Consider the following 108292-nt stretch of genomic DNA (forward strand, 5'->3'; position numbering starts at 1 on the left):
CTCGACTACGTGGTGGGTGGGGCAAATCGATTTCCGGACGCAGTACTAACGCGGCAAGGAATCGGCGATTACCGGCGAGCCGCAGACCTTTTCGCCTGCTAGTCAGGCATATCGGCACCACCTACGGTGTCTCAAATTTCAACCCTAGCGGGAAGCGTTTCCGCAAGGGATCGCTTCTCGCATTTTCTCAGGAGTAGCGCATGAACACTCAATCGCGAGACATCGAAGCCTTTGCAGGCTACCTGGCTTGTGACGGTATCCGCATAGAGGTCGGATTCGAGGCGCCGGCCGGCGCAACGACCGCCGAAAAGGACGCCGCTTTCCTGGCGGAACTTGCTCAGCAAGCCGAGATCAATTATCTGATTGTTGGCAAAAGTACCGTCCCGGTGGCCTCCGCAAAGCAAGCCGCCTCGGTCTTCTCCGCGGCCGATGCTGACCGCCTCCTCGGCCTGGCCGACCAGTTCCTCGAAGACTGGAAGGAAAGTGACCAGGAACGAGACGGTGGCTTGGGTCCGGATCTGGTCGAGCGTCAGGCAGAATTCGAAGCCATTCGCCCGCTGCTTGTGGCGGCGCCGGAGATGTTTGCCGCGCTTCAGGCCATCTTCCCGGGCCTCGAACTGCTGCCGGATGGCGCATTTCGCCTCACCGTGGCGCATGGTGGCGAGCTTCGCGAGTGGGCCCGTATCGTGCGGGGGGCCGGCGGTCGGTGGACCGTCGAGCACAATTACTCCACCGAGCAATTCGAGGTGGAATCGCTTCTCGATGGACTACGTCTCGCAAGCAATATGCGAACGAACCATAACAGCGACGTTGCGTGAATCGTGAACCTGCCTCCCGAGAAGCGGAGTACTGAAGGCGCGTCGTCGCGCCAGTAGCTGCATTGTTTGACCGCCCGCCAAACCGCCCGGATTCAGGGATGTTTGGCGGTTTTTTGTTTGTGGCGACCGATGTTTCCTGAATGGGCCTCGAATTTCCATTCACGATGATCACTTGTCTCCTTGTACGCTGGCGATAAAATATGCAGCTCGGTGGCGATAAAGAGCACTGCCGAGTTAAACGGGAAACCTACCAGGCATGAGCAATCATTACAAAGACCTTCTCGCCCAACGGGCGGCGCTCGAAAAGCAAATCGAAGAGGCTCGCAGTAAGGAGCGTGGCGACGCGATCAACAGCATCAGGCAACTTATGCAGGAGATCAGGCAACTGATGCAGGAGTTCGAGATCACGGAGGCCGAGCTGACTGTCAGGAAGACGCGCAAGGCGCGGGGCCCAGTCAAGCCCAAATACAAGGATCCAAACTCGGACAAGACATGGAGTGGCATGGGCAGAGCGCCGGCGTGGATTGCCGGCAAGGATCGCGCGGCTTTCCTGATCACGTGAGCGCCGCGATCATGCATGCGTGGAGCATCGCGCAGATATTGCGACGGCAGCACCGGCTGGTGCTGGAGCGGGCTGCTTCCGGACGGGAAGCGGAAGCTGGTTGTCGTTCCGATGGTCCACCACGGCATGACCGGGCCTGGCCAAGGGTTTGTCACTTCAGAGGATGGCGATGGCAGTGGAATTGCTGAATGACCGGGTGTACTCGAAAAGCCAGATCGAAAGTTGGCTGGTCGAGACGGCGCAGGTCAAGCCGCAATCACAAGCGTGGAAGAAGGCGCTGACGGCGCGCGTCGGCACGATAGTCGCTGGGGACACGTACCTCTTCGTGCCGGTTAGCGAGACCCACTATCGGGTGTCACGGGCGAACGCGGAACAGGTTGCCGAGATCTTCAAGCTTGTCGAGGAAGCCACCGGGATCAGGAAGATGAAGCGGCAGTGGTATGTCTGTGCGGCGATTTTCGTCTCCGGCGTCGTGATCTTGATCGGCGCGATGATTTTCCAGCACTGACCATCCGTAGGATCATGTGCGAGTCGATGTCGCGCCAGTTGGCCTCGACGAACGAGCGTACTGACTCGCGCACAGGCAATCGTCGCCCGCGTTCCGGTTTCGACCGGGCGCGGGCGTTTGCGTTTCAGGTATGCTCTCGGAAATTTCGTGACAGGAATCGATTGGACGTGAGGGGATGATGGCGAGCGATCGTGGATTTCAACGCGACCGGGCGTATGTGCTGGTTGATGTGTTGCAGAGAGTAGAGCCGGATGCGGTTGCGGCTGCATTGCTGGCAGAGGCTCGAGAAATTTCCAGTACCAGGTCGGAATTCACCATGCTGGAGCAGTCAGATTATCTGACGCGCGTTGCTCGAGGCCTGAAGGACCCGAAGGTGCAGGAGCGAATCAAGGATCTTCGCGAGCAACGTGGCCGGGTGCATGATCACGAGCAGGCCGTCGAGAGTACGTGTGCCAAGATCGAGGCCGCCGCAGGGGCTCTATGGTCAATCCTTTTTAGACTCGCCGAGGTGACGCAGACTGGCGGATGGGACGCGCTTTTGCAGATCGGCCGCTCACGTGCGATGCCTCGCAATGTCAAGACGTCCACATTCGATATCGATCGCCTCCTCGCGGTATCCAGGCCTTACGCCGAGTGGAGCCCGGACACGCAGGACTATCTCGTCAAGGAACTGGCCACTGACGTCGCCGCTTACCGGGAACTGTTTGACGCCTTCACTGGCGGCGCGGAGTACGTGGAACAGTTCGAGCTGATTGTGCGCCCTGGGCAACTGTACCGGCTCATGGAGTTGAACGAAAGCCGCGAAGAGTTGCATGCCAACGCACAGCAGCTGATCAAGAATCTGGATTCGCTGAAGAAGGAGATGGCTGATATCCGCGACCTCGGCCCGCACGTCGATCACTGGTGGCGCGATTTTCTCCTGGGGTTGAGGGGAGAACTGGTCGACGGCGAACTCAGTCAGGTGCTCGCGCAGTTCGTCCGCCCATTGGAGAAGCTCGAGGTTGGCATCCTGATCCAGGTCTCGGACAGGCTACTCAGCGGCGATCAGCAATTCATGGCGAGGCACAACGAGACAGTTTCCACAGGATGACCTAGCCTCGTACGATGTTCAACGCAATACCTTATCGCCCGCGCCCTTGAGCGCGGGCGATCGCGTTTTGGGCTACCAAAGGGCTAGAAACAGGCAGTCCGATCAGTATCGTCAGGGCATCCAGTACACAGGAGGATGCATGTCGACAGAAAACGGCCACTTCAATGGGGAAAACCCACAGCAAGACAAGAATATCCCGGCCCAGGACGAAAGCGCGAGCGGGCAGGAGACCATCCCCGCACCGGCGGCGCGTGGGAAAGTCTCAGGTATAAGCGGGCAATTGGCCTGCGCGGCGGGCGCATTCATCGCAGTTGGCGTCGGAATGTATCTGTTCTCGGCAACCGGGCTGACCCCGATCCTTACGTTTTTACATGCAGTGTGGCACGGGCTCGTGTGGAGCATCGGCGCGTTCTTCCCGGCTCTCGCGGCCGACATCCCGTGGCTTCCGACGCTCTGCATCGTGGGCGGTCTCGCCGCGTATTCTGGTTGCCGGTATGCGCGGAGTGGGGTGCACGAACGCGCGTTCGTCGGTCTGCTGGCGGTCCTTCTCGGCCTCGGCGTGATCTACCTGATTGGCGCTCCCGCAGGTATTGATCTCGAGGTCCTCTTCCGAAACGTGGCGATCATGGCGTTCGTGTTCTCTGTGGCGCTGAGCAAAGGGTTGAAGATCAGGCGGCCGCCCAAGTCCGAGAAAAGTTGCGGATGCGTGAGCCTGGTCGGGGCGGTCAGTGTGCTGACCTGCGCCGCGGCGATCATCCTGCAAGTTTTTCACTGGTTTGATGCGGCCGACAGCATGCCGGATGTTTCCCGCGAAGTGCAGGCGCAATACGGTGCCGAACTCGCGAGGATGGGGTTCGAGGATGTCAACCGTTCAGGGCAACAAGACGGGGGTATCTGCAAGTCGCTCCATGTCGTGTTCCGGGACGGTACGGCGACAGACGTTGCTCCGGTAGATGTTTGGCCGACGGACCGGGCAGATCCGGAATACAGCGACGCCGACTATTCTCACTGTCTTGCCCTACGGCTACGGGGCGGGAAGCTGACAATGATCGTTCCCGACCCGGGCCACAACGCGACGCGCGACGAGACACGCGCGGCCGTTCTCAACGCTGCGGACGCTACCATGGGCGTGATCCGGGCCCAGTATGCCGAGGTCGAGCACGACAAGGCCGTGGCGGACTCGTGGAAGCAGAAGTGACTCCCCCGAACGGACGAAGCAAAGAGCGCCCGCTGAGCTCGATCCGGCTCACATTCCTCAACGAATTAGCATCCCGGCGCGGCGCTCTATACGGCGGAGCGGCTGCCTTTGCTGTGAGCCTATGGCCCTTGCTGGCATGTTGTGAGTAGCAACCTACGCCGGCATCAACGGGCTCACGCGCGTTGGCTTCTGCGCGCTGGCTTCCCGGCGCACACGGCCGGCATGGATAAGGCTCGCGTTCTGGGACCATGAAGGTCGACGCGGAAGGATAGCAAGACCGGTATCATGCTGCTCGCCGCAGGACGCGCCTGACTCCGGCGACGAAAGGGACTTGAAACCGGATTCGCCACCGATAAGATGACTTTACATACGACGCACCCTGCGTCCGGATAAACCACCTACGAGGACTCAAACATGATTCGAAAACTGCTTGTCGCTTCGATTTCCGCCGCTGTTCTGCTGAGCGTTACCGCTTGCGCCTTCACCCAAGGTGTCAAGCCGGACGCCAGCGTCAACACGAGCTTCGTGAAGGGCGTGAGTACGCTGAGCGACGTCGAAGCCAAGCTCGGGCAACCGATGAAGACGGTCACGAATTCGGACGGCTCGACCACGGTCACGTTCCACTACGGTGAAGCGCATCTGGGCGCTCTGGCTTTTGTCGGCGTCGCTGGCGCCACCGGGCAGGACATCATTACCGTCGTCAACTTCGACAAGCGCGGCAAATTCATCGCGCTCACGCAGGAAACGGACAACCGCAACACGTCGGGCCTATAACCCAGCTGATCGCATCACGCTGTTCCAGGACTGGCCCAGAGATCTCGCAGTAGCAGGTTTCCGGGCCGTTCTTTTATTTGCCCAACGATTTCGACGGCGCACAACGGCACTTGTCGCGCGGCGTAGTCTGCCCGTTCACAACGGTCGTCGGCGCTGTCCTGTCTTAAGCGCTCGGCGCCAGTATCAGGAGCCGCTGACCGTGCTCGCTGCCAAGGCAGCGCGCGATGCGGCCTTCAACATGGCGTCGTCTCGCGCAGATTCGTCACGCGCGGCTTCACTCAGCGCGATACAGCGCATCATCGGGCTAGGCAGAGCGGCCTGATGACGTTGTATCAGTTTTGTCCCCCGCTGATCGAGATTCCTGACAGGAAATCCCTGGTATAATTCGCGCTGATTTAATCGGTAGCTGGACCGTACCCAGCCATTTTCCGGTCGTGTTGACGGCCGCGATCTCCCTGCACCGCAACCGGTGCGTTCCATCTTTATCGCCGCGGGATGCTGCTTCCCGCGTGGGGCGCTTCTCCGCTCGTTTCCAAGGAGTCGCGTATGAATATACTGCCTTCTATCCAGAAGGAAGACCCGTTGCCTGATGTCGCATCCTGCCTTCCGCAGGTTGTGTTTCTCCCGGACGGCTACAACGGGCACACAGTGGCCTTTTTTGCTGAGCCAGTTGCGGTGGAGGGCGATGCTGTCAAGCTTCACTGCGCAGAGCCCGGCAAGGAGTATCTGATCGCGTGGCGTTGCAGGTTCGCCTTCGAGGCAGCGATCAAATCGCGGGAAGGCAGCGCGGAAGTCACGCTGGCGGAGAGCGGAATCGCCGGCTGGCGGGGCACGAACGACGACGAGTATCAGATCTACGTCGAGTCGGCCAGGGCACTCGGTTGGGACATCAAGACATACGACGCATGGCTCAATAGCTGAGCGTCGATCTTTCAACCCTGTGGGGGGCTCGCTCCCCATGAGGGTGTCTGCTCCTCACGCTTTCCGAAGAGGAGTTCAAGATGTCAGTTCTTCTTTGCTCGAATGTCCACATCAGCGCGCTCGCGGCCTACGCCGTGCGCCACCGGATCGGCCTGCCACAACTGAACCTGGATTATCGGAGTGAGGCGACGGGTGTCTGGAGCGGGCGAGCTGTTCAAGGCAAACGTCAGGGTGGTCACCAGGCAATCTGGCAAGTGCGAAATCGGCATCTCGCACGCCTATCTGCCGCTCGTGACACTTCCTGAGCCGGTGGCAATCCTGAAGCTCTGCGAGGGGTACGAGTCCCAGATCGACGGACTCGTCGACTACCCGTCGTTGCATGCCGGCCAGATCGTTTCGGCCATACGCACCAGGGCGATCCGGATGCTGCCTGGCTACCAGGCTGCGCCATGGTGTATCCCGGATCAGGCGGTTGGAAGCCCGCCGGATCTCGCAGGCGGCAGCGCGTCGCCTGCTTTGGTTGTTGTTCGCTAACTCATCGGGGATCAGACATCCCGGATGGGGTGTCTGTTCTTCGAACTACTCAGGAGCAGAATGATGGGCTACAGCGGTACCCGAAATATCCCCGGCAAATCGGCAATGGAGATGTTGCGCCACGTCGATACCCACTATGCCGGGCAAAAGGTGGAAAACGACACCGCAATCTACGAAATCCTGGACGGAAAGCCCGGCCGGGGCGGTCTCTGGTTCGTCGTGCGCATGACGAGCAAGGCCACCGGCGAAAGCTTCAACTATGCCGAGTTCGTGATGATCTCTCGCGACAGGGTGGAGTTCTGCTGGAAGCCGACCTCGGAGTTCTCCGGCCCTCACGAAACGTCCATGCCCAGGTCGCTTTTCAATCAGCTCACGCCGATCGAAAAGATACCATTCAGTTCGGGGCGAAACCTGGAAAACGCCGCAGCGTGGCGTGATGCTCAGCGCAGGGCCTACGAGCAGAAGTCGCTCGCGAGTGCTGCGGCGCCGAACGTGGGAGACGTCATCGTGTTCCGCGATCCGATCGATTTCCAGAAAGGGAACGAGACCGTGACGACCCAGCGGTTTCGTGTCCAGGAGTGGGGGCGTGTCCGGCGCTTGACCCCGCTGCTCAGAGAGGGAGCGGCTGGGTTCAACGCCAGGCTGCGACGCTCGACCTGGGACGCCAACCCGTTCGAAGTGGAGGGCCGCCTCGCGGCAGTCGCACAGGGCGCTGAGGTGCCCGTTCCGTCGCCTGCTTTGCAGCGCCGGTTACAGCAGACGGCGCTGTTCTGACGCTCGAGTAGATCTTGTACGCTCAAGATGGTCCGGCAGCGTAAGCGTGCCGGGTTTGATGCCTAACCCATGCGAGGAAATGCTCCCCGTGTGGGAGACGTCCTCGCTATCTTCGAAATAGCAATGAGCCTAAATCGCGAAAATGTAGTGTGGCCCAGCCGAAATGGTACCTGGAGTCGGGGATTCTTTGACCACTACCACACGGGTGACGACCCGGAATGGGATGTTGAATACGACTACGACACCTTCACGTGGTGTTCGACGGGTCATCCGACAATGGAAGCTGCCTGCGCCGCATGGCGCGGGCCGAATCCGGGCGGAATCACCTCGTATGAAACGCCGAACGTCGAAACTGACAGACTCGACGCGATGGCCGAGAAGTACCTGAGCGCCAGAAGTCAAGCAAAGCAACGCTAAGTTCGAGTGCCTTGTTGGGGTCAATATCGGAAACAGCCCGCCTGATCCTTCCTCGGGGCGATGGCGGGCTCGCTTTGAGGCCGTCACGTCCTGTGTGACAAGATGTCTGTGCTTTTATTGGTAGCTGGACCATAACCAGCACGATGCAGATCGCCGCATTTCCAGATCGACCGGAAACCCCGGTTGTACACCCATGCGGGGCATTCCTTCCTGCTTGGAAAGTCTGCTTCGCGTATCTCTACAGGAGCAGCAATATGAGCGGTATGAAACTAGGTTTTGCGCAGACTACGGATCTCCTAAGGAAATCTACGGTTGCGAAGTTCAACGGGTTGTCTGGAAAGTTCGAAATCGAGTTTTGCGCTAACGCGTTCTGCGTGCGCAAGAACGGGATGGCGGAATACTCGTTCCAGGATGACGATCAGATGCCACGCGAAGGAAAGTTCGATGGAATTCGTCTGGAATTGGAGGATGCACAGGGCTTTACGTGTTCGTTCGAGTTCAGCGCTGTCGAGGTTGACTATCTGTCCAACGCAAGTGGCGAGGTAACTGGCCAGAGCAGGCTAGAAGTTATGGACGCGGACCTGGTCAAGATCCCGTTCGAGAATGGCCCTGGCGTTGTTCTGCCGTACCTGACGGAAATCCTCGGAGTGAAGCACGTGCAGGGCAACCTCGAGATTGCATATCAGGATAGCTGCTGGGGCACGCATTCGAGTGATCTTGACCCGGAAGAGAAGGTGCGCGCCTACGGTAACGCGGCGATGGAGTTCCTCCGCGGCCGTGTCACTGGGAATGTTCTTCTGCTTCCGATCGACGAAGGCGATCAGGGCCGGTTAATCGTGCGCGTCGCAGTTCCTCTGGATGCCATTTCAGATCAGGACCACTGCAAGCGCAAGCTCAGGACGTTGTTCGGCACGTCGGCGTATCTGGTCGATGTCGAACAGTTCGGCGATAGCCAGGTCGAGGCGCAACTCGCCGACGATGGGACCCGACAGATGACGTGATTCGGGCGCAACTCCGCGCAAGTCTTCTCCCAGCATGTGCTCGAACCTGAGTGCGCCCGCGCCGCGGCCAGAGCCCGACAGCACCGAAGCCCCCGAGTCCTGACGCCCGTGGCGGGCTGCTATTCTGGTAACATTCTCGGCAGTTTCGACGGCAGCTGGGCCGCTTTCCAGCCAGAAGCGGCTTTGCCGCCTTATCTCAACCCATATGCGGGGCATGTTCCCGCTTGGGATCCTGCTTCGTCCTTTGTGTCAGGAGCAGGATATGCGTACCAACACGGCAGACACGGTCTCTGTCGATATCAAGGTTCCGGCGGAGATGTCGGAATTCTCTGAGGATCTGACCTTCAGCCCCCGCATGCGGGCTGTGCGCGTCGGACAATCCATCAAAGCCTGGCGTGTAGCAGACCAGACGTTCGAATCCGATCCGGCGACGCCGGACGCCATCGAGCAGACGGTGCTTTGCATGCTGGCTGACCTTCGCTTTCTGTGCGACGAACATGGGCTCGATTTCGCTCGAATTGACCGAATGGCCTATGGCGAATACACGATGGTGAAGGACGAAGCTCGTCGCGAGGCGAAGCAAACTGAATCCGCGGCGGCCAATGCACCTTCGGCATCGCTCAAGAAGCAGGTGCTGGGGATGTATAGCTACGCCGAGGAGGTTTCTCCCTTGGATGGGTTTCAGTATCTCGCCGGCTTCGTAAGGGCTACCGCTGGTTCGAAGGGGACAGGTATCTTCATCGTCAACGGGATACTGAATCGCCCGACCTACAAGAAGCTGCTCGAGGAAGCGCATACCGCGCAGTTGCGGGTCGATTGCGTCGTCGTGTACGGCGAGATCGCAACCTACACCGGCGCTGGCATCAGTTTCACTAAGTTCGAAGAGCTTCCCGGCCTGGACCGGGGATGAGCTTCGTCGTGTTCAATCCCGAAAGGAGGGGTATGCAGACACAAGCAAAACCGAAACCGTTTCGGGAACTGACCGGGCTTGCCTTCGCGTCAGGGTTGATCGTGATGTTGCCGTTTTTTCCGGGCATGTTCCGCATTCTGTTCCTCAGCATCAACGTCGTCGCCTTCGTCATGTTTGTTGAAGACAAACGCCGGGCTGTGGAGCGGGAGAAGCGCATCAAGGAGGCATGGCTACACCTTGTCACCCTTGCGGGTGGTTTCGTGGGCGCCCAGCTGGGCAGGGCTACGGTGAGGCACAAGACGCTGAAGCCGGCATTCGATGGCGTCTTCTGTGTCGCGTGGCTCCTGTGGCTCGTGGCATGCGTTCTCTACTGGCTCTACGTCAGGAGATGACGACAATCGATACCGGTCGATGGCGGGTTTCCGCTGTCGCCCGGGATCGGGAATTGGTCTTAGGCTGGTTCGGTCCAGCATTTTCAAACCCGTGCGGGGCATCTCAGTCCGCGGTGGGCTGTGTGCTTCGCGGTTCAATGGAGCACACATGAAAGAGCAAGATTGTCAGATGCGTGACAGGAAACCGCCGGAAGTTCACGTCGCGATGACCGATGTGGAGGTCCTGGAGGGCGCTGAACGAATGGCTCGCGTCCTGTTGAAGGCGTGGGGTTTTGAATTCTCGGGCGACGCAGTTCGGAATAGCGAGAACCCTCGCGCGATCTCGGCCTGGAACGTCGTTTCCACGATGCTTGAAGAGTACAACGGCACTGACTTGTCTAGCGCAGTTGAGTCCGTCGAACACGATGTGAAGCAGGTTCAAGCGGAGCCGGTGGCCAACGTCTCGGCCCCAGGCGCGGCGCAGCTTCTGCGCAACGCCCTCCGTTTCAACGAGCTTGGAAAACGCCGTGAGTCGGCCGAGGCCATCTCAGCCGCGATTGGCATGCTCGAGCGCAAGTAGTCGGCTCAGTATCCCTATTGCCCTAGAGGGTCGAAAGGCCATGCAACCCGCCCGCCGTGTGCTTCCGATGTTTTGGGAAGTGCCGACGGGCATATTATTGAGGCTTGTGGTGGGAACATTCCTGTCAGGAAGTCTGCGGCAGAATAGGGTTCGGTTTCCATCGGTAGCTGGTCCAAACTAGCCTTGCGGTGCAGTCGGGCCGCTGTCACCTTTCGCCATCTGGTGATTCTCAACCCATGCGGGGCATCTCAGTCCCCGATGGGGCTGGGTGCTTCGCGATTCAACGGAGCATCCATGAAACAGCAAAGTGTCAAGTCGTTTATCGCCCCGATTCTCGTGGGGAAGTTCGCTCCTTACTCCGTCCTGGTCAAGGCGACCGATGCTGACGGCCCGGGGGAATACGAAACCACTGGCCTCATGTTCGAAAACGGCCATGTGCTAGTCGACTACCCGTTCCGACGCCCGGGACAGAGCGTCGAGGAAGCGAATGCTGCAGGTGCTGATCCGGCCAACCATCACCAGATCGACATCACCACGGTGATCCTGCCTGACGGTACTGAACTGGCCCGCGGCGAAGCCTGGGAAGAGGTCGCGTGTCCGCCGAACTGGACCGACCGTGTCAGGGCGGCGATCGCGGCGCATGGTGAAGCGGCGTTCCGGCGCGGCGATCATCGGCTGTCCGAAGATGGCCAAGCGGAGGGCGCACGGCTGTCCTCCGAGCTCAATCAGGCCGAAGACAATCTGTACCGTCTGCTCGGTCTAAAGGCGAACGTCGATAAGGATCGAACCAGCGTCCGGGTGGCAGTCCTTTGCAGCAACTCGGAAGGTCGTCGCGAGATCCGCTCGTTCGAGTTGCCCGTGTCATCTGTCGACGTCAACGAGGGCGAGCACTACGATGCCGCGATCGGGCTTGCCATCGCGGAAGGCTATAACGGTAAGATGGTTGCTTTCGACAAACACGATCACGCCGCGCGGCACCTCTTTGAGACGGCGGTCTGGTTCGCGTAGTAGTCCGCCTGTCTTCATCAACCCTTGCGGGATGCGTTCCGCAAGGGGTGCTTCTCGCCCATTTCCGGAGAGAAACAGAGGAGAGACGTAACGCGACCGAAGTTCATCCGGTCCGACAATTACCTGACCCGATACGCACGCATGTGGCTATCTCGTCCGCACCCATCGTATTACCTGGGCTTCAACCGCGTCCTGCGCACATTGCGTCTTCCCGGATTGCCACCAGCGGGCGACTAAGCGAAAGCTGAAGCCGGTGCGCTTCCTCCGGATCGCTGATCTGGAAAGCGAGTTTGCGCTGACGATTCACAGACGAAGTCGGCCCAGCAACTCGCCGATGAAGGCACGCCCTACGCGTACGAGGAAGAGGTTGTCGCTCCGGCACTCTCGACCGAATATACGGTGCCGAATCGGATTGCCACGTCCGAATGGACGCTGCCGGCCGGAGCCTTCATGCAGGGCTCCGGACCACAGTGACGTCGAAAAGCAGTTGCAGCAAACCAAGCCCGCCTGTCTTCTCGCTGAGAAGGCTGCGGGCTTTCTCAATTCAAGAAACCCCCCCGGTATTTGTGAACGTTTATCGGTTGTTCGCGCGAAGTGTTCGGCGGAAAATTTCGTAATCGTGCAACTCGCCTCGATCCGTTCCACATGCAACTCCCGTGAGTGAGCGGGAGCCTCGGACCGCCAACGGCGTGGGCAGGTCCCCGCTGGTGACCATGATCTCAACCATTGGAAGAATGACGGCACCTGCCGGGCTCTCGGCAATCGTGCTCCGTCAACTGGCAAGCGCAACGATATAAGCAGGTTACAGAGACGTCTTCCGCGGCTATTCGCCGTAGAAGATGCCCGAAACTATTCCGGTCAAGAGCTTTCTGGCATGACGACCGGCCACGGGGTGGATATGGCAGGGCAGTATTGGATCGACGCGGTTCAACACGAGAAGGCGGTCGGACTTTTGTGTGAAGCGCTGAAACACATCAGCGATAAACCCTGGGAGGAACCGACCTTGCTTCATGCTCGCATCTCGGAATTTGTGGGTGCTCCGATCCAATACGCGGGTGCAGTTGCGCTTGCTCGGGCGGGGAGACTTTGAGGAGAGACGTCAAGTGCGGCGCCATGTTGACGCTCTATGTGTTCGCTCTGGCCGTTTCCGGGACCAATGTGACGATCGACTTGCAGGCTCTCCGCTGGCGTAGTGGTAGCCAGCGGAGAGCGGGACACCGTCGTGCTGGGCCGCGGCGCCTAAGAGCGTCGTGATCTTGACACAGCTACGTTGCCGCGGGCCGCAACATGAGCGGGTCTCTCAGAAAACTTCAGGTAAGAAGGGCAGCGCTCACATCCTCTTGAATCTCGATGATCACCTGATACGGTGGTACCACCCCGAAATTCAAAGGAGTGGGTCATGAAGAAAATCAAACCTGTATTCGCGGTGGCGGCAGCCATGAGCTGCATCGGTGGCGTAATGGCCAGTGCGATGCCGGCGCAGGCGGACACCGGGAAACCGCTCGAAGTGCTAGCGGGCGCGGCGAACGCGTACGCCAGCCAGCACCTGATGCAGATTTATGCGGGCAAGCCCATCGACGAAGGGATCACGATCGATCCGGGCAATGGCTATGGTCAGGTTATGCATCCGTCGATCGACCAGCTCAAAACGCTTGGCTACCTGCCAGACGGGATCTCCGGCGGCGACGTGCGTCTCGAGTTCTCGCCGGCAGGATGCATGGCGAAACAGCAAACCGAATGTGATCTGCTCGTCCGCGCGGCTGTAACTGGGGACGAGAACACCTTCACGATTCCGCTTCGCACGGTGCGACGAGCAGACGACAATCCGCCCGACAACGCGGCACAGTAAAATTCCGGCTGATAACGTTGCGGCGGAGAGAGCCCCGTACGACGCCGCCTATCTCACCGCCAGCAGTCCAAGAGAGCTTCCGGGTATCGGCCGAAACTTCTTGTCAGGAAATTTCGGCTATACTTCGCCTGTTTTTCAAAGGTAGCTGGACCCAAACCCAGCCCACAACCCTTGCGGGGCAGTTCTTCCCCCGCTGGGGAGCTGCTTCGTCTTAACGCTGGAGCAGGCTATGTACGAGCAAAACGAGGACCTCCGTCCGGACTACAAGGAAGACAACAGCGACAACGTGCTGAAGGTGATCGCCATTCTCTCGCTCGCTGTGATCGTCTGTGTTGGGTCTGCAGCATGGAGCATCTACGCAACGGTGGACCGCTACCACGACTGCAAGGCCGCGAATCATTCGACGGCGTACTGCGTCATCCGAGACGTTGCACGCCAATGACGCCTGCGCCATCCAGTGCGTCACCGGCCTTACCGGTCTTATCGACGCAGTTTGAGAGGCCGCACGCGTTCGTAGTGTTGTTAACGAGAAGCCGCTGACCTTCGGGTTGGCGGTTTTCATTCTTTCCTCGCAGGGACCGACGATTCTCGGCGCTTCCATAGAGGAGTCAGGGTGACTTGCGGCGTTTTTAACCGGTAGCAGGACACCCATCAACCGGCCAAGCGGCACCCCGTCGCGATCTTATCGTAGCCTTCGGGCAGTACTTTTACCCTTGCGGGGCGATTCCCGCACGGGATCTGCTTCGCGCCAATTCAGGAGCAGAAATATGTCGGAAACATCTTCGATTGCCGCATATCGCATCGAGGCGGCTGCGGGTGTCCCATATGCAGTCAAAGTCGCTTTCAAGCACGTCAAGGCGATCCATCCCCAGGTGACTCAGGTAGCCTTCGATGAAGATCTCTGTTGGATTTATTCCGATTCATCTGGCAATGCGCCGGCTTTCTCGGGTGATATCGATGTGGGTCTTCTGGAAGATGCAGCGGACGCTCTGGAGATTTGTCCAGCGACGTTCGCCCTTAGCGAGGTTGGTCTCCTGGAGATGACATCGACGGATGGGAAATGCTCTCAGCAAACCGGGCGCGCTCCGACGGCTACAGATGGCCGGAGATTGCTCGAAGGGCGGATTGCTCTGGCCACCGCAGAGTTCGAGGCATACGTATTTCCTGATGGCGCCTCCATTCCACACGCGATGCCTTGGAACAGGGAGTGGGAGACCGGTGACCTCGACTGTCTGAAAACATCCATGAGAGTCGAGTGGAAACACGACGAGTCTTGGGATGACACCCGGCATGTAGAAGTTTGCGTTCATTTTGCCCCCGATGGTTCTGTGGTTAATGTGACAGCATTACAGAGCGGCCGTTATCAGTTTGGCAAGCGTGGCGTTGTCGTGTTTGCCGATGATGGAAATCTACCTGAGGACAGCGACCTCGAGCAGTTCATCAAGATCGCAGCGAACTCGATTGACGGGCTGCGCAAGGTGGATGTGTTTCGCGTACTCAGTTCAATAAGGGCAGACAACATCGACGGCGTAACGAGGCATGATCTGGCGACCTTCATCGCCGGCAAGCGCGTCGACCTCGTCGAGGAAGTCGAGCAGGTGATGAGCGAGGAATTCCCTCAAGATCGCTGGGTGCCGGCAGATTGAGATACGTCCGTCCGATCAGCAGGACGGACACATATCACCGGAATGAAAAGGTCGAGATGGTGGAGTATCGCGATAGTAGAAACGTCCGCGTTTTATTTTGACGGTGGGCGCGACCGCATCGTCGATTCCAGCGTCATCCTCTCGGCCGTCCGCGTCGTGGCCTAAAAGTCCACCCTCGGGGCAGTCTATCCTGCGGGGTTGGCTGCTTCGCGTCATACAAAGGAGCAGGAAAATGCACGAAGCAAAGGTTCCGGATTCAGTCCAGTTCTACGTCAGGCACGCCTTGGGGGTTTTGCGCGAGCAGGAGGCGGCTCTTAACGGGGTGCAACTGGCGCGGGGAAACGGCCATATTCTGTCACTCGAGCTGCGAGATCGTGAAGGGAAGATCAAGCAGGCCTTGGGAAGACTTGGCGAGTTTCGGGGACACGCTGCCGAGAACGGCGTGGACGCTGACGCCTTTATTCTCGAATGCGGCGGTGTTCCCGATTTTGCCAGGTTCGGATACTCGAAGCCGGGAGGCGGGAAGCCGGGTGCGTACGATTCGACCGCATGTGGCATCAAGGTGATAGCACGCCCAACCCGTGTTGGCGAGGCAGACCTGCTTGACGGCCGTGAAAACGAGGTCCTTTCGGTGCAGGGACCAACCGGGAATGTCGTTTTCAGCGTGTCACCGGCTGTGCCGTGGACGCATGACTCTATCGTGACTTCTCTGAACCAGCACGATGCAGTGCGTGCCGTCGACGGCGATGTAGCGGACGCCTATCTCGGTGATTGCTGGATTGGCGGCACCGAGGTCTAACCTGCCATATCTGGAAGTAACTCATCACCCTCGCGGGGCACTACCCGCGAGGGTGGCTGCTTCGCATTAACAGGAGCAGAAACATGAATCAAGCGGTTCAAGGGGCATCGGCTGGCTTCAAGGCCGGTAAGCATTTCTTCGTCTCGACGCCGGTCGAGATCGACAGCTACGAATGGCGCTGCATCGTTCGTCAAGGTGGGCTTGGCCGGCCGGAAAAGCATTACGAGTTTCGTCCTGTCGGAGGCGAAGCGTGGTGCGCCGATAGCGACTGGGTTGGCGGCCACGCCAAGGTGAAGGATCTGCCGGAAGTACTCGAGCAGAAGATTGATGCCGTGCTCGATGCGCAGATCACAAGAGCCATGTCGGGTGCGTTTGTTCCGAATGGCAACATGACGCGGGCGGCAGAAAACCTGTTGGTAGCGATGGCTCACGAGGATCTTGTTCGCCCGGTCGTCGTCGCTTACGAAGAGGAGATCCTGGCTCAGCGGCAATTTCGCATCGCGAGGAAGTATGTCGAGCGGGGTTGTGCCGATACGGTCATTCTTGACCGGAAGCAGTCGTATATGCTGGAAGCATCGGATTTGGCGACCTACCTCAAACAATGCTTTGAGGCGCGCGATGCGGCAGGGCTCAAAGTCAGGGAGCCGGACAACTGTCCATTGCTTGAGGCCGAGAACACCCGCATCAAGGCCGAAAGCCTGTTGCTGGAAGCGATGGCAGAGCTGCCGAATCTGGCGGCGATCGCGAGACCGTGGTTGACGCTCGAGGCCCGGAAGCAAGCGGTCGACCTTACGCTCAACATGCTGGCGCCATTCTGTGCCGACGCAAAAGGCATCATCAATCGACTCGTCGCCTCGTAATTCGGGCGGAGGCCGAACACCAATCAGCCCATTCCACCGCAAGGTGGATGGGCTGTTTGTCTTTTGTGGACGGCTTGTTCCGCCGATTCCCGCTGCTATCATGGGCCGTCTATTGCAACGAGAACCGCGTCATGTCGCAACAACCGGGATCGCATACCTGTCAAATCTGCAGCCAGCAGCTCAACCAGCCCGGGAAACCGGACACGGTCGATTGCGGTGGTGATTGCGTGCGGTGCATCGCAGACTATCGTGACCCGGACGCGCTGGAAACCATGCGCAAGATCGAACCGGACAATCCGAAATGGAAGCCGTCCGAGGGCGACTGGTTGGGCCCGCAAATCGCAGTGGACTCTGATCCGGCTCTGCGGGAGGTGGAACGGCTAACCACGATGATGCGAGATGTGTTCGACTTCGTTCTCTCTGACAGCAACATCGCGAATACCGGCGGTACTTGCCTGTACGGCGCGATCCTGCTACGGAACGCACTCGAGCAGTTCGGTAAGTGTGAAGCGGCCGTGCGGGGCGGCGACGGGAAACTCTGTGAAGGCGCCATCGACCAGACTGGTATGTGGCACGGACATTACTGGGTGGAAGGGAAATCGCCTGACGGCGTGAGCTTCGTCGCTGACATAACCGCCGACCAATTCGGCTGGCCGAACGCGATCGTGCTTCCGATGGACCAGGCCCGGAAACGCTATCGCGCCAGCGTATCCGAAATGCTGCGCGCCGCGGTCAATATCGCGCAGTTCCAGCAGATTCGCCAGGTGGCGACGCTGAGGGCCGAGCTTGTCCATAGGTTTCCGTTCCGGTGCGAGGATATCGAATGCGCGATCCAAGCCTGGGCGAACTACGAGCTGGCGAAGGGGCGGCCGAGTTGAGCCTGACCCGTGAAGAAGCGCTGGAGTCCACGGGACGCGCCTGCAAGGTGCCCCAGCCGACCGGCGGCTTCGTATACGGCTTCATCGTCGAGGTTCACCCGACCGGTGACTTCGTCAGGTTCAGAAAGGGCGTGTCTAGCCGCGTTGGCCCGCAATGGGTTCGGCGCGAGGACGTCATGCTGCAGCCGCTCGATGCCGAGGCCGGCGAGCAACTCCGTCTCCGGTTTGAATCTACATCCGAGTGATGCTTCCTTGGATCTGATTCGACCACGGGCGATCCGACGGCGAAAGTATGCCCGGATGCGCTTCGTTTTCGAGCGGTCCAATCCGGTTGGATGCTCCAGACTTGGAACGAGGTGACCAGCAGGCGCCCGGTGTAGGCGGGAGATGGCCGTCGAGAGCGGAGTGGCGGGGAAATGCCTATGCGCGACGCTGGTTGTCCTCGATGGCGGATGCGCTTTGCCCTGTTCAGGATGCGTTTGCTCGGGCCGAATTGACGGCTGTGGAACCCGCGAGCACTCCCTGCACCCGACGTTGCACCGGTATCTCCCTGCAGCGAGATCTCTGGTTTCGGATCGACGAGCACACGCGGCTGGTGCACAGCACGCAGCGGCAGGTTGCGATGGCGGCGAACGCATCCCGAACGCGGTACTCTATCCGCCCGTCCGCGATGGCGGCACGCAAGCGCGTCTGGTCTTATCTCGCACAAGCGACCAATTTAGCGGGGGTGTGGTAGCGGCCCCGCGAGCCAAAAGGATGGCCATGCTATACACGACCGGTGTGTTTATGCCCTCGTACAGCTTCAAGCAGCTGCGCGAGGGTGACGGCGAAATGTTCCTGAAGGGGCCTGTCTCAGTCAGTCGCGGCGACACCTTGACTTTCGTCGCTATGTCCGAGGGTTACAGCCAAGCGCTGGCGGCGTACATCGAGTCCCTGGCGCTGGAGCCGCTGATCCAATCGCGCGGTCAACTCCCGGGCGCAGGTTCGATCGGCCCGGTGGGAAATGAGGCGGTTTCAGTCGCTGCAGTTGGCCTGGTGCTTGATGCCTGGGAGTCCCACCATCCAAACACGCAGATTCCTGTACTGAACGCGGTAGCGGCGGGCATCGGCCCGGCAATTGGGCTCAAGCCCATCCTGAACCATTCAGGATACGCATACGTGCGAGTCGACTACCGGAAGCTGCGTGCCGGCGCCGGCGGCGTGGTCGTGACTACCTACTATGTGTTTCGAATGGAGCCGTCGGGCGAAGCCGTGCTGATCGGTATTCAGGCTGGTCTGAGGCAAGGCGGGCTATTCAACCCGGAGGCCACCGGCTCATTCTTCAGCGGGGATGCCCTCGCCATTCTCCTCGAATGGGAGGCCGACAAGATCGCTCGCTACGGACGCAATGTCACCGTCGAGGAGGGCGGGATTTCCCCATAGCGTTCGGCGGCACTAACCGCATTCGGAACATAAATTTTGCTTTCCGAGGAAACGTTGCTCAACGCGGAAATCCCCCTGTGTTGCAGTCTGTTTCCGAATTGTTGGATCCCTCGCGATCTCGATAATGGATGGCTGATCTCATATCAGCCTAGGGCTAGTCCATGAAATTCGTGATCCCGACACTTGCCGTAACCTTCCTGATAGCGGGGCCGGTCGCTGCACAGGAGCAGCAGACGGCTTTGCCGCATCCGTGCAAGTCGAGTTCCGATCAATGGACGCTCTGCATTGGCGACAGTCCGATCGACACTACGGGTAATCGCGTGGACATGGCACACGAGGTACAGGAAGTGAATTCCGCGTTGGCACCGGTACGACAAAAGATCACCGAATTTGTTCAGACCGAGCATCAGGCCGCGGCGACCGGTCGCTGAGCGGCCGCTGTCAATCTCAAAAGAGGCTCATCTATGGATACCGCAGTCGCCCAGCCGGAAGCGCGTCATTGCGAAGATGTTGTTTTGCCCGATCTGGACGAAGGTCAGCAGTGGACCTGTGAGAACGGCTGCGGAAATTGTCGCCCTGAGCACGCCGATTTTGAATATTCGCATGAAGAAGCACTCGATGGTGCACTGCTAGACAGCAAGATGTGCAAGGTCTGGGTGAGTCACTGCTGTAAAGCAAATCTGGTGTTGTGGGATGAGCGGAGTGAAGGGGAAGTCGCTTGGGCGGGTGGTGACCTGAACCTGGATGGCCTCGTCTCGAATCGTGGGGTTTTGAATGATTGATCTCGACAGACTTTCTCCCAAACATCTTTGCTATCGGGACGTCCCGGTGAGTATCTGACGCCGCAAGAACAGGATGGTGTTGTCATGGGGGAGGTCACATGTCTGAGCTTGAAAGACGCGCTTACGATGCGATGTATCAGGCGTTCTGTCGCCTGCGCCAATTCTTCAGGTTGCCGCGCGTTGCAGGGAATCGTCGTGCCTTTAGGCAACGAATATCTGAGCGTAAAGGGGTGAAAGAGATGAAGTCGAGTGCGAAATTCAGTATCGGTGCGATCAGTGCTGCTGTCGCTTTCGGAGCGTGTGCTGCTGCGAGCGCGCAAGGTGTGACCGGAAACAATCCGGTGATGAACGAAGTGAAGATTGGCGGCAGCGCGACGATTGGCAGCAGTTGTTCGACCAACTGGTCGATCGCCTCCGATGCCACCGGCGGTATTCTCGAGTGCCGCGGCAAGAAGTGGGTACCGCCGGTGGCGCAAGATATGCCAGCCACAAGCTCCAAGTTGTAACGCTCAAGGTGACCTATGAGCAATCTAGTCGAGCAGAATTCCCTGCTGGCGCCCAGATGGCGCGAACTCGCTCTGAGGGTAGCGTGCGATGCAACGACATGGCTTGCCGTCGCGGCTGTAGTTCTCGTCTTGCTCCCTCACGCCACACTTCAGGGAACCCTTACGCTTGATCTGTGTGCCGACATCGTCGCGGTGGGCCTCTTGTGGATCGGGCTGACCCAGTTGTTGCGGCCGAACGGCCGTCGGGTTTTGCTTCGCGGACTTGCGCTCGCGGTCACGGTTCTCCTGCTTAGGCTTGGCGCTCCGGATATCTCTGCGCTACTGTCCGCGGTAAGTACCTCGCCGCAAGCGGCGATACCGGCTCTGGCAGCCGTGGCGGTGGTCGGCTGGGTGGAATGCCTGGTGGGCAAGCGTCGACTGGTCCCAGCCATTGAGGAAGGGGCTATGCAGCCCTATATTCAGTCCCCCGAGGATATGCGGCGAGTCGCAATCCACGAGGCTGGCCATACGCTGCTTTACAGATTGCTTCCCGAACGCCCCAGTGACATGCGTGTCCTGGTCCGTCGGGTTATCACTGATCGGAATCCGAGAGGCGGTGAGGTCCTGCTGACTCCGATGCAGGTACCGGTAACGTACGCCTATGTCGCGATGCTGATCGCTCTGGCCGGACTCGAGGCGGAATTTGCCGTCTTGGAATCCCGCGCCAACGGGGGAGCAGACGATTACGCCGAATGGATGGAACTGGCTACTCGGTTTGCCGTCGCGGGAAGTGCCGGTGCTTTTTATCGTTTCCCGGCTACCTTCTGGCAACGGCAGATCAACCGGGACACGATCAATGCCCTAGAGGAACGCCAGCGGAGCGACCTGCGCGAATTCTTCACCAGCAACCGGGATGTGCTGGTCGAACTCGCCGATAACATCCTCGCGCGTGGCGAGCTTGACCATGAGCAGATCGCCAGCTACCTCGATCGTGTCGACGTTCATTCGCTCGCTTTTCGGATCCCGTCCTGATAGACCGGATCGTGCTCCTCTTTTGATCGACGTCCTTGAGGCGAGATGGACGAGATCTATGGCGCCGAGCGGAGCGGTGCACTTCATTCTGTCCGTCCGCAACATCACGCCTGATTAATGCGAAAATCTTTCCGTCGCCGTCTCATGTACGGGCGCGGTTGTAGCGCGACCGGTTCGAGAAGATCTGGCTGACGGGAATCCTGGGCGATCGGTGTTGGAATGACGCTCGATTGAGCGCGCGTTTTGCGATTGTCACGGTGGCGTAGCGGGAATACCCTCAAGAAGCCCACAATCTCTTTTCCCTAAGTCGGCATGCGTCTGCTCCGCTCTATGCGTTCGCTTCTCTGTGTCCTGGCGTTGACCGGTTCGATCCCGGCGCTCGCCGATTTGGCGATTCCGCCGGTCCTTGCCGCGAACATCCCGAAGGAAATCGCCGTGGTCAGATCGTTTCAGGCCGTCGACGGACTGACGGGGTGGGTCGTACAGGGACCGAAGGGGCCGCCGGATATCGTATACACGACTGCGGACGGCAAGTACCTCATTGCAGGGCATATCCTCGACCAGTCACGTCAGGACCTGAGCAGCGTATATGCACAGGCTATGGCGCCAAAGATCGATGTCGCAGCGCTCTGGCCAAAGATCGAGCAAACCGCGTACGTGGTGGAGGGAGCAAGGCGGCCGAAGGCAATCGTCTATGCCTTCATGGACCCGAATTGCATCTACTGTCATCTGCTCTGGAAAGCTGTGCAGCCCTACGAGAAGAAGGGATTGCAGGTTCGCTGGATTCCCGTGGGTCTACTGAAACCGGACTCAGGTGGGAAGGCGGCGGCGTTGCTCGAGGCCAAAGATCCGGCTGGCGTGATGCGCACTCTCCAGACGAAGTATCAGGAGGCGTCGGAAAGCGGCGGCATCGCTCCGATCAAGGGAAGTGCAACAACCGATGCGAAAATCCGCAGTAACGGCGAGCTGATGAAGGCGTTGGGGTTCTATGGAACGCCGAGCCTGGCCTATCGGGATGCCGGGACGCAGGAGGTAGTCAGCAGCATTGGAATGGCGAAGGCATCGTTTGTCGCGAAGATCCTCGACATCCCGGAGTTGCCGGTTTCCGATCCGGAGCTGAAGCGTTATCAGTAGGCGAGCGGTCTGAGCTGACGCAGGCGCGCAACCCACGTAGTGAAATCAGAGACATCGCGGTCATGCTCCCTTTCTTTTCCCGATTCCGCAAAGCAGGCGAACAAACATCTAACCCACTCGATGACAGCGCGAGCATGGGGGAGGATCCTTATCTGGCGCAGATCGTGGCGTCACTCAGTCGTCCCGAGGACGAGCCAGAAGCCGACGCTCATCAGGCGACGAGTACGATCGCCCGGGACAAGGCCAGCCCCCAGATTTCCTGACCGGAAACTCAGTTTGCTCAAAGAATATCGATCGTACTCAGCCAATTGAGGCGAATCGTTCTCTGTTTGACACTCTTCTTGGCGTTGCATCGCTCGATTCACTCGCTTAATGTATGCGAATGCGATCGGGTAGTTCCTGTCAGGAACTTTTTCTGGGAAGCTAGCTTGCGAGGCTACCGTGACCCGTGCTGAGGCGAAGGCGGAGATCAAGCGTCATTACGCGAGTTTTGACGAGTTCATAGAAGATGTCGGACTGCGGGACGACTACAGTGGCAAGGAAGTTCTGGACAGGCTCGGGTATTGAAAAGCAGCAACAATGGATTGTTTAACATGCAGCGTTATCAGATCTTCGTGCGGCGTGGCGTTCGCACGCCAAAATACTGTGTTCCCTGGCACTGGCTCGCGTCCCTGATTGTCGCGTTCCTGTGCCCCGAGGGCAATTATTGTCGTCTTGTCGATTCCACGTCCGATACGGTACTTCTCGAGTGGGAGAGGCTCGCTAGCGCTCGCTAGGATGCTTAAAGTTACAGACTGCGTACCACTGGCCTAAATGCGTCGAATTCCCCCGGAGATGGAGCACGATCCAGAGTTGTTTGGATCATGCTCGGTCGATACGCTACGCTGGCCGGTCAGAAAACGCTCGCGATATCCGTCTCTGCTGGCCCGCTGCGGCGTGTTGACAGCAGCAATTCCAGCTCGGGATGGATACGATGACCACACTTTCTCACAGACGACTCGCTGATCAGAATCCGCTTCCGATCATGTCGCCTGACGACTCAACCGTGACGCTTCCGGCGTCATTGTTCAAGCAGATTGTCGGGGCGCTGCATTTTTATGGGCACGGACACAACAGCGATCGCATCGTTCTCCGTCGCTCCGGTTCCGACGATCGTGTCGCCTGCCGGGAGGCGAATCCAGCGTGGATAGCGGACCGGCTAGTCTCCAACGACGTGGCGCTTTATCGTGAAGACGGAACTCGGGCACGGGAAGTCACCGCACTGCTCGCTGAGCAACTCGGCGATCAATATCATGTCATCGCGGAATCACCGTCGTCGACCACTTGATAGATGAGTTCGTTCGAGGGACTTGTTTTCGGGAAGTGCCTTGCTAGCCTCACATGAATGGGCATTTTCGTGGAGAGGCCGGTGGAAGAAGAACACATAGCTACTGTCGATCAATGGATCGATACGCTGCAGAAGGTATCGCAGCCAGGCGGACGCGCGGGTCTGCACGCAATTAGCGAGCCGTCCGCGGTACATCCGTTTCAGCCCGGTGACCGCGTTCGTGTTTCGGACCGGGTGAAGACGCGGTACTTCCCGCAGTCGGAGCCTGCCCGGCGTGCCGGATGGGTCGGAACGATCAACAGCCTGTGCGACCGGCCCTTCGAGGACCACGTCCGGGTGGATTTCGATCTGCGGCCGCGGCAGAGACGGCAGCGTCTCAAGGAATTCATGGATGTCCTGGATCTTGAGCTGATCCAGAAGAGTGAGGCGGGCACATCCGGACTGAAAGGAGGATCGCCATGAAGGCGTTCAAGAAAATCGATTCGTGGGTGATCAGACATTCGCCGTTCGCGACTTTCGGCGTGGGGCTGGGTGGCCTGTTGATGGAAGGCGCGGCGAAGTTTCTCGTTGGCACCGTGGGCGTCGACGCGGGTATTGCAGCGCTTTCAGCGGGTATCTGCCTTGTTGGCTATGGCTTGCATATGCTGGTGAAGGGCGGGACCGAGATGACGACCTTGATCGGTCAGGCGAATCGGGAAGGATTTCGGTCGCGTATCGGTGGTGGATCGCTGTCCGAAAATCCCTACCGTCGCTGGCTGGAACGTCGTGCTTTCAAGGCATGGCGGGAGGGATGGACGGACGCCCATCGCGCGATCGGCGGTCTGAAGCTCCTGCGCTAGTGCGGGTCGCATTCAACATCCGGGCAGTACGAGCCCGTTACGAGGGAAATATGAGGAAACTGATCGTTGCACTTCTGGCCAGTACGATGTGCTGCGCTGCGTACGCCGCCAAATGGCACGTGGTCGTCACTGCGGGATACGTGACGAATCAGCAGAAATTCGCTGACAACATTCCGGTTCTCGACACCGAGGTTGAAAGCGACGGATGTTACTACGGCGCGGTGCGAAACGTGAAGCAGGCCGACAAGGTGGTACCGACCCGCGAGCAGTTCTGCATCAAGGGCCCGGAGATGAAGCGGGTGATCAACGCAACCGTCTTCGTGAAGGATCAGGTTTCGGACGCTCTTGACCAGGCCACGGCCGTCGATCTGAATGCGGGCCAGGACGTCTGGGCGTCGTTCGACGGGAAGGAAATGAGCTTCCTGTCGGGCCCCTACCTGATCACGGTCTCGCGGCTGGATATACCACCGGCCACGTCGTCCAACCGCAAATCACGGTAAGAGGCCCGATTTGAGCGATGCTCCGATTCCGGTCCCGGCAGAACGGACGTATCCCCCGCAGGGTCGTGTCAGCGATGACGCGATCGCGCGGGCGTTGCGGGCAATGGAGCGCGTCGACTTTCAGGTGACCGGCTATGTGCTCTCGCACAGGATCAACCCTCGCAAGGTCATTATCGATTCCGGTACGAGTACGCAGGAACGATGGATCTCAGACGAGGACTTTGCCCGCTTCGTCGCATGGAAAGAACCGGAAGGCGATGGCACCCCGCCAGCAGGTTTCGAGGGGTCGGCGCCACCACGGGACGGCACTCGGCTGTCGCTCGATGTAGCCTCGCCCAGACCCGTTCTCACGATTGCGACGCAGCGCCCGGCCGCCGGCTCGGTTGAAGAAGCTATTGGCGGGCTCGCGACGGAACTCGGTTGCCGGTTCAACGCCGAGATTGCACACAACTCCGGCTGGTTTGTGCCCGGCAAGCCGGTCGCATACGCCAATCCGGTCGATGCCGTCTTCGCCCTGTTCAATATGCTCCGTGCCGGCGGGACCGTGCACACTCCGACTCCAGACAGGAGCAAGCCGCCAGGACAAGAGTCGGCCACCTCTCAAGTAACTCCGGCTGCGCGGACCCAACGACGAATGTCCGCGACGGACACGTCGGCACAGACAGACCTGTTCTGATCCGACGGCGCAAGAGATCCGCCCTCAAACCAGTGAGATGATCCTTTCATGAGTGATCTGCACGAACCTTCGTTACTCGACCGCCTGTTCGGTCATTTCGGCTACGAGAAGCGTCAACCCGTTGCGCCGACCGTGCCAGCAACAGAGCCAGTTGCCGCAGTTCAACCGCCTCCACCAGCACATAGGGACGCGCAAGCCGGTTTCGACTATTCTCGAGCAGAGTCAGGCAGCATGTCGTTCAGCTACATCGACGGCGAAGATCGGTTCTCATAAGCGGTCGGGAAGGACGACTGGCTCCCCGTCTCTATTGCCGCGATGATGCTCGGTGGGGCGCGCGAGCACGCGCTGAAGCTGATCGAGAGCTACGCGCGGGATGCGATGTGGCTCGACCCGAGGTCCGAAGTGTTTTCTGCATGGCTGAAAGCCAACGACGCGGCATTCGCGCAGCTCAGCGATATCGAGCGTGATCCCCCGGCCGGGGTCGTCGAAAATCACAGTGATGGCTGGCCGGACAAGTTTGGCTTGATCGGGCCACGTGAGGTGTCGTTCCAGTACCGGCTCTGCTGGCAGCGTACTCACGTCAGAATGAGCGAGGATTTTCTGGCCGTTTCCAAGGCCCATGCGGAATTCTGTCAGCTCCCGGAGGTTCGGAGGGTATGTACGGACCTCACTGTGCTCAGTGAGAGTCTGACAGGGCTCGTTGAATACTGGTTCGAGACTTGTGGATATACAGTGGACAAGGATCTGCACCTCGTCTACGTGCAGGGTTATGAGGCGCTGTTCTTTTCGGCCGAACAAGCATACGACTAAGGTAGTAGATGGAGTAGCGGTTCAGTTTGCGGCCTCGGCAACTGGCAAGTAGAAACGCGCAGACCAACGCCTTTGGTTCGCAGCGAAATGGTGAGAAATACGCCTGGCCGGCTGGCGGTCAGCAACGTCGCAAAGCTCTCTGAGTGATCCGGTCGGCCCACTGCACACTCGCCCGAAGCCGCAAGCTGAATCACCCGGGATTTTGTCAATTTGCTTCCTGACAAGAACTACCGTTATACTTAAGTCGATCCTTGATCCGTAGCTGGACGTCACCAGCCTCTGGCGCGTCTCTCTGACGCCTATCGGTTTAGCCGGTTTCCCGGCAGTCTCTATTTCACCCACCCCGCGGGGCAATCCTGCGTGCGGGACTTGCTTCGCGAACACTTGTTCAGGAGCAGGATATGTCGATTCACTCCATCCTTGCATCAGGCCTCGGCGAGGCAGCTGTTGTCAGCGATCTGTCCGCGCTTTCCCCTGCGGAATTCGCTGATCTGCGTCTTCCGATCAGCCGTGACGACGTGAAGTCGAAACGGCTGGTCGGCATGATCGAGCTTCTGGAGTCTCATGACGCCCCGGGCGGCAGTACCGTCTGGTCAGCGATGGTAAAGGCGGGCGTGCATCCGAACAGCGTGGTCTATCGTGATGTTGACGATGACTTCGCCACGTTCAACGCGGCTCTTGAGTTCCGAATCCGTTCGGAACACGTCGATGGCTTTATTCGCATCGAAGACGATCCCATTGGGAAGTGCTACGCGATCTGCGTGCAGCACGAAGGCCAAATCGAACGCGAGGTCGTTCGCTCGTATCTTCGCGATCGCAACTTCGCGAAAGTGCTGCTCAGCGTGATCCTGATTGGCACACTGCGTGACGACCAGCCGGTCCACACGCGTCACTGAGAAAGCATGGACGGTCGAGTGCGATCAACGGCTCGGGTCTTTCCCCTCGGGAACCCGGCGGTGACAGCGACTCGCCCTGAAACTGCGGTCCCGGTACTGTTGGTCTCGACGTCCGCCGGGCGGTGAGAACCCCGCACCCGCGTTGCCGAAAGGCACGCGGGTTTTTTGATTGCTGCGTGGTCCAACGCGGGGACTAGAAATTGAAGGACCGCCGAATAGACTGACCGGGTAAAAGTGATCAGGAAGGTACGCGACAAACAAATGAATCGGATCTGAAACAAGCGCGGGACAGATGCGGTAATGGCATATCCGGATGATCTGTCATCACCACACCCGTCCTCAACCACTCGTATTTGCTGGTACAGGGTGAACTTCGCGGCCGATGCCTTTGTCGCGCGATAAACGGAGGCAAGGCTTTTCTTTGCAAACGTAGTTTCGTGAAAGGAGAGTGATCATGGCAAGAGGTACTGTAGTCGGTGTCGGCGCAATCGTGATCAGCGCGGACCGGAACAAGCGGATCAAGCGCAAGGCGACCCGCGAAAAAAGCCATTTAGGGAAAGTAGTGATGATCCAGGTCGAGACGAAACCTCGGGCCGGGCGCGCGGCGGCGGCGCGCAAGGACAAGATCTGAGCTTCGACCGTGAAAGCCATCTCGATCTGGCAACCACATGCCTCGCTCCTTCTTGTAGGCCCAAAGCGCTACGAAACGCGGGGTTGGCGCCTTCCACGCACGATCGTTGGAACGCGTGTAGCCATCCATGCTGCAAAGGCGACGAGAGACCTGATAGAGCTCGCCGAGTATGTGAGCGGGCGCAGCGAAGGTGCACTGGCGGAAGAGGCATTCGACCGGTATCTCCGGGCGATGCTCGCGGCGGGCTTTCGTACAGCCGGTGAGATGCCCCGCGGCTGCATCATCGGCAGCGTAGTGTTCAAGGAAAGCGTGCCTTCTGACCAGGTTGTGGATCACGGCCACTTTGGGGACTTTTCGGCTGGCCGGTTTGCCTGGCGGGCGGACCAGCCGCGTCTGCTTCCCGAGCCAGTGCCGTTTCGCGGCATGCAAGGGTTCTTCGACGTTCCAGACGAGTTGTTCGCTGAGACGGTTTGAACGGGCCAGGGGTTGAATCCACGACGCGATCGCGCAGACTCGCCGCATACCACACCGAACGGTCATCTCATGTCTCAATCAACGTCAGCGCCGACTCACACCCCGGAGCAGATCGTGCGTCTGCTTCACGGGCATCGGTTTGACCTCTCGACGGAGAAGCATCTGCAGGAAGATGTCGAAAGCGCTTTCAAGAAGGCAGGGGTGACGTTTGAGCGGGAGAAGCGCATTTCGCCCAAGGACATTCTCGATTTCCTGATTGCGGGTGGCGTCGCTGTGGAATGCAAGATGCGCAACAAGGCTCGGAAGGTCGACATCTTCAAGCAGATCTCGCGATACGCAGAAAGCCCGGACGTAACTGCGATCGTCCTAGCATCCAATATCGTAATGGGTCTGCCGTCGGAGATCAACGGCAAGCCCGTCTATGCGGCTTCCTTGAGCCGTGGGTGGATCTGATGCGGCGGACGTTCGGGGAACTTCGGCTCATCAAAGACGGCAAGGCGTGGGAAGTCTCACGCCTCGAGCCGCACGTGGCGATCCGCTTCAAGCACCTTTTCCCCCGTGTGCCGAAACAGTCGGCCGGCCCATTCGAGCTACCTCGTGATCTGATGGTCGCGGCTGATCTGGAGTGGTTTCTGGCCAGATACCCGTTGCATTTGACCGTCGAGGATCAGGCCGCGCTGATGGCAGGCAAGGATCTGTTCGATATCCAGCAGGCCGAGCTCGAGCGCATTCTTCTGCCCGACTATGTCGCACCGACGATTCCGGGTCTGCGAGAAGGTCAGGTCATTCGTCACTATCAGCAGCAGGCTATTGAGTTAGTCCGCCGGCGGCGTGGATTGTTGCTCGGCGATGAGGGAGGCTTGGGGAAGACGTATACCGCTGCTGGTTTCCTGTGTGCGGAGCCTGGTGCACTGCCCGCTGCCGTCGTGGTGGACTCACATATGCAGAAACAGTGGAGGGACAAAATCCAGGCCTTCACGAACTTGAAGGTTCACATCATCAAGCAGGCGAAGCCCTACGACCTTCCGCCTGCGGACGTCTACGTTTTCAGGATAAGCCAGATTCTCGGCTGGACCGATATTTTCGCAACGGGCTTCTTCCGTGCGATGATCGTCGACGAACCGCAAAGTCTGCGCACCGGTACCGGTACGGCGAAGGGCGGTGCCGCGAAAGTGCTTTACGAACACACACTCTACCACCTCGGCCTGACTGCTACCCCTATCTATAATTATGGCGTCGAGATGTGGAACGTCATGCAGTTCATCGACGACACGGTACTCGGCTCATACGAGGATTTCAGTCGGGAATGGGTCGACAATAGAGGTCACATCGCAGATCCGAAGGCGCTGGGCACCTATCTGCGCGAACAGCATGTCATGCTTCGTCGCCTCAAGTCCGATGTCGGCCTGGAACTGCCGAAGGTCTCGAGGATCGTTGAGTACGTTGACTACGACGCGAAAGCGGTAGCGTCGATCGAGGAGATGGCACGGCGCCTCGCGATCCGGGCAACGACAGGGGCATTCGTTGAGCGCGGCCAGGCAGCGCGCGAGCTTGACATGATGGTCCGGCAGGCGACTGGCGTGTCGAAAGCAAAATCCGTCGCGCAGTTTGTGCGTCTCATGGTAGCGGCCGGTGAACCAGTGCTGCTGATGGGGTGGCATCGTGCCGTGTACGAGATCCTCTTGGAGGAGCTGAAGGACCTCCGTCCAGCGATGTACACGGGCAGCGAAACGGCTGCGAAAAAGAACGCCGAAAAGGATCGATTCATGTCGGGCGACACGGACGTGATCATCATGTCCCTGCGTTCAGGCGCCGGCGTGGACGATCTGCAACATCGTTGCTCCGTTGTGATCTTCGGCGAACTCGATTGGTCACCCGGTATTCACCAGCAGGTGATCTGGCGGCTTGACCGGGAAGGGCAGGAACATCCGGTGACGGCCTTTTTCCTGGTATCCGAAGAGGGCAGCGATCCGCCGATCATGGACGTGCTCGGCATCAAGGCGAGCGAAGCCCGCCAGATTGTCGATCCGCACCTTGGTGTCGAGAGAGTCGATGACGACATGAGCAACGTGATGCGCCTGGTCGAGCGCTACCTCGCGAAGATAGGAGGCAGGGCGAAGGCTAGCGCTACCTCCGGGGACGATTCGCCTCAGTCGACCATGCCGACTGAGCAGGAAGAGCTCTTCAACTGACCAGCAGATTCCGAACCGGAATTCGCTGACTCTCTCCATTCTCCAAATACCTCTTGCTTCACGCGTACCCACAATCGAAGGGGCTTGTTTCGCATTTGCAGGTTGTTAGATTGCGAATCAGGATCGTGCGTTCTACGTACCGAAGTGCTTGTGGCTCGTGAGGAGCGGGCATCGAATCCTGCAGGGCCAACGTTGCGCGATTCCGGCCGGCTGTCTGCGAGGTTCGTGGCGAACCGGATGTTCAGGTTCACGTGTCGCGCGAGGTGGGGCATTCGCATGACGCTCCACGCCGCGTTTCTAACTTGAGAGGTTCAGTATGGCTATGAGGAAGGGGCGAGTTTCCCTGCTGGCGTTCTCGCTGGTGATCGCCGGCGTGACGCATATGGGGGCGGCTTGGGCGGATGGGCCGGAGGAGGCTTACGGCACCGATCCGTCGCTGTCGCCTAACGAGTACAAGGTGAACGTTGACGGGATGAAGGAAGACCCGAACGCACCGATGTCTGACAAGGCGCGTGCCTATCGGAACGGTCTTCTCACGGGACGCGCGATGCAGAAGGTCGACGATGAGAAGGCTTCGGGTTCGGTGCTGCCGCCAATTCCGCACGGGGCTGCTGTCCACGACACGGCTGTCGTACGCCCTGTGGCGACGCAGCCTGTGGTCGAACAGCCGTTGCGCGCTGCGCCTCCGCCGGCACCCGTGAACTACCGCCAGGCGTACGCTCCGCCCGCCGTCGACTACGCTCCGCCACCCGACCCGGAGCCGGTCTACGCGCAGGAGCAGTACTATGCTCCGCAGCCGCAACCGGCCCCGGTAGTGATCGAGCAACCGATGCAATACGTGGCCCCGCCGCCAGTGCAGTACGTGTACCCGACCACCTACGTCGCGCAAGCGCCGGTCGTGCAGGTTGCCGTACCTACGGTGTACGCGGGTTGGGGGCACCCGGTAGTTTACGCAGGTCGTTGGGGCGGCTACGGCGGGCGCTGGGGTGGTTACGGAGGGTGGCGCCGCTAATAAACCGGCGCTTCCTTCTACGGCGATCCGACCTGCTCCGGCCGGTCGGGTTGCGTTGTCCACGCGTCACCCGGAAGACTCATCTAACTTCCCATCAGGAAGTTATTCTCCAGAATTTTGCTATAATCATCGCTAGCTTTCCAGCCCGGCAGCTTGGTCCGTTATCCAGCCTGGCACGCCCGTGCCATCTTCAGCCTGCACAGGGCTTTCCGCCGGCCATGTTGGCGGGGCTAATCAGCACATTTTTGCGAGTCCTGCACCGGTTGGTGCATGGATTCGTCATGCCTTTTTCATTCACCCATAGGGATGCGTATCCCTATGGGGTGTGCTCCCTTCATCAGGAGTAACACATGAAAAGTGACTTCGACCTTGTCCAGTTGCTTGGTCCAACGGGCGTCGTTCCAGACAACCAGATCAACGCGTGGCCGCCGGACGAACTGCAGATGCGAGTGGGGATTCCGCACCGCGGAGGCAAACTCGCTATCCATGCGTTCAATTACGGTTATCCGGTGATGGTGTCGGCCAATGCCTTCTTCAACTATCAGACTGGGCAGTTCGACATCCCGCAGTGCTCGCCATTGCAGGAGCTCAACGTCGCACTCGACTCGGCAGGCTATGTTGCCTGGCAAAATTTTAAAGCGAAGGGCCGGCAGAATGGCGTAGGTGGATTGTATCCTTGGTCCTACTCACAATTCTTGACGCTTGCCTATCTGTTGCGTCCTCGCTGGTTCGCAAGTATGGACCTTTGTTGCGAACCCGATGCAACCAATGGTGGAATCGACACGGACTGGCGCATACGGGCAACGGCTACTATGCTCGAGGCTCTGCTACAGATAATCGAGGCATGGCAGCAGGAATACGCGAAGGATGTATCGTCTAGCACCGTCGCGAACGACCTTCGTGCTCCCGTTCCGGTTATCCAGGGGTGGACCTGCGAGGAGTACGCAGAAAGCCTCGATCTGACGATGGAAGTGTGGGACCGGCATGGTTGGTTGGCACCTCCGGCGCTGATGGGTCTCGGATCAGTGTGTAGAAGGTCACTTCATCACCCGAAGCATGGGCTTTTCGCGATCCTCGACGGACTGGAATCTCGTCTGCCCAAGAAAACGAAATTGCACTTGTTCGGGGTAAAAGGAGCGGCGCTTGATCGCGTGAAAATGTACCCCTTCGTGGCGTCATGTGACAGCATGGCGTACGACTACGGCGCTCGTCGTAGCGCGTTTGCGAAGGGGATTTCTAACACGATGGACCACCGATCGTCGCAAATGACTAACTGGATGCGGGCGGCCGAAGCTCGCATGCGTCCTCAGGCGGGTGATCAGTTTCGCCTGTCGTTCTTCGAAGCGACGTAAGTCGTTTCTCTTCCCTCTCCGGGGCATCCTCCGGAGGGAGCATGCCCCATCTTTTCAGGAGCATGTATGTCCAAGCAAATTAACCCGCAGCAGCTCGCGGAAATCGTCGCGAAACTCTTGACCGGAGATGCGGGAGAGGTGGATAGCCACGAGTCGTTCAGTGGCTTCATGACCGGGATAGCCAACGTTGTCTGTGACTTCTGCGGTGGCGAGGTCGTGACGGACGCGGCGCCGCTGGACGACGTCTGGTACGTGGCGATCCGTGGCAACCAGTCGCTACCGGACGCATTCGGTGGCATCTGGCGCGAAGTCGATCCGGGCGGGGACTTGTTCGTCAAACCGGAGAATTCGGGACAGGCTGTCGAAGCGAACTCTACCGCGGCGCCGGTCGTGCCTGTTGCAGTCAGTCAGCGCAGCACGTTCGCGGCAGATGGCTATCGCCATGCAAAGGAGGGCCTTCCGGCCAGCCAACCGGCCGGAGCCCCAAGCTGCGCAGCCGAGTATCTGGCAGGTTACCGTGAGGCCAAGCGTGAGCTCGCCCAAGCCGAATTCGAGAAATACGACTTCGGCGACGGCGTTTTCGTGCACGACCACGATCTATGGGAAATCGGCGACGAGGCCGATTACACCAGGATCGCTTATCTCGAGTATCCGGAGGATGCTCAGGAAGCCGACCTGCACAAGGTGACGTTCCATGTCCGCTTCAACGCGAACGGCACGTTTTCCGAGGTATATGCTCTGGAGGTGGATTCCGGAAACCTGATCGGCATCCGCACGGCACGCGAAGAGGCGGCCGTGTCGGTCTGATGGTACGGCGTAACGCGTTGCTACGCTTGTCGAAACCCCGCCCGCTGCGTCTCTTATGGAGGCCAGCGGGCGTTTTCATTGATGCGGCCGGACTCGCTCGTAAGCGAATGCGCCATCGCTTGGCGCTCGTTTCAGGAGGGCTCTGCGCGGCTGATCCTCGTACACTCCGAATAGTGTTGGCTGACCGTCCATGGTAGCGGCGCGGGAACCGAGAGGAGGAGGGCATGGCCGTCTACGTCGACGATGCGGGAATCGTGTGGAAGGGGAAGCTACGCTTCCACATGACTGCGGATTCCCTCGATGAACTGCACGCCTTCGCGCAGGCCGTGGGAATCAACCGTTGCTGGTACCACACAGGCGCAAGACATCCGCACTACGATGTCATCGAGGCACAGCGCGCTGCAGCTATTGCGAACGGTGCCATTGCCGTGACACAACGGGAATTGATGCGGGTTGCGAGGCGGATCGCGAGAAACGCAGTTTCGGATATCTTTACGTAAACACAGTTATGGATATAAGTACGATAGCGCTTCGTCTGTTCGTGAGTCAGGCGCAGATTCTCAAAGCAATCAACGGGAGCGCAATATATGGTCATGAGCGGTTAGGGGCTCTGCTCAGCACGGGCGTCAAGGTGGCCGACTGGCTGGAGCACGATGCAGCGGACATGCTCCGGTTTGACGACGCAGCTTGGGTGCTAAGGAGTCTTCGTCAGTCCGCGGAGATGACAAGCGGGAGTCTCGAAGCGATTCGGGAGAACGCTCGAACTAGTGGTCGGTGGTCTTTGCCGGACGGAGACTTCATGCCAAAGCTGATCGCGGATATCGATTCCGCCGCGGCATTCCAGTCGCCGGAAAGCAACCTGGACATGGATCTGCTGTGCAGGCTGGTAAGGGCTCTAGCGCTGACCGTTGAAAAGCTGGATCATCTCGCGCACTCACTACGTTCCGGTGCACAGGCACAGCGACAGCATCTCGTACTCGTGGCCTTTCAGGTCGCTGAATGTATCGAGAAAATCAGCAAAGATGCACTTGATGGCGCCCAAATGGCCGATCAGAAGCGCTCCTGGGTGGCGGTCATTGATGTGTTGCGCAGCATCTACGCCCGGGACGTTCCAACCTTGCGTAACGGTCCTGGGGCGACTCCGAGTGATGCTGAGCTGATCCTGATGCTCGCAGAGTGTGTTCGGGATTCGGCAGCGGCCGTTACGGGCTGATACTTCCTGACAGGAAATTTCAGATATACTCAGTTTCGATCCCTGATCCGGTAGCTGGCCGCACGCAGCCTGACTAGCCAGCAATGGCTTTCTTCCGCCGACACCCGGCACATCCCTCGCGGGGCTTTCTGCCCGCGGGCCGTCTGCTCCGCATGTACCCAGGAGCAGAACATGTCCAGTCTGGTTTTGATTTCCCGCGAGCTTTTGCGTTCTCTGATCACCATGTCGAAAGATCAGGTGCAGGGCCGCATCGGCGCTTCCGACGAACTTGACGTTCCAGCCAGGAACAAAGCCGTAGCTGCGGCGGAGATCCTGTACAGCAAGTCGGAGATTGCGTTCTCGGATCTCAACGTCTGCCCACGCATCGCGACAAACCACATCACGCGTGAAACCCTCGATCTTCTGGAAGGCCAGGGCGATAACAACCCGTGGTGCTACTGCGGGTCATATGAGTTCGGGTTCTTCCTGTCTGTGCCGTCCGATGGGTCTGTGGAAACGTTCGCGAGCCAGGGCTGCCCGGTGCCGGCCGACCTTCAGGCGCTGTGGGCATGGGCGACGGCACGAGGCTTTCAGTGGATCCAGCTCGACGCCGACGGTTCCGATGTGGAAGGGCTGACAGCGTACGACTGGTAAGCACGGAACGCAGGGGCTTGCGAGCACGTTCGCCTTGCGTAGAGTAAAAAAATGTCCGCAAGCCACTGTGAAAAACATTTTTTTTGAGAGGAAAGTGATGAAACAAGCAAAGTCCGTAAAGGCTCTGATAATCGCGCTGGTTGTGAGCGTGCCCATGACTGCCGTGCGCGCCGAAGGCTGCATGAAGGGAGCCGCCGCTGGGGCCGTGGTCGGCCACGTCGTAGGCCACCATGCGATCCTCGGCGCGGTGGCAGGATGCGCGATCGGCCGCCACATGGCCAAGAAGGATCGTGAGCAGCGCGTGATGCGTGAAGCACGCTACAGCGCCTACCATCGGTATGGCGGCTGATCGCACGGTCAACGGTATTACGCCGTCGCCTGAGGCGTTTGTTTTTCTACCCGGAGGGGCGTGTCCCCTCCGGGGTGCATGGCCCCTCCCCTTTTTATAGAGGGATACTAAATGCATCTTCAGTTGCACGATCCGGCTGTCCAAGCCTCGCTCATTGGAGGTTTTTTCACCCTGATCTCGACAGTAATAGCTGCCGTGGTTGCGGCAATTCTCGGCAAGCGGTTCGATAATCAGCGGCGGCTGAAGCTCAAGCTGGACCGGGCCATCCGTGATCTCGCCTTCACTCTTGCGGTGGAAGACGAGCATTGCGCGATGCACGTACAAGAGCGCGGCGAGTCATTCAAGAACCGCGTCCGTGACAAGGTCCGTGAGTCTGGTCTGGAGTGGTCGGGTGATTTCACGCCCGGCCGGGCCCGACACATGATCGCGCGATATGCCCAAAGAGGTAACGCAGAGTAGTTTTCACGGACTTTCGTCGATCCGATGCCAGAGCGCCGCTGTTTAGCGCTTTGGTACCACCTCCTGAGTCAACACCTATCCCTATCATGACTTCAGCCGAAAGAATTCAGCAGGTTCTCGACTCACCCAGTACGTCGTACTGGCTAAAGAACGCGCTTCGCGCTCTGCTCGAACGCGACGCAGTTGATGCCACCCGCGATGCCGAGTTACTTGTCGAGTTGATGGTCGCGCGTTTGAACGAAATGCTGCCGCAAGGCCGGTCGGGCCAAGCTTGAACCAGGTCTTCACTGCTTCCGGGCGGGAAATTTGCGGTACACTATGAACCGATCCTTGATCCGGTAGCTAGCCGTTACTTAGCCAATGGCCAATCCGCCCGGATTTTGGCTTTCATCGTTGGTCGTTCTGACCGGTTGCCCTTGGCAGCAAGATTTATCCCTTTGGTTACCTCGACGTGCTTCCCGTGCGGGAGAAGATCGCATCCGCGTTCGGCACCCAACAAGTAACCGTCTTTACCCACGCGGGTTGCAATCCCCGCGAAGGGATTGTTGCTCGCATCACCAGGATGCATGAGCATGACTATTTCTCAAACGACTTATCCGCTTTACGTGCGATGTGCGCTCGAGGTATTTGCATTGTCTGGCGCACGCACGAAAGCGCGTCTGCGCGAGTTGCTGGACTTCTATTTTCGGTCAGCCGGCGAGCCGCTCGGTTCCGAGCGTTCTGCTGTGGAGAACACGGCGATTGTGTTCGCAAAGAACTACTGGAGTCTTGGAGCGGCGGAAGGCTTTTGATTGACAACCAGGAACGCCCAAGGTCACCACTTTCACGGCCTCGACATTCCTTTATCCCTGCCGGAAGCACTTTTGCAGATGCTTGGAGACAGAGTGGCAGGCGTCGTGAACGAGCAGGTCGATTTCGGGCGAGTGGTCGGAGCGAAGGGTGTCGCAGGTCGGTGATGCTGCAAGCTCGAACAGTGCATTCTTCCGGCACGCATCATTAACCAGAACCAACCCGTCGCACTCCCAGGAGAGCCGGCAGGTTGATTGTAATTAAACCCGTGCGGGCCAACCTCCCGCTTCTGGGAATGTCTCGCTCTTTGAGGAGCAGCAAAATGCAAAAAGCGATGTACGTGACCGATGACAGGGATCTTCCTGATGGAGAGCAGCGGTCGCTTGTGATTTTTCCCGGGGGTAATGGTGACTGGTACGTTCAAGTCGCTCCGAAGCACGGCAGGGCGATCGAAGGCGTGCGTATCTCCACGTCGGGCGGAGCACAGATGCATTGCCCCGGTCTTGGTCCCGCTATAGCGCAAGCATATCGAGCTATGCTTGCCGCACAGAATGGCGAGAAAAGGGCTGCACAGCGCTCCCTTGATGAACTGGAGAGCGAGGTCCGCGCGTGGCGATCGAAGTTTCCGAAGCTGGAGTTCGACGGCTTATTCAGAATTGTCGAGATCGAGTGAGGAGGCGGCGTGCGTCAATTGAACGGAATGACTCTTTTCTTCGGTGCGGATGACGCACTCAGTAACTGGCATCCCTGTAGCTTTGAGTTTCGCGGAGTGCAATTCACGTGCGTCGAACAGTTCATGATGTACGCGAAAGCGATGTTGTTCGATGATCGACGTACCGCCGAGGCAATTCTGGCGGTGCCCGATCCGCGGACGCATAAGAAGCTCGGCCGTGTGGTTAAGGGGTTCCAGGAGTCTGCCTGGGTCGAAAAGCGCGAGTCGATCGTCACCGTGGGGTGCCGGGAAAAGTTCGGGCAAAACGCGGATCTCGCGGCTCAGCTGATCGCGACAGGAAACACGGTGCTCGTTGAGGCCAGTCCATACGACCGCATCTGGGGCGTTGGTCTGGCCTGGAACGACCCACGGATTCTCAATCAGAATCAGTGGCTCGGCACGAACCTACTCGGGAAGGCGTTGATAAAGGTTCGAGGTCTGCTCATGGACGAGGTCGAGGAACGGATGTTTATGAATGGCCATAACGGGCCGCAGTAGTTTCGTGTTGCACCAAACCCGCCGCGTCATCGCGGCGGTTTTTTTTCGCCCGCCGTACTCGCTCGAAAGCCTCGCCAAAATCTCCGACAAGTGTCGGTACGCACAACTTCGCACGGCCTGTATAGTCTCCGGTAGACGTACGGTAGCTGGGCCTACCAGCCTTCCTTTCCACTGCGATCCGCTCGCAGTTTCCCTGACCGACGCCTCCCAATCGAACGATGGAAGGTAACCGGTTTTACCCTCGCGAGGCATTCGATCCCGCGTGGGTCGTCTGCTTCGCATTTTTTTTCAGAGCAGATATGACCTCGAACGTACGTGTTGCAGTCAATCAGGAAAATCTCGTCAAGAACCTGAAGTTCGCGTTCTCGAATTTCTCGAGTTTCATTGCAGAGTTAATGCAAAACAGTCGTCGAGCAGGCGCCACGAAGGTGGAACTGACGCTCGAAGGCAAGACCCTGACTGTGGTCGATGATGGCCACGGGATCGCTGACTTCCAGAAACTCTTCACGATCGCCGAGAGCGGCTGGGACAACAAGACCCGATCGCTCGAAAGCCCCTTCGGCATAGGGTTCACCAGCGCGCTGTTCGCGTGCTCTCATCTGCGAGTAGAGTCGTGCGGGCAACTGCTCGATGCGCCGACGCGAGCATTGCTCGACATGCACGACATGACCGTTGTGTCCGGGACAGTTACGACCGGAACGAAGCTAACGCTGGCCGACCTGACGTTTGACGAGACGCGCATCAAGTCGGCTCTGGAGGTGATCGCGCGGGGCTACGAGATTCCCGTGATTTTCAATGGGGACGTTCTGCCGCGGCCGGAAGCCATTGATTCGGGCGAGTTCGTACGAACGCCCATCGGCGCCGTGCGGGTGCCCGACGTCGCCGGGTTTGGGTCAAATTCCAGCATCGCCGTGTACCTCCAGGGCATACAGGTCTCGGGCCCGACCTTCTACGGTCGAAACCCGGTGGCAATCGTTCACCTCGACAGCACCCGTTTTCACGCGAAGCTTCCGGATCGGAATTGCCTGATCGATCAAGCTGACAAGGAAGCAGAAATCAGGAAGCAGGTCGAGTCCCTCGCCCACTCGATGCTGGCGCAAAGGCAGCGTGAGCTGGACGCCGAGGCCTTCGTGGAGATGTACTGGGACGCGGCTGCGTGCGTGGCACCGGATCTGCTTCGGGATCATCCCGTTGTGCCTGCCAAGGTACTGCCGAAGCTGGTGCGCGTGCTCTGCTATGCCCATTGGCACGAGATCTACGAGTACCAGTTCGGCAGCGACCTGGAGCCCATCCATCGGGATGTATTCGAGCGTGGCGAGATTCGCGTGGTCCGTGGTAGTGGGTATGTCGATCTGGAGGAGGATGACGAAAGCGGTGTGAAACGCGCATATGCAATGCGTCACGAAGCACTCGTTATTGCCGAGCCGCTTCCGAAGGGACATTGGTTGCTAAATGCTCCGCGGTTTGATGATCTCCAGGTCGGCTACGACATCGTGAACGAGGGGACGGTTGCCGGGTCGGACTACGAGACCCACAGCTTCGACTTCCGGATTTGCGACTCGATCACGATCAGCGGCATTTGGGGTGAAGTCGTCGTCGACGACCACGAGATCTCCGTCGCGTGTCCTGACGAAAACGGGACAGTCGACCAGGTGACAGTTTATACGCCGCTGAAAGTTCGCGACATGGGAGAGGGTGTCCAGCAATTCCACGCTTTCTCAGAGGATGAATGTGAAGACGAGGATCGCCGAAACGCGAGCTTGGCCCGGTACCGTCGTTGGATCAAGCAGGCCCGTAACGTAAGCCCCAAGGAGTTGCTAGACGATCTCCTGCGTGATCTATTCGTCGACACGGAAACGGTCCGGGATACGCGTTTCATCCTTCAAGTGTCGAAGACGGGACAACTCTCGATTATTGAACAAGTTGAGGCTTTTGCCGGTTGACCAGTACCCGTCCTTCCATCGGCCCGCGCATTCGTGCGCGGGCTTTTTTTGTCTGCGAGGCAGAGGGGCAGCGGTCGCATGCAATGCAGGAAAGTGCCACCCCCAAACGACCGCGGGCCAGTCTTAAAGCCTGGCCCGCAGACTCCCCATGATGCGACGAGGGCTCAGGCGGCCGCGTCCTTCAGTTTCTTGAGAGCGCGAGCTTTGATCCGGACCGTCGCCGGCTTGGCCGGGAACCAGCGTTCTTCGCCGGTAAACGGATCCTTTCCGAAGCGCCTTTGCTTTGCCGGAACCTGTTGGACCGTGATCTTCAAGAGACCGGACAACGTGAATTCACCAGCACCCTTCTTGTGAACGGCACCGAGCATAGTCGCCTCGAGCGCGGCGAGCGTTGCTTTCACGACCCTCGGCTCGACGCCAGCCTGTTGCGCGATATGTGCAGCGAGTGATGTCTTCGTGAATGCTTCCTTCACCGGTCCCACGACCTTAGCGGCGGCCTTCGTAGCCTTGGTTGCCACTTGGGCCTTCTTCGCGACTTTCTTTGCGGTTGCCATACTCGATGATTCTCCTTTTCATTGAGGACGCTGACGGGTGAAATACCCGCGCGCACTGATTCTAGCGTCAGGAAGACCGGAATCTGGTGTCTACACAGGCAAGCGTTGTGCATAAACATCGAATTTTCCGCAGAAACGCGTCCTGGAGGCCGGCAGCCTGCCTTGTGCGAAAATCGCTTCCTGATGGGAAGTAAAAATGGACACGACGTCACCCCTAGAAAGGGATTGGTCGATCAGTACGATTCATCCATCTGCAGGAAATAACCAAAGGACCCAGTTATGAAGAAAATGTTCGCCTTGCTTGTTGCGGCCACTGTGCCGATCTTCGCTCATGCCGGGTTGATCGATTCGACGCTCGAGGATCTGGGTGTCTGGCGCAGTTCAGGCTCGTCGTCGCAGAGCGACGTAAGCACGCGCGGCTTGAGCGGGAATCACGAATTTAAGAAGCCTTCACGTGAGCGTGGTGGTCTTCGCAAGACAAGCTATGGCAATGACAGCTACAACAGCGGGAACCAGGACGCGGCGGCGCGCAACGCGCCTCATCATGGCGCTGTGATGTACCAGGCGGTGGGGACTATCGAGCTTGGCTTCTCTCCGAACCGGGGTGCGATGGACGTCGTGATCGACGTAATCAACAGCTCGACCCGAACGCTTGATGTCGCCGCATACGAATTCACCAACAAGCGCTATGAGAATGCGGTAATCGCCGCAGTCCGTCGTGGCGTGGATGTTCGCATTGTGGTCGACGCGAAGGAGAACCTCAACAATCCAAAGTCGATCGCCGGTCCGCTGGCGCAGGCCGGGGCGAAGGTTCGGTATGTCGACGACGCACCGCTGATGCATGACAAATACACCATTGCGGATCGCGATACCGTGGAGACAGGCTCGTTGAACTACACCCTGCGCGCGGAAAAGTACAGTCACGAGAACGCGCGGGCCGACTGGCACAACAAGCCGATCGCCGGGTATTACGAGTCCGACTTCGAGTACATGTGGGAAAACGCTCACCCCTGGCGCTAACGGCCCTGCCGGATGGCGTTCTCTAAGCGGCGCATGCGGACGGGTCGAACTGGAAGACCGGCCCTTCGATACGGGAAATCATAAAGGAGGAAGTCATGCTGAGAGTTCTGTTTCTGGTTGTGCTGGTGGCGGTGGGCCTGGCGGGTTGTGTCGTTGTGCCCGCGCGCTACGCTTATGCGCCTGGTCCGGTGGTATACGCGACGCCGGTGGCCGCTGCGCCGGTTGTCGGCGTGGGTGTACGTATCCGCTGAACGGGATCGCGGTTTGGTGGCCGCTTATCCACACAGAGAATGCCGACGGTTCCTCGTGACCGCCGGCTATTTTTTCAGGTGGCGGCTTCCGGCGCGGAACCCCTTGTTTTCATGCGGCCCAACTCAGAATCGACCCATGGACATTCAGATTGCCCCCCAGCGTCGCATTGTCGGACTGACCTGTGACGACAGGGGGGGGCAGAATGCTGCGCGACGACAGCCGATCGACTCGGCGCATAAGACGGTCTTCAAGATCGAGGCTCGTGTTATGACGGCACGCGTGCATGCGCCGACATGGGCGGCCTTGGGATGGCCGCTCCACGTTGCGGTCACGCTCGATCTCGGCGAATTGAAGGTGTTTCGCTCGTCGGTGAAGCTGGGTGATGCGACGGTTGCGGATTTCGATGCCATTTGCTCGATGGTGCGGCTGGTGCCGTGCTGCATCTGCGGGAAAGTCACCTTCGGTGCCGCAACGAACGAGCAGGCAGGAGACGAACTATGCATGCAATGCATCTGCAAGGACGCAATCGATCCGGGTGCGCTGATAGGATTGCGGCCCATCGACCAAAAGGAATACGACAAACGTCTGCTGGCCAGGATCAACGCCAACAACCGCAACAGAGCTGGAGAATGAATTGAGCGATAGAAAACACGTGGAAGGGCGGCGCCGTTTCGAGAAAGAGTCGGACAAAAGCGACGATGCGATCCGGAAGGGGGTGCGCGTTGAGTTCAAGGCGTATTTTGATGGCGTGGAGGCCGGCACGCGCGGAGTGATTCGGCGGGCCGACGAATACCGGATATCGGTCGAGGTCGGCGATCGACGCGTCAATGTACCGCCCAATCTGAAGAGCAATGTCCTGCACGCTATCGACGAGAAAGAGAGCGCGCTGAACCCGGTCGTGATGTCTTTGCGATGCCCGGGCTGTATGGCATGGCACGATGACGCGCCGGGCTGCGAGCCGGGTCCGCATCAGACGCATCGCTGCCGCGTGTGCGATCACGAGTGGACACCGCGGGAGTTCCCCACGCACGGAGCTCACACGGCGTCGTACAGCGATGAGCTCCTGACGCGCGTGATTCGCGCGACGCTTGAAAAAGTTGCGCCAGGTGAAGGGCTCGAAGTACAGGGACACGACGTCGAGATGTTTCGCACCTTCCTCGAGCTGCTTGAACAGGAAAGCCACCTTCGGATGCGGGCTCGCGTCCAGGGTTTGCGCGACGCTTCGCGTATTCTGGACGCCGTCGTGCAAAACGAAAAGAGCCAGTCAATGGTAACGCTGGCCGAGGCGGCTACGCTATTCAACGGCGCGATCGCCAGAAATCGTAACGGCAAGCCCGCGATCCTCCGGCCAGGCGAGGTCGACAACGTGCGGCAGACGAGTGTGGATGGGGAGGAAGGTTCGGCGGATGACCACGGTGCTATTTGAACTCGGTGACACGAGGGCCGCGGCGGGCAGTGACCCGGGTTGCCCGGCGGCACCCGCTCGCGAAAAGCCTCGAGCTCCCATGTCACGCGCGGGGACGTCGACGCCAGCATCGCACATCAACCCGTATGACGCGCTGACCGCCGCGCTGCTTACCCTCTTTGAAGAGGTCAGCTCGAGCAACCGGAAGCGGATGCGACGCGGCAACGCCCCAGAACATGCGTTAGCGCTCGCGGCCGTCGACCGAGTACTGGCTCCCGACTTGCTCTCAGAGGCGATTGCGCTCGACGCAGGGTGTCGTGTGCGCGTCCGGACGGACGTGACGTTCAAGCCAAGATCGGCCCTAAACGCCTCGCGCGGCCGACTCGGTACCGTGACCGGCGTTGCCGAAGACGGGGAAGTGACCGTCAAACTCGATCCGACGGGCAATCGAACGGCAGATGTGCTCAGGTATCAGCGATACACGCTGCTTCCCGTCGTGGACGTAAACGGTGACGTGCTGCGTGCGGTGGACGCGATTCGTCCGAATGAGACGCAGATGATGGCCATGATGCAGGCGTTGATTTCGGAGCTCGGGGCGGGCCGCGTGACTCCGGACATGGCGCGACGCATCCTCATTGCGGCAAATGTCGCACTCAATCAGAACCCGGCCGCCGGCGTCGTCACGCGCGGCTGACGCGAGTCAGGGCATGCCGTGCATCGGTGTGGCAGCACAAACATCAGACCCTAATATTTGGCAGATTGATGTCTTTCGCAGGGAAAGGGCCGGCGAATACGCGCTATTTCGTGGTAGTTCCTGACAGGAATCTCTGGCTCAATTGGTACGTTGCGGGACCATACGTTCCGTTCTCGCAGGACCTAGAAATACGCCACGACCCGGGCATGCTGAGGTCGTCGACGCCGATTGTGCGCGTCATTCCATCGAGCGATTTCAAGCGATGCAACTGGACCTTTTCTCTCACGCCGCAAGTGCCTACGCCGACGCCCCGAATGGACGGCTGACGAACGCCGAGTTCTACCAGGCGGTGGCCGAGCGCGCGAACATCGACCCCGCTGAACTCCAGAAGAAGACTGCAATCGGCCAGGATGGAAAGGAGTATCTGACGCTCGCGCATGTGCTGCGCTGGCGACAGCAGGATCTCAAGCGCATGGGAGTCATTGAGCGGGTCGCGGGCAAGCGTGGGATCTGGCAATTGACCGAAGCGGCCGGGCGCAAGATGGACGAGGCTGGCCGCGCGGTTCGCCTCATCGCATTCTCGACCAGGCTGGGCGTCGCGATCTTCGGCGATTGCCGGGATGCGTTCGCTGGCCTCGACGAGCCTATCAACCTGATTTTTACATCACCGCCGTTCCTTCTGGCGAAGCCCCGAGCTTACGGAAATCCCGCAACGCTGCAGGAATACGTCGATTTCATCTGCTCTGCGCTCGGCCCGCTGATGCTTCATATGGCGGCCGGCGCGTCGCTGGTCATCAACCTTTCGAACGACTCGTTCGTGCGAGGCTCACCCGCACGTTCGACGTACCTTGAACGCCTCGTCTGCGCGCTCGAAGATCGTCTCGGCCTGGTTCTTATGGACCGCGTTATCTGGAAGTCTGGGAAGGCACCGGGCCCGACGCAGTGGGCGTGCAAGCACCCGATTCAGCTTCGAACGGGCTACGAGTTCTGCTACTGGTTCTGCAACGACCCTGAGAAGGTCCGTTCGAACAATCGTCGCGTGCTGCTGCCACATACTGACCGGCACATCAAGCTGATGACGAGCGGGGGCATCCGGCACTCGGCGTCGTACGGTGACGGCTCGCAGGTTCATCGCCCGGGGCAGTACGGGACGCTAACCGATGGGCGATTGCCGACCAATGTCATCGAGATTGGCACAGGCTGCGCGGATACGCGCGCATATCGCCAGCGTGCGAAGGAGCTCGGGCTCCCACTGCATGGGGCGATGATGCCCACGCGCGTACCCGACTTCTTCATTCGCTTCCTGACGGAACCCGGGGACCTCGTGGTCGACACGTTCGGCGGAACGGGCAAGACGGCACTGGCTGCCGAACGCCTCGGCCGACGCTGGGCGATGGCGGAGAAAATGCTGCAATTCATCCGTGGATCCGCGACGCATTTCGAGCAATTCGAAGGCTTCCAGATGCATGCAGCTTTGGAAGGGGTTCGATATGCCGCATAAGGACAGTGATGGTGACTAGCACGCTGGATTCCCTTCTCGTCGCGGCTCCCACGTTCGTTGCTCGCGCTTTTCTTCCGGACCGTGACAGGTATGTCGTCATGTTCACCATCCTTGTGATTGCCCTCACACTGACGATTTACATCCTGGCGTATTGGCACAAACGTGATCGCTTGAAACTGACGTCATCGCTGAACGAAGCGCGGCGGCGACTGAGTATGCTCGCCTCGACGGACGTATTGACGTCCCTGCCGAATCGGGAAGACATTTTCCGCAGAGTTCAGAACGAGATTGACCGAGCGCTTGCCACTACCTCGAATCTGCATGTGGTGTACCTCAACCTCGACTCCTTCAAGGCCTTTAACGACTCGTATGGCGTTGCGATCGGCGACAGTCTGCTTCGGGCACTTGGTGCCAGGATGGCCAGCGTCGCGCCGCCTGGCTGCGTGGTCGGCAGGATTGGCGGCGACGAGTTCGTGATCGTCATGCCGCACTCGACGTCCGGGCGTGTCCTCGAGTTCGCACAGATGCTCGTGACCAACACGAGGCAGGGGATTCGTGTTGATACAGGGGACCTGCTTCGGATCACCTTGTCGATCGGACTCGCGTCCGCTCCCAGGGACGGCGATACGGCCGATGTGCTGCTCAAGAACGCCAGCTGTGCGATGTCTGTGATTAAGTCAGCCGGGGGTAACGGATGTAGGCACTACAGCCAGGAAATGCAGACGAGCCCGTTGCGGCGCCTGCAAATCCAGCATGCGCTTCAGGACGCTCTGGAGAGCGATGGATTCCGGTTGCATTTCCAGCCGAAATTCGGCGGAGATGACCGGTTAATCAGGGGCGCGGAAGCGCTGATCCGGTGGACGCATCACGACCTCGGCGTAGTACCACCGCTCGAGTTCATTCCGATCGCGGAGAGCGTGGGCCTCATCAACCAGATCGGAAACTGGGTCATCCGGCAGGCATGTCTTCAGATCCGGCAGTGGGACCGGGAAGGTCTGCCGCCCGTTCGCCTCGCTGTCAACCTGTCGCCGCGGCAGCTAAAGCAGCCCGGCCTTGTTCAGGTGGTCAAGAGCATCGTGAAAAATCACGGGGTCGACGCGAACAGGCTCATGTTCGAGATCACGGAAGCGGTAGCGATCGAAGATTCGGAAGAAACGTCAGCCAGCATTAAGGAATTTCAGGCAATGGGATTCGATATCGCTATCGATGACTTCGGTACCGGTTATTCGAGCCTCGCATATCTGCAACGATTTCGTGCACGCCAGTTGAAGATCGATCGCTTTTTCACACGCGGGTTGGACGATCACGGCACCGAGGGATACGCAATAGTCTCGGCCATCATCGGTTTGGCTCACACGCTCAAGATGCAGGTTGTCGCCGAAGGCGTAGAGACGCGAAGCCAGTTGGAGAAGCTGCGCGAGCTCCAGTGCGATCAGGTACAGGGGTACCTTCTCGGCAAGCCGATGGATGCCAAGGAATTTGAGTTGTTCGTTCGCAATCACGTACCTGAGCCGGCATGATGAAGCTTAAGCCCACCCGGGAACAGGGCGCGGCTATCGATCTCTCCATGACGGGAGCCACATTCAAGGTGATTGCTCGGGCAGGATCGGGTAAGACAGCGCTGTTGAATATGATCGCGACGACCAAAGGGCGAACGCCCGGCGTCTATCTTGTCTTCGGACGGGAGAACGCTGCAGAAGCCCGGCAAAGGCTGCCCAAGTCAGTAACGTGCAGCACATTCCATGCACTCGCGTATCGTAGCCTTCCACCGGGCATCACGGCCAAGATCAACAACACGACAGAGACACTCGAGCTGCTCGGCCTCCGGATGGGTTTCAAGCCGATTGTGGTGCCGAACATCATGGGGCGGATGGTCGAGTTGAGCGGATACCATCTGGCGCAGATGGTGAATGACGCTGTTGCCCGCTTCTGCAAGTCGGCTGACCTTGCTCCGTCGGTGCGGCATCTGGACTGGAACCCGGTAATCGAGCGGCAGGCTATGGAGCAGGTGCAGCTTGATTTGATGCCCTACGTGCACGCGCTTTGGGCCGAGTTCCAGAGCCCGACGAGCCGCTTTCGCCTCAGTCACGACGGCTACCTGAAGATCTGGCAATTATCGCAGCCCGAGATAGAGGCGCGATACATTTTGCAGGATGAGGCGCAAGATGGGGATGATGTGATGTTGGACATCCTTGATAAACAATATCACGCGCAGGTCATCTACGCCGGGGATCCACACCAGCAGATCATGGAGTTTCGAGGCAGTGTCGACGCGATGCAGCGGGTCGTCGCGCCGGAGACCTGGCTCACCGAGTCGTTCCGGTTTGGAAAAAGCATCGCGGACGTGTCGTCACTGATACTGAGAAAGTTGGGCGAGACAACACCTATCCGCGGACAGGACTCGATTCACTCGGTCGTGATCGACGAGGCACACGACATCGATATTCCCGTGAAGGCTGTACTTTGCCGAACGAACGCGACGGCCGTCGCCCAGATGGCCGATGAATTGCGCGCCGGCCGGCGCGTAGCGCTTCGGGCAAATATCTCCGAGATCCGCAGTTTCTGTGAAGCGGCACGGCAGCTCATGTGCGGCGTGTCGCCAGACTCCTCAAAGGCGCTGGCGCTTTTCCGCGACTGGATGGAGGTCCAGGATTACGCCGAGACTTTTGCTGGCCGCGAGATTGCCCCCTACGTGAAGCTGATCGACGACCACGGCCCGGATCTGCTCGAGGAGATGGTCCGAGCGTCGGTGCCGGATCGGCATGCGGACATCACGATCAGTACGGCGCACAAAGCAAAGGGACTGGAGTTTGACTCGGTCCGTGTCGAAGGCGATTTCAGGTTCTTCCTTGACACGGAGACGAACCGGATGGAGCAGGCGGAAGAAGAGACGCGCCTGCTCTACGTGGCGATGACGCGCGCCCGGCAGTGGCTCGACATTTCGCCGCTGGCGGAGAACTTCAAGATGATGCTTGCAGATGCGCGGATTATCGAATCCCCGCAGGAGTGTCTGATGTAGCGCATCGCCACAGAAGGCGACCGTGCAGAAACACCCCCTGCATGCTCGCTCTATTCGGCTTTCTGGTCAGCTGGCGTTCTGTTCAACTTCGAGTCTGCGAAATGCCGCGGCGAGCACGCGGGCGCGAGAAACATTGGCGAGGGCAAGCATGGCAATCGAAACGGGCATTTCCTACGTGAAATCCAGCTTGAACGGCTGGATAGGTTGCACGCAGATCAGTCCCGGCTGTGACGCGTGCTATGCGATGGCCGGCGACCTCCGGTTTCACGGTGGGAAGCACTGGGGTCCGGGCGCACCGCGGCACCGCACGGCCGCGTCGAACTGGAAGAAAGCGGAGTCATGGAATCGGCAGGCCGCCGCCGCGGGTACGTTCTGGCCGGTGTTCTGGAACACTCAGGCCGACATGTTCGACAACGAAGTCCCAGACGAGTGGCGTGCCGACGCGTGGAATCTGTTCGCGCTAACACCAAACCTGACTTGGTTGCTTGTCACGAAGCGGATCGGAAATGCAAAGCGCATGTTGCCGGCGGACTGGGGCACAGGCTACCCGAACGTCTGGGTCATCTCTACGGTTGTGAACCAGGAGGAAGCCGAGCGTGACATACCGAAGCTGGCCGAACTGGACGCGGCGGTCAAGGGGATCAGTCACGGACCGGGCCTTGGGCCGCTCGACCTGTCCTTCCGTATCGAGAGCGGCCGGTACGCGGGCAAACGCGCGATCGATACGCTTGACTGGATCATCACCGAGGGCGAGAGCCGTCAGGGCCGCACGCCTCGCGAATACAAGATGGAATGGGCTGAATCGCTGGCTGAACAGGCGAGCGAGGCGCGTATCGCCTTCTTCATGAAGCAAATGGGGCATCTGCCTACGCGGGCCGGCGAACGGGTCAGGTTCAAGGGCAAGGGGGCGCACGTCCTTGAGTGGCCGAAGCCGCTCCAACGGCAGGAATTCCCGCTCGGCAATGTCCTCGTCCCCGAACCGGAGCATGCGCTCCGTGCCGTACATCGGATCATCCCGATAGCTGGGTGATCGGCTAACCATTCAAGTTTCGAATCCAGATGGAAAAACAGCCGGTGATGCAAGCGGGCGAGAGCGTCCGGGGAAAGAGCGGTGGGTATCTCGCCGTCAAAAAGGCGGTTAGCTGGCTGATTCCACTCGCTATCGGGGTGGGCGTGGCCGTGCTGGTTTTTCACAAAACGAGATTCGAACAACAGGCCGATGGCGTGATGTCCCCTTTGACGGCCGCCGAGCTGGGTTTGCTCCGTCACGATGAGGTGGGGCATGTCGGCCGGGTCTGGTTCCTCCGCTCACGTGATGGATGGTTTCAATACCGCGCTATCTACCGCGGTCTCGGGGGCAGGGTCGGCGTGATTCACGCCGTTACACGAGTAGATATTGCCAAGGTATGCGCAACGCTGCCCCCGGAGGATTGCAGGCTTCTGCGTCCTTATGCGATGCAGATTGCGAAGTGATCGGCGTCCGTGAGGTTGGCCAGCAGATCGGCACCATCGCCCTGAATCAGGGTCTCCGCATCGGCCACGCCGAGCTAAGGCAAAACAGAAGGTAGGCGGGCATGGAACGTGGCCCCGATAGTCGGGGGCGCCCGATAGATGGGTTCCGACATTTTCCTGACAGGAATTAAAGATTCATGGAAAACGGCCGATAAATTGGCAGTCGAATTTCGGGTCCGGGATTCTTGCGAGCCAGGCTACGAGGCACGCTGGAGTCTTTGTGCCCTCACTTGCAATGCCCACGTTTAAGGGGGCTAGAAACGGCGGTCTGACTTGAGATACTGGACTCAGTTGGACTTCTAACCCGGAGAGAATATGAAAAAACTGCTTTTGGCATCGTTGGTAGTGTGCGCCACTCTCGCTGCGTGCGGTGGTGGCGGTGGTGGTAGCGCCAACCCGGCCGGCGCGGCCGCCCCGGCGAGTGGCGCGAGCGGCACGAACCCGGCAGGCGGGGCAAGCACGACGCCGACGAACCCGTTCAACAACCAGCAGGCCCCCGGTGCGTCGACGACGACGGTCACGGGCGAGGTGTTCAATAGCGGCGCGACGGTCGGAGCGACGGTCGCGGCATACCTGGTCAACGCGGACGGTTCGAACGGCACGATTATCGGCACGGCAACGACCGGCACGGACGGCACGTTCAGCATGACGCTGAATCAGTCGCCTTATGAGACGGCCAGCTATGTCCGCTTGGTAGCGACCGGTGGCACGTACACCTCGACGTCCGACAATACAACGCAGACGAACAGCTCGCTGGAACTGGTGACGCCGTATATCACGACTGCGTTCAACAACTTCGTGATTACGCCGCTCACCCACGTCGCTTCGCAGCGTACAACGCAGGTGGCGTCGACGGGCGGTTCGCTGGCGAACGCCTACACGAGTGGCGCGGGCATGGCGCTGTCGCTGATCGGGATGTCCGATCCGATTCTCTCGCAGGACACTGGCACTCCGGGCGTGGACTACCTCGCTCTGGTGCCGGGCTCGGTGGGTGACACGCTGAATGCCTACGCGGACGCGCTGAACGCTATCGAAGCCTACGGCGTCCAGCATGACCTGCCATCGTCGGTGGTCGAGCAGGTGCTGTCCCAGAGCCAACTGACGGGCAACGCGTCGACGACGTTGCCGAACGGTATGGCCATCAACATCGGGCAGTGGCAAAGCGGCACGTTCGACACGTCGGCATCGTTCACGCTGGCTACGCTGGAAGCAGCGAACGCGAACGAGCCCCCGTTTGCGGAAATGCATCAGTTCATGCTGTGGGAGTATGGTGTCACCGACTGCGCGAGCGGCAACTTCACGCCGTATTTCACGCGCTTCCCGTTGGCTGCGGGGGAGCCAAACATCTTCACGTCAGGCGGTGCCTGCACGAGCTACGGCACCTTCGTATCGAACATCGACGCCAAGGTAGCGACGAATCAGCGAAGCATTCCGCTCGTCACGGGTCCGGGCTACGTTCCGCAGACGACTCCGGTGGTCGGCGTGGGTCAGTAACGCCTGATGCTGTGACCGGATTTGCACCCCGTCCCCGGGCTTGCCCCGGGGATTTTTTTTGAGTGTCCGGTTTGCACGGGTGTTCCAAACTCAAGGAAGAAACGTCATGGAAGGCGCTAACAACGTCTTGTCAGAGAAAGCGACCCGGGTGTTCGCAACGATAGACCAACTGCTTTCAAGGCAAAACACATGCGGGTGTCGCGGTGTTGGTTGCCCGGCGTGCATTGCTGGGACGAAATTACGAAGCATGATGGAGTCGCAACGCACAGGCAGCGAGCCGGAAGACATTGAGTCGGTCGAAACGCAGTTAAAGGTTCTGTTGGACGCGTCACTCCAATGTCATAAGCCGCGGTATTACGATTTCAGCCTGAAGGGAGCAAAGCGCGAGCTTGCCTTCCTGACTGTTGGCAGCGCGGGCGTGTTTCTGGCATGTGCTGCGAACTCTTTTGACAATCCCTTCGGCACACTGGCATTGACCCTTAGAATTGTTGCGGGAGCGCTCCTGGTTGGTGTCGCGTTGGGCTTCGCGATCATCTGGACCTTCCGCCCGAGAAGCGCACCGAAGCAATAAGCGATGGGGAGCCGGCTTTCACGTTCGATATCAACTGCGAAAACCGGATAGCGATTCTTTTTTAGCCCCGCGAGGCAGCGCGAAATGCGGTACATCGACTAGAATGCTTCCTGTCAAGAAGTTCCGGGGCTGGAAACCGTTACCCACTCTGCATCCCCAAAGCCATGAGACCGTCTGTGAAAGTCGATACTCCGGAATGGGTTGAGGAAAACGCCCATTTTTCCGACCCGCTACACCGTGTGTGGCTGCGACGCCGGCTCGCAATGTTTGGTGTCCCGGTCGGGTTTATCCTGCACAACCCCAGCCGGGCCGGCTTCGTCGAAAATGATCCAACCGTGCGGCGAGGCATTTCCTTCGCTGCGTGCATCGGCGCCAGCGACCTGATTTTCGTCAACGCGGCGACTGGCATCGCAACCGATGCAGACGGCCTGGCGGCAATGGACGATCCGATTGGCCCGATGGCCGACGAGGCGCTGCGCGTCGCGGCCGAATTCTGTCTCTCACGCGAGGGCATGCTAATCGCGGCATGGGGCACACCAAAAGGGACGGCCAGGACGCGCCGACTCATGGACGCCCGTTTTCGGGACATCCTTCGGCTTGGCCTGCCGCTGCACGTCCTGCGGGTGACCGAAAGCGGGTATCCCGAGCATCCGCTTCGTCTTCCGGGCGATCTCCGACCACGACCTTGGGAATACCCGGTTCCCGACATGAATCTCTGATGGTTATGAGCAAGTTATCGAATATCACAAAGGCGTTCCGCGAACAGTGTTTTGGCACGCCGGCCCAAGGCATGCGCACGCTGTGCTGCCTGGTCAGCATGTTCATTCTGGGGATTGCGCTAGGAACGATCGAGGGGAGCCCAGTGGTCGTCACCTTCTGCATGCTGCTTGTCATGGCGATCGTGCAGGGGATGTCGAGCGAAGACAGCCCGCTCCTCGGTCCCGTTGCAGCTGTTGCATTCGGGATCGGTGGCGCCATCGGATTGACCATTGTGGCATGCGCGACTCAGCTGCCTGCGAACCGGATCGGGTGGGTTGCAGCAGCGGGCGGTGGTGCGGTAGGGGCGATATGGTGGCTCATGCTGATGTCGAGGTGGATCTGGGGTGTGTCCACACACAACAATGGAGGCAAGCGTGGACCTGATTGAAGTGAAGGAGGGCGTCGCGGGCGCTGCTCGGCCGTTCGATACGGGAAGGTGCATCGATTTAGCCGCAGTGAAGCTCGCGCCGATGAACTTCATCGACGGATGGCGTGAAGATCCGGATGGGCTGATGGAACTGCTGCAGAGGGCCGTACCGGTCTATCTGGAAGCGGACTCGACTCGTCGGGTGGTGGCACTGATCGGCCGGATGATGCGGGAGACTCCCCGCGCGAATCTGATGGATCTCTATCGAACGCTCCACGCCGAGCCGGAGTTCGCCGCTTTCGCCAACGCGATGCTTCACGGATTCGTACCCGGTCGGCACGTCGGCTAAAAGTGAGTTCGGCCACCCGCGGACCGCGCATCTGATCCTCGCGGAAGACAAGGGGTATCGCGACACGGCGCCGGGCCCTCATGCGATGGCTTGTCAGTTCGAATCAGCGCTGGGCATGTCGTCTCTGGGAAGCGGGATCGATCAGTTTGTATCCACAGCTGACGCCGCTTGAGGTGCGATCACTCTTCGGTAAACTTGGAGTGTTGGTCATCGTCATGACCGGATTTCAACAAAATGAGGACAAGCATGAAGAAGCTGTTGTTGTTGGCGGTCGTCGCGTTGCTCGCGGCGTGTTCGCATAAGGAAGAATCGACCTCGCAGACGCCGGTTCTGGAGAATCTCGTCGGGACGTATTCGGCTCTGGACGCCGACGGGAAATACTACGCCCGCCTGAAGGTCACGCAGGAGGGCGGCAAGTACGTTTTCTATGAGATCGTGCCATTCTCCTCGCAACCCGGACCCCATCGGCTTGAAGGCGATGTGGTACCACTGACGCAAGAGGCGCTGGGGGCGATCGTCGGGAAGAAAGTTGACTTCTCGGTGGACGGCCTCGAAGACCATTATTTTACGATCGTCAAGGTACCGGTGGGCTGGACTTGGGGACGCTTCACCTCGCAAACAGGGTACGTCATGATCGATCGCCTGGGTCCGCGCGATGTCAAGAAAGCGGATAGCCAGGGCTGATGCATGAGCGAGCAGCGGCCCCGTGGCAACCTGGGATGGCAGATCGTATCGATCCTGATCGTCTGCGTACTGGTGTTCTGTGCCGCCGCAAAGGTTGTAGTCAGGAACGAGGGCGCCTTCTCGCGATGGATCGACGAGCAAACGCGCGGCGTGCAGGTAATGAGGCAGGGCGTCGGAACGCTCGTGACGGCTGCGCGTGATCCTCAGGGCAAGGTAAAAAGCGCGATTGTGGTCAACGCGTATCCAGGGACGCTCGCCGCCGCAGTCGAGTTGACCCAAGGCTATCTTGCGGCGTCGCCTTTTCTGTTCCGCAGTGATACGTCTCCCATGCCTTCCAATATCGTCGTGACCTCCGCCAGCATTCAACCAGAGGGCAAGGTCTTGGTGATCGCCACGGCCGCGGGAGAGAGATGCAGGCTCGAATTGCTACCGGCTCGTAAGACAGATTTTGTAGGTGCCGGATGGACGATAGAGGACGCGCATTGCACCCCATAGCAGGAAGAGATATGGGCGCCGTGTTGAAGTGTCCGTACCGATTCCTGTTGGCTCTCTCCGCTATCGGCACCGGGCATGCTGTTTGGGCACGATGCTCGGCGCCTCTCCAGGCTTGTTGACAGCTGGCAGGGTAGTACTGAGTTGGGTGTAGAGCACATCGAGAAGAGCGGGATTTCGATCAAGACGGGCCGCGAAAGCGGCCCATTTGCATGCAGAGAGGAAACCTGATGCTCACACGTGAGATTCCATCTCCTGAAAGTCGCGTTGCGCCTGCCCTCTATCTCGAGCTCCGGGGGTGGCTTCTGGCCAACGATCCCGACGCGCGTCGGATCGTTGAGTGGTCCGCGCACCGGCGATCGCCGCCGGATTCCCCAGAAAAGATGGCGAGCGAGATCATCTGGATCGTACTTTGCGCAGGGCGATCCGCCCAGGCAGCGCGCACGATAGAACAGAAGGTGTGGTCGGCCATTCATCAGCAGCGCCCCGTGGTGGAGGTGTTCGGGTTCCGCGGTAAAGCCGCGGCCATCGAACGTGCATGGGCCGAACGCATCCATGATTTCGAAGCGTTGCAGAAGGTCCTCGCGCTGCATGAACCAGCGAAGCTTGTTGATTGGTGCGGGAATTTACCTTGGGTTGGTGAGGATACGAAATTTCAGCTCGCAAAGAACTTCGGCGTCGACGTCCCGAAACCAGACATCTGGCTTTGCCGACTGTCAGGCTTGCCGGACAGGCCGCGCCGTAACGCGGCAGTGCGGTTCGAGGCGTGCATGAACCTGTGCCGGCTGTTGTCGGTGGCGTCTGAAGATAGCGTTGCGACCGTGGACAGTGTTCTTTGGCTCGCATGCAACAAGGGCATCCTGCAGGTCGACGCGGATGCGGGGGCCGTCCGTTTCTCGCCAGGAACGATCACGCGAGCCGAAGTCATACCGGAATCGTCCGTTTAGAGATCGATGCCTCACGCGTGGGGGCTAGAACGGGTTGGCCGAGGACGTATTCTGATTGTCATAAACGGCATAACTAGTGCGCCCACGACGGACATCGGCCGGCGTGGACCATCGATCGTCGACAGGATGGGTGAATGACAGGAAACAATGGGCCAGAGGCTTTCGGACGTTGTGCGGTGAACGGGCGCACGAGTCTGCCGCTGGCTGGTGATGAATGGACGGTCTTGAATGTCGTTGCTGAACATCGCGAGATTCGTGGCACGGCCATGGTTGCAGATCTGGCGTTCGGGCGTGCGACTGCATCGCGTGACGAGCGTGTGATGCGCGTGTCGAAGGCGCTGACCGGACTACGGGACTACAGGCTGGTGGAGTGGTCAGAGAGTGAGGGCGGCGCAGTGTTATGGAGGCTTGCGTCGGGCGTATGCGCGACGAACCTCGCGCTCCTGTTCGCGAGGAGTCGGCCCGATCAAGGGTGAGCGAGGTTCCTGGGAAGAACCGTTATACGACGGAGTGTTGGAGAGCTGGTGCAGGAACGAGCAAAGTGACAATTGCCCATGAAGATTGCAGAGATCGGGCACTTCAGGGGAAATTGTCCACAGGGATACCAACAGGATCTGTGGATAATTGTCTGAATTTCAGAGGGAGAGAGTCGGGCATGGACAAGTCCGATGTGTTTCAACAGACGTGCGTGGCGGGGCGTGAATTCGAAGGCGTGATCGCGTCGACCAGCGTGCCTTTTATCTGCTGCCGATTAACCGGAGAAGGGGTGCCATTGCATCTCGCCGTGCTGGAATGGAGGCCCGCTTCAGCACACGACGCGAGCACGACGGGAAATGGCTGGTGGTTGCTTCGTGGCGAGAACGGACCGGGAATCTTTCTAGCGAGATTCACCACGGCCGACGCGAATAAGCTGGCGGACGAATTCGGCATTCCGACGGCTGCAGCCGAGCTCGAATCGCCCGCGGTCAGACAGGAGTATTTCTTGTCGTCGCCGGCGTGGGAAGGCTTGCGATCCTGGGTTGAGCGGGACATACGTGATGGGCTCCAATCGGACCATTCTGCAGCCAGAGCCGCATGGTGGTACATGCGGGCGGTGCGCCAGATCGAGGTGCTCCGAAGCCTCGATGCGCAGACTGGATAGGCTGCAGCCGGCGGTTTCCCGCCGGCGCCGAGAAATTGCGCCACAATAGATGCCTCGCTGTCTGCTAACCAGGCTGTGAGTAGCGCTCGCGTCCGGCGAGGCCGGGCGGAGTTTCCATACGAGTCTTACGGGAGATCACGATGGGAAGCAATCTTGGAATTTACGTGGCGATACTGCTGTGCCTCGCCGCTGTTGCGCGGTATGGCATAAAGAAAGGAAAGAGTAGGCCGGAGGCGGCGCGGGCGTTCGGTATCCTGGCGACGATGGCTGGGTTGCCGATCGCTGCGCAGGCGATCGGATTGCTGTTCCATCCGTTCGCTTGATCGCTGGATTCGAAAGCCGCGCTTGCGCGGCTTTTTGCTGCCGGCTCCATACCTGGAATTCAGGCCAACGCTCTCGGAAGCGTATTGAAAGATTCGTGGCGCACAGGACAAGGTATAGCCTGGCGACGGTCGAGCCTTAGAGATTGGGGACGCGACCTTGAGTGGTTTCGGGGGATGGCCAATCGTTCCGTTTGCTGTGCGATTCGCGCGCAGGCAGTAAGGAGCGCCGGCCGCGAAGCCTGCCGGCACCGCCCCCCAATCATCAGCCAACCGCGGGCAGCCCACTAACCCATTCATGATTTACAACAAGGGCTTCCCCGCGTGGCTCGTGGTGCACATCCCCGACGCTGAAGACTTTGACGCTGCCCTGATGACAGCTGCGCGAAACTTCCCATCGAGAAGTTGTCAGGGTAGAATCAGATTGCTTTTTGAGGTCTTCGGTACCTCCTGGTAGCTGGGCCACATCCAGCCATTGCTCAAGTCTTGCCCTCGGCAGCTTGCACGCTCATCGGTTCGACCCTCGGGGACTTTCTCCGTGGGGAGGTAAGTCTTCGATTTTCCTAATCTGGAGGCTTACATGTTCTATTCCCATATGTTCTACGGTGGTCACGGTCTAGGCTCGATGGTCGCCGATGCCGTCATCCGCTCGGTGATTTACCACGTGGTTGGCAATGCCATGCGCGGTTGGGGCGGGTATGGCCACGCTTCATCCGGTTTGATGCTGATCGGCGTCGCGCTGATCGTCCTGGTGCTTGCTCTCGTCGTGTTTCGCTTCCTCGCCAGCGCGCTCAATGCGGTTGGCCGGAGCGTTCGCGGTGGTAGCCGGTACTAATTCTCTGACGCTATTCGCGTCGTGATTCCTCGTAAAGACGTGCTGCCAATGGCTGGTGCTGTTGGTAGTGGGTCATCTTTCTCAAAAGGAGATTGATATGAAATCGTTCGCAAAAATTGGTCGCACCGTTCTCGTCACGTTGATGATGCTCCCGCTTTTCGCACATGCTCAGATGTACCGACCGCTCGTTCAGTACGGCGAGCCCGTTTCGATGTCGGCATCGACATATAACTCGGGGGACGCATTGCAGAACGGCGGTACCGCTCTGTTCGGGCAGGTTGTCAACGCTCGTCCGGTGCTGATCGATACGGGTGCCGGTCGCCAGGTAGGCGTGGCCTTAGGGGTCGTCGGCACGTTGCTCGGCATGGGGCATCACAGTCGCATGGATCCGCTCATTGGCGGCGCTGTGGGTGCGACCGTTGGCTACGTGGCGGGTAGTGCGATCAGCAAGGTCCGAGGTGTTGAGCTGATCGTCCGTACGCAAGACAACCGCTTGCTCACCGTCGTTCAGGCGATAGACGACGGCGGCGTGTTCATGGCCGGGCAACCGGTAGCTGTTGTCATGGTCAGTGGTCGTCTGCGCGTCGAACGCGTATGACGCGTAGTAGCAAAAAAAGGCGGCCTTCGGGTCGCCTTTTTCGTTTTTGGCGCTGGAACGGCGCCGAATCTACGGAGGGTGTTTGGGCTCAAGCGTATACCCGCCGCGGGCCTCAACATTTCTTTCAGACGCACATATAATGACTTTTTATTAATCCGCAGTTGAAGCGTGTTGTGGTTTAAACGCTTCCGAAGAATATAGATGCAGACAATTATCGGAATTTCTGGCGAAGAAGCGTCCATGGAACCAGTTGCCCGCACGTGGGGGGCTTGATCCGTGAACGTAACAATCAAGCTACCCAAAGGGTGGTCGATGCGCTCAAATACAGCGTACGGAGTGGTCATCGATGCACCGCACGGAAGCGTGACAGTTGACGTCGGCATGCGCAACTTTACGCTGGGCGAGCAACACGTGATGCGATATGGCACCTATGCCCGACGTGGTTGGCGTGACCGGCTTTACCGGGATGCGATCAAGTCGCTCGTCAAGCTCGGGAAGGACCTCGAGGAGCGCAAGAGCGCCGCGACCGGTTCGTGACGGCCCGGATGGGCACCGTACTTTGCGGGCCTACTACTTCCCAACAGGAATCACGGCGAGTAATATAAAGACATCGCTTTACCCTGATGTCCCATGACCTTTGCGTCTGGGCGTCCGGCAGCTGGGCCGTATCTAGCCACTTGGCAGTTGCAACGTGATTTCCTTTTTTTGGAGCACGTGAATTCTGTCTGCTTCACGCGTCGATATCTGATCGCTTTTTGGCGGTCGTTATCAGTTCTCTACACCGTTCGGTGTTCTTTCCTTTGTCACCCTTGGGGCGCTACTTCTCCCCCTTGGGAGGCGTGGTTGCTCCAAATTTCCCTGGAGAACCACATGTTTCAAAAATTCCTCCGCACTCGTCTCGTCGCCGTTGTCGCCCGTCAGGCGATCGACTCGAACGAAAAGCGCGTCTGGTTGATGACGTCCAGTGGCTCTCCTTATGGAAGCCACAACTTTGTCAGTTCGAAAGAGCCGACGGAGATCCTTGTGAGCTGGACTCTGGTATCGAAGCACGATTCGGACATTGTCCGTCGTCTGCAGGTATTCCAGACCACGATCAAGGGCGCATCGGCCGTGATCTTCGTGGATTCCCACGAGGATCACAAACTTCCCCGTCGTTCCTGGCTCAGCGCTATCGGCATCACGTCGGACCCCACGTTCTCCGCCAAAACGAAGATCGCGGTCGCGTCGACCAATGTTGAAACGCTTTATCAGGACCCGGTGAACGAAGCGCGCAAGCGTCTTCTGGATCTGGTCGAAACGGGAAGGTGGGTGTCGACGACGCCGTTGCCCAAGTCGGATCCGAGCTTCAAGCGGTTTCTGATGAAGGTCACGTCGCTCGCGACCCATCGATGATTCTCGCATCGGGGTATCTCTGTTCCGTGCGGGATAGCGGTACTCCAATCATCTTGACAGGGGTACTACCATGCCAAGCATTGGTAACGTGACAGTCAAATCTCACGTGATTTCGGAAACGGACATCCGTCGTGTTTATCGATTAAATCATTGCTTGCTGACGGACGTGAAGTTCGAAGGTAAGTGGATGACAGTGTCGGTGAAACCGCTACGCGAGTTCTTGACCGAAGGGGGGCGAACCGGCGCCGTAGAGGCAGTCTCTCTCAGCAAGCCTCGCCGCACCATAATTGCGTAGTTCAAACGCGTATAGATCGTTTTTCCCAACCGGGGCACCCTACTCCGGAAGGGGTCGTGGTGCTCCAACTCTCTGTACAGGAGCCTCACATGAATGCGTATCAACTCGTTGCACACCGTGAAACCAGCGGCTGGAATTCGAGTCTGGACGATGTCAACGGCATCAATCTTTTCGGCATGCGTCCTGTGGAGGTTGCAGCGCAGGCCGGCAATGTGAAGGAGTTCCGGGAGATCATGTCCCATCCGGAATTTGATCCGACAGGTGCGCGTGTTCGCTATTTCTCCTGCTTGCTCCGCGATTATCGGGGTGAGCCAGAGGATGTCGTGGCGTACAACCAGTTGCGTCCGCTGGTGGAAACGGTTGAGCAAATGGCTGTCGTCAAGGTCGAAGCGTTGAATGGCTTCAAGGCCGAACAGCGGGTATCGGCTCAAGACGTGGAAGCCAGTCCGCCGCAGATGTACGCTGGGACGGTCTTGTCCGTCTGGAGCGATGCTACGGCCGACGTAAAGTGGGATTACAACCTCAACTTTGCTGCGGAACGTCATCTCGTCAGAAACGGGCGCGTCGAGCTTCATCACCTTCGTCGTATGTCGTAGGTGCGAAGTGGCTGTGAGAAAGTTCTAAACATTTCCCGACCGGGGCATCACTGTCCCCGAACGGGGTGGTGATGCTCCAATCAACTCAATGGAGTATTGCCATGTTTCGTCAATTCGCTCGCGGCTTCGTTGTTGCTCGCTTGTTCAAGTTCGCGGCAATGTTCGATCGTCGCTCCTTGTCGTTTGTTCGCCGCGTCGCTTCGTGGAATCTGCTGTACTCAGCAGGTCTTACGGCGTTGGTCGGTGGCATTGTCGTCCTGTACGGCTGTGCCTACGAGGCCAGCGCGCAGGTCCATCTGCTTCAAGGCAGTGGTCGCGCAGCGCTCGACGCATATCTCGCGCAGGTGTCCGCACATCAGCTGTCCTTCGGGGCATTCCTGGTGGAGTCGGTTACCGGTCGTTGCTATGCGATCAGCGCAGCTGTCCAGGGTCTTGGTTTCTGGATGGTATTCGGCATTGCACCGGTCGTCGCCAGCCTCGTACTGCTCGCGCGTTTCGAGGTGCGAATGACGCAGCGTTCTGTTGCGAAGGCAGTTCGCGCGTAGCCGATTTCGGGTGCGCGCTCACGTGCCAGAAGAAGACGCCCCGCAAGGGGTGTCTTCACTCTCCCGAAGCTGCTGCAAAGCAGGTTCGAGAAATCGATCACTTGCCCACCAACGCGGGAATCCACTTCCACGCGGGAGTGACATGTCTCGCATTTCTGCAGGAGATGAACCATGTCTCAAAAACACGTTGAAGATTTGTCGGGTTTTCCGGTGAAACCAGCTAACAACTGGCAACTCGCCCGGCAAAAAGGCGTGCCCGTTGGGCCGCGGGATGTGGTGGGGCGATGCCTCGCTTTTGGTGAAGGGGGCCAATCGACGACCATCGTCACTTACGACCCTAAGTCACGCCGCGTCCGAACAAAATCCGGAACCGTCTATCAACTCCTCCAGCCACGCATCACGTGCGCGGTTGCGCAACGCGGGTTGCTGATGGAGGTGGGTTTCGATTGACCGACAGACCGCTGCTTTCACTCGGAAGCGCAAGCGGTTTCTGGGGGGGCAATCGTTGCCTTGAGTCTGCATGCAGGCTCCTTCCCTTGTAAAAAAACAGCCCCGGTGATCTTCGATCTCCGGGGCTGTTTTTTACTACCTTACTACTGCGTGGACTTCTGTCGGTGAAGCTCTGTTACCACTGCACCGGATATCCGCCAACCCTCAAACTCATTTTCACTGAGTCGGTGAACCATCCGGTCGAGAACCACGCGGGTTACCTCCCCCTTGTCGTTCGTGAACCGCCCGAGTATTCCGGCGATGACCGGCTGGGACTGTCCTGACCGACGGATGACGACGGAGTCCGATCCCACGGACACTGCCGGCAAAACCGGCCTAAGCCGCGATACGTTGACCATTCGAGGTCTCCTGTTCAAGATACTTTCTAAGGTCGTAGCTGTGAACGCCCATTAGCTTCGACAACTCTTGGCAGAAACGCCGGAAAATGACGTCCAGATGCAGGAACTCCTCGTCGGAGGTCGTCGGCGTGCCCCAATCGAAGCCAGCGTTGAAGCTGTCGGCCTTGAACGAGACAACCTGTTGCATATAGGTGTCGATCGAGTGTTCCGTGATGACGTGATGCGCCTGCACGTCCCACTCGTTATCTCCGCGCAACGCACGCGCGATCGCCTGACTCTCCTTGCGGGCAGACCAACTCTTATCGGCCAGCAAGACATCGCTGCACTGGGGTATGTTTGTGCCCTCGCCAATGCTGCCGTACGTCACCAACGCGACCGGCACATCACCCTGACGGTACTTCGATTCGAACTCGGCGTTTCGACGTTTGATCGTCTTGCCGCCGTGAATCACGACCGAATCAATATCCCGTTTGGCCAGCTGCCGGGCGACGAGCTCCGCACTACCGGGATACCCGGTGAACATCAGCGGGCGCCGGCCGGCCTGAACCAACTCCTCGAGTTTGTCGATGCAGAACCGTTGCTTGCGCGTCAGCTCGGCATAGACCTTGGCAGCCTTTGGATGCTGCGGGAAGTTATTCGCGATCTCCACGGCCTTGATACGCGCGAGGATCGTCACGAGGTTGTTCCGTTTGCCTTCATCCAGGCCCGCCATGTACCAGCTCGAGAAGTCCTCCGACACGACCAGGTAGTGCAGCAGGTGGCTCATGTCGAACTCGATCAAATGCTGGACATGTGTCGGCTCGGGAATCGTGACGCACGAAGCGACGTCCGGTTCCTTGGGCACACGGCGCTTGATCCACGGAGCGAGCATCTGGCGGTACTCGGCCAGATTAGCGATCCGGGGCACCTCACGCTTCGCGCCTTTCAACTCGTCTTCGAATTCCCTGGTTACCCAGACGAAATCGCAGAACGTATTGAGGACACGGTCAATTCCACGCTCAGCCAGCGCCATTGAATGACGCAACCCGGGGTCGAGATAGCAGCGGCGATATCCGTAAGGCTGGGCTGCCGTACCGTCGCCGCCAGCAAATGCCAGAAGTGCGTGGCAGTCACGCGGGTAATTGCCGGCGGGCGTTCCCGTGAGCGGGAAACGTCGCCTTGCCGATACCTGCCAGACCGCGCTCGACTGCTCCGTATCGATGTTCCCGAGGAAATGCGCCTCATCGGGAATAATCGTGCCGATCCGGCGCCGCAGCTTCTTTGCGTACGTGATGCGCGGATGCGCGCTCGACAGCGGCCCCTTGAGACGATCGACCGAAATGATGTTCACCGTGCGCAGCGACTGCAACTGCTCTGGCGACTCGATAACCTGCCAGATGGCGGAATCGAGCTTGATCTTTGCAATCTCGATCAGCATCTCGTCGACGAGCGCCGACTTCAGCACGATCAGCGCATGCTTGCCGCCAAGAAGAAGGGCGATCGCAAGTGCTGCACGCGCCTTGCCCAGCGCCATCGACCAAGCCACGACGCCGGCACGCTTGATTGCGAGCTCGACGAGGTCATCGATCTGGTAGCCGCGGTTCAGCCACTTGTCGAGCCCGAGTTCCTGGATCCTGCGGCGCCATGCTGCTGCAAGGCCTGGGAACCTGATGGCGAGGCCGGAATAGACCTCTTTCCACTCACTCTCGGCCTCCGGCTGCTGCTTCAGGTCGAATCGCGCGAGGATGTCTTCATACGGCAGGTTGAAGGACTTCCCGTTGTGCTCGAACTGATAGCGGCCATGTTCGACTTCAGTGAAGGTGACTGCGGTTCCGGCCTTGATGACCGGAGACCCCCAGCGAGCCGGATCGATCAGATGATCCTTTTTCGCCGTGCCCGCCGTGGCCGATCCCTTGCCGCGTCCCACTCCGGGCATCAGAACGGTGTGGCGGAATGGCTCCTTCAGCCGGGCGGTAACCCGGATCTGGCGCCGCAGATAGCCCATCAACCCAGCCTCGACGTGCGGGGTTCCGCCGGCGCGACCGATGTCCAGAATCAAAGCCCAGAAGCTGGCCATAGGATCAGGCTGCGCCAGATGAATCTGCAGATCGAGGGCTCCTTGGCCCACGTATTCGACACCCTTGGGATAGCGGTGTTCGGCGTGAGGGCGGTGCGCTCCGATCCTGTCCCTGTAGATCGCATTCTGAACCATTGCTTCCGTAAGGCCGCACTGGAACTTGAAGCGGATCCACCGGCCGTCATGGCACACCCGGACGGTCGAGTCTCCCGTGACCGGCCGGATAATGGCAGGCTCGGATTCCTCGGCAGACAGGTGCGCAAGCATCGGCTGGCGGCGCGTTGCGAGCGTCAGGTCCGGCGTCGCAACCGGTTCCTCCAGCTTGTATATACGCTGGCGGACCGGAGCAACGTTGCGGAGCGCGACATCGAACACGGCAACACTGACCCGGACCGTGGCGTTCTCCTCACGGAAAACGTCAAGCGGCATGTCGTACAAGGAGACGAGACGTTTGAACGGATGCGATTCTTTCTCGCACGCGGTCATGTACACCTCGTCGGCGAGGGTCGTCGGCAGAATCGCGACCACCCATTTTGCTGCATCCAGAGCCTGGTACAGGGCATACGCATCGCTGCGTGCACTCGTGTTCGGCCCGAACCTTCCGTATGCTGTGCATTCGTACGGCGCGAGCAGGGCGCTCTGCAGATTGATGGAGAACGGCGGGTTGGCGATACAGAAGTCGAAATGCCGCGGCCGCACATTTTCCATGCCGGTATGGATGAACTCGTACGTGAAGCCCGCGTTCATCGCTGCCTGACTGAGTGAAGCGATACAGCCTTCGTCGACGTCCACCCCGTAGAGCGAGTGGATATCGGGGGTAGCCCAGTGCAGAAGCCGGCCACTGCCTACGCTATTGTCCAGAACGCTGATCTTGACTGATTCGCCGGCCAGGACGCGATCCCGGGCAGCAATCCTCGTCATCAGCGGCTCCACGAGACGCCAGCAGAAGTGCGACAGCGGCAGCGTCGTAAAGAACTGACTCTGGTGAGCTTGTCGTGCTTCATGCAGGCCCGCGAGGGAGCCAGCCTTCGCCGTCGCTGCACCCTTCGACTGAATTTCCAGCAGATCGTGAGCCCAGCTCATGCTGCCTCCGCGAGTTCGTTGAAGCCATACTCGCCGAGGAACAGATGGAGCTTCTCGGAAACCTTTGCGTCGAACACGAACTCGAACCGGGAATAGAACGTCGTGACCTTGACCTGGCCATCCTCCGGATTCCCGTAGGTGAAGCACTGCCGGGATTCGACTCTCGAATCACCGTAACGGAATGCACGAAGCAGACCGTCGAGGCCAAGCTGCAGCGTCATCATCTCGGCCCACGAAGCGAATGACTTCAGCGCGAGGACCGTGGATCCAAGAGCCTCCTGGCTGCTGTACTGGAGGCGGTACGTCTTGTCCCATTTCGTGTTTGCCGCATACAGCGGCAGGTCGAGTACGATGCAGCCCTTACGCCGGGCAATACCCGCTTCCGGTTTGATCCGGAATTGGTCGATGATCGCCTTGGCGGCCTGTCGATAAGCCGTCTCAGCTCCCTGGTCGCCGCCGAATCGCGACTCCAGGCATTTCCAGACGGTAAGCGCATTGAACTTGCGGAAGGCGTTGCCTTCGCAACCGGCCGCCTCCGCAATTGCCCCTTCATCGACCCTGATCGGCGCCGCCGAACTCGGCGAGAACTCCCGCACGGCCGCATTGATCAGCTGCTTCATGAGCCCATGAGCCACGCGCTTGAGATGATCTTCCTGCTTGTAGTCCGGGTATTGGCTCAGGCTGACCATGTAACTTTCGCAGCCGTAGAGTTCCTGTTCAGCTTCACGCAAACGGGCGTTTTCTGCGGCGTACACCGTGATGGCGTTGCAGACGTCCTCCCATAGCTTCTGGGTTGCCGCAACGAGGTCACGCGTTTCCATGTTTTCTCCATCAGTAGAGTGGAAAAACACATGGCCCCCAGAGGGGGCATGTGTTCCCCCTGGGGTTGTGGTGCTAGGCACCTAGAATTGTCCGGCGGGAATACCCGCAGAACTCAGGCTGACATCTCTGCCAGCGAAAAGAAAAACTCACTCAGAAAGAGGCTAAGCGGTTCGGCAACGGCAGGCTCGAACGTCCACTCAAACGATGTGTGGAACGTGACGAGCTTGATACGACCTTCTTCGGTGTTTCCCATCAGGAACGATTCGCGGGAAACGACATCAGCAGGATATGAAAACCGCGTCGCGATCGGCGCAAGCGCCTCGGCCAACACAGGTTTTCCGGCCCATGTCGCGAAGCTGATCAGCGCCGGAATCAGGTCCCGCCTCAGGGTCTCGCTGTGATGCGATCCCAGCCGGACGCACGAGCTGTACTTCTCGACGTACGCGCTTTGCGTCAGGACAAGGCGCCCGTGCTTCATCGTCATCGGCTCGTCGCCCGATATCCGGAAGGCTCTGGCGATTGTCTTGGCGCGCTTTCGGTACGCCAGCACGTGGCCAATCCCGTTTCCGTAGCGCTCTTCCAGCTCGGCCCAAAGGCGTTCCGGAGAGAATGTTGTGGGATGACAGGGGTGACCGGCTTCGTAGCCAATCTCCATTTCCTCGATGTCCACTGGCGTGGAAGCATTGGGAGAGAAAGTCGAAGTGGCGAACCGGAACAGGTCAGTGATCAGGGAAGTCGCGCGATCATAGATTGCATCCTGGGCAAGTTCCGCAGCGACTTCATCCAGAGGCTCCGGCGACGTTTCCGGAGCGGAATCACTATTGGCCTGGTGATATGCCCGGCCAAGCTCGATCCGTTCGCGCGCATGTCTGAGAGCAAGTGCCTTGTAGGCTGCCCAGTACTGTTCCATACGGGCAATGAACTGCTGGGGATTCATGGGTGTCTCCAAAGAAATCTGGAGGCATCCTTCGCGTCTGTGAGGGCGGAAGGATGCCCCCAGGGACGGCGAAAATGGCAGGTGAACTGCCGGGAAAATTACAGGCTAGGTACGGTCCAGCTACCGGATCAGAGATCGGATCCAAGTATAGCAGGGAATTCCTGACAGGAAGCTCACCGCCGGAGGCTGAAGATATCTGCCAGTTTCAGCGCTGAAAGAGGCCAGTGATGGAACCTGTTTCCCGATAGTTCGCGAGTGCCGCCATCGGGATAATCCGTCGCATACTCAATGTGACCCATGCGGTGCGCACGCGCCGCATTCGATATGGACATGGACTTCGACGACGAAATCACTCTGCCCGACCCGACGCGCTGGAAGGTATTTGGCCGCACGATCCCAACTGACCTTCCGTTGACGGTGTTCCTCGTGTTCGCTGTGGTGATGGTGTCGTGGATGACGTACATCGGCATGCATGCCGATGTCGATCTGCCGGGCGGCGACGCTGTGACAGCAGCTGCATCCGGCCCGAAGGCCGCACAACTGGCGCAGGCGATGGGCAAAATGCAACCCCAGTCGCAATCATCGTCAGGTGCGCCGAGGATCGGTATCAACTCGTCGCTGCCGTCACAAACCAGCGCACAGCTACGGCATCAGTTCTACTTCGCGTACATCGCTGCCTGCCAGGCAAACGCCAATGCAGGTCGAACACTTTACGACAGCGACATGAATAGCCAACTGGCCAGCCAGAAGCTGAATACTGTCCTCAATATGGGAATATCGTATTCACGGATCAGCGACGCGGAGTTCAGCCTGACGCTGACCGGCAACATTGCGCCCGACGTTCTCTCGTCGGCTGAGTATGCGGAGATCTCGCAGTACGGGCAGCACGTCACGCCGAGCTCGTGCGCCGACGTGATGAGTCAGCTTCGTGCAATGGCGGCACAACAGGGTGGCGCCGCGCCAGCGCCCGCACAACGATCGTAAGGGAACGTGATGTCCGTGATCGAATCAATGAAGGAAGGGGACGTGCGGCGTGGCCGCGAATATGAGTGTACGGACGACGATTTCGTTGGCATCGTGAGGGTGACCGAGGTTGGTGGCGGCATGGTTTATTACTCGGGTGATGCCGACGGCTTCTCGGTGATGAGGGAGTTCGTGCGGGCTTATCGTCCTTATCCCAGTAGCAAGAACTGACATGCGATTCGGCAGGCTGTTGAACTGGGGCGCAACAACGTCGGGCGTGATCGAGCCGGAGATCTACGGTGTAGCTCGCGAGCGCTACGAGGATATCTGTCTTGAGCTTGGTATTCACAACGCGCCGACTCTCCGACTCGCAAAGAAGGTCACATTTTTAAGCAAGATCGTCATCGGAGACTGGCGTCGGTCGAAGTCGATCCGCGCGGCAGCGCACAAGGCCATCCCGACCGATCAATTCTTCTTGCACGAAATCGCGCATGCGCTTTGCCTGAAGTATGTGGGCTACCGCGGATACCACGGTATTCCGTTCCTCGTACTCCTCCAACTGCTGTACGAATTCCACTGGGAAGGCGAGGTGCCCAATGCTATCGCGCACGCGGTTCGCGAGGACTGGCCACGATATGTTTCCACCGAGGAGAAAGGCAGGACGATCTTTGTGGCATGGAAGGTGGTCGACGCGATCAAGTCCGGCCTCGAAGCGCAGGAGACCTTCCGCCCAAGCGCTGATACGCTCGCGCACGAGGTCCGCAAGGCTTTCCCCGATCAGGTATCGCGCCCACGCGGGAGGTTCGGGCCGGAAGTGTTGCGCGACATGGTTAAGACGCAGCGCGATGGATTGTTTTCGCTCGCACTCTGGTCGCTCGGTGCGGCCGCGCTGTCGTTCGGGACGCTCAACCACTTTTTCCCAAGCGCCGCGACCCACTGGACGGCCGTGAGTTTTTGGCTTCTTCTGTTGGCTGTTCTTGCAACGATCGCGGCCACGGACGTGTCGAGGCGCATCGGCCGTCTCTGGCGTCGACTCGTCAACCGGTTCAGCCCGAAGGCGATCGACGCCATCGGGACGCCGGATATCTAATCAACGATGCGGGGTAGCAAATGTCCGTGCTGAACGACTACGGCGACAAACGAAATCCGACGATCAGCAATCACGGTGTGGATATTGCCGCGCAACGTGCTGACGATCTTGATCTGATGGCGCTCGAGCACCTGCGCTCGGTCAAGGGGCAGGCTCGCGCGCTGGACGTGGCGAGCGCATCAGGTGGCCAGGCTATTCGGATGGCTCTTGCTGGCGCCGACGTGCTTGCGCTCGATATTGACGACTACTCGGAAGCGTTTCGGGGCGCTGCAAGCGCGGTTGGCGTGGAGGCGCGATGCGGATTCGTACAGCAGGACATCACGGACTACGACATAGCCGGGAACCTCGGGCACTTCGACGCGATCGTGTGTCAACGGATGATCCACTATCTCCCATACGGTGTCGCGATCGAAGTCGTACGGACGCTCAGGCGGGCGCTGAAGTCGGGTGGCCGGCTTTTCATTTCCGCGTCCGGGCTGCATAGTGAACTCGGTACCGACTACATGGGCGATCGACTGCCCATCGACCGGCGCTATGAGCTGCTGTCGAACGCCATGGTCGAGAAACACGCGATGATGGGGCTCATCTGTCTTTACAGTCAGGACGAACTGGCCGCACTACTCGAGGCGACAGGTTTGCATGTCGAGCGGGTATTCACGTCTGCGTTTGGAAACGTCAAGGCAGTGGCAAGATGAAACACACGCTTGTTGCTGGATCGGCACATCTCGACATCCTGGCGCGTCCCAGGGAAAAGTCCGGCTATCGGGATCGAATCGGGTCGGTGGAACTGGCTGCTGGCGGCACGGCGTGCAATGTCGCGTTCAACCTACGCAAGTTGGGGCGCCCGGTCCGCTTGATGACGGCATGGGGCACGTCACCCATCGATCGCATGATGGCCGGTCATATCGAGTCGCTGGGCATCGACCTGATGGTGGACGAAGTCGCCGGCATGGGTGTGGCTGCCTTCGCCGCTCAACTTACGCCGGAGGGAGATCTGGAATCGGCTGTGTCTGCGATGTGCGTGGACAAGCATACTTTTTCGCCGCTGCGCATCGCGCACGCAGTGGCTGGTACCGATCTCATCATTCTGGAAGCGAACCTCAATTCCGAGACGATGTATGCGATCGCAAAGGCGGGGCGCGAGGCCGGTTGCGAGGTTTTCGGGATGGCCGTGTCCGAAGACAAGGTTGAGCGACTGGTTCCGGTCCTCCCGCTGCTGACCGCGTTGTTCGCCAATGGGGCGGAGTGCGAAGCCCTGATGGAAAAGATGGGTGCAGCGGATCCCTCGGACATCACCGAAGCGACCGGTGTGACGCTGATCGTGACACGCGGAGAGCGGGGGGCGGTCGTGTACGGACCCGACGGTTCGCGCGGAAAGATCCAGCCGCCGACACTTCAGGATATGAGAACGCTGCTCGGCGTCGGTGACGCATTCTCGGTGGGCATCATCGACGGGGTTGTTCGACATGGAAAGTCATATGCCGAGGCCGCGGAGCACGCGCACGAACTCGTCATGGAGATTGCGTGCAGGGATTCGTGCAATGCGCTATCCCTGCACACGCTCAGCAACATGGTCGACGAGCTCGATGGCACGGCGCGTTACGACGCGCTCACCGGGCTCATGCAGCGAACTGCATTCGAGCGCGAGTACAAGCGACTGGAGGAGCCAGGAGGGCATGCTCTGCTTCTGATCGATTGCGACCGTTTCAAGCGGGTCAATGATGAACACGGTCACGATGTGGGCGACAGCGTTCTCAAGGGTGTAGCCAGCATCATCGGCGGCAGCATCCGTAAGGGAGATATCCCGGGACGTTGGGGCGGTGATGAGTTCGTCGTCGTATTGCCACCCATCTCGGACGCGCACGTCGTGGCGGAGCGGATCCGCGGCGCGGCCGCACGGGCGCAACTCTACGGCGTGACGCTTTCCGTTGGTGTTGCGATCGCGGAGCCCGGCGAAAAGCTCGAGTCCGTCTTCAAGCGCGCCGATGCCGCGATGTATCTCGCGAAGCGCAAAGGCCGCGACGCTGTCGTGTTCGAGTCCGAGGCTTCGAGAAGCGCCGCGTGATTCATTCTCTTCCGGAACATTCGGTACCGGCATCAGGGCATTGAAATGGATGTATCGTCCATCATGGAAGCGACACTACTTGGCCTGCTGACAGGCGGATGCAGCGTGATGCTCGCGGGGTGGTTGCCACGCTTTCTCGAAGCCCACTGGAGTCTGGATGAGGATCGGGTCGGCGCAGGTCTAGGCGAGTTCATGAGCGCGCTCGCCCGCATGAGACCCGCTGGCAGTGAGGTAGCGTGGATAGCCGGCAGCGTTGCGTGTTTGCTACTGGCCGCGACAGGCTTCTACGCTGAACTGGCATGGGGCACGACGAGCCAGGCCGGTGCGTTCATTCTTTTCGCGGGCGCGTTGGCCTCGGCGGCTCTTATCGATCTGGAGCACGAGATTATCCCCGACATCCTGATCATTCCGTTGCTCTGGGCCGGGCTGCTGTTTAACACTTCAGGGATGTTCGTGCCGCTGTCGTCTGCCGTCTTCGGTGCCGTGGTCGGCTATAGCTCAATGTGGACACTGAATCTCCTCTTTCAAATCCTCGCAGGTCAATCGGGCATGTACGGAGGGGACTTCAAGATGTACGCGGCGATCGGTGCGTGGGCAGGATTGAGTGCCTTGTTGCCGACGTTGCTCATTGCTCTTGTTGTTTTTGCGTTCGTGGTCTGCGTGCGCGTGATGACAAAAAACAGAAAAAGGGAAACACCGTTCGGACCATATCTCGCTATTGGCGGCGTGATTTCACTAGGCCTCGGAGATAGCGCGAATTTCTTCATTCATCTATTGCGGTAGCGCTTTCCCATCTTCTAGAATGACCAAAGTTTCTCGACAGGAAGCAGTATTGTCCACGTCGAAAATCGCAGCTAGGCGTAACTAGCCAAAAGACGGTCATCCGTCATTTTTCTCAAACCCGGGTGGGATTCATGATCCCACCCGGGGGCATGGATTCTGCCATCGTCTCATCAGGAGAATCCATGCAAGTCAGTACCGAAATCTCGCAGTCTGAATCTCACCCGCCGGCGGTCGCGGGCGACGTTTTGTCGTCTTCGCGGGTGGTCGAGCTGGACGAAGGCGGTGTGTGCGTGCCCGAGTATGACCCTCTGGTGGTTCGTATTGGGGACGTGCGCGTGGTTTACAACCCACGAACATACTTCGAGCCGAAGGCGATGGCTGATCTGGCCCAGTCGATTCGGGCCCAAGGCCTCTTGCAACCGCTTCTGGTCCGCAAGATGGACGATCACTACGAACTCATCGCCGGCGAACGGCGCTTGCGGGCGGCGACCGAAGTGTACGGGCCAGAAGGCATTATTCCGGTCCTCTCCCGATCGATGACCGACGCCGAAGCGGCGGCAGCTGCAGCTACGGAGAACATCCAGCGGGAGGACACGTCCGCCACGGAAGAGTCGGCGGGGGCGCTGCACGCGATGGCCCTCTACGGGGGGGATCGCGACGAGGTCGCGCGGCGCCTCGGCTGGTCGCGGTCGACGCTGGACAGCCGTCTGGCTCTTCAGAACTGCATTCCTGCGGTTCAGACCGCGTTGAACGAGCGAAAGATCATGCTCGGACACGCGGAGCTTCTGGCGGCCGTGGTGAAGAAGGTTCAGGCGGAAATCCTGCCGTTGATCATTGAGCGCAACATCTCGGTGGCCAACCTGAAGGCAGAGATAGCGGCGCAGGCCTTGCGCCTCGACACCGCACGTTTCGACAAGACCGAGTGTCTCACCTGTCATCACAACTCGTCCAATCAACGAACGCTCTTCGCTGAAGCGATCGACGACGCGCGATGCACGATGAAATCCTGTTTCGACGCGAAGAACGAAGCGCTAATCGAGTCGGTGAAGAAGGGCCTCGAGGGTCAGTACCAGCGCATCCAGGTGGTATACCCGGGCGATAACCTCACGGTCATTGCTTTGAAGGCCGAGGGCGATACAGGCGTAGGCGTTGAACAGGCGGAGGCCTGCAAGGGTTGCGCGAACTTTGGCGCGCTCATCTCGGCTACGCCCGGGAAAGTTGGCCTTTCTTATCCGAACTATTGCATGGACCCTACATGCAACAAGGAAAAAAATGCTGCTTATCTGGCCACGATCAATCCGCCAGCGGAAAAGGCGGAAGCGACCGGCGGTTCAGACAAGAAGACAGCGGGTCAGTCTGCCGGTAAGGGAACGTCGAGCGCCAAGCCAGCTGTTTCCGCCGAGTCGAATCGCGTCAAGGAGTATCGCGAGAAGACCTGGCGCGAGGTTGTCCGCACGGTGATGGTTCGCAGTTCGGCCAAGACCGAGATGCTAATCATCACGCTGGCGTCGATGGGGCTGTTACGCCACGTCGATGAAACGGCGCTGGCGGAGCAGATCGAGAAGGCAGGCGGGAACGCGGTCGGTCCCGGTGTCGGCCTGTACGACAGCCTGACTGCCGTAGCCGGTCTCGAGGAAACGCCGCGAGGCCGCATCCTCGATCTCGTCGCAGCTTCGGTCCTGGGTGATATCCAGATGCGGGAGGTCAAGGCTCTGGCGACGTTCCTGGAGGTAGATCTGGCCGTCCACTGGCAGGTCTGCTCCGGTTTGCTGGATGTCATGACCAAGGCCGAAATCGAAGCGCTGAGTCAGGAGATCGGTCTGAAGGAATTTCTCGGCAAGCAGTTCGCCAAGATTGTGTCGGGCAAGCGCGACGAGATGATCAAGGGTCTGCTCAAGGCTGAAGGGTTTGAGTTCCGCGGCAGGATTCCTGCCGTCATGCTGCTGAAGTAAGCAGCAAGTTGTCCGTGCGCTGGTCACCGCTCTGGTGACCAGCATCCATCCTTTCTGTTGGCGGGTGCTGTCCTTTGCGGGGCGGGCATTCGCATTTCCATTTCGGGAGTTTTATATGTCCACGCTGTTCAAGCAGCTGCACACGCTCGTCTGTCAATCGGACGGGGGTCTCATGTTGTCGATCGTCGCAGGCAAGGCCGGGAGAATGACGGTAGCTGTCATGCCTAAGTCGAACCAGAAGGAGGCGAGCGAAAGCGGACTTCTCACGCCGCTCGCGCTCACCGGCACACCGGAAGAGCTCGACCAGGAGTTCCTTCGTTGCCTCGGAGAGTTCGCAGGCCAGCGTCAGTCGCTCGTCGAACAACTCGCGGCGACGACTGCCGCGCTGGAAGCAGCAAAGGGTAAGGCGGTGGCCAAGAGCAAGCCCGCGGGTAAGCCGGCGGCGCTGCCGGCGCCGGCTGCGCAAGCCGGCGTGACTTCTGCGGCCGAACTGATGGGCTCGGAAGTGGAAGACGCGGAGCCGGATGAGCCGGGTGCTGCCTCAGAGGTCGCGCAACCGGGTTCGAGCGGAAGCCTATTCGGTAACGCGGCGCTCGTTGGTTAAGGGAGGCGACATGGCATTGGAAATTTCTCTGATCAAGCGCGTCTTCATGTATCACGGCACGCAGTTCGCAGACCCCGGTCCGTCGTTGTCGATCCAGCAGGTTCAGGATGTGCTGTCCATGGCGCACCCGGACATTGCAACAGCTGAGATCGAACAGAACGAGGTCCGCGCTGATGGCACGGTGGTCTACAACGTCCGCCGCAAGGTGGGTCAAAAGGGCTGACCATGAAGCCGATGATGTTTGACGCCTGGCTTGCCAGGGCAAACGGCTCATCGGTGGAGGTGGTCAAGGGGGCAGCAGGGTCGGAAGATCGCGCTGCCCCTACGCCTGTCCCACTTGAGGAGGTCTACGAATGCGCTTGCATTCTGAAGTCCATGATCGATCGATCGCAGCAGGATCAGCCTGCCGGCAGATTGGCTCTGATGCCGCTGGATCTGCCCATGCCTGGATGAGGTTGCCGATTCTCGACCGGATCGTTCCGGTCGAGCACAACAGCCAGCGCGGCCTTGCCTGGCTGGAGGCTGCCAAATCGCTGCATGCGTGCGGATTGGTCATTTCATCGGACGTCGAGGGTTGGAGCTCACCGGGCAAGCTAGTCGAGGCGGCGTTGTCCCGTTGGTTCGCGAAGCGCACTGACGGGGTAGCAGCGATCGAGCTCGATATCTCTTTTGCTACGGCCACTGACCTGGTCGATGACGGTGCGATAGAGGAGCCCGGCGAGGACGATCTGACCGATCTCGCGGTTTGGGTCGAGGTCTCGCGTGACCGACCGAATTTCCGGAGTCTGCGTCGCGGATTTCTGGAGATGGAAGGAATCGCGGAAGGACTCGGCATTGCCGCGACCACGATCCTGTCGGCAGCCGGGCACGCCATCGGCTTCACGTTCGATCACGATTACGTGTCGCATTTTGCGGGAATGTACATCTACGGCTGGGAAGACTGCTGGCCTGACGGCGGATACGATCCCTCCGACTACGAGCCGGAAAACGAAGATGGTTCCAGTGAATACTTCGCCTATACACGGCCGGCATTCCAGCGCAACTGTCCGCGGCGGGAACTGCTCTGGCATCCGTCGATTCGTGACATGGAGAAGTTTGTTCTTGGCGTCGCAAAGCGCAACGCGGTCATGCCGCCGTTGCTGGAGGATCTGGTTCGGCTCGTGAAGGCGAGGCGGCATCGCAATGCGATGTGGCCCACGCTCGGCGGGACTGACTACAACTCCATGTGCCCGGTGTTTTCGCTTGCCTGGGAGGCCCCGGGCGAAGAGACGGACGGCATTCGGGAGAACATCTACCGCGTCTGGGACGACTTCGCCAACATGCTCTACAACGGAGCGGAAGGGTGGACGTACGGCCTCGGCGCGGAAATGTTGTCCTGTCGAAGCCCGGCATTGCTCCGGGAGACTCTGAAACGTTGGGATGGCCGACTTCGACTGTTGCGGGCGACTGATCGCCTGCTGCAATCGATGACGGATCCCGTTACTTATGGTAGGTGACATGATCACGACGCAACTTGTTGGTACCGGGTCGTCATTGAAGCTCGAACACGCCATCCTTTTGTACACCCGCTCCGGGCACGTCGGGAGCGGGCCGGGGATTGGCTTTGTCACGATCAATCCGGTCCGGATTGAGAAGGAAAACGCGGTGATCGGTCCTGGCCAGCCTGCGAGTCGCTCAGCGCTGGTCGACGCACTCGATCAGCTTGCTGACCGAGAGCCGACGCGGGCGCTGTATCACCCGCGTCTGCTCGGTCGTGGCGCCGACTATGCGGTCTGGTATGCGCCGCCCGGCAAGCGGCATCTCGCCTTCAATCACCCGTCCGTCGGGGGAAAGAAAGCCGGGGTGTGCCCTCTGCCGGGTCTGGTGTTTTTCCTCGTGCGCGGCGACTGGTACGTGTTCGCATACCGGGGAAACCGACGTCCGTCCGCGCGTACGCTGCTCTACCGCACGCCCTTCTATAACGTGTGGGCGGAGGGGCGGATTTGCGTGGGCAACATCGATCTACCGAAGCAGGGAGCAGCAGCGCCACTGGAACAATGGGAGGACGCGTTCTTCGGAACGTGGTTCACGCACCCGAACATTCCGGAGGCGCGGCTTCTGCGCGAGGGGGAGAACTGCGGGAGGCTTTGGAAGGCACTTCTTTCGGGAAAGAAAGAAGCGTTTCCGACCGATCTCCTGGCCCGGATGGACATGCGACTCGAGGATGCGTTCAGGAAGCTGGTGGGAGGGGGTGTCTGATGGATCACCGTGATACTTTTCTCCAGACCACGTTCCCGACGTTGCCGGTGCCGCGGTTCGGCGCGTTCGAGGAACTGGCTTCGAATGGACATCGGTTCCTCGTCGGAAGCGACGCCGTCGTGCTGGAAGTCCGACGGCCGTGGCTGTACATGCGCAAGATCGCGATGAGGAACGAGAGCGGTCTCGCGCTCCCGTATGGCCAGGTGTCGGAAGTGTTCGAACTGAGTTGCGGGCCTATCCCGCGCGAGATGCTCCTGGAGTTTGGCTGGCAGGCGAAAGCTTGGGGTGAGATCGAAACGGCCGCGTGGATCACGTGGCGTGAGAGCACCCGGTCCTTCGTCTATCGGCGACTCAATGAGCGGACAGCGTCTGCCGCCAGAGTGGTCGTGGACCGACCGGAGCTGGACGCGGACGAGCACCTGATTGTGGACCTCCACAGCCATGGTTTCTCAAACGCGTTCTTTAGCCGTACCGACAACGAAGACGATCAGGGCGAAGTCAAATTCTCGATGGTCGTTGGCTCTTGCCACCAGGACAGGCCGGAGGCATTTGACGTTGTTGCACGGCTTTGCGTACTGGGGATGATTGTGCCGGCGAATGAGGCGTTCTCGTTGAAGGAGGTGCAGCATGCAGCGTGAACACATGGTGCATTCCTTCCTGTTGACGCGGGTGCCTCATATCGTCGTCATCGGCGCCGGCGGGAACGGTAGTGCGATGCTGGCTTCGCTCGCCACCCTGAACCATGCAATGCAGGAACTTGGCCATCCGGGCTTCAGTGTGACGGCCGTCGACGGCGACACGGTCTCGCCTTCCAACATTGGACGGCAAGGGTTTTATCCGTGTGACGTGGGCCAGTTCAAGACCGATGTACTGATCCAGCGGATCAACATGGGCTTCGGCACGCGATGGGTTTCCATGCCGATGATGTTCACGGGGGAGAATTCCCGTGACCTGAGTCCTGATATGGTGATTTCCTGTGTGGATTCGCGTCACGCGAGAAGTGTGATCGCAAAGTCCTTCTGTGAAGGCTATTACATGGACCTCGGCAACAACGCGGCGACGGGCCAGGTGGTCGTCGGGGAGTTCAAGTCGCGGAAGGTGAGCGGCTTACGCCTGCCCCATGCTGTGGATCTCTTTCCTGAGATTGCCGATACGTCGCTGCCAGAGGACGATCAGCCATCATGTTCGATGGCTGAGGCCCTTGAGCGGCAAAACCTGTTCATCAACCGGATGATCGCTGGTTGGGCAGCAGAGTTGCTATGGCAGATGTTCCGCTATGGCAAGTTGAGCTTCCACGGCAATTTCGTCAATCTGAGTTCGGGGCGTGTCGTTCCGATTCCGGTCGACGAAGAGGTGTGGTCGAACATGGGATACAAAGCTTGACGGGCAGTAGTATTGCGCGGTACCGAAGCCTCAGCTTTCCGTTATGGAAAAGCTGGGGCTTCTTTGTCTGTAACCACGGCGCAGCCATAGACCCGCGCAGTCGGCGGCGCGGGCACATAGTGGAGTCAAGCGGGAATAGCCACAGATTCAATTGGCACCCGCGTGCCCATGAACTGCAAACCGTTCGCGCTGGCGACAACGTTCAAGGCGTTCTTGTAACCATAGAACTCGCCGGGGCCGTCACCCGAAGGTATTGCGTCGAGCCCGTTTACGACTGCCGTGTGATTGCCAAAGGTAAGGAGCCTTGGCGCATACGGCGTCGCGCCGTCCGACACCAAAAGAATAGGTGAATGTCTCTCGCGTTCGTGGACCTGACGCCAGTAGTAGTACGAATGAACTACGCCGGCAAGAACTTCACTCGCCGGATCGTGCCGGGAAAAGAGAACAATGAACGGACGGCGGCGACTCTCGTCCAGACTCATCACTCCAACTTTGAAGTTGCGCCGATCCAGCTCCGTAATAACTTCCATGACCCTTCGTTTTGCCTCATCCTCGAGCAGCGGAGGCTTTCTGCCAATCTCGCTAGCCAAAAAGCTGGATTCTTCGCTCATCCAGGCCGGCCATGCGGTGCCGTGCACGAGGTACGATGCTGCATCTTTCACCGAGTAGAAGGGGATTGCGGCGAAGTCCTCAGTGCCAAACAGCTGCAAACGCGATCGGGCGTTCTCGTGAGCGCTCAGTTCCAGACCTTGTGCCCATCCGTTGTCCTGCAATTTCCGCTCAAGTTCGAGTGGAAGGGCACTGATGATCGATCGCACCCACCACTTGGATGGTGTGTCGAGAGCAACAGGCAGGTTTCGCTCCCTGAGGTCCAGCGATCTGAAATCGGCGAACATTTCTTCCATTCCGAGCTTCTCAACAGCGGAGAACACCGGGGTGTCCTGGACTGCCGCGGCCTCGGTGTCGACCATGATCAGTCCAGGCATCTGCCTGGCGCTCATCTCCTCGAAGAACAGGACGAGGGCAGGCAAGATCGCATCCGCCTGTTTGCCCGTGAAGACTACGGGGCCGCTTTCGGAGAGCTGGATTTCAAGCTGGTAAAGCGCGGAAAGCGTGTTTTGGTGAGCGTCGTTTCGGCTGAGAATTGTCCACCAGGGAGCATTCCTGTCCAAACCCAAGCGCCGAGCCAGGCTTTCGACATCGGCCAGCGACTTGAACCCACGCGAAACGGCAACCGCCTTCTGACAGGTCGAGAGCGGATACGCAGTGCCAAATACGGTCTTTGAGTGCTTCTGGAGTCGTTTTGCGTCCCGCTTGAGCGTAGAAACGTTGCGGGCCACAGACGCAGTGAGACTGCGAATCAGAGAGATCGCCATAACTTGTCCTTGGCATGTCGTTTGACGTGCCTGCAGGTACGTTGAGAAAGCTGCCCTGGTACTAACTTCCATCGGGCGAGCCGTGATTGTTTACCCGTGCATTCCTCTCGGATTCACCCGTATGGTGGGTCCGCGCTGCACCGACGCAATCGGGAACATATCCCAGTTTCGCTACTTCTGGCAACTATTGGCCTAGGCGGCCATGTTTCATCGATATTGGCGCCCGCCCGAGGAGCAGCTGCATCCCAGGGCGATGTTGTCTCGACAAACCTATAGAACGTATACTCGCCGGCCAGAGAGATAGAGGTCAGGTATGCGGCGCATTGCAGTACGTCGGTCGAGCGTTCATGGACGGGGAGTTTTTGCCCTATGCGATATCGAAGCCGGTCAGCGGATCATTGAATACAAGGGGCGGGTCACATCGTGGAGATCGGCGATCGCGCGACACCAGAAGCTTGCGGGAGAAGACGGTCACACATTCTTCTTCGAGCTGACCGATGGCGGGGTCATCGACGGCGGCGCGGACGGCAACAGCGCTCGATGGATAAATCACGCCTGCTCACCGAATTGCCTTGCCGAGGAAGACTCCGGACGCGTCTTCATAGTTGCATGCCGTGCCATCCGGGCCGGCGACGAGATTTCGATCGACTACCAGCTAAGTGTCGATGGCCGACGTACAGCCGCGGTACGGGCCGCCTATGCTTGCCGTTGCCGCTCCCCTGGATGTCGAGGCACCATGCTGGCGCGATAGGTCGATCAGGACGCTGTCCGTTCGACGCGGGGCAGCAGCGCCGGCATTTCGCGCGTCCTTGTCAGATCCCATTCCCAGATTTCAACTCCGTTCTGCCGGTATATGTGTTGCTTCTCGCGCTTACGGGCCTCGTATTCCTCGCGGCCTTGCACACCGTACACCTCCATGTAGCAGCGGCGCGATGCAGTGTCGTAGAGGATGAAGTCGGCCAGCACTTTCCCGTCCAGAGAATCGGCCCCGATCTCGATTCGGACCGGCTTGGAGAAATCGCGGTTGGCGGTCACGAGCGCGTCCGCGACGGTCTCCTCATAGGATGAGTCGACCGGAATGAAGCGGCTCGATACGCGCATGAATCCGGCGTCCAGAAGTTGGAGGTGACCACGCGGCGTACCCTCAACGTGGAAGAGGCCAATCACGTGGCCATGTTCGGCGCTCAGCGTGTTGAGCACTCGTCCGAACCGGCGCTGCAGGCGCTGCATGAGGGGCGCTTTGCAGTAGACGGGCTGGGCGATGTGGCCGAGCTGGATCTGGTAACTGTCGAACTGGGATTCCTTCAGTCCGCGCAGAGGCGCGATGATGAACAGCGTCTCGCGTACCGCCGACGCAGCCTTACCGGCTGCAATGCGGCTCTGCGCTTCGAGAAACTGACGGGCGCTCACGAAGAGCGGTTCCTGGCGCGCAGCAAACTCGGCTTTGTTCTTTTCAGCCCCCACCGGCGTATAGCGCGGAGGAATGTAGAGCACGTCTGCGAGGGGACGCCTTCCGATCTGGCCGTCTTCGGCCTTGCTCATGATCTCGTAACGGACACGCCCCCAATCGCGGTTCCATCCGGCTCGCCAGCGGTGCAGTCCGGTTTCGCTCCAGAGATACTGGAGCATGGCGAGCAACGTCGCGCCGCGAGTAGTTTCGGATGGGCGAGGCGTCGACTCAATAGGGTCCTTCTTTCGGACAACGGTGTCCACCTTCAGAGAAACCGAAAACTGCGGCGTGATCCGGAACGTCCCGTCGACGCTTTCCTCAAAGCACGACTTGCTCTCGGATGATTTGCCGGACTCGTCCTCCGCCTCTTTGAAGAAGGGGCAGTCGATATGGTGCGATTCGCCGCCTTCTGGCCAGCCGGCCAAAAAGAAGGCTGCGGCCGTACCGGCGTGAGACTTCCGCCGAATGACAAGCCGCTGTGGATTTGAGGTATTGCAGAGACACCAGGCATGGCCGGGCTCGATCCGGGCCTGTTCGAAATCGTGGGAATAGCTTGCGGGAGCCTCCCGGACCGCCGATAGCCGGACACATCTCGAGTCAATGCGGACATCGGGATCTAAGGACATATTTCCTCCTGCCAGCCGTGAAGGCTGTTAGCCAGTCATAGCGGACAGGCATGGCAGGGCCGGCGGGCGCCGAAGCGCCCAGTCGGTCAGGCCAGAGGCACGTGCGCGTTGGGATCGTATTCGCGAGCGAAATAGCGCTCGATGTCCTGCACCGGCGTCCCGAATGGAAACGTCCGGGTGATGAAGCGCATGTCATCTTCGTAGGCGAGGCAGTACGCGCCTTCGGCCAGAATGGTGGTCGCGTTCTCGTTCAGGCTGAACGTCAGGTCGATCGCGTACACGATGTGGCCTTGCGAGCGCACGTGCTTGATCAGGCCGACCGCGGTCGAGCTTTCACGCAGGACGCTGAAGCCACGTGCCTTAAACGGCGCGGAGTGATCGACGTTGCGTTGTGGTAACGGGAGGTGCTGCACCGGTTGTGCCGCCAGAGCGGGCACCAGCTGCGGTCGAATTGGTGCCAGACCGTTGCGCAGCGTATTGGGAGACTCGGATCGTGCGGCCTTGCGAGCGGGCGAGGCGGACGATTTGTTCGTCGGGAGAGGTGCCTTCGCGTGTGAAGACAACGACGTGGGTACTTCGGGAGATGAGTTGCTGTACAGCATCTTGGTCCAGTCCTTTGTTCGAGTTCGTTCCTACGTAATGCATTGGGAACAGCTTTTCAGCTGCCCACCGATGGAGCCCCATGTCCATCTTTCGACCCGCAAACGCAACGTACTGACAATCCTGGCGGTTGCCGATCAAGCGTCCAAGCGTGGCTTGAACGTGTGTAGCCGGCGCCGCTTCGGAACCAAGTGCAAGTAATCTGAATGGCTCGTCAATTTCGCGGCGTACAGCTACTAACTCATATTTGACGAACGCGGCCGGAATTCCCCATTTGTGGCATGCGTCCATCAAGTCGAATGGTTCGACCAGTTCTTGCAGGAGATCAGGGTGTCCGTCAATGGCATATAGCAACGCACTACGAAAGACCCGGCCCCGGACTTGCTTCCAGTCGCTGCGCCATGTATCTGGAACACGCTTCAGCATCTTCCGTAATTCGCGGATGGTGGGAACCGCCAGGATATCCTGCCGAACATGCTCGTCGACTCCCCGCCACTTCTCGCTCTCCCAGTAGTGAAAGATCGAGTGATACCCCTCCCGGCAGTTGGAGGTGGTATCGAGCAGGCCCATGAAGAATATTTCTGACGCGATCATGGTGTCGATTATGTCAGGCACGGGATGGCAGAGAAACATCGAATCGGTAGCCATGATGGGGGGAATTCCATCGGCCCTGCGAATCGGCGATCTTCTAATGCCGTTGCCTGATCACTACCGGCTGTTAACGGCAGGTTGTTCGACTTCTTGACGAAAATCTTAAATCCCATTTAGTATGCGTTTTGCATGGCAGTATGACTAAACATGTTCTTATCAGGAAACAATTGTTAAACCAATACACTTTGGTTCGCATGCTAAACCATCAGAATTGATAGGATGTTCGAATAATTAGAACCTTTCATGTTCCTGTCAGGAACGAAATTAAGGAGAACGGCAACCTCCTTTCCGCGCCAATAGAAAAGGATGGTTGCCTGGTTTCGGAGGCTTCTGAGAACGTGAACGAACAGGAGTCAGGTGCCCCGTTTCGTTGACGATAGTCGGCAGGGTGCGGTATTCTTCGCCCATCGCAAGTGACGTTTTCACTTTGATACTAGCTAGGGTCACTAGCCAAAGCTGCGTCCTGTTTCTGCTGTATCCGGACATCTTGTCAAGTCGCGTGTCGTACGAGAATTGATCTGTACGAATAGCGCGCTACTCACCCAAGCGGGGAAGTCATTCCCGCGCAGGGAGTGGTTTCTTCGCGTCACTATGGAGAAATCATGTCCCACCCCCAGCGTCCTTCGCTCAACAGGTTCAAGCCATTGTGCTCCCGTACTGGGCGCGCAAATCGCCCGGCGATTCAATCGATGATCGACCAGCTTTCTGACGGGCTCTCGCTTTACCCGAAGCGTGCCCACTACAAGTGGCATCCGGGCGTCCCTCAGAGCCGGAAAGATCTTGCGAGAATCAGACAGCGTCTGCGTCATCTCAAGCGCGCGCTCAAGACCGCCCCGCTTGAAGTGAATCAACGCGGCAATCGCGTGGACCGAACGTTTCGCAATACGGGCACCGACGAGTTTGCGCGCACGCTTCCGGCACAGGGGTTCGAGCAGTATCCAACATCTCAGGATGCCGCGTGGTTTGGTGTCTGGCTCAACATCGCGGATCGGAAGGTGTTCACGTTCGCCGAAGGCGATTGCATCATGGTGTCGTGCCCGACCCAGACGGACCTCATCGCGGAGATCGAGTATCTGAAGTCATGCTATGGGCCGCCGTCCGCGTTCATGTGGGCGCTGGATCAGGACGGTACTGTGACGCGCTACATCGAGTCGACGCCGGCTGTCGAACTGGTCGAGGCCGTTTGATGCCTCCGCGGTGATTACCTTACTCACAAACTCAGTTTTGTGACGCGAGCCCGGTCGGGTTCGCCAATACTCTTTTACGGAGGACTATTGGCGAACCGGATCTACCGCCCAAGTCGGTGCCGGGGCCTGTTTTTTGGACGCCATGTCCGAAAAGCGAGCTGACGCTTTCAGCCTATTCCCACGGGAGATCCATTTCCCGTGCGGGGAGTGGTTCTGCCTGTGGATTCACCCCAGGAGGATCAATTTCATGAAGTTTCAGGACGTCCATAGTGCGGCTTTGCGTGCGGATGCCGACGGGGAGACCCTTGTCATGGGCTTCAAGTTCGGTAAAGTGATCGGCGACCAGGGTATCGTCAAGCCGGAAGGCAACTTCCTGCGATTCCACTTCGTGGAAGACCTGGAAGCACAACTCCAAAGTTCGATTTTGCTCGATGAGGGCAAGTTCACGAACGGCGGCTACGCGAAAATGGTCCCGACGTCTCCGTTTGCTGGCTACTTCCAGGAGGCTCAATGCCTGTAGCTCAAGCAGTTGTCAAACCCAAGCCGAAGCTGTCCGGCTACAAAGCCGAATTGGCGCGGCGCGATCCCGCGGTCCGGAGAGACTTCTTTCCGGCAACGACCGTGTTGATGAGCGTGCCGAACTACGACCCCGATCCGTACTATGCGACGATCAGTAAGGAGTTCGGCCAGCAGTACGAGAAGGCGCATCGAAAAATCGAACGGGAAGCACGTGCCACAGCCCGCGCGTTGAAGGCTGCGGCGAAGGCGAGGGAAGAGGCGATGGCGATGGCGAAAGCCAACAGCCAGGTGATGGCGGACGCGCGCCCGAATGAGCGTCCCCAGGAGCGTCCGACCGCTGAAATCCATGCGTTCATTGCGCCGGAGGAAGGCACCTTTGCCGCTCCCTGGGAGGACGTTCCGCCCATCTCGGACGAAGAAGCTCGTCGCTTCGCTACTCGATGAGCACTGCTCCGGTTGCTCACTTGAATGGCCGCATCAAGCGAAGTATCGCGGCACTGAAGGCTCGGCCTCTCCTGCTCGTTGAGTGGGGCGCGGCGATCTCCGGTGTGGTGGGATCGGAAGTGTTGGCACAGAAGACGGATTACTCGCCTTATGGCTGGTTGATCTGGATTCTGTCCAATGTTCTCTGGATCATGTTCTCCATCAAACGGCGGACTTATGGCCTGCTGGCGATGCAGGTCTTCTACACCGGCATCAGCATTCAGGGTGCCATGAACTGGCTTCATCGATAATCTGCAACCCTTGCGGGGACCTATTCCTCGCAAGGGAGCAGGCCTTTGCATCTGTCTGGTGATGCGTATGAATCTGCATCTGTTTTGGGGTGTTTTGACAGCGTTCAGTTTTCCCCTCGTTCTCGCGATCGCTTCGATATGCGAGGACATGACGAAACCGAAGTTTTAAAGCACTCTCATGTTCTGCTTGGGCCGACGCTGTCGGCCCAAATTATTTGGAGTATTGGATATGTCGGAAATTTTGCAAACGTACTTTGCGCTCGTACTGGGTAGCCTCGGCTATCCGGTAGACGAAATTCGCTGGAGCCTCGGGTACTGTCAGGGCGACGGCATGCGTTTTAGCGGAAGCGTCGATGCGACGATCGCCGCGCATCGCCTGCTGGCCGACAAGCCAGTCTTTAGAGGTCTGGTGCTCAGCGCGGTGGAAAAAGGCGAGCGGATTGACATTACCGCGAGCGACCGTCATTACGTACACGAGTACACGATGACGGCCGGTCGTCGCTACGATGCCGACCTGACATTAGCTGAGGACAAGGCAATGTCGTTGCTGCTTTCGCTCGTCGAAGAGGATATCGTACGTATTTCGCAGCGACTCCGGGATGACGGCTATGCCTGCATCGAGGCGGCGCCGAGCGAAGCCAGCATTGTCATCGATCGCACGTTCGGGGACTTCGGATTAAAGGTCAGCATTCAACAAGACGAGGAGCCGCACCTTCCCGACAGTGGTGAAGCACTCTACGACCTTGTAGACATGATCGAGTTCGGCAAAGGTCGGCAAGGGATCGTGATGGTTTCCGTCCGGATCGAACGCGAGGGTGAAGAGATCGGATCGGCACATCAAGGCACTTATCCCTTCGTCGGCAGCTGGCAGGCCTTAACCGGTCAACTGGGTTTCCGAAGCTACGTGCGCGAGCTGCTGGGCGACGCGTGTGCGGAAGTGAGGGAAATTCTCGGCATGACCGGACTGACCCTGGCAGCATAAGCTGTTCCGCAACGGTCGGGAACGAAGTCGTCGTCAGGACAAAGCCACCCATCTCGGGTGGCTTTCTTTTTTTCGCAGAAGGAATCTCGCTGAAGGTAATTTCGAAGGAAACAGGCCGCACATTGAACATGTTTCGCGATAGCTGAGAAGCGTCCTCGATGCGAATATCCCAGGCAGGATGCTGCCCGCGGGCGGCAGTGGCAAATATAAAGTGCGGGCGGATCAGGCAAAAATATGACGACGGCTCTAGGTTCCCAGGTGGATGCAGCAAATCTCATTCGGAAGGGTTTGAGCGCAGAGAAACTGGCGCTCTGGCCGCAGAGATCCCTGCCGCGATTCATGCTCGAGGACCTTGCCGATCAGGAAATGGACCTCCTTGGCATCAAGCGAGGGCATCGGGTGTATGAGCAGAGACGAAAGGGCGTGCTGGAAGAGCTTGGCCAGCCCGTGCCCACAATCGAACTGTCCTGGGGGAGAATCATCGCGCGTTACGACGACGCGGATTCGCCTCCCTCATTTGCGCTGGTGTTTGCCTTCAACTCCCCAGAAGGCTTTCTCAGCCGCCAACGCCCGGGCCTCGGGACCGATTGTGATATCGAAGCGATCCAGTTCGCCATCGGAAAAGTGCTGGAAACGAAATTTGCCGATATTGAGCGCTCGGGCGCGGAGCTGACGGACAGCTATGTAGCGGGCGAGATTCTCAAGTTCGAGGTCCTGGACACGTCTCGGACGAACTTCAAGGTGTTGAGCGAAAGCATCGCCGACTTCGTCGAGCACTACGACATGATCGGCATGCTTGCTGACGAGTCTGTTGTTCTGCACGGGAACGAAGCCTCCGCGCGGCGCTACGTTGCGCACGGGTGGGTGGCTTAGTTAGTCCAGCTGCAGGCGAAGTCCTGACGAGAATTCCCGTAGTGCCAGCTGATTCGGGGCGCTTGTTTTCCATCGGATGTCCCGCATCGTTCGACGGCAGCGTTTCAAGATCAGGTCCGCAAGGCACATTTCATATTGCGAAGGGACAAAGGTATGCGCGGAAAATTGAAGCTCGCTTGGCTGGCGATCGCTGTTGCGATGGTGCCGCTACTCACGGCATGCGGTCCGGATCCATCCAATAAGCTTCGTTCCGATGCCGAGGCCGCGGTCAAGCGACAAATGGGTAAAGACGTGGACCCGGCCAAGAGCTTCACAGGGATTCGCAACGCTCGGACGTCCGTCGCGCAGCAGTGCGACGACTACAACGGAATCTACTATTTTTCGATGCGGAAGGCGTGTTCGGAAGAACTGGAGTCGATGAAAGCTGCCGCGATCGGCCCAATCGAGGACGCGCTCCTTGCTGGTAACGTCGGAGTCGGCCAGATCGCCATCGGTGCGCTGTCGGCGAATGCGTTCGATGATCTCAGCGAGGAAGTCCGGAACATCGTCGCGCACCCGGAGGTGGCCACAAGCATCGTCGCAACGGCCGTCTCGTTAAACGGGCTATCGACCGACCAGGCACGGACGTACGAGATGCTGGCGGCTGACGTACTTGTCGCGGGCCAAGGCGTGCCGGCGGATCGCGTCCGCGGCGTGCAACTATATGACTCAGCGTGGTCGGCCGGCGAGCCCTTGGCCGCGGCGATGCTCGCGAATGCGTACGTGCAGGGCAGAGACAGCGTGAATGCGTACCTCTGGAGCCTGCGCTGTACGGGCACGTGCCTGGCCGGCCTGATTCCCGAAGCAGCGAGGGGAGCACTGGAGCAAACACTTGATCCTCAAACTATCACCGATCTCCGGCAGAAGGCTAAGGACCCAACCGTGTTGAACCTTTAATGGTGTTCCTTTAGATGAACATCTCGGTGGTCCGTGACGCGCACATGCATATATGGCTGGGTGATATACGCTTTGGCGATTATAATGCACCAGTACGCGAATCTGCGATTCGCCCAACCCCGTCTACAGCAAATGGGCCAAGGAGCGACTGAAATTGGCTGATTCGACAATCGAGTGGGATAGCGTGAATGGCGCGGCTTTCGTCGAGTGGCAACGTGACCTCGTTGACGTCCATGGCAATCCCTTCAGTTCGCAGACGCTGAAGCAGCGAACCGCGATGTATGGGAAATTCCTGAAATTTCTCTATGGCCGGGACGTGCCTGTCTCAGTTCTATCGATCGGCGCCGACGAGATCCAGTCGTTTCTTTTAACGCTTGCGGGGAAGCGGGAGACCCGGGAGGGCAATACAACCAGGAAGACCCCGGCTGAACGTAGTACCGCGCAGCGATATGTTCGGTTGATCAACGACGTCTTGGAACACCTGGTCAATCTCGGCCTTAGAAAGTCCAACCCCGCGGCCGAATTGCTGAGCGAATTCAGCAAGCGCACGGGAGATCGGGCAGAACGGAAGCTTCCGGAGTGCCTCGATTCCAACCAGGATGCTCGCCTGCGCGAACGGGTTCTCTCGATGTCGACGAACACCTGGACTGCGTGTCGGAACAGGGCAATGCTCGCGCTCTTTGCAGGCGCCGGCCTAACGCTGTTCGAAGGTATTAATGTCGAGCTCGAAAAGGTCGACCTCCAGAATGCTCGACTGACTACGCCCGGTACGCCAGGGGGCTCACGTCGTGCTCATGTCGTACCGTTTGCGAACTGGTGTATCGAGCCGCTGGCCACATGGATCAAATGCCTTGAGCAACGAGGCGGGGAGTGGCTCTATCTGTTCCCGTCAAGCGTCATCGGTCGTAGCGATCCCGTACCGGCAGACAAGCCCCTGGCCGAGAACAGCGTTTACTCCCTGATCAGCGACGCACTCGAGGCGGTCGGCTTCCGCGGTCAAGAGAAGGGCGCTACAGTGCTCCGCAATACCTACGCTTTGCGAAACCTCGTAGCCGGCAAGAACCAAAACGAACTCCGCTCATGGATGGGGCTAGATAGCGATTATCAACTCTTCCGTATCGCACGCCTCCGGGGACTATGGAGCGTTGGTGATCGGCATCCTGTTTGACCCGCCTCAAAGGTAGGTAGGTATAGCCGCTCCGGCCGAATCCGCCTTATGAGTCGCGCGATTGCCGGCGAAAACGTCCTAAGGCAGTTTTAAGTCGCCGGCAAGTGTTCGGAGCGACCACCCTTGCGCACTTAATTCAGTGACGTTCGGGTGTGGAATTCCCGCGCCGCGCTCGCAAAACCCGGGCCTTACCGGGTCCAACTAGTGAACGGTGGCGGCCGCCTCAACGAGGTCCGGCCATGCTGATTCGTTGATGGCTGGCCGTAGGGCGCCATGGTTATTGCTACCGCGCGCATTGCAACATCAAAGGCTTACGTGTCGTCGCGCTACATCCACCGGGTCGGTGCGACAAAGTTGGTGCGACTAGCCTACGTTCGCGCCAAAGTTGTCGCATTTTCGCAGACGCGATCGGCCGTAGCCGACGCGATATACCGGTCACTCGATCGTTTCCGAAGCAGGGCATCAAGGTCGCGGAAGGTCCAACATGTGGTCCAGCATGTTCGTGAATGATCATCCGATGGAAATCGAGCCCGGAAGGCCATCAGATCCCTTCGAACCCGGCTGACCCGACGGGCCTTTCTGGCCGGGACCCGAGCCTCCACGGCCCCCACAGCCATCGTGTCCGCTGGCTCCTGCGCCCCCCGGCCCCCCTGGACCGCCGACACCACCTGCCCCTCCAGCCCCGCCAAGCCCAGGCAACGTCTGACCGTCCTTTCCAACCGCAACGATCTTTGACAATCCGGCCTTATCGGCTCCATCGGCAAGCTGAACCACTACCACTCCGCCGTTTCCTCCGACGCCACCAGCGGTTCCATTCCCGCCAGCGCCACCAGGTCCTCCTGGAGTTGAATCGTTGCCTCCGCCACAACCATGAATACCTTGCAAACCTCGTCCGCGGGCATTTGTTCCAGGTACGCCAGGAGCTCCCGTCGCGCCAGCAATCCCCGGCATCCCATCCTGTCCTTTCAAGTCAATTTTGAGTACATCATCACCAACGAGCGAGGAAGTTCTAATTAGCAATGCTCCACCAGCGCTTCCTGCACTCCCCGCAACCCGACCACCTGCGCTCGAATCAAACGCGATAATCTCGGCCCCTGGGGCAATGCGAATTTCGTCGGAAGTGAGCGTCAATGATCGCCCATTGGTCACAATTCTGCTATTGGGTTGAAACTCAATGACGTCAGATACAATCTGTCGGTCACCATCAAGCGCGATGGTACCCGTCACAGAAAAAATCTTGGGCGGCTATTTGGCGACTACCGGGCAAAGGCCACGATCTGTATCGACCAATACCATCAAATCTTTTTTTGCATCAGCTACGCATGGAGTTCCTGTCCCCCCTTCGCTCACAGCCGTGCCCGGAGCGATGCCTGGACTGCAAGTCCCATTTGTGACCATAACCCGTTGAACCTTTGGGGCCGCACTTGGGAGCTCCCCATCCGTGCGGCGCCACTTAATGGTTAAGCGCCCAGGATCTCGAGTTAAATCGCAGGCTATCGCACCAGTGTCATTTTTAGCGATTATGCAATCGCTGAATGCTTTCATAGCCCCTGGAGCAACTTCTCGAAGATAACTATAACTCGCAGTTTCGAAAGAAGTATCTTGGGAACTCTTGGAGCAATTTTTCTCTCGCCAACTGTCCACAGCGTTTTTATCAAAGGTTCCGCCTACTTTTAGAGGTACGCCGTAAACTACAACTCCTACTTGCAGACCCGATTTTATTGCTTCGTCATGGTTGGAAAATTTAAAACTGCATTGCCATGCAGTTGCGGCGGCGCTAGATGACGTATTCGCATCACTCGACCGGACGGTCATTAATGCCGCGCGAAGCGGTGCGGCGCAAATAGAATCATCAGCCTTGACAATGTTCGAAAATAGAAGTGGGAATAATAAACTCGCACAAGTGACTATGTTCTTCATGCTTTTTCTCCGGTTGCCATGCTTGCTAAAACCTTGTTGTGCGTCACTACCCGTTGTTCCCCAGTTGATACTCCTGGCGGGGCTAGACAAGCAGGAAAATCGCGCAGTCCCGAGGAACAACAGTCGTTCGTCTCAGAGGATCCAAGAATCGCCGCTGACTGCCATTTGCACTACATCCAGCGTTCCATCACAAGAGAGACACAAAGACCTCGACATTCCGACGAGCCTGCACCCAGAAAATCTTGGTTACACGAACCATTCTCACAAAGCTAGCGTAGTTTCTCTGAGTCGCTCACCGGGAAGTACATATTCGAACCATTTTCTTAAAGAAGCGGCCAGCGAATACTTCGCCGTTCATGGATGTCGCCAGCGCGAGTCGATCTTCGCAAATGCGAGTCTCATATTCGCATAGTCGATTATTTAACTACCAATCGCCGATAATCGCTAGATCAGATTAGGAAATCCCAGCACACCCGGCAAGCGTTTAACAAGTGTTCGCGATTCGTGGTAATTGAAGCGGTTGCGCACTGCAAAGACAGAGACGCCCGCTTTCCAGCGCCCGAGGACAATTCATGGGCAGCGTTGACCGAGTGACGCCAGAGTGCGGATGCGCGCAGCCATCAAGACGGTTCAAAGGGGCCGTTTGGGCGACCGCGCTTCCGATCAATCGAACGAGCCGGTCGGACCATACCTCGATAGCTCGCCGACCACGACGATTATGCGAAAGGCATATTCGTCTGGTGCGGGCATTCGCTCTACCGCCACAGATGCCAGATTTGCAGTGCGGAGCAGCCGTTGCGCACGCCGGCGGCCCTCGACGATCAGCCTTGTGCTTTACCATTGCGAAGCGAGACTGGATATACGCTCAAACACAGCGGGCGCAATAGCTGGGGGGAGGTCTTTTTGCTCAAGCCGGGACTACATCACTTCGAACGTGCAGCTCGTGAGGTTGCGAAGCACGGCGATAACGACACACTGCCATTTGACATCGATGTTCGATTCTGTGGCGACGAGGCCGAAGCGATTGCTTCCATCGCCTACGGTTTCTACTCGGAACTTCGAGACAGCCGATCGGCCAAGGATAATCACGAGCGAATTGCGGAGCTAAACGTTCACAGTGAGCGGCTCTTGGCACCCTCCGGGCCCTCCGGTTTCCGGGTTGTGACAAAGATCCACCTGTTCTGGAACATCTACCTAAACGGACTGGCCATTGCCATCGCAGAGGCACTTGAACCGCAACGCTCCACCAATGTTCACTCCTACCGCTTCTTACAAACAGGCGATGCGCACCTCTTCGATGAGAACAGGTCATGGCGAGCCTTCAAGGAAGCCACAGTTATTCAGGCGAGTGCGATAGGTGATGAGGCCGTCGTAGTTCAAGCGGACATTTCGAGCTTCTACGAGCATGTCTCTCACCATTACATCGAGAACCTGATCAACGGTCTCGGCGGCGATGCCGGGCCAGTCTCGAAACAGGTCAACGCTCTTCTCAGCAAGCTGTTCGCAGGGCGCTCGTTCGGTCTGCCGGTCGGCGGCCAAGGAGCACGGATTCTCGCAGAACTCTTTCTGAATCAAGTGGACGCCGCACTTACAGCTAGCGGAGTGCACTGGAGCCGCTATGTTGACGACTATGTGTTGATTGCGGAGAACACTTCTGGGGCATACCGGGCGCTTGGCGTTCTTGCGCAAGGGTTGATGGATTACGGCTTGAGTCTGAACAAGTCAAAGACCGTATTCTTGTCCTCGAAGCACTATAGAGACTACGTTGCGTCACAACTCGGCGGCGACGATATCGAGGCTGCCAAGCTACGAAGCATCGACCTCAGGTTCGACCCATACTCCGACAATGCCGACGAAGACTACGAGTCTCTCGTGGAGACCGTCGAGACACTTCACGTACGCCAGCTCTTGAACCGTGAATTGGAAAAATCACTGCCGGACTCATTCTTGGTGACCCAAATCGGTCGGACAATACGGCTTCATGAACCGGCTGTCGCACTCGAAATCGCGGCGACGCTGCTGAAACAGCGGAATCTCCACGCCTTCCGCTCTTCGTTCTCCACCATCATGCGGGGCATCGCGAACCTACGAAGCGACGCTAGGTTCTCCAGCATCCATGGACGGCTTGACCATTTGCTCGATGACGTACCCGTCCACTCCGCGCATCTGCTGCAAGCCGACACTAGTCTGCTCCATTACCTGCGCTGCTTGCGTTTCCAAAGTGCGCCGGCGCGGGTGCAGCTTGTGCGCCAGCTTTTCGACACTACTCAACTAGATACGGTACGGCGCGCTTGCATCGATTGTTGGCGTGGCTGGCGCGACGCTGTCGCGTTCAATTCCCTGCGCAATCGCTGGCACCAAATGAGTCCAGAATGTCAGCGGCTCTTTTGGCTCGCGTCCTTCGCATTCGCTGATGAGGGAGACAAAGCTCGGCAGCAGGTGAAGCGTGCCGCGAGCCAATCATGGGCGCTTGGGGTAGAGCTCCCTTTCGACGAAGCTAAGGATAAAATGAAGCTCAGCAAGCTGCCGCGCGGCGCGGAGCCACGGTTTTCGACTGTGTTCATGAACTGGGCCAAAGGGATAAACGATGCAGTTTGATCCACGCACCGTGGCCCGAGAAATCCCGGGCTTATTTGACGAGGTGTTTCCACAGCTGACGCCGAGCATCGTCGCGCACTTTAACAATTCGGCGCTCACCGTCCAAATCCAGCCACTCCGCCCGGAACTCCTGCTTCTGTCAACCATGCAGCGCGCAATGCTCTTCGAACTCGGCTACACGGTGGGCGAGACGCTGCTTGACGGCAGAGCGAGCATCGACTGGCAAAGCTGCTTCGCTGAAACGCTCCGGCGGCAGCGTGCATACTTCGATGCGAAGCTGCCCGACCAACTGACCGCGTGGGACCAAGCTTTGGCCGAGACGATCGGGACGAACCTCGCCAATTCGATGACAGAGATGAGCCGCGCGAGCGGGCGTCCCATCGTCATCCGGCCGCGAATTCCGGGCCTTGAATGGATTGCCAGTGGCCACGGAGACTTCGCCCTAGGGTGTACTCTCGTAGAGGTGAAGTGCAGCGTGAAACGCTTCTCTTCAGCAGATTTTCGCCAAGTGGCCATCTATTGGCTCTTGAGTTACGCGGCGTCGGTCGAGGGGCATGAAGCCGAGTGGGAAGACTTCGTGCTACTCAATCCGAGGAGCGGCGAGAAGGTCGCGATGAATTTTAACGTCTTCTTGTCCATTATTAGCGGCGGCCGCACGAAGGTCGACATTCTTCAACTGTTCCAGTCCCTTGTCGGGTCGCGCCTCGCGCGTTGAAGTAAGGTCGCCCCCCTTTTTGTCCCTCAATCGCACCGGCACTGAATTGGCCCGTTGGCCTTATTCGGTCGCGGATGCTGAGCTGTCCGCAGCCTTGATCAGTCATCGGCGCAGTGCCGTCATTGACCGCTCCGGGCCGACGTCCGCCCGAGTCGGTCCAGAACAGTAAATGACGCTATGGTGGCGCTTCACGCTTCACGGCAATTTAGGCCGGTCGCGCAAACCTTGTCGCTCAGTCGCTCAGTCGCACAATTGCGGCGCCGATCGCACACATACTCTGGCTCCCTACGTCAGTCGCACAAACTCAGTCCCACAGTCGCAAAACTGCGGCGCCAGTCGCACATACTCTGGCGCCCTACGCTGGCAGTGGGCAACCGTTCGCCGCGAGATACACCACGACAGTGCGTACGCTCGATAAATGGCACCTCGCGCAAGACGCCCATTACCCCTTTGCGAGAAATTTCGCGATATGTGCTAGCGGCGCGTTCGCCTGCTCGGGCGTATAGCGTTGCACTTCTGAGAACCCGATGCTGATTAGCTTCACGCGGATCTCCGTTTCGGGCGCAATGTCCAGTGACATGCCCCCCTTAGTTCCGCCGGGCTGATAGATTTCAACCATGGGTTCGCCATTCATGACGAACCCGAATCGGAATACGCTGCCCGGCTCCGCCCTTTCGGGGTTGCTCGGGTCCAGGCTGACCACAATTCCTGGCACGATCTCGCGGAGCACCGGCACCGTAGGGTCGTCATTCGCTGCTCGTGGGACGCCCGCCGTGGGCAGTGACAGAAGGATGTCCCGCGGATCAAAGGCGTTGACAATCGCCATCTCCCACGCGTTCGCATTCATTTGGCCGGCGAGCTGATGGGCCGCGTCCAGCAGTCGCCCAAATTGGGCCGGCGTGACAGGTAGCTTGCTCGGGTCGGCAACCCATGGCGCGGAGACCACACGCAGCACACTCGCGTCGACGCCAAGCATGGCCGCCAGCGCCGCGAATCCGTTCGGAAGGGCTTCCACATATCCTCCTTGTATTCGGCCGGATTTTACACCTTCGGTCTTGAAAAGTGTATCACTATGTGGTATATTTAGCGATGGTTAAAACGCACCCATAAATGAAAAAATCGACCACAAGAGTGTTCAAAACGGCATGGTTTTCGAAGAAGGCGAAGGCCGCAGGCATCTCGGACGCCGATCTATGCGGCGCGGTCGGTGAGTTGAATGCCGGTCAGGGAGATCATCTGGGCGGGAACGTCTGGAAAAAGCGCCTAGACAAGAACACGAAGCGGGGCATCGTCGTCAACAGGATCGGCGACTTTTGGGTATTCGTCTTTCTGTTCGCGAAAAGCGACCGGCAAAACATCGATGATCGCGAGTTACGTGACTTCAAGAAACTTGCTCGGGATTACGGTAAGGCGAGTGACGGCAAGATTGACGAAATGGTCAAATCGAAGGATTTAGTGGAGATTTGCAATGGCTAAAGCACGGTACAAGAGCGATGCATCGGAGGCGATTCACAGCGCCGCTTCCGGTCTGTATCGCGCGAAGGTCATCGATAAGAAGACGATGCGTGAGTATGATGATCTTTGCATTGAAGAAGCGCCGGAGTTCAGCGCGAAGCAAATCGCCAGCATCCGGAAGACTGTAAATGTCAGCCAGGGGGTGTTCGCGGTCTACTTGAACACGACTGTCTCGACAGTCCGGCAATGGGAGCAAGGCAATAAAAAGCCGAGCGGCATTGCTGCGCGCATGCTCCAACTTGTCCAGAAGAACGGTTTGACCATATTCGGCTGATGTCGGCCTACGTACGCATCACACCGGACGTGGTGTTTTCAGTCGATGTGTTCCCACGCGTCGACATGCGAACATCGGAGGCGGCCTTGCGCCGCCGTGTTTCCGATTCGGTCGAGTCGACTGTCGATCCTCGCCAGATCGATTTGTGGGGTGATGACACTCAGCACGCGCCGGCACCCGTTTGACGTACCGCCCCGGATCAGCATCCGTCTTGCTGTTCTGCGTTCATGCTTCGGAAACTCGAATGCACGCAGGAGCGGTTCGCCCGAGTACAGGCGATCAACGCAAGATACGTGCAAAGGAAAGGCGGATCGCCGGTGACCCTAGCTTTCGACCGCGCTGCTGAGTGTCCTATATTCGCTGTAATGCCGGATCGCACGGGTCATCTGGCCGAGTCCCTCATGGAGACGCGCCGCGTTGAAATGCGCGTCAGCGAAGTCATGCTGCAATTCGATGCAGCGATGATACGCGATCAGTGCCTGCTCAAGCCTGCCGGAGTCCTCGAGCGCCACACCGAGATTGAAGTGCAGCAAAGGCTCCTCGGGCAGTGCTAGTAACGCCTTATGCCAGACAGCGATCGCGTCCTCGTAGCGGGTGTTTACGCATAGCATGCATCCCAGGTCGAGGTAAGCGTTCAGGTACAGCCGATCCGATTCAATGGCACGCCGATATCCCGCTTCCGCAGCGTCCAGATCGCCTTCAGCTTCCTTGGCAGCGGCTTCCGCAAATTCGTCAGGTGCGCCCCATGATTGAATGTTGCTGACGTTCAACGATCCCTTGGACTCAGGCGGGGGATCGAAGTCGAACAGCAACTGGCCACTCTCTGCTTCCCAGTGCCCTGCGTCGTCGCGCACGGCGACGTCTGTTCCGACTGCCGTTATGCCGATTGCCGTCAGGTCCTTGTCCTGCGACCAGTTGGCGCGAAGAGTCTCCAGGGCTCGCAGGATTTTTCGAGGAGGAATGCCCGCCTTGCGCAACGAGTGGGCCGTGCGCAGTAACACAACGTCGCGGAAGGAAAACAAGGTCTCGCCGCCGCGACCGCGCAGCGGCTGTACGAACCGTCCGGCTACCAGACGTGAGATGACCGTCCGTGACACACCCAGCATGCGCTGGACATCGCGTATCCGGTACAGATCCTGTCCCGTCATCGCTATTTTCGCGTCCCTGTCTTTCTGGCCGGTGTAGCGGGCGTCACGGTCGCCGTCGACCGTTTTGGTCCCTTGCGCTGCCGCGGCGCGGCCGTCACGGCGATCGGTTCCGGCTCGGCTTTGGCCCTAACGACGGCGGGGCCGCGACCTTTGAGGCTTGCCCGCAACGCGTCAACGAGATCGATGATATCCGCTCCCTCGGGTTGCGCTGCTGGCTGCAATGTGATCTTCTTGCCAGCGATTTTCTGGTCGATCGCGGCAAGGACGCGTTCCTTCTCCTCGTCCTTGAACGCCGCGGGATCGTAGCCGGCCACGCGGTACTGTTCAATAAGCTGCTGTGCGAGCTGCAGTTCGGCAGGCTGTACCTCCGGCTTTTCGATTCCCAGTGCGGACTGCGGGCGCACCTCATCGGCATACAGGAGTTGCTGAAGTATGAGCCCTTCGGGCCCGGCGCGTAGCTGCGCCACATACTGTGTTCCCTTCATGACCCACGTCGCGAGTGCGCATGTACCGGAGTCTGTCATCGCTTCAGCGAGCAACTGGTAAGGCTTCGCTCCTCGCTTGTCCGGGCCGAGGTAATAGGCCTTGTCGAAGTAGATCGGATCGATGGCGTCCTGGGGAAGAAACGATACGATATCGATCGTGTGGCGGGCGGTTTCCTCAAGTGTCTTCAGTTCGTCCGGACTGAAGACAACGTACTTGTCTTTCTCGAACTCGTAGCCCTTGACGATATCCAACCGTTCGACCACCGCCTGATGAGCGGGGCAATAAAGCTGCTGCCTGACGCGCGCGCCGCAATCCTTGTGGAGCATGTTGAAGCTGACGCCTGATCGGCTTTCCTGCGCCGAAAAGAGCCTGACCGGGATCGCAACCAGCCCGAAGCTGATCGTCAACGAAGCAATCGAACGTGGCGCGGCCATGGTTTTTCCCCTGTTGGCGTGCATCTAGCTCAGCAAGATCCTCGCCCGCCCGCGCTTCCTAGTTTCCCTTGTCTTCGCCGAAACGCCATCCTGTTAAACAGGCGCTAGGCCGTTCGTCATCCTATGGGTTAAAATTTTGTCCTGAAGAATGTCAACTTCTGAGAGTGCACGTCTGCGTCGGGGCTCACGATGGAGGCGAACGGACTTCTTTACCGATAGGACGCCGCATCAAGCCCGTGAGATCTGCGGGTCAAGTCTATCTGCGGGCCCGGCTGACGCCGCCAGAGCCGAAAAGGACAATGTCTTAAACTCGATTGGACATGCTCGCAAAAAATAAGGGATCCGTTAACTGAAGCTTCATCGAGGTGAAGATGAAACGACGAATTCTCTCGATTTTCTGCTGGAAACAGCCAATAGCGTTGGCGGCTTTTGCAATGGTCCTGGTCGCCGCGGCACCTTTGTCAGCGACTTCTAAAGATCTATCCGGGTGGGTCTATCCAGCGCAGAACAAGAAGATAGCGATAGTATTCATTCATGGACTTACCGGCGACGCAATGGATACATGGACGTTAAATAGAGTGAAAGGACAGTCGTTTTTCAGGTATGTAAAAGACAGTCCAATTACCGGAAAAGATGTTGACATTTTTACATTCACATACAGTTCTGAGAATATAACCACTATTTGGAGGCCTTGAGTCGCGACTGGGCCGAAATTCGAAGATCTGATAACCGGCCTCAAGTTATATGTGGTTACGAAACTGAGTCATACATGACTCAAAAAATCGTCGGCTGGTCGAGTGCGACGCGGTTGTGTGACAACGGCGGTGTGCCAATTGAGGGCGCCGACCATGTCAGTATTGTTAAACCTGACGGTCCGGACAGTGCAACAATGACTCTCTTTTTCAACGCGATGAAAGAATACGTCATCGACCCAATATCGACTCCGATTGTGGATATACCGGAATTAAGCCGTGATGGAGACCACTTTCTTCTGAATATCGATCGCCCAGATGGCCTTAAGAAAATCCATCTACAAAATCATGGAAAGAGTGTGGCGCGAGCCGGATGGGGCCCTCCATCGCCGCCTAATCTCTGGTTGATGCCAGATACTGAATCAATAATCCCACCGGGAAAGGAGGGTGTAGTAAATATCGCAGTGGTATATGGATCTCAGATTCGTGATTATGATTTCCCCCTAAGGGTGCAAGGTTTGACTGAAAAGCGCGTGCATGTTCATGTTCAAAATATGCGTACTGTCCACGCCAGTCAAAAGGCGCTTATGGATAAGGTGACGCTGGACCTCGTCAATTATGTATCTGATCCAGCTAGAAGCCAGCAATTGTCGTCTTTCGTGGACAGTGATGCACTGGCGTCTCAACAGGTGGTAGATGTGGTTCAACAGTCTGTCGCGCAACGACTTCCTGAACTCACGACATCCGAACAGTATGTTATTGCCGCCGACCTCCTAGCGGCAAAAAATCTGCGAGCGCTCGCGGCGCGCTCGCTTAGCACCGCTCAACTTGCGTCTCCTCGCTCGCCTTTGCAGCGTGCAGAGACAACCGAGGCAGACGAATCGAGTAGGTATCGTTCCGCTGCATGGGGAGGCGCTTGGGCGTACGAGAATTGGTTGACTCAGCGTGCTTCGGCGCACCAGGTCGAAGCGCTGTATAGAGTTGCAAAATCGTCTAAAACAAGCATCACTCTGCTATACGGCGTGACAAGTCCAATCGAAAATAGTTCTGAAGTGGCCTCCTCCACTAATCTATTGGATTTTTCTCTTGCATCGACGCTGAAGGAGATCCCCGCCCTGAAGGCGACGGGAACTAATTTAAGCACAAGCCTTGCGACCTCATATCGGAATGCAGTCTATTACGGGCAAGATCCCTTCGATGCGGACTATCGAGCCAGTGGACTTCAAACTCCCGAAAAGGAGTGGCATTGATCGAGGTACAATCGCCAAGTTAAACATAGGCACATTTAGCTCCTCTGCGAAGTAGTCGCATATTTACCTGGCGAGCGCAGGTCGCTATCGGCATAGCCGTCTATGTTCACCGACACCGCTTCAATCACCCCTGGCTTTCTGCTCGCGCCATTTCCGCGCTTCCTCCTTCAGGTCGATACCATCGACGGTCAAGAAGAATTCGTACTGGCTGAAGCGCTTGATCTGCACTTGTGCTGGGTCATGCCGGCAGGGCAGGCTCAGGTCAAGCTTATCGCCGCCGAACGCCTCGATCGCGCCGGAAAGCAATTCGCCGAGCAACTCCCATGCTTCGACTGCGACGTCGAGCAGGTCCCGGCCAGGGAACTGCGGAATCATCCACGTGCGCCAGAGCGCCGGTGCGGAGTCGCAGTCTGGCCCGAAGCCGCGAAGCATCTTGTTCGTTTTGCACATAGTCTTGTAACGCTCATACGCTTCGTCTGACGTCTCCGATGGGTAGACAGCGAAGGGAAAGACGACCTTAATAGTGGCGCCCTCTGTGGTGCCGATCCGGCCATGACTTTTCAGGTGTAGGGAACCGTGATGAACGACGAAGTCGCGTCGCTTGCCAAGGGTATGCAAGAGGACATTTGTGGACACTGTGTCCATTAGAGGCTTGATCTTTGCCTTCTCACCGGGATGCCGCTGCAAATCGTTAGACAGGGCTTGGGGGACTTCCTTGACCGCACGGAGGAACGAATTGCATGAATAGCGGAACGGCTCGGGCTCATGGTAATTGGCTTCCATCTGGTGCAGATACCAGTGACACTCCTGCCACCGATCGAGCGAAAGCTCCAGATTGCTGTGCGCGCAGGTTTGCATTCAGACCTCGTGTCATTTCGTCTCGTCGCCGACTGGCCTGCAAGTGAAACCACCTCCACCCCCCAAGGCAATCCAGGCAGTCCAATTATTTTCGGATTCGGCTCAGGTTCAAAATAATTCTGCCTAAGAAATCACCTGGAGCATAGCCGAATTCATTAGCAAGTGAGAATCGCTGCATCACAAACCACAAACCCGATGCAGCATGAACCGCGACATGATGCATCAGCGCCCGGGGGCTATCTCGAACGCACACAGACTACCGAAAAGTGATGTTCGTCCTTCGGCATCAGTGTTCGAAGCGCGAGTTGACGCTTCCAGTGGGTTAATGTCTGCAAGGTACGCTCTGTTTTCGGCTGTAGTGCACTTGCAGAAACCACGCATCCTACGATTTCCGAGCATTACATTAGCTCAAACACTAGCGAACCGCTGAAACAACGTCTTGAACATTTAGTTGCTTCAGAGCACGGTGGTGCAGAAAATCAGCCGCTCTGTTTGAACCGTTACCGCAAGAAGCGGTAACCCGTCCGCGGTTTCCTGCAGGAGTTACCCCTTGCTCCCTGTTGTATCCTGGCGCACACTGTATATTTATACAGGTCATGGAGCCCAATTGTGGATCACACAGACGTCCGTGCTCAGCCAATACGTGACCCTGACGAACGCGCCCGCTCGATTGATGGCCTTCTCGACTCGAGGGTGCACCCAGAGGCGGGGCGAACAGCGCTCTGGCGAGCTGCCCAACTGGGGCGAGCCAATGGCCGCGTCGTGGAGACCGGGTACGACGATTTGTCCGCAGTGTTGCCATCCGGCGGGTGGCCCAGGAGCGCTCTTGTCGAATTGCTTGTGCCACACGGCGGCTGCGGCGAGCTGCGCCTGTTACTGCCGGCGTTGTCGAAAGGGAAACAGCCAATAGTCGTGATCCAGCCTCCCCACGTACCTAGCGTTCAAGGGCTCGCGTATGGTGGTCTGCAACCGGATCGTATTCTTTGGCTCAAACCCAAGGTAACGGCGGACACATTGTGGTCGACCCAGGAAGCGCTGAAATCCGGCACCTTTGGCGCTGTACTGCTTTGGCAAACGTATGTGAGGTCTGATGCGCTGCGGCGCCTTCACCTGGCGGCGAAAACGGGCGAATCGCTCTTCTTCCTGATAAGGCCACTTTCGGCGGCGATGGATCCCTCGCCGGCTGAACTGCGGTTGGCGTTGCACCCGGCGGAGCACGGTGTAACGGTCGACATCATCAAGCGCAGGGGCCCCGCGTTGGGTCACAGCCTCACAATCGAACTACGGCCCGCGGCTACAACACAGACTGGTAGAAAGCGCCAGCTTCAGGAGACGCAACTGGACCGGTTGCCCACGCTACAACCGGCCTTTGTGTGATCTCCCCGGCCGGCAACATGACACAAAGTCGTATCCGTGAGCAGGACTGAGTTCTGCTCTCGTGAGTCCGACCGGCGACGATCGCATGACGAACAGACCTTCACCGACAAACACGGCGTGATCTGGTATTGCGATTGGAAGGAAACCGGCACGCATCGCGCTTTTGCTGCCCGCTCGTACGACGGCGTTAGGAGAACTTGCATGGACCTGGAACGGCCGATCAAACCGTCCGATCTGATGCACGCTATGCAGCGCCGGCGACCGTTTTCCCACGTCGACTGGCTGTTCCAATGGAAATTGGACGGTTTTCGATGCCTTGTCGAAAAGTGGGGCGACAAAGTGGCGCTAACCAGTCGGCAGGGCAAGCCCTTCAACCGCTCATTTCCCGAAATTGTCGAGGCAGTTGCTGCCGTGCCCGGTGATTTCGTATGGGACAGTGAGCTGGCGATCGGCGACGCTCGCGGGCCGGCGTCGTTCAGCCGACTACTGGAGCGCTCCAGCACCACGTCACCGCGGAATATCCCGGCGGCCGCGCGTCGACACCCTGCACGGATTTTTGTGTTCGACATGCTCCTATCGGGTAAGCGCGATTTGCGTCACCTGGAGCTTACCGAGCGGAAGGCTCGACTGCGCGACGCCTTCGACGACACACAGCGGCTCGTCTATGTCACGGACGTGGAATGCGTCGGCGAGCTAGTATTTGAACAGGTGAAAATCCACGACTTCGAGGGTATGGTTGCCAAACGAAAGGCGTCGACCTACACGCGCGGACGGTCGCCTAACTGGATCAAGATCAAGAACATCAACTACAGCAGGCCGGCGGCGTTGGGCTTCGGTCATGCAGACAAGTAACGCTGCCTCGGCAGGCAACACCCCCGAGGATCCCGCCATCGCGTAGGCCCGCGACCGGGTCTTGGCGGACCCGACTCCATCACGCGTACCCCGCCGCTATGCGCCGATCGCACGCATCGCGTCATGCAATGCTTGCGGTTGACTAAGGAACGACTGGAAGCCGTCGGCCCAGACAGCGGCTGTTCTGTTTGCATCCACCGTCCACCCGCTCAAGGCCTTCAGCTCACTACCCGGCAAATCGTAGAGTTTCATGCGCAGATCCTGGGTGAGCGAAATCTCGCGATCCTTGTATTCAAAGTTGAGGGCAGTGTAGAGGCCATCCACACCACCGTCCCAGTGGCCAACGTAGAGAATGGGCACCCAAGGTTTGGCACGACGCACCCCCTTGAGCCACGTATTCAGATGCAGGTCACCCAGACCACTGCCGAGCACGAAAATCACGTCCGCTTCCATCGCATCGCGGCTCAATGCCGAGTAGTAGAACACGTACGGTGTGCGTTGCAGTCGGCCTAGCTTGTCCAGTCCCGTGATGATCGCACTACGCTCGATCTGCGTGCCGTCCATTCTGGAATCGCCACTGCCGCCGTTTAACCCATACTTAAGCGCATCTTCACGTGCGGCATACCAGGCAATGTCGCCTATCTCACGCGACCCGCCTGGCGCCGGAAAACCCATGTGGATCGAACCGTGGAGGTGGAACAGGGCCGGGCTGTCCCAGTGCGACCAGAAGCCCGTCGCGTCGAAAGCAGCGTGGTCCCCATGATTTTGCGTAAAGCCCGTGAAATAGCGGTCGTCGGTAGACTGCCCCACGAAATCATCGTAATTCGTGGTATAGACGCGCGGTACATAGGCCTCTTCCAAGTTTACGAAGAACCGTGCGAGCTGGTCCAAAGGTTGTTCTGGCGCGTCGCAGATTTTCGACACTTCGCGGTATATGCACTTGATCATCGTGCCGGCAGCGGCACGCAATGCCCGCGGCTCGTATGACGGCGTCAGTTCCAGGAATGGCGCCATGACGGGCTTGAACTTCGTCACGGCGCCTGGTGTGACGCGCAATGTCTCCAGTTCGTGCAGCACGTGGTAGATGCGCTCGAAATGCGCGTCGGCTGGATCGTCGTAGAAGTCAAGCAGCTTGCCCGCCACCTCCTGGTACACCTGCGTGCCACCCATACGCTGACAGGATTCGTCGTCTCGCACGGTCTTTTCGATGAGCTTGCCGAAATCAGGCGTCACCGGAATTCCATACTCGACCGATGCGCCAGCGCCCACGACGACGAGTGCCCGCCGCTTTGTTTGCTGCTTCATGCAATCCCCCGTTGTTGAATGTCTGGAGGTTGATTATTACAAAAACGCTTGTTTGCAGTTGCAGGGATTGCGATGACTTGTGTCTCGAGGAAGGTGCGGATTGCAACAGCCATAGAGCTTGAAAAAGGCACCTTTCTTCGGTCCGGATATCGCGGAGAATCGTCACGGGATGACGCGGCTGATGTGCTGGACAACGCTTGGGAAACGGACCGCTTACGCGCCGGCAAGGTCTTCATCGACTATCTGCGCACTAGCCGCGGGGCGAGCACAGTCGCGCCGTTATCGGCGCGGGGCCCGTGCTGGACTCGCCGTTTCAATGCCCATTTAATGGGACAAACTGTTCGATGTCAGCGCCGGCGACGCCTGGTCCATGGACGCCGCGCTCGCGACGGCGGTCGCTGCATGCTGACCTGTGGGCGGGCTGCAGGCGTACGCGCCAGAGGATTAGCTCGGCGATGCGGCGGGCAATCGGCCTGTCACGTTAGCGGGTCGGGTCGCATGACGTACCGGCTTTTTCCGAGGAACCGATGAAACTCCTGCGTTAGCGCGCAGGTTTGGCAGACTGCGCGCGAAACTGTATCGGAATAGGCCGCCACGACACCTCTATTCCGATGTGGTAGAAGCCCCGGTTATCTAGGAAACACGGGTGGACGGCTCAAGGAATCCGCTTGCTTGCCGTTATCACTGTGATACTCCGACATTAGATTCTTGCAATTCCCTCACGTATCATGATGCTACCAATGATCGTGACTTTTGAGGTAGCTAGTGAAGCCAGCACAGTTCAGGGACATTCAAGCGGATTTGGGATGGACGCACGCTCAAACCGCTGCGGCGCTCGGCTTATCGGTAGTTAGCGTAAAACGCATTGCGACAGATACTCAGGTCATTACTGATCAGACTGCACGGATGCTCATCGCGCTACTGTTGGTTCACAAAGAAGGTTTAGCAAAGAAGTACGCAAAGCTCGTTGACAAGTATCATGGTGATACTACAATGGAATCCCGTTAAGGTTCCGGAATTCACGGAAAGCCCTGTCGCTGGCAAACAGGAAAAGACATGCAGATTATCGCTGGGGTATTGACCATCGCTTGGATCGTGGGTTCGGTGTGGTTCGTCGGCAAACTGGTTGCCAGGTGGGATAACACGCGCGAGCAGGAAAATCGGAAAACGGAGAACATTGACATGAAGGTAAAAATCGAAACGGCGGCTTATGTGACAACGGCCATTCTCGCGGCGTATGCCAGCTACGACCTCGTAACTGAAGCAGGCGCGGCCTACCATTTCAGCGCTGTGACTAAAGCCTCTGGCGGCGTCGCCCTTTTTGCGTTTCTGACCGGCGCAATGTGGACGACCATCGCTCAAGCTCTCGCGTTGCTCGCGAGTGAGCGGCGATATTCATGGTTTTCCAACATCGCGAAGGTCGTGTCTTTCGCCGTGGGCTTCGGCTGTCTCCTGCTATTCGCGTGGGGCGTTTCGACAGACGGGACCGCGTTCTGGCTATCGGCTATCGAGCTTATCGGCGCGGTAGTCGGCATGGGCACGTTCGCTTGCGTGCATGTATTTGCCGCTCCCGAAGAATCTGGCGAGGCCTCTGCGGCGTAACGGATCGGAAAACAGGAAAATGAAGAAAGTAGCTTCGGCGCTAGGTCCAGCGATCGCCGGGATCGCACTGTTGGTGCTGGGCTTCCTCGTTCTTGGGGGCATTGTTTTGGAATGCTTTCGGGAGTTCGGTCAGGCGGCGCCGTTTGCTTATGCAACTGTCGTGCTTGCGATTGTGCTGCCACTTGGATTGGTGCTGTGTCGCCGCTTGAAAGCGGATGCGGGTGCAGAACGCTAACGCCAAGGAAAACAGAATGGTTCAACTCTCGAAGTATTCGCTTGGCAAAAACGATTTGGGCAGGCAGTTAGTGGTGAGTCTCACAATTGTCGCCCTAGTGTATGTCGTGTTCGCATTGTTTCGACGCTTCGGGATTGCGATGCCCGATGTGGCGCGATGGGTCGCGACAAGTAGTGCTACTTTGGCCCTGCTCTGGGTGCTATTAAAAACCCGGCCTGCAGACACAGTAGCGAAACAATGCATTTGCGGCCTAATCTTGGCGGGGAGCGTAATGCTCGCCATCTGCTCCATTTGGCCTTGAGGCGTATCGGAAAAGCGATGACGACGCTTTCGCGCCAACACTACAAGCGCTTGCGGTTCTACTGGCAGGGCCGCGCAAACGGCGGTGCCGGGATGACTGACGGTGTTGACTTGGACCTCGCCGCGCTGGGCATGGTGGAGCGCTTCGAGCGCTTAGGCTCCGGCGTTTGCTTTCGCATCACGCAAGCGGACGAGCAAAAGTTGCGGCCGAGAAGGCGCGCGAGGTTGAACGCTGTCAGCCACATCACGCTTTGGCGGGCCGCTTGGCACAATGGCGACAGAGCCAAGGACGTGTGACTTGGCAAAATATCGAATTGCTTGTCGATCGCGAAATGGGAGGCAGGCAGGCGATTCGCCCAGACGTGTTCTCCGTTGCTGCAACCTACGACGAACAGCGAATCAATCTGTGCGTTGATGAGGTAAAGGTAAGTCGTGTGGATTCTCTCGCAGACGTGGCGCGTCCCGAGAAGCGGGCCGGGTACGGACAGATCGCAGAGGTCTTGTACTACCCGGCACCAGTTGGAATGATCGAGGCTTCAGAGGTGCCGGAAGGGTGCGGTTTATTGGTTGAAGTGGAACCCTGCAAGTTCGAGGTGCTGAAGCGGCCAAAGAAGCGTCGGGTCGCGCTGACCCCGCACCACTTTATGAATCTCATTTTGAAGCCTGGCGTTTTCACGCCTGCGTGGTGAACGAAACAACGGAAAACACAGTGATGGTGAAAAGAACGTTTGAAAGCGGTTTATGGATCGGCGGCGGGCTCGGGGCAAGCACTGTCACGATGTGTGAAGGATTCAAGCTCGCCATGGGCTTCGGTTTGGTCGCCATAGTCGCCGGCCTGGCGGCGATCGCTTTTGTTTCGCGCCCATCGGGTCAGCGGGGCTAGGAAAACATACGTTATGACAGACCTACATTCCGTCACGCCACTGTTGCTCGCCAATCTTGGTGCATCTGTTCAGAAGGTCGAAGCCCACGAACCGAATGATCCGGAAAGCAGCGAC

At 58.7% G+C, this 108292-nt stretch carries 133 protein-coding genes (2 of these 133 cut by a window edge); 119 read left to right on the forward strand and 14 right to left on the reverse strand.

Features of this window, described 5'->3' with window-relative positions; all coding sequences use genetic code 11:
- The 55 genes from HV796_RS11475 to HV796_RS11745 all read left to right on the forward strand — a co-directional run.
- Nucleotides 1-102, forward strand: the end of a protein-coding gene (locus tag HV796_RS11475) for a site-specific DNA-methyltransferase (protein WP_175226601.1). 1155 nt of this gene lie to the left of the window's left edge; only the last 102 of its 1257 coding nucleotides appear in the window; its start codon lies off the left edge, out of view; its stop codon occupies nucleotides 100-102.
- Nucleotides 103-200: 98 nt separating this feature from the next.
- Complete coding sequence (locus HV796_RS11480) at nucleotides 201-818, forward strand: hypothetical protein (RefSeq protein ID WP_175226602.1); 618 nt, start codon at nucleotides 201-203, stop codon at nucleotides 816-818.
- A 256-nt stretch (nucleotides 819-1074) separates the two neighbouring features.
- On the forward strand, nucleotides 1075-1380 hold the full coding sequence (locus HV796_RS11485) for an H-NS histone family protein (protein ID WP_175226603.1): 306 nt from the start codon (nucleotides 1075-1077) through the stop codon (nucleotides 1378-1380).
- Between the two features lie 175 nt (nucleotides 1381-1555).
- Nucleotides 1556-1888, forward strand: coding sequence for a hypothetical protein (locus tag HV796_RS11490; protein ID WP_175226604.1), 333 nt, complete (start codon nucleotides 1556-1558; stop codon nucleotides 1886-1888).
- Between the two features lie 175 nt (nucleotides 1889-2063).
- Complete coding sequence (locus HV796_RS11495; RefSeq protein WP_175226605.1) at nucleotides 2064-2978, forward strand: hypothetical protein; 915 nt, start codon at nucleotides 2064-2066, stop codon at nucleotides 2976-2978.
- Between the two features lie 139 nt (nucleotides 2979-3117).
- Nucleotides 3118-4176: a hypothetical protein gene (locus HV796_RS11500; protein WP_175226606.1), complete on the forward strand. Its 1059-nt coding sequence runs from the start codon at nucleotides 3118-3120 to the stop codon at nucleotides 4174-4176.
- Nucleotides 4177-4590: 414 nt separating this feature from the next.
- On the forward strand, nucleotides 4591-4950 hold the full coding sequence (locus HV796_RS11505; RefSeq protein WP_175226607.1) for a hypothetical protein: 360 nt from the start codon (nucleotides 4591-4593) through the stop codon (nucleotides 4948-4950).
- Nucleotides 4951-5496: 546 nt separating this feature from the next.
- Complete coding sequence (locus HV796_RS11510) at nucleotides 5497-5871, forward strand: hypothetical protein (protein WP_175226474.1); 375 nt, start codon at nucleotides 5497-5499, stop codon at nucleotides 5869-5871.
- Between the two features lie 180 nt (nucleotides 5872-6051).
- Nucleotides 6052-6405 (forward strand): hypothetical protein, encoded by a 354-nt coding sequence (locus HV796_RS11515; protein ID WP_217477885.1) that lies wholly within the window; start codon nucleotides 6052-6054, stop codon nucleotides 6403-6405.
- A gap of 60 nt (nucleotides 6406-6465) precedes the next feature.
- Nucleotides 6466-7179: a DUF6927 domain-containing protein gene (locus HV796_RS11520; RefSeq protein ID WP_175226609.1), complete on the forward strand. Its 714-nt coding sequence runs from the start codon at nucleotides 6466-6468 to the stop codon at nucleotides 7177-7179.
- Between the two features lie 123 nt (nucleotides 7180-7302).
- Nucleotides 7303-7596, forward strand: coding sequence for a hypothetical protein (locus tag HV796_RS11525; RefSeq protein ID WP_175226610.1), 294 nt, complete (start codon nucleotides 7303-7305; stop codon nucleotides 7594-7596).
- 254 nt (nucleotides 7597-7850) lie between these two features.
- On the forward strand, nucleotides 7851-8597 hold the full coding sequence (locus HV796_RS11530; RefSeq protein WP_175226611.1) for a hypothetical protein: 747 nt from the start codon (nucleotides 7851-7853) through the stop codon (nucleotides 8595-8597).
- Between the two features lie 262 nt (nucleotides 8598-8859).
- Complete coding sequence (locus tag HV796_RS11535) at nucleotides 8860-9507, forward strand: hypothetical protein (protein WP_175226612.1); 648 nt, start codon at nucleotides 8860-8862, stop codon at nucleotides 9505-9507.
- Nucleotides 9504-9899 (forward strand): DUF1294 domain-containing protein, encoded by a 396-nt coding sequence (locus HV796_RS11540; protein ID WP_246355806.1) that lies wholly within the window; start codon nucleotides 9504-9506, stop codon nucleotides 9897-9899. The genes HV796_RS11535 and HV796_RS11540 overlap by 4 nt, the downstream gene beginning before the upstream one ends.
- 148 nt (nucleotides 9900-10047) lie before the next feature.
- Nucleotides 10048-10458 carry a hypothetical protein gene (locus HV796_RS11545; RefSeq protein WP_175226613.1) on the forward strand — a complete coding sequence of 137 codons (411 nt, stop codon included), beginning with the start codon at nucleotides 10048-10050 and terminating at the stop codon, nucleotides 10456-10458.
- Nucleotides 10459-10752: 294 nt separating this feature from the next.
- Nucleotides 10753-11466 carry a hypothetical protein gene (locus HV796_RS11550; protein ID WP_175226614.1) on the forward strand — a complete coding sequence of 238 codons (714 nt, stop codon included), beginning with the start codon at nucleotides 10753-10755 and terminating at the stop codon, nucleotides 11464-11466.
- A gap of 874 nt (nucleotides 11467-12340) precedes the next feature.
- The gene (locus tag HV796_RS11555; RefSeq protein WP_246355807.1) at nucleotides 12341-12556 is read left to right on the forward strand and encodes a hypothetical protein; all 216 of its coding nucleotides are present in this window, start codon (nucleotides 12341-12343) and stop codon (nucleotides 12554-12556) included.
- Between the two features lie 309 nt (nucleotides 12557-12865).
- On the forward strand, nucleotides 12866-13315 hold the full coding sequence (locus tag HV796_RS11560) for a hypothetical protein (protein ID WP_175226615.1): 450 nt from the start codon (nucleotides 12866-12868) through the stop codon (nucleotides 13313-13315).
- 229 nt (nucleotides 13316-13544) lie between these two features.
- Nucleotides 13545-13757 (forward strand): hypothetical protein, encoded by a 213-nt coding sequence (locus tag HV796_RS11565; RefSeq protein WP_175226616.1) that lies wholly within the window; start codon nucleotides 13545-13547, stop codon nucleotides 13755-13757.
- A gap of 325 nt (nucleotides 13758-14082) precedes the next feature.
- Complete coding sequence (locus HV796_RS11570) at nucleotides 14083-14961, forward strand: hypothetical protein (RefSeq protein ID WP_175226617.1); 879 nt, start codon at nucleotides 14083-14085, stop codon at nucleotides 14959-14961.
- Between the two features lie 232 nt (nucleotides 14962-15193).
- A complete protein-coding gene (locus tag HV796_RS11575; protein ID WP_175226618.1) occupies nucleotides 15194-15760 on the forward strand; it encodes a hypothetical protein in 567 nt (188 codons plus the stop codon).
- Nucleotides 15761-15843: 83 nt separating this feature from the next.
- A complete protein-coding gene (locus tag HV796_RS11580) occupies nucleotides 15844-16620 on the forward strand; it encodes a hypothetical protein (RefSeq protein WP_175226619.1) in 777 nt (258 codons plus the stop codon).
- 131 nt (nucleotides 16621-16751) lie between these two features.
- Nucleotides 16752-17498 carry a hypothetical protein gene (locus HV796_RS11585; protein WP_175226620.1) on the forward strand — a complete coding sequence of 249 codons (747 nt, stop codon included), beginning with the start codon at nucleotides 16752-16754 and terminating at the stop codon, nucleotides 17496-17498.
- Nucleotides 17495-17743, forward strand: coding sequence for a hypothetical protein (locus HV796_RS11590; protein WP_175226621.1), 249 nt, complete (start codon nucleotides 17495-17497; stop codon nucleotides 17741-17743). Before HV796_RS11585 ends, HV796_RS11590 begins: the two co-directional genes overlap by 4 nt.
- A gap of 517 nt (nucleotides 17744-18260) precedes the next feature.
- Complete coding sequence (locus tag HV796_RS11595) at nucleotides 18261-18920, forward strand: hypothetical protein (RefSeq protein ID WP_175226622.1); 660 nt, start codon at nucleotides 18261-18263, stop codon at nucleotides 18918-18920.
- 161 nt (nucleotides 18921-19081) lie between these two features.
- Nucleotides 19082-19351 carry a hypothetical protein gene (locus HV796_RS11600; protein ID WP_175226623.1) on the forward strand — a complete coding sequence of 90 codons (270 nt, stop codon included), beginning with the start codon at nucleotides 19082-19084 and terminating at the stop codon, nucleotides 19349-19351.
- A gap of 33 nt (nucleotides 19352-19384) precedes the next feature.
- Complete coding sequence (locus HV796_RS11605; protein ID WP_175226624.1) at nucleotides 19385-19702, forward strand: hypothetical protein; 318 nt, start codon at nucleotides 19385-19387, stop codon at nucleotides 19700-19702.
- Between the two features lie 98 nt (nucleotides 19703-19800).
- The gene (locus HV796_RS11610) at nucleotides 19801-20208 is read left to right on the forward strand and encodes a hypothetical protein (RefSeq protein WP_175226625.1); all 408 of its coding nucleotides are present in this window, start codon (nucleotides 19801-19803) and stop codon (nucleotides 20206-20208) included.
- A gap of 15 nt (nucleotides 20209-20223) precedes the next feature.
- Nucleotides 20224-21219 (forward strand): M41 family metallopeptidase, encoded by a 996-nt coding sequence (locus HV796_RS11615; RefSeq protein WP_175226626.1) that lies wholly within the window; start codon nucleotides 20224-20226, stop codon nucleotides 21217-21219.
- Between the two features lie 312 nt (nucleotides 21220-21531).
- Complete coding sequence (gene dsbG, locus HV796_RS11620; protein WP_217477886.1) at nucleotides 21532-22353, forward strand: thiol:disulfide interchange protein DsbG; 822 nt, start codon at nucleotides 21532-21534, stop codon at nucleotides 22351-22353.
- A gap of 973 nt (nucleotides 22354-23326) precedes the next feature.
- Nucleotides 23327-23680, forward strand: coding sequence for a hypothetical protein (locus tag HV796_RS11625; RefSeq protein ID WP_217477888.1), 354 nt, complete (start codon nucleotides 23327-23329; stop codon nucleotides 23678-23680).
- An 81-nt stretch (nucleotides 23681-23761) separates the two neighbouring features.
- Nucleotides 23762-24142, forward strand: coding sequence for a hypothetical protein (locus HV796_RS11630; protein ID WP_246355808.1), 381 nt, complete (start codon nucleotides 23762-23764; stop codon nucleotides 24140-24142).
- A complete protein-coding gene (locus HV796_RS11635) occupies nucleotides 24139-24519 on the forward strand; it encodes a hypothetical protein (protein WP_175226629.1) in 381 nt (126 codons plus the stop codon). The genes HV796_RS11630 and HV796_RS11635 overlap by 4 nt, the downstream gene beginning before the upstream one ends.
- Before the next feature lie 50 nt (nucleotides 24520-24569).
- Entirely contained in the window at nucleotides 24570-25019 is a 450-nt protein-coding gene (locus HV796_RS11640) for a hypothetical protein (RefSeq protein WP_175226630.1), read from the forward strand.
- A gap of 10 nt (nucleotides 25020-25029) precedes the next feature.
- Nucleotides 25030-25695, forward strand: coding sequence for a hypothetical protein (locus HV796_RS11645; RefSeq protein WP_175226631.1), 666 nt, complete (start codon nucleotides 25030-25032; stop codon nucleotides 25693-25695).
- A gap of 48 nt (nucleotides 25696-25743) precedes the next feature.
- Nucleotides 25744-25968 carry a hypothetical protein gene (locus tag HV796_RS11650; protein WP_175226632.1) on the forward strand — a complete coding sequence of 75 codons (225 nt, stop codon included), beginning with the start codon at nucleotides 25744-25746 and terminating at the stop codon, nucleotides 25966-25968.
- Between the two features lie 42 nt (nucleotides 25969-26010).
- Nucleotides 26011-26505 (forward strand): hypothetical protein, encoded by a 495-nt coding sequence (locus HV796_RS11655; protein WP_175226633.1) that lies wholly within the window; start codon nucleotides 26011-26013, stop codon nucleotides 26503-26505.
- Between the two features lie 401 nt (nucleotides 26506-26906).
- The gene (locus HV796_RS11660) at nucleotides 26907-27401 is read left to right on the forward strand and encodes a hypothetical protein (RefSeq protein WP_175226634.1); all 495 of its coding nucleotides are present in this window, start codon (nucleotides 26907-26909) and stop codon (nucleotides 27399-27401) included.
- 454 nt (nucleotides 27402-27855) lie between these two features.
- A complete protein-coding gene (locus tag HV796_RS11665) occupies nucleotides 27856-28032 on the forward strand; it encodes a hypothetical protein (RefSeq protein ID WP_175226635.1) in 177 nt (58 codons plus the stop codon).
- Between the two features lie 9 nt (nucleotides 28033-28041).
- Nucleotides 28042-28506, forward strand: a complete 465-nt coding sequence (locus tag HV796_RS11670) for an ASCH domain-containing protein (protein WP_175226636.1) — start codon at nucleotides 28042-28044, stop codon at nucleotides 28504-28506.
- A gap of 114 nt (nucleotides 28507-28620) precedes the next feature.
- On the forward strand, nucleotides 28621-28959 hold the full coding sequence (locus HV796_RS11675) for a hypothetical protein (RefSeq protein WP_175226637.1): 339 nt from the start codon (nucleotides 28621-28623) through the stop codon (nucleotides 28957-28959).
- Nucleotides 28959-30698, forward strand: coding sequence for an SNF2-related protein (locus HV796_RS11680; RefSeq protein WP_246355827.1), 1740 nt, complete (start codon nucleotides 28959-28961; stop codon nucleotides 30696-30698). The genes HV796_RS11675 and HV796_RS11680 overlap by 1 nt, the downstream gene beginning before the upstream one ends.
- 316 nt (nucleotides 30699-31014) lie before the next feature.
- Entirely contained in the window at nucleotides 31015-31710 is a 696-nt protein-coding gene (locus tag HV796_RS11685) for a hypothetical protein (protein WP_175226639.1), read from the forward strand.
- Nucleotides 31711-32060: 350 nt separating this feature from the next.
- Nucleotides 32061-33062 carry a deazapurine DNA modification protein DpdA family protein gene (locus HV796_RS11690; protein WP_175226640.1) on the forward strand — a complete coding sequence of 334 codons (1002 nt, stop codon included), beginning with the start codon at nucleotides 32061-32063 and terminating at the stop codon, nucleotides 33060-33062.
- Nucleotides 33063-33128: 66 nt separating this feature from the next.
- A complete protein-coding gene (locus HV796_RS11695) occupies nucleotides 33129-33869 on the forward strand; it encodes a hypothetical protein (RefSeq protein WP_175226641.1) in 741 nt (246 codons plus the stop codon).
- Between the two features lie 224 nt (nucleotides 33870-34093).
- The gene (locus HV796_RS11700) at nucleotides 34094-34369 is read left to right on the forward strand and encodes a DUF4031 domain-containing protein (RefSeq protein ID WP_175226642.1); all 276 of its coding nucleotides are present in this window, start codon (nucleotides 34094-34096) and stop codon (nucleotides 34367-34369) included.
- Nucleotides 34370-34668: 299 nt separating this feature from the next.
- On the forward strand, nucleotides 34669-35082 hold the full coding sequence (locus tag HV796_RS11705) for a hypothetical protein (RefSeq protein WP_175226643.1): 414 nt from the start codon (nucleotides 34669-34671) through the stop codon (nucleotides 35080-35082).
- Nucleotides 35083-35253: 171 nt separating this feature from the next.
- Complete coding sequence (locus tag HV796_RS11710; RefSeq protein WP_175226644.1) at nucleotides 35254-35715, forward strand: DUF5983 family protein; 462 nt, start codon at nucleotides 35254-35256, stop codon at nucleotides 35713-35715.
- Between the two features lie 67 nt (nucleotides 35716-35782).
- Complete coding sequence (locus tag HV796_RS11715) at nucleotides 35783-36064, forward strand: hypothetical protein (RefSeq protein ID WP_246355809.1); 282 nt, start codon at nucleotides 35783-35785, stop codon at nucleotides 36062-36064.
- A 111-nt stretch (nucleotides 36065-36175) separates the two neighbouring features.
- Nucleotides 36176-36523, forward strand: coding sequence for a hypothetical protein (locus HV796_RS11720; protein WP_175226646.1), 348 nt, complete (start codon nucleotides 36176-36178; stop codon nucleotides 36521-36523).
- Nucleotides 36524-36609: 86 nt separating this feature from the next.
- Nucleotides 36610-36798: a hypothetical protein gene (locus HV796_RS11725; protein WP_175226647.1), complete on the forward strand. Its 189-nt coding sequence runs from the start codon at nucleotides 36610-36612 to the stop codon at nucleotides 36796-36798.
- Between the two features lie 297 nt (nucleotides 36799-37095).
- The gene (locus HV796_RS11730) at nucleotides 37096-37314 is read left to right on the forward strand and encodes a hypothetical protein (protein WP_175226648.1); all 219 of its coding nucleotides are present in this window, start codon (nucleotides 37096-37098) and stop codon (nucleotides 37312-37314) included.
- Nucleotides 37315-37634: 320 nt separating this feature from the next.
- On the forward strand, nucleotides 37635-37985 hold the full coding sequence (locus tag HV796_RS11735) for a hypothetical protein (protein WP_175226649.1): 351 nt from the start codon (nucleotides 37635-37637) through the stop codon (nucleotides 37983-37985).
- A 9-nt stretch (nucleotides 37986-37994) separates the two neighbouring features.
- Nucleotides 37995-38522, forward strand: a complete 528-nt coding sequence (ybiA, locus tag HV796_RS11740; RefSeq protein ID WP_175226650.1) for a riboflavin biosynthesis intermediates N-glycosidase — start codon at nucleotides 37995-37997, stop codon at nucleotides 38520-38522.
- 299 nt (nucleotides 38523-38821) lie between these two features.
- On the forward strand, nucleotides 38822-40465 hold the full coding sequence (locus HV796_RS11745; protein WP_175226651.1) for an ATP-binding protein: 1644 nt from the start codon (nucleotides 38822-38824) through the stop codon (nucleotides 40463-40465).
- A gap of 164 nt (nucleotides 40466-40629) precedes the next feature.
- Here HV796_RS11745 and HV796_RS11750 read toward each other — a convergent pair whose 3' ends face one another.
- Nucleotides 40630-41019: an HU family DNA-binding protein gene (locus tag HV796_RS11750; RefSeq protein ID WP_175226652.1), complete on the reverse strand. Its 390-nt coding sequence runs from the start codon at nucleotides 41017-41019 to the stop codon at nucleotides 40630-40632.
- 279 nt (nucleotides 41020-41298) lie between these two features.
- On the opposite strand from HV796_RS11750, the gene HV796_RS11755 reads away from it, so the two are divergent.
- From HV796_RS11755 to HV796_RS11890, 28 genes are all read left to right on the forward strand, one after another.
- Nucleotides 41299-42039: a phospholipase D-like domain-containing protein gene (locus HV796_RS11755; protein WP_175226653.1), complete on the forward strand. Its 741-nt coding sequence runs from the start codon at nucleotides 41299-41301 to the stop codon at nucleotides 42037-42039.
- Between the two features lie 95 nt (nucleotides 42040-42134).
- Nucleotides 42135-42290 (forward strand): hypothetical protein, encoded by a 156-nt coding sequence (locus HV796_RS11760; RefSeq protein ID WP_175226654.1) that lies wholly within the window; start codon nucleotides 42135-42137, stop codon nucleotides 42288-42290.
- 136 nt (nucleotides 42291-42426) lie between these two features.
- Complete coding sequence (locus HV796_RS11765) at nucleotides 42427-42924, forward strand: hypothetical protein (RefSeq protein WP_217477889.1); 498 nt, start codon at nucleotides 42427-42429, stop codon at nucleotides 42922-42924.
- 1 nt (nucleotide 42925) lies between these two features.
- On the forward strand, nucleotides 42926-43717 hold the full coding sequence (locus HV796_RS11770) for a hypothetical protein (protein WP_175226656.1): 792 nt from the start codon (nucleotides 42926-42928) through the stop codon (nucleotides 43715-43717).
- A gap of 79 nt (nucleotides 43718-43796) precedes the next feature.
- Complete coding sequence (locus tag HV796_RS11775) at nucleotides 43797-44390, forward strand: hypothetical protein (RefSeq protein ID WP_175226657.1); 594 nt, start codon at nucleotides 43797-43799, stop codon at nucleotides 44388-44390.
- Nucleotides 44391-44652: 262 nt separating this feature from the next.
- On the forward strand, nucleotides 44653-45891 hold the full coding sequence (locus HV796_RS11780; RefSeq protein ID WP_175226658.1) for a DNA methyltransferase: 1239 nt from the start codon (nucleotides 44653-44655) through the stop codon (nucleotides 45889-45891).
- A 98-nt stretch (nucleotides 45892-45989) separates the two neighbouring features.
- Entirely contained in the window at nucleotides 45990-47411 is a 1422-nt protein-coding gene (locus HV796_RS11785; protein WP_246355810.1) for a putative bifunctional diguanylate cyclase/phosphodiesterase, read from the forward strand.
- A complete protein-coding gene (locus HV796_RS11790) occupies nucleotides 47408-48910 on the forward strand; it encodes a 3'-5' exonuclease (protein ID WP_246355811.1) in 1503 nt (500 codons plus the stop codon). Before HV796_RS11785 ends, HV796_RS11790 begins: the two co-directional genes overlap by 4 nt.
- 148 nt (nucleotides 48911-49058) lie before the next feature.
- On the forward strand, nucleotides 49059-49940 hold the full coding sequence (locus tag HV796_RS11795; protein WP_175226660.1) for a DUF5131 family protein: 882 nt from the start codon (nucleotides 49059-49061) through the stop codon (nucleotides 49938-49940).
- Nucleotides 49941-49969: 29 nt separating this feature from the next.
- Nucleotides 49970-50383 (forward strand): hypothetical protein, encoded by a 414-nt coding sequence (locus tag HV796_RS11800; protein WP_175226661.1) that lies wholly within the window; start codon nucleotides 49970-49972, stop codon nucleotides 50381-50383.
- 354 nt (nucleotides 50384-50737) lie between these two features.
- Nucleotides 50738-51916 (forward strand): hypothetical protein, encoded by a 1179-nt coding sequence (locus HV796_RS11805; RefSeq protein ID WP_175226662.1) that lies wholly within the window; start codon nucleotides 50738-50740, stop codon nucleotides 51914-51916.
- A 106-nt stretch (nucleotides 51917-52022) separates the two neighbouring features.
- Nucleotides 52023-52487 (forward strand): hypothetical protein, encoded by a 465-nt coding sequence (locus tag HV796_RS11810; protein ID WP_175226663.1) that lies wholly within the window; start codon nucleotides 52023-52025, stop codon nucleotides 52485-52487.
- A 176-nt stretch (nucleotides 52488-52663) separates the two neighbouring features.
- Nucleotides 52664-53206: a DUF1643 domain-containing protein gene (locus tag HV796_RS11815; protein WP_246355812.1), complete on the forward strand. Its 543-nt coding sequence runs from the start codon at nucleotides 52664-52666 to the stop codon at nucleotides 53204-53206.
- Nucleotides 53206-53634, forward strand: coding sequence for a hypothetical protein (locus tag HV796_RS11820; protein WP_175226665.1), 429 nt, complete (start codon nucleotides 53206-53208; stop codon nucleotides 53632-53634). The genes HV796_RS11815 and HV796_RS11820 overlap by 1 nt, the downstream gene beginning before the upstream one ends.
- The gene (locus HV796_RS11825) at nucleotides 53621-53962 is read left to right on the forward strand and encodes a hypothetical protein (RefSeq protein ID WP_175226666.1); all 342 of its coding nucleotides are present in this window, start codon (nucleotides 53621-53623) and stop codon (nucleotides 53960-53962) included. Before HV796_RS11820 ends, HV796_RS11825 begins: the two co-directional genes overlap by 14 nt.
- A 246-nt stretch (nucleotides 53963-54208) precedes the next feature.
- Entirely contained in the window at nucleotides 54209-54646 is a 438-nt protein-coding gene (locus tag HV796_RS11830; protein WP_175226667.1) for a hypothetical protein, read from the forward strand.
- Between the two features lie 3 nt (nucleotides 54647-54649).
- The gene (locus HV796_RS11835) at nucleotides 54650-55141 is read left to right on the forward strand and encodes a hypothetical protein (RefSeq protein ID WP_175226668.1); all 492 of its coding nucleotides are present in this window, start codon (nucleotides 54650-54652) and stop codon (nucleotides 55139-55141) included.
- 227 nt (nucleotides 55142-55368) lie between these two features.
- Entirely contained in the window at nucleotides 55369-56085 is a 717-nt protein-coding gene (locus HV796_RS11840; protein ID WP_175226669.1) for a hypothetical protein, read from the forward strand.
- 134 nt (nucleotides 56086-56219) lie between these two features.
- Nucleotides 56220-56561: a hypothetical protein gene (locus tag HV796_RS11845; protein WP_175226670.1), complete on the forward strand. Its 342-nt coding sequence runs from the start codon at nucleotides 56220-56222 to the stop codon at nucleotides 56559-56561.
- A gap of 179 nt (nucleotides 56562-56740) precedes the next feature.
- Nucleotides 56741-57226: a hypothetical protein gene (locus HV796_RS11850; protein WP_175226671.1), complete on the forward strand. Its 486-nt coding sequence runs from the start codon at nucleotides 56741-56743 to the stop codon at nucleotides 57224-57226.
- A gap of 140 nt (nucleotides 57227-57366) precedes the next feature.
- The gene (locus HV796_RS11855; RefSeq protein WP_175226672.1) at nucleotides 57367-57549 is read left to right on the forward strand and encodes a hypothetical protein; all 183 of its coding nucleotides are present in this window, start codon (nucleotides 57367-57369) and stop codon (nucleotides 57547-57549) included.
- Between the two features lie 577 nt (nucleotides 57550-58126).
- Complete coding sequence (locus tag HV796_RS11860; RefSeq protein ID WP_175226673.1) at nucleotides 58127-58381, forward strand: hypothetical protein; 255 nt, start codon at nucleotides 58127-58129, stop codon at nucleotides 58379-58381.
- A gap of 97 nt (nucleotides 58382-58478) precedes the next feature.
- Nucleotides 58479-58979: an outer membrane lipoprotein gene (locus tag HV796_RS11865; protein WP_175226674.1), complete on the forward strand. Its 501-nt coding sequence runs from the start codon at nucleotides 58479-58481 to the stop codon at nucleotides 58977-58979.
- A 312-nt stretch (nucleotides 58980-59291) separates the two neighbouring features.
- Nucleotides 59292-59516: a hypothetical protein gene (locus HV796_RS11870; RefSeq protein WP_246355813.1), complete on the forward strand. Its 225-nt coding sequence runs from the start codon at nucleotides 59292-59294 to the stop codon at nucleotides 59514-59516.
- Between the two features lie 486 nt (nucleotides 59517-60002).
- Nucleotides 60003-60371: a hypothetical protein gene (locus HV796_RS11875; RefSeq protein ID WP_246355814.1), complete on the forward strand. Its 369-nt coding sequence runs from the start codon at nucleotides 60003-60005 to the stop codon at nucleotides 60369-60371.
- Nucleotides 60372-60755: 384 nt separating this feature from the next.
- A complete protein-coding gene (locus HV796_RS11880) occupies nucleotides 60756-61262 on the forward strand; it encodes a hypothetical protein (protein ID WP_175226677.1) in 507 nt (168 codons plus the stop codon).
- A 101-nt stretch (nucleotides 61263-61363) separates the two neighbouring features.
- Entirely contained in the window at nucleotides 61364-61807 is a 444-nt protein-coding gene (locus HV796_RS11885) for a hypothetical protein (RefSeq protein ID WP_217477891.1), read from the forward strand.
- Nucleotides 61808-61978: 171 nt separating this feature from the next.
- A complete protein-coding gene (locus tag HV796_RS11890; protein ID WP_175226679.1) occupies nucleotides 61979-62257 on the forward strand; it encodes a hypothetical protein in 279 nt (92 codons plus the stop codon).
- 375 nt (nucleotides 62258-62632) lie between these two features.
- Here the strand turns inward: HV796_RS11890 and HV796_RS11895 are convergent, their stop codons facing one another.
- The 3 genes from HV796_RS11895 to HV796_RS11905 all read right to left on the reverse strand — a co-directional run bounded on the left by HV796_RS11895 (nucleotide 62633) and on the right by HV796_RS11905 (nucleotide 67553).
- Nucleotides 62633-65794 carry a DEAD/DEAH box helicase gene (locus HV796_RS11895; RefSeq protein ID WP_175226680.1) on the reverse strand — a complete coding sequence of 1054 codons (3162 nt, stop codon included), beginning with the start codon at nucleotides 65792-65794 and terminating at the stop codon, nucleotides 62633-62635.
- On the reverse strand, nucleotides 65791-66615 hold the full coding sequence (locus tag HV796_RS11900) for a hypothetical protein (RefSeq protein ID WP_175226681.1): 825 nt from the start codon (nucleotides 66613-66615) through the stop codon (nucleotides 65791-65793). Before HV796_RS11900 ends, HV796_RS11895 begins: the two co-directional genes overlap by 4 nt.
- 113 nt (nucleotides 66616-66728) lie before the next feature.
- Nucleotides 66729-67553, reverse strand: a complete 825-nt coding sequence (locus tag HV796_RS11905) for a hypothetical protein (RefSeq protein ID WP_175226682.1) — start codon at nucleotides 67551-67553, stop codon at nucleotides 66729-66731.
- 330 nt (nucleotides 67554-67883) lie between these two features.
- Here HV796_RS11905 and HV796_RS11910 point away from each other — a divergent pair, with 330 nt between their 5' ends.
- The 14 genes from HV796_RS11910 (at nucleotide 67884) to HV796_RS11970 (ending at nucleotide 78631) form a co-directional block, all read left to right on the forward strand.
- Complete coding sequence (locus HV796_RS11910) at nucleotides 67884-68537, forward strand: hypothetical protein (RefSeq protein ID WP_175226683.1); 654 nt, start codon at nucleotides 67884-67886, stop codon at nucleotides 68535-68537.
- Between the two features lie 9 nt (nucleotides 68538-68546).
- The gene (locus HV796_RS11915) at nucleotides 68547-68747 is read left to right on the forward strand and encodes a hypothetical protein (protein ID WP_175226684.1); all 201 of its coding nucleotides are present in this window, start codon (nucleotides 68547-68549) and stop codon (nucleotides 68745-68747) included.
- Between the two features lie 19 nt (nucleotides 68748-68766).
- Nucleotides 68767-69606 carry a hypothetical protein gene (locus HV796_RS11920; RefSeq protein ID WP_175226685.1) on the forward strand — a complete coding sequence of 280 codons (840 nt, stop codon included), beginning with the start codon at nucleotides 68767-68769 and terminating at the stop codon, nucleotides 69604-69606.
- Nucleotides 69607-69626: 20 nt separating this feature from the next.
- The gene (locus HV796_RS11925) at nucleotides 69627-70301 is read left to right on the forward strand and encodes a class I SAM-dependent methyltransferase (RefSeq protein ID WP_175226686.1); all 675 of its coding nucleotides are present in this window, start codon (nucleotides 69627-69629) and stop codon (nucleotides 70299-70301) included.
- Nucleotides 70298-71671, forward strand: coding sequence for a GGDEF domain-containing protein (locus HV796_RS11930; protein ID WP_175226687.1), 1374 nt, complete (start codon nucleotides 70298-70300; stop codon nucleotides 71669-71671). Before HV796_RS11925 ends, HV796_RS11930 begins: the two co-directional genes overlap by 4 nt.
- 63 nt (nucleotides 71672-71734) lie before the next feature.
- Entirely contained in the window at nucleotides 71735-72454 is a 720-nt protein-coding gene (locus HV796_RS11935) for a prepilin peptidase (protein ID WP_246355815.1), read from the forward strand.
- 182 nt (nucleotides 72455-72636) lie between these two features.
- Nucleotides 72637-74406 carry a PRTRC system ParB family protein gene (locus HV796_RS11940; RefSeq protein WP_175226689.1) on the forward strand — a complete coding sequence of 590 codons (1770 nt, stop codon included), beginning with the start codon at nucleotides 72637-72639 and terminating at the stop codon, nucleotides 74404-74406.
- A gap of 115 nt (nucleotides 74407-74521) precedes the next feature.
- The gene (locus HV796_RS11945) at nucleotides 74522-75010 is read left to right on the forward strand and encodes a PRTRC system protein E (RefSeq protein ID WP_175226690.1); all 489 of its coding nucleotides are present in this window, start codon (nucleotides 74522-74524) and stop codon (nucleotides 75008-75010) included.
- A 10-nt stretch (nucleotides 75011-75020) separates the two neighbouring features.
- Nucleotides 75021-75233 carry a PRTRC system protein C gene (locus HV796_RS11950; RefSeq protein WP_175226691.1) on the forward strand — a complete coding sequence of 71 codons (213 nt, stop codon included), beginning with the start codon at nucleotides 75021-75023 and terminating at the stop codon, nucleotides 75231-75233.
- Nucleotides 75234-75235: 2 nt separating this feature from the next.
- On the forward strand, nucleotides 75236-75463 hold the full coding sequence (locus HV796_RS43375) for a hypothetical protein (RefSeq protein WP_217477896.1): 228 nt from the start codon (nucleotides 75236-75238) through the stop codon (nucleotides 75461-75463).
- On the forward strand, nucleotides 75460-76506 hold the full coding sequence (locus HV796_RS11955) for a hypothetical protein (RefSeq protein WP_246355828.1): 1047 nt from the start codon (nucleotides 75460-75462) through the stop codon (nucleotides 76504-76506). Before HV796_RS43375 ends, HV796_RS11955 begins: the two co-directional genes overlap by 4 nt.
- Nucleotide 76507: 1 nt before the next feature.
- Nucleotides 76508-77248, forward strand: coding sequence for a PRTRC system protein B (locus HV796_RS11960; protein ID WP_246355816.1), 741 nt, complete (start codon nucleotides 76508-76510; stop codon nucleotides 77246-77248).
- Entirely contained in the window at nucleotides 77248-77886 is a 639-nt protein-coding gene (locus tag HV796_RS11965; protein WP_175226694.1) for a PRTRC system protein A, read from the forward strand. The genes HV796_RS11960 and HV796_RS11965 overlap by 1 nt, the downstream gene beginning before the upstream one ends.
- Entirely contained in the window at nucleotides 77876-78631 is a 756-nt protein-coding gene (locus HV796_RS11970) for a PRTRC system ThiF family protein (protein ID WP_175226695.1), read from the forward strand. Before HV796_RS11965 ends, HV796_RS11970 begins: the two co-directional genes overlap by 11 nt.
- 125 nt (nucleotides 78632-78756) lie before the next feature.
- Here the strand turns inward: HV796_RS11970 and HV796_RS11975 are convergent, their stop codons facing one another.
- Nucleotides 78757-80007 carry a hypothetical protein gene (locus HV796_RS11975; RefSeq protein WP_175226696.1) on the reverse strand — a complete coding sequence of 417 codons (1251 nt, stop codon included), beginning with the start codon at nucleotides 80005-80007 and terminating at the stop codon, nucleotides 78757-78759.
- Nucleotides 80008-80320: 313 nt separating this feature from the next.
- Between HV796_RS11975 and HV796_RS11980 the strand changes: the two genes are divergently transcribed.
- Nucleotides 80321-80758: an SET domain-containing protein gene (locus HV796_RS11980; protein WP_175226697.1), complete on the forward strand. Its 438-nt coding sequence runs from the start codon at nucleotides 80321-80323 to the stop codon at nucleotides 80756-80758.
- A gap of 5 nt (nucleotides 80759-80763) precedes the next feature.
- Here the strand turns inward: HV796_RS11980 and HV796_RS11985 are convergent, their stop codons facing one another.
- From HV796_RS11985 to HV796_RS44120, 3 genes are all read right to left on the reverse strand, one after another.
- Entirely contained in the window at nucleotides 80764-82083 is a 1320-nt protein-coding gene (locus tag HV796_RS11985; protein ID WP_175226698.1) for a DUF1173 family protein, read from the reverse strand.
- A gap of 86 nt (nucleotides 82084-82169) precedes the next feature.
- Nucleotides 82170-82364, reverse strand: coding sequence for a hypothetical protein (locus HV796_RS44115; protein ID WP_246355817.1), 195 nt, complete (start codon nucleotides 82362-82364; stop codon nucleotides 82170-82172).
- A gap of 79 nt (nucleotides 82365-82443) precedes the next feature.
- A complete protein-coding gene (locus HV796_RS44120; RefSeq protein ID WP_246355818.1) occupies nucleotides 82444-83331 on the reverse strand; it encodes a hypothetical protein in 888 nt (295 codons plus the stop codon).
- A gap of 605 nt (nucleotides 83332-83936) precedes the next feature.
- On the opposite strand from HV796_RS44120, the gene HV796_RS12000 reads away from it, so the two are divergent.
- From HV796_RS12000 to HV796_RS12035, 8 genes are all read left to right on the forward strand, one after another.
- Nucleotides 83937-84521 carry a hypothetical protein gene (locus HV796_RS12000; protein ID WP_175226701.1) on the forward strand — a complete coding sequence of 195 codons (585 nt, stop codon included), beginning with the start codon at nucleotides 83937-83939 and terminating at the stop codon, nucleotides 84519-84521.
- A gap of 247 nt (nucleotides 84522-84768) precedes the next feature.
- Nucleotides 84769-85041, forward strand: coding sequence for a hypothetical protein (locus HV796_RS12005; protein WP_175226702.1), 273 nt, complete (start codon nucleotides 84769-84771; stop codon nucleotides 85039-85041).
- Nucleotides 85032-85484, forward strand: coding sequence for a hypothetical protein (locus HV796_RS12010; protein ID WP_175226703.1), 453 nt, complete (start codon nucleotides 85032-85034; stop codon nucleotides 85482-85484). Before HV796_RS12005 ends, HV796_RS12010 begins: the two co-directional genes overlap by 10 nt.
- Nucleotides 85481-85774, forward strand: a complete 294-nt coding sequence (locus HV796_RS12015; RefSeq protein WP_175226704.1) for a nicotinamide mononucleotide transporter — start codon at nucleotides 85481-85483, stop codon at nucleotides 85772-85774. Before HV796_RS12010 ends, HV796_RS12015 begins: the two co-directional genes overlap by 4 nt.
- Before the next feature lie 229 nt (nucleotides 85775-86003).
- Nucleotides 86004-86756 carry a hypothetical protein gene (locus tag HV796_RS12020; RefSeq protein ID WP_175226705.1) on the forward strand — a complete coding sequence of 251 codons (753 nt, stop codon included), beginning with the start codon at nucleotides 86004-86006 and terminating at the stop codon, nucleotides 86754-86756.
- Between the two features lie 234 nt (nucleotides 86757-86990).
- On the forward strand, nucleotides 86991-87629 hold the full coding sequence (locus HV796_RS12025) for a hypothetical protein (RefSeq protein ID WP_175226706.1): 639 nt from the start codon (nucleotides 86991-86993) through the stop codon (nucleotides 87627-87629).
- Between the two features lie 153 nt (nucleotides 87630-87782).
- Nucleotides 87783-88565 (forward strand): hypothetical protein, encoded by a 783-nt coding sequence (locus tag HV796_RS12030; RefSeq protein ID WP_175226707.1) that lies wholly within the window; start codon nucleotides 87783-87785, stop codon nucleotides 88563-88565.
- A gap of 154 nt (nucleotides 88566-88719) precedes the next feature.
- Complete coding sequence (locus tag HV796_RS12035; protein ID WP_175226708.1) at nucleotides 88720-89733, forward strand: tyrosine-type recombinase/integrase; 1014 nt, start codon at nucleotides 88720-88722, stop codon at nucleotides 89731-89733.
- Between the two features lie 1245 nt (nucleotides 89734-90978).
- On the opposite strand, the gene HV796_RS12040 is transcribed toward HV796_RS12035, so the two are convergent.
- Complete coding sequence (locus HV796_RS12040; protein ID WP_175226709.1) at nucleotides 90979-91653, reverse strand: hypothetical protein; 675 nt, start codon at nucleotides 91651-91653, stop codon at nucleotides 90979-90981.
- Nucleotides 91654-92448: 795 nt separating this feature from the next.
- Between HV796_RS12040 and HV796_RS12045 the strand changes: the two genes are divergently transcribed.
- Entirely contained in the window at nucleotides 92449-94251 is a 1803-nt protein-coding gene (locus HV796_RS12045) for an RNA-directed DNA polymerase (protein WP_246355819.1), read from the forward strand.
- Nucleotides 94241-94966: a hypothetical protein gene (locus tag HV796_RS12050; protein ID WP_175226710.1), complete on the forward strand. Its 726-nt coding sequence runs from the start codon at nucleotides 94241-94243 to the stop codon at nucleotides 94964-94966. The genes HV796_RS12045 and HV796_RS12050 overlap by 11 nt, the downstream gene beginning before the upstream one ends.
- Before the next feature lie 442 nt (nucleotides 94967-95408).
- Here HV796_RS12050 and HV796_RS12055 read toward each other — a convergent pair whose 3' ends face one another.
- The gene (locus HV796_RS12055; RefSeq protein ID WP_175226711.1) at nucleotides 95409-95981 is read right to left on the reverse strand and encodes a hypothetical protein; all 573 of its coding nucleotides are present in this window, start codon (nucleotides 95979-95981) and stop codon (nucleotides 95409-95411) included.
- Between the two features lie 95 nt (nucleotides 95982-96076).
- Between HV796_RS12055 and HV796_RS12060 the strand changes: the two genes are divergently transcribed.
- Together HV796_RS12060 and HV796_RS12065 are read left to right on the forward strand one after the other, a co-directional pair.
- Nucleotides 96077-96442, forward strand: coding sequence for a type II toxin-antitoxin system RelE/ParE family toxin (locus tag HV796_RS12060; protein ID WP_175226712.1), 366 nt, complete (start codon nucleotides 96077-96079; stop codon nucleotides 96440-96442).
- Nucleotides 96435-96755 (forward strand): helix-turn-helix domain-containing protein, encoded by a 321-nt coding sequence (locus HV796_RS12065; RefSeq protein WP_175226713.1) that lies wholly within the window; start codon nucleotides 96435-96437, stop codon nucleotides 96753-96755. The genes HV796_RS12060 and HV796_RS12065 overlap by 8 nt, the downstream gene beginning before the upstream one ends.
- Nucleotides 96756-97078: 323 nt before the next feature.
- Here the strand turns inward: HV796_RS12065 and HV796_RS12070 are convergent, their stop codons facing one another.
- Both HV796_RS12070 and ku read right to left on the reverse strand, forming a co-directional pair.
- Nucleotides 97079-97903, reverse strand: coding sequence for a MerR family transcriptional regulator (locus tag HV796_RS12070; protein WP_175226714.1), 825 nt, complete (start codon nucleotides 97901-97903; stop codon nucleotides 97079-97081).
- Nucleotides 97904-97905: 2 nt separating this feature from the next.
- Entirely contained in the window at nucleotides 97906-98823 is a 918-nt protein-coding gene (ku, locus tag HV796_RS12075) for a non-homologous end joining protein Ku (protein WP_175226715.1), read from the reverse strand.
- A 769-nt stretch (nucleotides 98824-99592) separates the two neighbouring features.
- Between ku and HV796_RS12080 the strand changes: the two genes are divergently transcribed.
- Nucleotides 99593-100765 carry a hypothetical protein gene (locus HV796_RS12080; protein WP_175226716.1) on the forward strand — a complete coding sequence of 391 codons (1173 nt, stop codon included), beginning with the start codon at nucleotides 99593-99595 and terminating at the stop codon, nucleotides 100763-100765.
- Between the two features lie 120 nt (nucleotides 100766-100885).
- On the opposite strand, the gene HV796_RS12085 is transcribed toward HV796_RS12080, so the two are convergent.
- Nucleotides 100886-101623 (reverse strand): hypothetical protein, encoded by a 738-nt coding sequence (locus HV796_RS12085; RefSeq protein ID WP_175226717.1) that lies wholly within the window; start codon nucleotides 101621-101623, stop codon nucleotides 100886-100888.
- Nucleotides 101624-102316: 693 nt separating this feature from the next.
- Here HV796_RS12085 and imuA point away from each other — a divergent pair.
- Together imuA and HV796_RS12095 are read left to right on the forward strand one after the other, a co-directional pair.
- Complete coding sequence (gene imuA, locus HV796_RS12090; RefSeq protein ID WP_281369771.1) at nucleotides 102317-103000, forward strand: translesion DNA synthesis-associated protein ImuA; 684 nt, start codon at nucleotides 102317-102319, stop codon at nucleotides 102998-103000.
- Nucleotides 103001-103201: 201 nt separating this feature from the next.
- Entirely contained in the window at nucleotides 103202-103852 is a 651-nt protein-coding gene (locus HV796_RS12095) for an ATP-dependent DNA ligase (protein ID WP_246355821.1), read from the forward strand.
- Nucleotides 103853-103948: 96 nt separating this feature from the next.
- Here HV796_RS12095 and HV796_RS12100 read toward each other — a convergent pair whose 3' ends face one another.
- Entirely contained in the window at nucleotides 103949-105085 is a 1137-nt protein-coding gene (locus tag HV796_RS12100) for an SIR2 family protein (protein WP_175226719.1), read from the reverse strand.
- A 1128-nt stretch (nucleotides 105086-106213) separates the two neighbouring features.
- Here HV796_RS12100 and HV796_RS12105 point away from each other — a divergent pair.
- The 6 genes from HV796_RS12105 to HV796_RS12125 all read left to right on the forward strand — a co-directional run.
- The gene (locus tag HV796_RS12105) at nucleotides 106214-106759 is read left to right on the forward strand and encodes a hypothetical protein (protein ID WP_175226720.1); all 546 of its coding nucleotides are present in this window, start codon (nucleotides 106214-106216) and stop codon (nucleotides 106757-106759) included.
- 19 nt (nucleotides 106760-106778) lie between these two features.
- Nucleotides 106779-106994 carry a hypothetical protein gene (locus tag HV796_RS12110; protein WP_175226721.1) on the forward strand — a complete coding sequence of 72 codons (216 nt, stop codon included), beginning with the start codon at nucleotides 106779-106781 and terminating at the stop codon, nucleotides 106992-106994.
- A gap of 318 nt (nucleotides 106995-107312) precedes the next feature.
- Nucleotides 107313-107591 carry a hypothetical protein gene (locus HV796_RS44125; RefSeq protein WP_246355822.1) on the forward strand — a complete coding sequence of 93 codons (279 nt, stop codon included), beginning with the start codon at nucleotides 107313-107315 and terminating at the stop codon, nucleotides 107589-107591.
- Nucleotides 107588-107983, forward strand: a complete 396-nt coding sequence (locus HV796_RS44130; protein WP_246355823.1) for a hypothetical protein — start codon at nucleotides 107588-107590, stop codon at nucleotides 107981-107983. Before HV796_RS44125 ends, HV796_RS44130 begins: the two co-directional genes overlap by 4 nt.
- Nucleotides 107984-108006: 23 nt before the next feature.
- Complete coding sequence (locus tag HV796_RS12120) at nucleotides 108007-108177, forward strand: hypothetical protein (RefSeq protein ID WP_175226722.1); 171 nt, start codon at nucleotides 108007-108009, stop codon at nucleotides 108175-108177.
- Between the two features lie 13 nt (nucleotides 108178-108190).
- Nucleotides 108191-108292: the start of a hypothetical protein gene (locus HV796_RS12125; protein WP_175226723.1), read on the forward strand. It continues 198 nt past the right edge of the window; the window shows 102 of its 300 coding nt (coding positions 1-102); it begins with the start codon at nucleotides 108191-108193; its stop codon lies beyond the right edge, outside the window.

The organism is Paraburkholderia humisilvae (assembly GCF_902859855.1).
In the GTDB taxonomy this organism is placed as follows: Bacteria; Pseudomonadota; Gammaproteobacteria; order Burkholderiales; family Burkholderiaceae; genus Paraburkholderia; species Paraburkholderia humisilvae.

What these genes read in the sequence shown, in the direction of transcription:
- HV796_RS11700 (WP_175226642.1), top strand. Translation starts at nt 34,094, where the DNA reads ATGGCCGTCTACGTCGACGATGCGGGAATCGTGTGGAAGGGGAAGCTA.
- HV796_RS11855 (WP_175226672.1), top strand. Translation starts at nt 57,367, where the DNA reads ATGGGAAGCAATCTTGGAATTTACGTGGCGATACTGCTGTGCCTCGCC.
- HV796_RS11580 (WP_175226619.1), top strand. Translation starts at nt 15,844, where the DNA reads ATGAATCAAGCGGTTCAAGGGGCATCGGCTGGCTTCAAGGCCGGTAAG.
- HV796_RS11850 (WP_175226671.1), top strand. Translation starts at nt 56,741, where the DNA reads ATGGACAAGTCCGATGTGTTTCAACAGACGTGCGTGGCGGGGCGTGAA.
- HV796_RS12060 (WP_175226712.1), top strand. Translation starts at nt 96,077, where the DNA reads ATGAAAAAATCGACCACAAGAGTGTTCAAAACGGCATGGTTTTCGAAG.
- HV796_RS12030 (WP_175226707.1), top strand. Translation starts at nt 87,783, where the DNA reads ATGCGCGGAAAATTGAAGCTCGCTTGGCTGGCGATCGCTGTTGCGATG.
- HV796_RS11780 (WP_175226658.1), top strand. Translation starts at nt 44,653, where the DNA reads ATGCAACTGGACCTTTTCTCTCACGCCGCAAGTGCCTACGCCGACGCC.
- HV796_RS11710 (WP_175226644.1), top strand. Translation starts at nt 35,254, where the DNA reads ATGTCCAGTCTGGTTTTGATTTCCCGCGAGCTTTTGCGTTCTCTGATC.
- HV796_RS11830 (WP_175226667.1), top strand. Translation starts at nt 54,209, where the DNA reads ATGAAGAAGCTGTTGTTGTTGGCGGTCGTCGCGTTGCTCGCGGCGTGT.
- HV796_RS11510 (WP_175226474.1), top strand. Translation starts at nt 5,497, where the DNA reads ATGAATATACTGCCTTCTATCCAGAAGGAAGACCCGTTGCCTGATGTC.
- HV796_RS11895 (WP_175226680.1), bottom strand. Translation starts at nt 65,794, where the DNA reads ATGAGCTGGGCTCACGATCTGCTGGAAATTCAGTCGAAGGGTGCAGCG.
- HV796_RS12005 (WP_175226702.1), top strand. Translation starts at nt 84,769, where the DNA reads ATGAAGTTTCAGGACGTCCATAGTGCGGCTTTGCGTGCGGATGCCGAC.
- HV796_RS11985 (WP_175226698.1), bottom strand. Translation starts at nt 82,083, where the DNA reads ATGTCCTTAGATCCCGATGTCCGCATTGACTCGAGATGTGTCCGGCTA.
- HV796_RS11545 (WP_175226613.1), top strand. Translation starts at nt 10,048, where the DNA reads ATGAAAGAGCAAGATTGTCAGATGCGTGACAGGAAACCGCCGGAAGTT.
- HV796_RS11820 (WP_175226665.1), top strand. Translation starts at nt 53,206, where the DNA reads ATGGTTATGAGCAAGTTATCGAATATCACAAAGGCGTTCCGCGAACAG.
- ku (WP_175226715.1), bottom strand. Translation starts at nt 98,823, where the DNA reads ATGGCCGCGCCACGTTCGATTGCTTCGTTGACGATCAGCTTCGGGCTG.
- HV796_RS11980 (WP_175226697.1), top strand. Translation starts at nt 80,321, where the DNA reads ATGCGGCGCATTGCAGTACGTCGGTCGAGCGTTCATGGACGGGGAGTT.
- HV796_RS11840 (WP_175226669.1), top strand. Translation starts at nt 55,369, where the DNA reads ATGCTCACACGTGAGATTCCATCTCCTGAAAGTCGCGTTGCGCCTGCC.
- HV796_RS11560 (WP_175226615.1), top strand. Translation starts at nt 12,866, where the DNA reads ATGAAGAAAATCAAACCTGTATTCGCGGTGGCGGCAGCCATGAGCTGC.
- HV796_RS11720 (WP_175226646.1), top strand. Translation starts at nt 36,176, where the DNA reads ATGCATCTTCAGTTGCACGATCCGGCTGTCCAAGCCTCGCTCATTGGA.
- HV796_RS11725 (WP_175226647.1), top strand. Translation starts at nt 36,610, where the DNA reads ATGACTTCAGCCGAAAGAATTCAGCAGGTTCTCGACTCACCCAGTACG.
- HV796_RS12110 (WP_175226721.1), top strand. Translation starts at nt 106,779, where the DNA reads ATGAAGAAAGTAGCTTCGGCGCTAGGTCCAGCGATCGCCGGGATCGCA.
- HV796_RS11650 (WP_175226632.1), top strand. Translation starts at nt 25,744, where the DNA reads ATGAGTGATCTGCACGAACCTTCGTTACTCGACCGCCTGTTCGGTCAT.
- HV796_RS11805 (WP_175226662.1), top strand. Translation starts at nt 50,738, where the DNA reads ATGAAAAAACTGCTTTTGGCATCGTTGGTAGTGTGCGCCACTCTCGCT.
- HV796_RS11685 (WP_175226639.1), top strand. Translation starts at nt 31,015, where the DNA reads ATGGCTATGAGGAAGGGGCGAGTTTCCCTGCTGGCGTTCTCGCTGGTG.
- HV796_RS11495 (WP_175226605.1), top strand. Translation starts at nt 2,064, where the DNA reads ATGATGGCGAGCGATCGTGGATTTCAACGCGACCGGGCGTATGTGCTG.
- HV796_RS11795 (WP_175226660.1), top strand. Translation starts at nt 49,059, where the DNA reads ATGGCAATCGAAACGGGCATTTCCTACGTGAAATCCAGCTTGAACGGC.
- HV796_RS11925 (WP_175226686.1), top strand. Translation starts at nt 69,627, where the DNA reads ATGTCCGTGCTGAACGACTACGGCGACAAACGAAATCCGACGATCAGC.
- HV796_RS12020 (WP_175226705.1), top strand. Translation starts at nt 86,004, where the DNA reads ATGTCGGAAATTTTGCAAACGTACTTTGCGCTCGTACTGGGTAGCCTC.
- HV796_RS11865 (WP_175226674.1), top strand. Translation starts at nt 58,479, where the DNA reads ATGAAATCGTTCGCAAAAATTGGTCGCACCGTTCTCGTCACGTTGATG.
- HV796_RS11480 (WP_175226602.1), top strand. Translation starts at nt 201, where the DNA reads ATGAACACTCAATCGCGAGACATCGAAGCCTTTGCAGGCTACCTGGCT.
- HV796_RS12080 (WP_175226716.1), top strand. Translation starts at nt 99,593, where the DNA reads ATGACTCAAAAAATCGTCGGCTGGTCGAGTGCGACGCGGTTGTGTGAC.
- HV796_RS11800 (WP_175226661.1), top strand. Translation starts at nt 49,970, where the DNA reads ATGGAAAAACAGCCGGTGATGCAAGCGGGCGAGAGCGTCCGGGGAAAG.
- HV796_RS11680 (WP_246355827.1), top strand. Translation starts at nt 28,959, where the DNA reads ATGCGGCGGACGTTCGGGGAACTTCGGCTCATCAAAGACGGCAAGGCG.
- HV796_RS12070 (WP_175226714.1), bottom strand. Translation starts at nt 97,903, where the DNA reads ATGACGGGACAGGATCTGTACCGGATACGCGATGTCCAGCGCATGCTG.
- HV796_RS11635 (WP_175226629.1), top strand. Translation starts at nt 24,139, where the DNA reads ATGAAGGCGTTCAAGAAAATCGATTCGTGGGTGATCAGACATTCGCCG.
- HV796_RS12015 (WP_175226704.1), top strand. Translation starts at nt 85,481, where the DNA reads ATGAGCACTGCTCCGGTTGCTCACTTGAATGGCCGCATCAAGCGAAGT.
- HV796_RS11755 (WP_175226653.1), top strand. Translation starts at nt 41,299, where the DNA reads ATGAAGAAAATGTTCGCCTTGCTTGTTGCGGCCACTGTGCCGATCTTC.
- HV796_RS11600 (WP_175226623.1), top strand. Translation starts at nt 19,082, where the DNA reads ATGAAATTCGTGATCCCGACACTTGCCGTAACCTTCCTGATAGCGGGG.
- HV796_RS11910 (WP_175226683.1), top strand. Translation starts at nt 67,884, where the DNA reads ATGGACTTCGACGACGAAATCACTCTGCCCGACCCGACGCGCTGGAAG.
- HV796_RS11625 (WP_217477888.1), top strand. Translation starts at nt 23,327, where the DNA reads ATGACCACACTTTCTCACAGACGACTCGCTGATCAGAATCCGCTTCCG.
- HV796_RS11835 (WP_175226668.1), top strand. Translation starts at nt 54,650, where the DNA reads ATGAGCGAGCAGCGGCCCCGTGGCAACCTGGGATGGCAGATCGTATCG.
- HV796_RS11930 (WP_175226687.1), top strand. Translation starts at nt 70,298, where the DNA reads ATGAAACACACGCTTGTTGCTGGATCGGCACATCTCGACATCCTGGCG.
- HV796_RS11615 (WP_175226626.1), top strand. Translation starts at nt 20,224, where the DNA reads ATGAGCAATCTAGTCGAGCAGAATTCCCTGCTGGCGCCCAGATGGCGC.
- HV796_RS11765 (WP_217477889.1), top strand. Translation starts at nt 42,427, where the DNA reads ATGGACATTCAGATTGCCCCCCAGCGTCGCATTGTCGGACTGACCTGT.
- HV796_RS11555 (WP_246355807.1), top strand. Translation starts at nt 12,341, where the DNA reads ATGACGACCGGCCACGGGGTGGATATGGCAGGGCAGTATTGGATCGAC.
- HV796_RS11885 (WP_217477891.1), top strand. Translation starts at nt 61,364, where the DNA reads ATGTTTCGTCAATTCGCTCGCGGCTTCGTTGTTGCTCGCTTGTTCAAG.
- HV796_RS12010 (WP_175226703.1), top strand. Translation starts at nt 85,032, where the DNA reads ATGCCTGTAGCTCAAGCAGTTGTCAAACCCAAGCCGAAGCTGTCCGGC.
- HV796_RS11530 (WP_175226611.1), top strand. Translation starts at nt 7,851, where the DNA reads ATGAGCGGTATGAAACTAGGTTTTGCGCAGACTACGGATCTCCTAAGG.
- HV796_RS11810 (WP_175226663.1), top strand. Translation starts at nt 52,023, where the DNA reads ATGGAAGGCGCTAACAACGTCTTGTCAGAGAAAGCGACCCGGGTGTTC.
- HV796_RS12065 (WP_175226713.1), top strand. Translation starts at nt 96,435, where the DNA reads ATGGCTAAAGCACGGTACAAGAGCGATGCATCGGAGGCGATTCACAGC.
- HV796_RS12025 (WP_175226706.1), top strand. Translation starts at nt 86,991, where the DNA reads ATGACGACGGCTCTAGGTTCCCAGGTGGATGCAGCAAATCTCATTCGG.
- HV796_RS11940 (WP_175226689.1), top strand. Translation starts at nt 72,637, where the DNA reads ATGCAAGTCAGTACCGAAATCTCGCAGTCTGAATCTCACCCGCCGGCG.
- HV796_RS11540 (WP_246355806.1), top strand. Translation starts at nt 9,504, where the DNA reads ATGAGCTTCGTCGTGTTCAATCCCGAAAGGAGGGGTATGCAGACACAA.
- HV796_RS11790 (WP_246355811.1), top strand. Translation starts at nt 47,408, where the DNA reads ATGATGAAGCTTAAGCCCACCCGGGAACAGGGCGCGGCTATCGATCTC.
- HV796_RS11505 (WP_175226607.1), top strand. Translation starts at nt 4,591, where the DNA reads ATGATTCGAAAACTGCTTGTCGCTTCGATTTCCGCCGCTGTTCTGCTG.
- HV796_RS11905 (WP_175226682.1), bottom strand. Translation starts at nt 67,553, where the DNA reads ATGAATCCCCAGCAGTTCATTGCCCGTATGGAACAGTACTGGGCAGCC.
- HV796_RS11730 (WP_175226648.1), top strand. Translation starts at nt 37,096, where the DNA reads ATGACTATTTCTCAAACGACTTATCCGCTTTACGTGCGATGTGCGCTC.
- HV796_RS44125 (WP_246355822.1), top strand. Translation starts at nt 107,313, where the DNA reads ATGACGACGCTTTCGCGCCAACACTACAAGCGCTTGCGGTTCTACTGG.
- HV796_RS12120 (WP_175226722.1), top strand. Translation starts at nt 108,007, where the DNA reads ATGGTGAAAAGAACGTTTGAAAGCGGTTTATGGATCGGCGGCGGGCTC.
- HV796_RS11955 (WP_246355828.1), top strand. Translation starts at nt 75,460, where the DNA reads ATGAGGTTGCCGATTCTCGACCGGATCGTTCCGGTCGAGCACAACAGC.
- HV796_RS11585 (WP_175226620.1), top strand. Translation starts at nt 16,752, where the DNA reads ATGTCGCAACAACCGGGATCGCATACCTGTCAAATCTGCAGCCAGCAG.
- HV796_RS11880 (WP_175226677.1), top strand. Translation starts at nt 60,756, where the DNA reads ATGAATGCGTATCAACTCGTTGCACACCGTGAAACCAGCGGCTGGAAT.
- HV796_RS11945 (WP_175226690.1), top strand. Translation starts at nt 74,522, where the DNA reads ATGTCCACGCTGTTCAAGCAGCTGCACACGCTCGTCTGTCAATCGGAC.
- HV796_RS11965 (WP_175226694.1), top strand. Translation starts at nt 77,248, where the DNA reads ATGGATCACCGTGATACTTTTCTCCAGACCACGTTCCCGACGTTGCCG.
- HV796_RS44120 (WP_246355818.1), bottom strand. Translation starts at nt 83,331, where the DNA reads ATGGCTACCGATTCGATGTTTCTCTGCCATCCCGTGCCTGACATAATC.
- HV796_RS43375 (WP_217477896.1), top strand. Translation starts at nt 75,236, where the DNA reads ATGAAGCCGATGATGTTTGACGCCTGGCTTGCCAGGGCAAACGGCTCA.
- HV796_RS11605 (WP_175226624.1), top strand. Translation starts at nt 19,385, where the DNA reads ATGGATACCGCAGTCGCCCAGCCGGAAGCGCGTCATTGCGAAGATGTT.
- HV796_RS11565 (WP_175226616.1), top strand. Translation starts at nt 13,545, where the DNA reads ATGTACGAGCAAAACGAGGACCTCCGTCCGGACTACAAGGAAGACAAC.
- HV796_RS11915 (WP_175226684.1), top strand. Translation starts at nt 68,547, where the DNA reads ATGTCCGTGATCGAATCAATGAAGGAAGGGGACGTGCGGCGTGGCCGC.
- HV796_RS11705 (WP_175226643.1), top strand. Translation starts at nt 34,669, where the DNA reads ATGCCAAAGCTGATCGCGGATATCGATTCCGCCGCGGCATTCCAGTCG.
- HV796_RS11960 (WP_246355816.1), top strand. Translation starts at nt 76,508, where the DNA reads ATGATCACGACGCAACTTGTTGGTACCGGGTCGTCATTGAAGCTCGAA.
- HV796_RS11550 (WP_175226614.1), top strand. Translation starts at nt 10,753, where the DNA reads ATGAAACAGCAAAGTGTCAAGTCGTTTATCGCCCCGATTCTCGTGGGG.
- HV796_RS11575 (WP_175226618.1), top strand. Translation starts at nt 15,194, where the DNA reads ATGCACGAAGCAAAGGTTCCGGATTCAGTCCAGTTCTACGTCAGGCAC.
- HV796_RS11760 (WP_175226654.1), top strand. Translation starts at nt 42,135, where the DNA reads ATGCTGAGAGTTCTGTTTCTGGTTGTGCTGGTGGCGGTGGGCCTGGCG.
- dsbG (WP_217477886.1), top strand. Translation starts at nt 21,532, where the DNA reads ATGCGTCTGCTCCGCTCTATGCGTTCGCTTCTCTGTGTCCTGGCGTTG.
- HV796_RS12085 (WP_175226717.1), bottom strand. Translation starts at nt 101,623, where the DNA reads ATGCAAACCTGCGCGCACAGCAATCTGGAGCTTTCGCTCGATCGGTGG.
- HV796_RS11595 (WP_175226622.1), top strand. Translation starts at nt 18,261, where the DNA reads ATGCTATACACGACCGGTGTGTTTATGCCCTCGTACAGCTTCAAGCAG.
- HV796_RS11785 (WP_246355810.1), top strand. Translation starts at nt 45,990, where the DNA reads ATGTTCACCATCCTTGTGATTGCCCTCACACTGACGATTTACATCCTG.
- HV796_RS11520 (WP_175226609.1), top strand. Translation starts at nt 6,466, where the DNA reads ATGATGGGCTACAGCGGTACCCGAAATATCCCCGGCAAATCGGCAATG.
- HV796_RS11935 (WP_246355815.1), top strand. Translation starts at nt 71,735, where the DNA reads ATGGAAGCGACACTACTTGGCCTGCTGACAGGCGGATGCAGCGTGATG.
- HV796_RS11525 (WP_175226610.1), top strand. Translation starts at nt 7,303, where the DNA reads ATGAGCCTAAATCGCGAAAATGTAGTGTGGCCCAGCCGAAATGGTACC.
- HV796_RS11660 (WP_175226634.1), top strand. Translation starts at nt 26,907, where the DNA reads ATGTCGATTCACTCCATCCTTGCATCAGGCCTCGGCGAGGCAGCTGTT.
- HV796_RS12000 (WP_175226701.1), top strand. Translation starts at nt 83,937, where the DNA reads ATGTCCCACCCCCAGCGTCCTTCGCTCAACAGGTTCAAGCCATTGTGC.
- HV796_RS11655 (WP_175226633.1), top strand. Translation starts at nt 26,011, where the DNA reads ATGATGCTCGGTGGGGCGCGCGAGCACGCGCTGAAGCTGATCGAGAGC.
- HV796_RS11970 (WP_175226695.1), top strand. Translation starts at nt 77,876, where the DNA reads ATGCAGCGTGAACACATGGTGCATTCCTTCCTGTTGACGCGGGTGCCT.
- HV796_RS11950 (WP_175226691.1), top strand. Translation starts at nt 75,021, where the DNA reads ATGGCATTGGAAATTTCTCTGATCAAGCGCGTCTTCATGTATCACGGC.
- HV796_RS11845 (WP_175226670.1), top strand. Translation starts at nt 56,220, where the DNA reads ATGACAGGAAACAATGGGCCAGAGGCTTTCGGACGTTGTGCGGTGAAC.
- HV796_RS11665 (WP_175226635.1), top strand. Translation starts at nt 27,856, where the DNA reads ATGGCAAGAGGTACTGTAGTCGGTGTCGGCGCAATCGTGATCAGCGCG.
- HV796_RS11690 (WP_175226640.1), top strand. Translation starts at nt 32,061, where the DNA reads ATGAAAAGTGACTTCGACCTTGTCCAGTTGCTTGGTCCAACGGGCGTC.
- HV796_RS11860 (WP_175226673.1), top strand. Translation starts at nt 58,127, where the DNA reads ATGTTCTATTCCCATATGTTCTACGGTGGTCACGGTCTAGGCTCGATG.
- HV796_RS11745 (WP_175226651.1), top strand. Translation starts at nt 38,822, where the DNA reads ATGACCTCGAACGTACGTGTTGCAGTCAATCAGGAAAATCTCGTCAAG.
- HV796_RS11870 (WP_246355813.1), top strand. Translation starts at nt 59,292, where the DNA reads ATGCGCTCAAATACAGCGTACGGAGTGGTCATCGATGCACCGCACGGA.
- HV796_RS11750 (WP_175226652.1), bottom strand. Translation starts at nt 41,019, where the DNA reads ATGGCAACCGCAAAGAAAGTCGCGAAGAAGGCCCAAGTGGCAACCAAG.
- HV796_RS12095 (WP_246355821.1), top strand. Translation starts at nt 103,202, where the DNA reads ATGGACCTGGAACGGCCGATCAAACCGTCCGATCTGATGCACGCTATG.
- HV796_RS11890 (WP_175226679.1), top strand. Translation starts at nt 61,979, where the DNA reads ATGTCTCAAAAACACGTTGAAGATTTGTCGGGTTTTCCGGTGAAACCA.
- HV796_RS12040 (WP_175226709.1), bottom strand. Translation starts at nt 91,653, where the DNA reads ATGAAGAACATAGTCACTTGTGCGAGTTTATTATTCCCACTTCTATTT.
- HV796_RS11975 (WP_175226696.1), bottom strand. Translation starts at nt 80,007, where the DNA reads ATGGCGATCTCTCTGATTCGCAGTCTCACTGCGTCTGTGGCCCGCAAC.
- HV796_RS11900 (WP_175226681.1), bottom strand. Translation starts at nt 66,615, where the DNA reads ATGGAAACGCGTGACCTCGTTGCGGCAACCCAGAAGCTATGGGAGGAC.
- HV796_RS12105 (WP_175226720.1), top strand. Translation starts at nt 106,214, where the DNA reads ATGCAGATTATCGCTGGGGTATTGACCATCGCTTGGATCGTGGGTTCG.
- HV796_RS11535 (WP_175226612.1), top strand. Translation starts at nt 8,860, where the DNA reads ATGCGTACCAACACGGCAGACACGGTCTCTGTCGATATCAAGGTTCCG.
- HV796_RS11485 (WP_175226603.1), top strand. Translation starts at nt 1,075, where the DNA reads ATGAGCAATCATTACAAAGACCTTCTCGCCCAACGGGCGGCGCTCGAA.
- HV796_RS11735 (WP_175226649.1), top strand. Translation starts at nt 37,635, where the DNA reads ATGCAAAAAGCGATGTACGTGACCGATGACAGGGATCTTCCTGATGGA.
- HV796_RS11610 (WP_175226625.1), top strand. Translation starts at nt 19,801, where the DNA reads ATGTCTGAGCTTGAAAGACGCGCTTACGATGCGATGTATCAGGCGTTC.
- HV796_RS11640 (WP_175226630.1), top strand. Translation starts at nt 24,570, where the DNA reads ATGAGGAAACTGATCGTTGCACTTCTGGCCAGTACGATGTGCTGCGCT.
- HV796_RS11695 (WP_175226641.1), top strand. Translation starts at nt 33,129, where the DNA reads ATGTCCAAGCAAATTAACCCGCAGCAGCTCGCGGAAATCGTCGCGAAA.
- HV796_RS12050 (WP_175226710.1), top strand. Translation starts at nt 94,241, where the DNA reads ATGCAGTTTGATCCACGCACCGTGGCCCGAGAAATCCCGGGCTTATTT.
- HV796_RS11775 (WP_175226657.1), top strand. Translation starts at nt 43,797, where the DNA reads ATGTCACGCGCGGGGACGTCGACGCCAGCATCGCACATCAACCCGTAT.
- HV796_RS11500 (WP_175226606.1), top strand. Translation starts at nt 3,118, where the DNA reads ATGTCGACAGAAAACGGCCACTTCAATGGGGAAAACCCACAGCAAGAC.
- HV796_RS11570 (WP_175226617.1), top strand. Translation starts at nt 14,083, where the DNA reads ATGTCGGAAACATCTTCGATTGCCGCATATCGCATCGAGGCGGCTGCG.